This is a genomic window from Kitasatospora sp. NPDC018058 (assembly GCF_044327205.1).
Lineage (GTDB): Bacteria > Actinomycetota > Actinomycetes > Streptomycetales > Streptomycetaceae > Kitasatospora.
Map to the genome: position 1 here is coordinate 113965 of NZ_JBIRFA010000015.1, position 109640 is coordinate 223604.

Consider the following 109640-nt stretch of genomic DNA (forward strand, 5'->3'; position numbering starts at 1 on the left):
GGGCTTCCGGGCAGCACGAGCTCGCCCGCGCGGGCGGGCTCGCCCTCGTCGTCCAGCAGCGCCAGCCGGGCCAGCCACGGGTGCTCGCCGGGCGCCGGGGCGGCGGCCTTCACCAGGGCCAGGACGGCGTCGGCCAGTTCGAGCGCGGCGTCCAGGTCGTCCTCGGCCAGCTCGTAGGAGCGGGCGACGGCGGCCCGCACCTCGGGCGTGTCCAGCACCCCGGCCGGGGTGGCGGTGCCGGCGCCGAGCTTGGCCAGCAGCGGGTGGGCGGCCTCGGGGTGGGCCAACCGCAGGTCCAGCGCGGCGAGTGCGCCGGCCAGCGTCTCGGGGTAGCCGGGGAAGGCCGCCCAGTCGGCGTCCTCGGAGGGCAGCAGCACCCGCCGGGGCCCGGTGACGGTCCGCCCGTCGGCGAGCGGCACGGGCAGCGCGCCGAGCGCCTCCGGGTCGGCCGCGCCGAGCGCCGCGTACAGGTTGCGCCACCAGGCCGGGTCGCGGTCCAGGCCGCCGAGCTGGTCGACCACCTCGGCCAGCGGCACCCGGCGCACGTTCAGCACCCGCAGCTCGGTGCGACGCTCCAGGCCGGCCGGCAGCAGCCCCGGGAAGATCGGCGCCAGCGCCTCGACCACCGAGCCGTCCGCGCCCTCCAGCAGCGTCGCGTCCCGGGGCCGCAGCGCGGGCGTGCCCTCCTCGACGACGCCGGGGTGCGGCAGGAACGGCGTGCCGGGTAGCCGGGACAGCACGGCGGCGCGCAGCGCGTTGTCCAGCGCGCCCTGCCCGAGCGGCCCGGGGACGAGGCCGAGCGAGCCCAGGTCGGCGCCGCGGGCGCGCAGCAGCTCGGCGTAGCTGTCGGCGGCGCGCTCGGTGAGGAAGTCGGCGAGCGGGCCGGGGGCGATGTGCCGGCGGGTGGAGTCCAGCGGGTAGGAGGCGATCAGCAGCGCGGGCAGGCCGACCGGCTCGTCGCTGGGGGTGGGCGCGTGCAGCACCGGCTCGATCGCGGGCCGCTGCGGGGCACCGCCCTCGGCGACCGGGACGGCCCAGGTGACCGTCCAGTACGGGCGGGTGCGCTCCTCGGTGGGCCGGTCGGCGAGCAGCCCGGCGTCCAGGCGGCCGGAGGCGCCGACGGTCTGCCAGACCGTCTGCCGCAGCAGCCCGCCCGCGTCGTCGGTGACGGTGACCTCGGTGACGCCGTCCGGGCGCGGCTCGGCGGAGCTGCGGGTGAGCGTCCGGGTGGCCTCCGGGGTCTCCACCACGACCTCGGACAGGCCCGGCAGGGTGAGCAGCAGCGCGTCGTCGATCCCGGCCAGCAGACGGCGGGTCAGGTCCTCGGCGGCGGCGTCCCGCAGCGGCAGCACCACCACGGTGTCGTAGCCCTCGGGGGCCGGGCCCTCGGCCGCGAACGGCAGCCGCAGCAGCGGCACATGGCCGTCCCGGCGGCGCAGCTCGTCGGCCAGCGCGGGCTGCGCCTCGGCCAGTGACCGGGCCTCGCCCAGCGACCAGCGCACCCCGCCCGCGGCGCCCAGCACGGCGGGCTCGTCGGTGACGGTGAGGACGGCGGCGAAGCCGACGCCGAAGCGGCCGACGGCGGGCTCCTCGCCGCGCTTGGAGGAGGCGCGCAGGGTGGACAGCGACTCGACGGCGGCCGCGTCCAGCGGGGCGCCGGTGTTGGCTGCGGCCAGCACGCCGTCCGCCAGGGTCAGCCGCAGCCGCCCGGGGCCGCGCCCGGCCCGTACCGCCGCGTCGGCCGCGTTCTGTGCCAACTCGACCACCAGCCGGTCCCGGTAGCCGCCGAGCGCCAGCTCCTCCTCGGCATTGGCGTCCTCCCGGAACCGGGCCGGCGAGGCGGCCCAGGCGTCCAGCACCCGTCGGCGCAACGCGGCACTCCCGAAGGAGTCCGCGAGGTGCTCGTCCGTGCCGCTGCCGATGATCCGAGGTTCCACTGGACCTGCCGCCTTCCGCCGCCCTGTACGTCGTAAGGGCATTCTTCCCTGCCCCACCGACTACTCCCGACCACGGCCCCGCCCGGCGGCGCCCGCACCCGCAGGATCCGCAGGCCGACGCCGTCGACCGGCCCCGCTCGGGGCGCCCCGCGGGCGGCAGGCAGGCCGGGGCGCGGGGTGGGGTGGGGTGGGGTGGGGGGTGGGGGCAGGAGGCCTGTCGCCCGCGGGATGGGGGATGCCCGCAGGCGACAGGAGCGGCGGGGCCCCGCATCAGGCGCCCCCACTCCCGTAAACGTCGCGGCCCGCCCCACCGGTTCAGCGGGGCGGGCCGTCAAGCGACGCGGGCTCAGGAGTGGCCGAGCTCCTCCGCCGGGGCGTCGGGCTCGACCGAGCCGGAGGCGCGGTCCGGGTGGAGCTGCAGCGGCTCGACCACCAGCTCGTCCAGGATCAGCTCGGACGGCGCCGGCGGGGCCGGGATGACGGCCGCCTCGGAGTGCCCGCCGCAGCCGTACGCGAAGGAGACGATCTGGCCGTCGGCCGGGCCGAACTCGTTGCCGCACACACCGAAGGCCTGTCCGAGCGAGCCGCCGATCGGGATCAGGAAGCCGCAGCTGCCGCACGCGGCGGGCGCCGCTTGGGCCATCGGGGTCTGCGGGCCGTGGGCCTTCTCCCAGCGGTCGGCGGCCAGGTGCAGGCCGAGCCGGGAGAGCACCCGACTGCGGCCCATGCCGAGCTCCTCGGCGACGGCGTTGATCTGGGCGCGGGCCGGGGCGGGCTGGACGTGCGGGTCGGTGACGACCACGTCCTCCTGGGCCGCGAGGGCGACCGCGGAGTTCGGCGCGGGCTCGTCCTCGCCGCTCCAGCCGGCCTCCAGCCGCACGTCGTCGGCGCCGGTGGGCAGCAGGTCGCCGGGGCCCATGTCGCCGGGGCGCAGCCGCTCGCTCCACGGCACCCACTCCGGGGCCAGCACGGCGTCGGGGCCGGGCAGCAGCACGACCTCGTCCAGGGTGACGTTCTTGGCCCGCGGCGCGCGGGCGACGGTGACCGCCCAGTGCCAGCCGCGGTAGGCCGCGTCCAGGCACTCGAAGCTGTGGGTGACGACACGGTCGGCGTCCGCCTGGACGCCCAGGTGCGGGCCGACCGCCTCCGATCCGACGGCCTCCTCGGCAGCCTGACGGGCGAGTTCGACGGCCTCGGCACAGAGCCGGTCGGGGGTACGGCTTCGCATCGCAGCACTCACGGCGTCGATTCTCTCCCAGTTCTTCTGTCACCCACGGCGTGTTGCCTGTTCCGTCGCGGCTCGGTGGTCCCTCGTCCATTCTGCGCGACCCGGGGCCGCCGCGGGTACCGACCGCGCCGCTCGACCGGCCTACCGGCGCCCGGCGCCCGACGGGCGGACCCTGGGCAGGCTACCCGCCGGTCGGTGCCCCGGCACAGTCCGGGGCGGAGCCTGGCCTTCCTCGGCCGCGCCGAGCGAAGCGGAATCCCGCGTCGCAACAGCGAATCTGGGGCAGGATGGGCTTGTGGCGGACGACAACCCGTCGCAGCACGCACTGCGCGCCTCGCAGGCCGGCAGCCCCGACGAGGCAGCCGCCGCGCCGCGACCGCAGCCCCCCGTCCCCGCTGCGGGCGAGCCGCGGCCGGGGAACGGCCTTGAGGCGTCCGCCGCCCGGGTCGACCTGGAGAAGCCGGACGTTCCGGACGACGCCCACACCCGTCACCTCCACGCGCTCGACGAGGACCTGGAGGAGGAACTCCCCGAGCCCCACCGTAACGTCCTGGTGCGCGCCGTCTCCGCCGTCGGCATCCGCCTCGGCAAGCTGGTGCACGGCACCGGCCGCCGGATCCGCCGGGCCACCTCCGCCGAGGGCGCGGGCGAGTCCGGCCTCGCCAAGCTGATCGAACTGCACGCGCTGAACTCCTTCGGCGACATGCTGATCACCATCGCGCTGGCCTCCACGATCTTCTTCTCCGTCCCCACCGGCCAGGCCCGCGGCCGGGTCGGCCTGTACCTGCTGATCACCATGGCCCCGTTCGCCCTGCTGGCCCCGGTGATCGGCCCGCTGCTGGACCGGCTCCCGCACGGCCGCCGGGCGGCCATGGCGATGTCGATGCTGACCCGGGCGGTGCTGGCCTGGACGATGGCCGGGGTGGTCTCCGGCGGCGGCATCGCGCTCTATCCGGAGGCACTGGGCGTGCTGGTGGCGTCCAAGGCGTACGGGGTGGTGCGCAGCGTCGTGGTGCCCCGGCTGCTGCCGAGCCGGCTGTCCCTGGTCAAGGCGAACTCCCGGGTCACCCTGGCCGGGCTGCTGGCCACCGGTGTGGCGGCGGGGGCGGGCGGGCTGTTGCACCTGATCGGGCCGGCCTGGCCGCTGCGCGGCGCCTTCCTGGTGTTCGTGATCGGCACCCTGATGGCCTTCCACCTGCCGCACGAGGTGGACTCGGCGAAGGGCGAGCAGCGGGCCGTCCTGCACGCCGAGGTGCACGGCGAGGGCTCGCACCTGATCCACCACAAGCCACCGAAGGTCAAGGCCTCGCTGCGCACCGTCGGCCCCTCGGTGGTGCTGGCGTTGCGGGCGATGTCGGCGATGCGCTGGCTGGTCGGCTTCCTGGTGTTCTTCCTGGCCTTCCTGCTGCGCACCGAACCGATCGGCGGTCTGAAGCCGACCCTGGCGCTGGGCCTGGTGGTGCTGGCGGCGGGGACGGGCAACGCGCTGGGTTCGGTGCTGGGCTCCTGGCTGCGCACGCGGGCCCCGGAGGCGACGGTCACCGCGATGCTGGTGCTGGCGACCTGCGTGACGGCGGCGGCCGCGCTCTGGTACGGCGTGCTGACGGTGGTTCTGGTGGCCGGCGTGTCCGGGATGGCGGCTTCGCTGGGCAAGCTGGCGCTGGACGCGCTGATCCAGCGGGACGTCCCGGAGGCGGTGCGGACCTCGGCGTTCGCCCGTTCGGAGACCCTGATGCAGCTGTGCTGGGTGGCGGGCGGCGCGGTCGGCATCGTGCTGCCGCTGAACGGGGTGCTCGGCCTGTCGATCGCGGCTTCGGTGGTCGGTCTGATGCTGGTGTGGACGGTCCACTCGCTGCTACGGCTGGGCCCGCGGCGGCACCTGGCCGCGCCCCGGGTGGCCTGATTCCGACGGTGCGGCAACACGCGGTGGTCGACCCCCGCGTAGCGTGATCGGCCCGGCCCGGTAGATTCTGACGCATGAGCCTCAATTCCCGTGTCATCGCCGCCCTCGGCGCCGTCGTCGTGGTCGGCGCCGGCACGGTCGGCGGGTCCATCGCCTACGCCTCCGGTCAGACGGAGATCAGCGACCACCGCGTGACCCTCACCGTCGGCAACTCCTCGCAGGCCCAGGACCCGTTCTGCGCCAACGACGACGGCAGCCCGCTGTCCGACGACGACCAGCAGAAGTGCTCGAAGAAGGCCCAGGACGCGCTGAAGGCCGGGACCCTGCCGAGCTCCGACGTCGTGCTGAGCGACCGCGTCGGCGTCGGCGTCTCCCCGACGGTGGCCAAGAAGGGCTGGGTGGCCTTCAGCAACGGCGGCCCGCTGAGCGGCGGTGGCCAGTTCTCCGTGTCCAGCTGGTCCAAGAACGGCTCGACCTACTCCGGCTCCCACGCGGCCGGCCAGCTGCTGAACGCCTCCGGCCGGACCCTGATCACCGTGGTCGAGGGCGACCGGGACCTGGAGAGCCCGACCGCGATCTGGTACTTCCAGCTGAACACCCAGGAGAGCTGACGGTCCTGCGATGACCGCGCACGTCTCCGACGCGCACCCCGAGCAGTCGGGCCCCGGGCGGGCCCGACTGCTCGTCGTCGTCGCGGTGCCCGCCGAGGCCGAGGCCGTGCTGCGCGGCCTGCCCGGCGGGGCCGCCGCCCTGCCGCTGCCGGGCGGTGTGCTGCACCGCTCTGAGGGTGCTCCGGTGGACGTGCTGGCCGCCGGGGTCGGCCCGGCCGCCGCCGCGGCCGCCGCCTCCGCCGCGCTGGCCGCCCACCCGTACGGCCTGGTCGCCTCGGCCGGGATCGCCGGCGGTTTCGCCCCGCACGCCCCGGTCGGCGCGACCGTGGTGGCCGACACGATCGTGGCCGCCGACCTCGGCGCCGAGACCCCCGAGGGCTTCGCCGATGTCACCGAGCTGGGCTTCGGCACCGCACGGCACACCCCTTCCCCGGCCGCTGTGGCGCTTGCCGCCCGGGCGCTGGGCGCCCTGACCGGCCCGGTGCTGACCGTCTCCACCGTGACCGGCAGCGCCGAGCGCGCCGCCGTGCTGGCCGCCCGCCACCCGGGCGCCGCCGCCGAGGCGATGGAGGGCTTCGGCGTGGCCGAGGCCGCCGCCCGGTACGGCGTGCCGGCCTTCGAACTGCGGACCGTTTCCAACCCGGTGGGCCCGCGCGACCGGGCCGCCTGGCGGATCGGCGAGGCGCTGGCCGCCCTGGAGCGGGCCTTCGCCGCGCTGCCCGTCGCCGAACTGATCGAGGAGGCCGGCCGTGGCTGAACGGCTGAGCATCGCGTACTCGCCCTGCCCGAACGACACCTTCGTCTTCCACGCCTGGGCGCACGGCCTGGTGCCCGGGGCGGGCGCCCCCGAGGTGACCTTCGCCGACATCGACATCACCAACGGCCTGGCCGAGCGCGGCGAGCTGGACGTGCTGAAGATCAGCTACGGCGCGCTGCCCTGGGTCCTGGAGGAGTACGCCCTGCTGCCCTGCGGCGGCGCGCTCGGGCGCGGCTGCGGCCCGCTGGTGCTCACCCTGCCGGGCGTGGGCTCACCGGCGGAGCTGGCCGGAAAGACGGTGGCGGTGCCGTCCGAGCGCTCCACCGCCTACCTGCTGTTCCGGCTCTGGGCGGCCGGGGCGGTGCCGGGCGGCTTCGGCGAGATCGTGGTGCTGCCGTTCCACGAGATCATGCCCGCGGTCCGGGACGGCCGGGTGGACGCCGGCCTGGTGATCCACGAGGCACGCTTCACCTACGGGCAGTACGGCCTGCACAGCCTGGCCGACATGGGCGAGGCCTGGGAGCGGGAGACCGGCCTGCCGATCCCGCTCGGCGCGATCGTGGCCAAGCGCTCGCTGGGCGCGGAGCGGCTGCGTGAACTCGCCGACACGATCCGCGCCTCCGTCCGGCAGGCCTGGGCGGACCCGGCGGCCAGCCGGGAGTACGTGCTGGCGCACGCCCAGGAGATGGACCCGGCGGTCGCCGACCAGCACATCGGGCTGTACGTGAACGAGTTCACCGCCGACCTGGGCGAGGAGGGCTACCAGGCCGTCCACGCGCTGCTCACCCGGGCCGCCGCGGAGGGGTTGGTACCCCCGCTCGACCCGGGTGCGCTCGCGTTCGGGTAGCCCCGGAACACCCCGGACGCCCCGAACACCCCGGACGCCTCAGACGTCGAACTGGTCGGCCACCGCGCGCAGCAGGCCGGCCAGCTTCTGGCCGGTGGGCTTGGCCGGGTATCGGCCGCGCTGGAGGCCGGGCAGCACCGCGTCCAGGGTGGTGATCAGGTCCTGGACGATCGGCGCCATGTCGTCGGCGCTCCGGCGCTGGGCGGCGGCCACCGACGGCAGCGCTTCCAGCAGCTGCACGGCCATCGCCTGGTCCCCGCGGTGGCCGGCGACCACGCCGAACTCGACCCGCTGGCCCGGCTTCAGCACGGTGACACCGGCGGGCAGCGCCTTGGTGTGGACGAAGACATCGCCACCGTCGTCGCGCGACAGGAAGCCGAAACCCTTCGTCTCGTTGAACCACTTGACCTGGCCGGTGGGCATCTCGAACAGTCCTCGAATGGGTGTGAGGGATCCCGGCCCTGGCCGGGGATCACTGGGTGATGTGGGAGAAAAGACGGGCCGACCTCGGCTCGGCGCCCGTGGGCGCTCACGGTCGGCACGCTGTCGGGAGCAGACTAACGGTCCGTCACTGCCTCATCCGCGATCCGCGAAGGGTCCGTGTTCCAAGGCCCGCCCGGGGCGTTGGGAGCGCCGGGATCTCGTGGTCACGAGCAACCCGGTCCTGGCACGGCCGGGGCGCGGTTCGGCGCAGTCCATCGGCTCACACCCCCGGGTCTGAGGACACGGGACGCACCTGCAGCGCCCCTCGGCACCCCGTGCATACCCCCGCCCAGCAGGGATCAAAACGTTCAGCTGCCGGGAAACTGCGCAACGTGACCGACCCGCTCCGGTGGGCGGCTCCGGCGGCCGCTCTGCCAGACTGGGGGCACCCCAGCGCAGAGCGGAGAAGTGAGCAGACGTGAGCAGCCAGAGCGCCGACCCCGGCGATGTGTACGTCAAGGCCGGGACGGTCGTCTTCGGCCTCGGCGCACTCGCCACCCTGATCACCTTCGTCCCGCTGTTCCTGCACCTGACGCCGCTGCCGACGGTCATGTACTGGCTGAGCATGCTGATGCCGGCCGGTTTCCTGTCCGCGCTGACCGGGCTGTTCCTGAACGTCCGGGCCCAGCGCCGCCGGGTGGAGCCGTAGGGCCCGTCCTGCGGACACGCCCTAGTTCGCCCCGAGGTGCCGTTCGAGCCACTCCGGGAAACCGGTGAGGTCCGCCAGCACCACGTCCGCCCCGGCCTCGCGCAGCTCCTGCGCGTCGTACGGGCCGGTGGCCACGCCGACCGCGACCGCGTCCGCGTGCCGGGCGCCCCGGATGTCGCCGAGGTGGTCGCCGACGTAGATGCTCGCACCGTGCTCGCGCAGCGCCTCGCCCTTGGTCTCGGCCCAGAGGTCGCCGATCACGATGTCCGCCGCCATCCCGGCGTGCTCCAGGTGGAGGTGGGCGTTCGGCTCGTACTTGCCGGTGATCACCGCGACCCGGCCGCCGTGGGCGCGGACCGCCTCGACGGCGGCGTGCGCGCCGGGCAGGGCCACGGTCGGGGCGAAGGCGCGGTCGCGGTACAGCTCGCGGTAGCGGGTGGCGACCCGCTCCACCTCCTCCTCCGGGAACCAGTTGCGGATCTCGTTCAGCAGCGGCGGGCCGAGCCGGGTGACCACCAGGTCGGCGTCGATGTAGGTGCCGGTCTCGGCGGAGAGCGCCTGGTAGGTGGCATGGATACCCGGCCGGGTGTCCAGCAGCGTCATGTCGAGGTCGAAGCCGACGGTGAGCGGGGTGGGCGAGGACACGGGCATACCGCCAGGCTATCCAACGGGCACCGGGGGTGACGAGGCGATTTACCCCGGCTTCGAGACGGAACTTAGGTTGGCCTGAGTTTTCCGCGGGAGGGCTCATGACCGACACCACCGCACCACCGGGAGCGCGGCGCACGCCCGGTCGCCGGGTACGTGCCGGGTGGTGGCACGGGGCACGCCCGGGGAGGTGGTGACGGCGGAAGCGGTGGACGCTTGACGGCGTCTGTGGACGCTTAACGGCACTTTAGGCGCGATTTCGGACATAATCGACGGGCTCTCGCCCGTTGCCGCGTCGTCTTCGCCGGAGGACCCGCCGATGCCCCGGATCGCCCGCCGTACGTTCCTCGCCGGTCTCGGCGGGGCCGCGCTCACGGCGTGCACCCCCGGGAAGCCGGCACCGCCGACCACCGACAGCCTGGCCGCGAGCACCATCCCCTCCCCCACCCCGGTGCCGCCGGTCACGGTGAACGCCGCGACCGGGCCGGTGCTCGTCCCCGGCGAGCCACTGCGGGTGGTCGTGCTGGACACCGATGTGCTCGACTCCGCGCTGACCCTCGGCATCACCCCGGTCGGCGCCGCCCTCCCGGCCGCCGACACCGGCTTCCCCGACTACTGGCCGGCCTCCCGCACGACGGGCATCTGGCTGGTCGGCCCACCCGGCGCGCCGGACCTCGCAGCCGTACGGGCCCTGCATCCGGACCTGATCCTCTCCAACCAGGCCCGCGACGGCGACCGCTACGACCAGCTGAGCGCGCTTGCTCCGACCGTCCTCACCCAGACCACCGGGGCGCCGTGGAAGGCGAACTTCCAGCTGCACGCCCAGGCGTTGAGCCGGGTGGCGGCGGCCGCGGCCTTCGTCGCCTCGTACCAGAAGCACGCCGGGCAGGTGGCCGCGGCGCTGGCGGCGGCGAAGCTGTCAGGCCGCAAGGTGAGCCTGGTGCGGTTCACGGAGGGCGGCGGGATCCGGCTGTTCGGGCGGCAGAGCTTCCCCGGGATCGTGCTCGCCGACGCCCAGGTGGGGCGGCCGGACGCACAGAACGTCGACCAGTCGGACTTCGAGGTCCCGCTGGAACAGATCGGCCGGGCCGACGGCGACCTGCTGCTGTACTCGACCTACGGCGACCCGGAGCGGGCGGGCACCGACGCGGCGCTGGCGAGCCCGGGCTGGCAGGCGCTGGGGGCGGTCAAGGCGCACCGGGCGTTCCCGGTGGACGACCAACTGTGGTTCCAGGGGATCGGGTACACCGGCGCCAATTTCATGCTGGACGAGCTGCAGCGCTTCCTCGGGGCATAGTCGGTCTACTGACGATATGTCGACTCGCCGAGGGTTGTGCAGTCGAGCGGTGAGTCCGCCACAATGGGCCGCCAATCACCACACTCGTCCCGGGGGACAACACCATGTCAACTGCGGTAGCTCCGACCGCTCCCGCCCGCAAGGGGAAGGCCGCCGCGCTCGGCTGGCTGATCAGCATCGCGTTCAACGTGGTCGCGCCGATCATGATCTACAACCAGCTGCACGACGCCGGCTACAGCGAGTCCACCGCCATCCTGCTCTCCGGCCTCGGCCCGGTGGTCGACACCGCGATCTACCTGGCCTGGCACCGCCGGATCGACGAGTTCGCCGTCGTCTCGCTGGTCTTCGTCGCACTGAGCCTGATCGTCGCGCTGATCGGCCCGACCGACCCGAAGATGCTGCTGGCCAAGGACTCCTTCGTCTCCGGCCTGCTCGGCGTGTTCTACCTGGCGTCGCTGGCCGCGCCGAAGCCGATCATGTTCTACTTCGGCCGCAAGTTCGCCACGGACGGCACGCCGGAGATGGTCGCCTGGTGGAACTCGATGTGGCAGTACGAGGGCTTCCGCCGCGTCCAGCGCAACCTGACCGTCGTGTGGGGGATCGCCTTCGTCCTGGAGGCCGTGCTGCGCATCGTGTTCGTCTACACCCTGTCGCACGGCACGGTGGTCACGATCAACAACATCCTTCCGTACGTGGTACTCGGCGGGCTGGTGTACTTCACCATGACCTACGCCAAGCGGGCCAGCGCCCGCGGCCGGGCCGCCGCCGAGGCGGCTGCGGCTGCCGCTGCCGCTGCTTGATTCAGCGGGAACTCGCGTAGCGGGCCGGTGAGATGCCGACCGCTGCGGTGAAGTCCCGGGTGAGATGGGCCTGGTCGGCGTAGCCGAGTTCCGACGCGAGCGCGGCCAGGTCCAACTCTCCTTCCGCTGCGGCGCGTTCGGCTGCCTCGTGCAGCCGGGCCCGCCGCAGCACCCACTTCGGAGAGGCGCCGACGTACTCGGCGAACAGCCGCTGGAGACTGCGGACGGTCACGCCCAGCTCGCGGGCCAGCTCGTCCACCCGGCACAGGTCCGGCGAGGCGGTGATCCGGTCCACCATGGCGGCGACCCCCTCGGCCACCGGGTCGGGAGCGGGCAGGCGGGGCAGCAGGAAGGCATCGGCCCGCTCGGCGTCCGGCGCGTCGAGGATCCGGGCGTTGAACCGGTCCACGTCGGCGCCGAAGTACTCGGCGGCGGGCACGGACCGGTCCGCCAGGGCGCTCACCGGGTGCCCCGAGAAGGCGCGGAAGGCGCCGGGCCGGAACCGCACGCCCAGCACGTGCCCGGCCCCCTCCAGGCGGCGGACGAAGAGCGAGCGGTCCACCCCGTACACCCGGGCCCACGGGGCCTCGAAGACCAGGTGGACGTTGGGGTGCGCGAGCACCTTCTGCTCGTACGGGGCATGGCCGCGCAGATCCCAGCGGACCAGCCAGTAGTACTCCACGAAACGCGCCACGGCGGGCGCGGGCGCGAGCCGCTCCACGCTGATCAGCTCGGCGGCCTTGGCGGGGTGCAGCACGCCGCGGCCGAGGTCGGGAGAGTCCATGGCGGCCAGGCTAGCCGTCGCGTTTCTTCAAGACCGGGTGGCGCGGGCCGGTACAGGCTTGCGTCATGAACGCTCACCCCATGCACCCCTTCCTCGCCCGTGCCGCCTCCGCTGCGGCCGGCGTCGCCGCCGCCGTTCCGGCCGGGCAGTCGCTCGACGCGCCGACGCCCTGCGGGGAGTTCGACACGCGCGCGCTGATCAACCACTGGGTGCTCTACACCTCGCACGGCCTGGAGCACCGGGCCCGGCGCACCGAGCTGCCCGAGGAGTTGAGCTCGCGGGACTTCACGGCGGACGCCGACTGGCGCTCGGCGTACGCGGCGCAGTTGGAGCGCGCGGTCGCGGCCTGGGCCGACCCGGCTGCCTGGGAGGGGGACGTCGACCTCGGCGGATCGCCGGTGCCGGCGGTGGGGATCGCCCGGATGCTGATCCTGGAACTGGTGCTGCACGGCTGGGACGTCGCGCGGGCGACCGGCGGGGAGATCCCGGTCGACGAGGAACTCGCGCTGGTAGCCCTGGAGATCGTCGAGGAGAACGCCGAGCTGTACCGGCAGTACGCGGGCTTCGCGGAGGTGGTTCCGGTGCCGGACGACGCCTCGGCGTGGGAGCACGCGCTCGCCGCCTCCGGGCGCGATCCGCGGTGGAAGGGCTAGCGCGAAAACCGTTGTGACTCATCGCGCTGTCCTCGCGATGAGGGAGGGGCCTCCTGCTGGGAAGGGCGGGTGGGCTATGTCTCGGCGCGCTGGGTGACCTGGGCACTGGTCTGGTCGCCGAGGAACTCGTACCAACAGCGTTGCAGCGCCGGGTAGTTCGTGTCCGCCTCGACGAGGCCGAGAAATGCCTTCACGGTGGCAGCGAGCCGGTCCTGCAGTCCGGTGTCGTTCAGGTCGCCGCTGTCGCCGAACGCCTGGTGGGCCCTCGCCAGGCTGAACATGTCCGGATAGACACGGGCCCCGAGATGTTCCAGCGGAACGCGGAGCGCCCACAGTCCCCGGTTTCCTCCCACCATGGAGGGAGAAGCCGAGACCAGCAGGGCGTGCTTGTCCTTGAACGGCTGCGGGCGGAAGCGTGACAGCCAGTCGATCGCGTTCTTCACCACGCCGGGGACCGATGCGTTGTACTCCGGCGAGGCGAGCACGAACGCCTGTGCCGCCTGAAGGCGGTCGCACAGGGCGACGGCGTTCTGTGGCTGGCCCTGGGCGGTCTCGACGTCCCCGTCGTACGACGGCATGCCGAAGTCCCGCAAGTGGGCGAGATCGGCGGCGGCGCCGTTCTCGGCCAACAGCTTGGCGGTCAGCATGGCCAGCTGCCCGTTGAACGATCCCGTCCGAAAGGACCCGGACAGCACCAGCACGCGTAGCGGCTCACCGTGGCCGTCGCCCGGAACCGGCTGGACGGCATCCCGCAGTGCGCCCACCGTACGGGAGGAGGCCGGAATGGCTGGATTCGCACTCACATGTGCCACCCTGCCACGCGACTGTCCGCCTCGCCGCCCGCGCTGGTCCGAACGCGGGCGCGCGGGTCCGCCCGGCGACATCCCCCCCTTCTCGCCGCGACTGTCACCGATCGAAGCGCTAGGAACTCGCCAGCGCCTTCCGCAGTTTGGCGCGCAGGAGGCGGACGGCCGGGGACTGTTGGTCGCGGCGGGCGGCGAGGCCCAGCCTGGCGTGCGTGGTGGCGTCGGCGAGCGGGACGACCCGCAGGCCGGCGCCCTCGACCGAGGAGGCGCTGAGCACGGCGACCCCGGCGCCGCGCTCGGCGAGGCGGAGCAGGGCCACCGGGGAGCTGGCTTCGATGTCCACGCGCGGGTCGAGGCCCAGCTGCGCGCAGGAGCGATCGTAGGCGGCGCGCAGGCCGGTGCCCGGGGAGAGGCAGAGGATCTTCTCGCCGCGCAGGTCGGACAGCTTCAGCTCGGCCCGGTCGAGGGGATGCCCGACCGGGACGACGGCGGCGATCGGATCGTCCACGACCACGCTGACCTCCAGGCCCGGGGCGACCTCGCCCGCGTAGCCGATCAGGGCCAGGTCGAGGGAGCCCGCGAGCACCTGGGACTGGAGCAGCTCGGAGTGGCCCTCGTGCAGGCTCAGCTCGATGCCGGGGTGGGTGCGGCCGAGGTCGGCGACGGTGTCCAGGAAGGGCGGAATCGAGCAGCCCATGATCATGCCGAGGCGGACCCGGCCGCGTACGGCGTCGGCGAACTCGGCGGCGGTGTGCCGGATGGCGTCGAGGGTGGCCAGGGCGTTCTTGGCGAGCGGGAGGACGGCCTCGCCGGCAGGGGTGAGCTGCACCCTTCGGCCGGCACGGTCGAGCAACTGCTGACCCAACTCGCGCTCCAGCTTGGCGACTTGGGTGCTGACGCCGGACTGGCTGACGTGCAGGCGGTTGGCCGCCGCCGTGAAGGATCCCTCGTCGACGACGGCGGCGAAGTAGCGCAACTGGTGCATCTCCATGACTCAGGATGATAGCTGGCATCTGATCTATCTGTTGGACGGATGGATGGGCGGGCGAAAGGATGAAGACATGACCACGACGAAGACTGCGCGCGAGCTGGCCGAGACCTACTTCACCGCCTGGGAGACGGGCGACTTCGACACCATCCGGGGCCTGCTGGCCGACGATGTCGACTTCGTCGGGGCGCTGGGCACGGCGTCGGGAATCGAGGAGGCGCTGGGCGGGCTGAAGGGCCTCGGGCAGGTGCTGGAGAAGATCGACGTGAAGGTGCGGGTGTCGGAGGGCGATGAGGTGGTCACCTGGTTCGAGCTGTGCACCACGGTTGCGCCGCCGGCGCCGACGGCGAACTGGATGCACGTGGAGAACGGGAAGATCGCCCGGATCCGGGTGACCTTCGACCCGCGCGGACTGCTGGCGGGCTTCGGGAAGTGAGTCGCACGGGAGGGCCGTGATCGCCGGGGGCGGTCACGGCCCTCCCGACCTTCCCGGCGATCGGCCCGAACGGGGGATCGCAGTGGTGCCGTCGGCTGAACTCTGCGGCCGGTCGCTTCGGCCGATTTCCACCCGGGGGAACTGAGAACCGTTCCGCTGTCCGGCGTGAACCCAGTCGCCACGGCCTTCCACGGGCCGGCGCCGCCAGAGAGAGAAAATCCCAGTGAAGAACATGCTCCTCCGGGGATCCGCGATCGGTTTCGGGCTGACCATGGGCCTGGCCGCAGTCCCCTCCACCGCGTTCGCGGCACCACCCACCACTGTCGCGTGCGGTGACACCGCCGGGCTCGTCGCAGCTGTCAGCGCCCTCAACGGGCCCGGCGGGACGATCGCGCTGGCCGAGAACTGCACCTACGCGTTCGGCAGCCAGTACGACAGTTCGGGCGACGCCCTGCCGCCCATCACCGGGAAGATCACCATCACGGGCCGCGACTCCGCCATCGTGCGGTCCACCGACACCCCGTCCAACCAGTTCCGCATCCTCCAGGTGACCTCGACGGGCGACCTCACCCTCCACGGCGTCGAGGTCAGTGGCGGTGCCACCGACCTCGGAGCCGGCATCTTCAACAGCGGCAAACTGACCCTGGACAAGAGCGCCGCCACCCACAACTCGGCCTCGGGCGGCGGCGGCGGCATCTTCAGCAGCGGCGGAACGGTGACGATCCGCCACAGCAGCGTCTCCGACAACGTCTCCGACGGCGAGGGCGGCGGCATCGACAGCCTCTCCCCCACCGTCCTGACCGTGGCGGACAGCTGGATCAACGACAACCAGGCCGCCACCGACGGCGGCGGCATCGACAACCAGGGCGCCCTGTCGGTCGAGGGCAGCACCTTCGCCCGCAATTCCGCCCGCAGTGGCTCCGGCGGTGGCCTGTTCAATGTCGGGGGGCCGAAGACGACCCTGAAGTACAGCGATTTCATCGACAACTTCGCGGGCACCGACGGCGGCGGCATCGACAACGAGCCGAAGGACCGGGTCCTCGACATCACCGGCGGCGAGATCAGGGACAACACCGCCGGCCGCGACGGCGGCGGCCTCAACAACGCGGGCATCGCGACGCTGACGAAGGTCGAGGTCAAGCTGAACTCAAGCGGTCGCGACGGCGGCGGCATCAACAACCAGACTGTCCCGCTGGAGAGCGCCGTGGCCACGCTCACCCTCAACCACAGCACCGTCACCGAGAACACGGCCGCGCGCGACGGCGGCGGCATCAACAACCAGACCGGCTCCGCCGTGACGCTCAACGACAGCCGCGTCATCAGGAACACGCCCAACAACTGCACCCCGCTGAACAGCATCGCGGGCTGCCAGAACTGACGATCGATGGGTGGGGGTGGCGTCTCGTGATGGCTCCGAGCTGCCACCCCCGCACCAGGACTCCGCTCAGATGTCCTCGTCGGGCGGGGCCGCGCGCAAGGCGGTGACGACGCCGAGCGCCACGGTGGCGATCGCGAGGGCGAGGAGGACCGCGAAGGCGGTCGCGATCAGGAATCGCACGAGGCGTCCCGGCCCCGGTCCCGGCCCTGGTCCCGCTCGACGTCGAGGAGCAGGGTGAGGAGGTTCAGGAGAGTGGAGGCTGGGGCCGTGTTGAAGCGGACGAGGACCCGGCCGTCGATGGTCCTGTCGGTTCCGGCCGAGGGCCAGATGAGGCCGAACTTCTTTCCGCGTTACTGGGGTTCGGCGAGGAGGGTGCGGATGTGGTCCTCGGTGTAGGCCGGAATCCGGGGATCGGTCGGCTTCATCGGGCGGCGGGGAACGGGCATCAGGCGGCGTCCAGCTCGAACCAGACGCACTTGCCGCGCTTCTGCGGGTCGACGCCCCAGCGGCTGGTGAGGCCGGCGACGAGCTGGAGGCCCCGGCCGGACTCGGCGAGGAGGGAGGGGGCCTGGAGGCCGGGAACGACGGGGCTCTCGTCGGAGACGGAGACCCGGAGGACCTTGTGGAGGAAGAGGATCTGGACGATCGGCGCGGGCGTGCGGCCGTGCCGCCAGGCGTTCACGAGCAGTTCGCCGAGGGCGAGTTCGGCGTCGAACGTGGAGGAGGGGTGCCAGCCGGAGCGGATCATCGCGTCGCGGAGGGACTGGCGGGTGAGGGCGAAGGAGGGCGTGTTGAGGTGACGCATGGGAGTTCTCCCGGGCGCGGTTGAGAAGGAAGATCCGGCGGACATGGGTCGCCGTGAACCAGGCCACGCAAATGGGCATGGCTGCTCTGCGGCGCCTGCCAACAGGCGTTACTGACGATCCGTCGGATCGATGTGAGAACGACCATAGCGCAGCTTGACTACAATTGAAGGCAATCCGGCTCAGGTTCCCCCTTCCGTGCGAAGCGCGGCAGACTGGTCCCCACGCGCCCCACCGAGAGGACACCATGCCGCTACGCCGCGAACCGACCTTGCGACAGCGCCGGCTGGGCACAGAGATGCGAAAGATGCGCGAGCTGGCAGGACTCGGAGGCAGCCAACTCGCCCGCGCGCTCGGCCTGGCGCCAACCCAGGTGACCCAGATGGAGACGGGGAAGATCGGCGTCAGCGCCGAACGTCTGCGCACAGTCGCCGCAGCGTGCAGTTGCTCCAACACTCCCCTCATCGATGCCCTCGCAGAGATGGCCGTCGAACGCAGGAAGGGGTGGTGGGAGGAGTACCGCGGAACAGTCTCCTCAGACCTGCTCGACCTCGCAGAACTTGAGGAAACCGCAACAAGACTCATCGCCTACACGATCACGTTCGTGCCTGGGCTGCTTCAAACCGATGCATACGCCGCCTCAGTCTTCGCCCGGGCCATCCCACCATTGCCCCAGCACGAAGTCGACGTCCGTATGGAATTCCGGATGAAGCGGCAGCAAATCATCCGCCCAAATGGGGTTCCCTACCGCGCGTTCATCCACGAAGCAGCTCTCCGCATGCAGTTCAGTGGACCAAAAGTTCTCGCTGAGCAGCTCGAAGCTCTCATCAGGCACTCCGAGACCCCAGAGGCCTCAATCCGCGCGGTACCGTTCGATATTGAGTCCCTTCCTGGCCCGAGCGAGAACTTCATCTACGCAGAAGGCGCTGCGCCCGAGCTGGACTCAGTTCAGATCGACACCACCCACAACAGCCTGATCCTCGACTCTCCTGCACCACTCGCGAGCTACCGCGAGATCCTTGATCGGATGGCTTCCGTTGCGCTCTCGGAGGAGGAGTCACGAGACTTCATCCGACAGATCAAGAAGGAGATAGAGAGCAAGCATGGATAGCTCCGTGTGGCAGAAGTCCAGTTACTCCGGCGCAAACAACGCGTGCGTCGAAGTCCGCACGGCTGGCGACGCCGTCGAACTCCGCGAGTCCGACGAAGGCCACCTCATCCTCCGCACCACCCCCACCGCCCTCGCCGCCCTCCTCCACGGCATCAAGGCCGGTGAATTCGACCACCACGCCTGATGGGACCGGAGTAGGAAGTCGGTCTCGCCGACTTCCCACTCCCGTCCCGTGCCATGCTCGACACCATGAAGATCGCTGCGGCTCAACTCACCTGCGTCCCCACCGACATACCCGCCAACGTCCGGCAGCTCGTCACCCTCGCCGGACAGGCACGCGAGCAGGGCGCCGAGCTGATCGTCTTCCCCGAGCTCACGTTGACCGGGTACGAACTCGAAGCCATCGCCGCCGATCCCAACCTCTGGGTGACCCCGGACGACGCCCGCCTGGACGCCCTCCGATCCACCGGGATCGCCACCGTCGTCAACTGCGCCGTCACCACCGACGGGCCCAGGCCCGCCATCGGAACGTATGTCTACGGCAGCGACGGCGAGCTGATCACCACCTACCTCAAGCAGCACCTCTACGAGAACGAGCAGGGCATCTTCACCGCAGGTGACCGCGACGGCCGCTTCGAACTCAACGGCCTCCGCTTCGCGCTCGCCACCTGCTTCGACAACCACTTCCCGGACCTCACCGCCCGAGGTGCCACCGACGGCTGCCACGTCCACCTGGCCAGCTCCCTCTACGGCACGGGCAACGGCATCCACGAGCGGGCGACGGTCTACCCGGGCATCGCCAAGGACTCGAACCTGCACGTCGTCCTCGCCAACCACGTCGGCCCGTCGGGCCCGTGGACCGGCTGCGGCGGCGCCGCCCTGTGGGCCCCGGGCGGCGCCCTCCTGGCCGAGGCCGACGACCACGCGACCACGGTGGCCGTCGCCGACATCCTCTAGCCATGCCCGCGGAGCAGGAAGTCGACCAGGCCGACTTCCTGCTCCGTCCGCCTCAACCACCGGAGCGGATCGGCTCGCCCGTCCGGTGCAGGTGGCCGAGGATCTCGCGGTACGAGCGGAGCAGGCCCGTCTCGTAGTACGGGATGCCCTCCTCCGCGCAGAACTCCCGGGTGATCCGGGCCGCCCGCCCGAGTGCGGGGGTGGGCATGCTGGGGAAGAGGTGGTGCTCCACCTGGTAGTTGAGGCCGCCCATCACCGAGTCGAGGACCGGGCCGCCGCGGACGTTGCGCGAGGTGAGCACCTGGCGGCGCAGGAAGTCGAGCCTCATCTCCGGGGTCACCATCAGCATGCCCTTGTGGTTCGGGGCGAAGACGCAGCCCAGGTAGACGCCCAGCAGCGCCTGGTGCACGGCGAGGAAGGCGACCGCCTTGCCGACCGGGAGAGCCGCGAAGACGAGCCCGAAGTAGGCCGCGAAGTGCACGACCAGCAGCGCGCCCTCCAGCAGCGGCCGCTTCACCACCGGGCTGCGCAGCGCGCGGAAGCTGTTGAAGCTGAGGTTGAGGCCCTCCAGCAGGAGCAGCGGGAAGAACAGGTACGCCTGTCGGCGGCCGATGAACCGGGCGAGTCCGCTCGCCTGCCGGGCCTGCCGCTGGGACCACACGACGAGGTCGGGCGAGACGTCCGGGTCCCGCTCCTCGTGGTTCGGATTCGCGTGGTGGCGGGTGTGCTTGTTCATCCACCAGCCGTAGCTCATGCCCATCAGCAGGTTGGCGGCGATCCGGCCGCCGATCTCGCTCGGCACGCGCCGGCTGAACACCTGGCGGTGCGCCAGGTCGTGGGAGAGCAGTCCGATCTGGGCGAAGACCACGGACATCGCCGCCGCCAGACCCAGCTGCCACCAGGTGTCGCCCAGTGCGAACAGGGCCCACCAGCCGCCGAGGAACGCGGCGAGCACCAGGCCCGCGCGGGCGGCGTAGTAGCCGGGGCGCCGGTCGAGCAGCCCTTCGGCGGCGATCCGGCGGCTCAACCGGGCGAAGTCGCTGCCGCCGCCCTCCGGTTGTGGGGCGGGGGCCTCGGGAGCCTTGGTCATCGTCACGGGCTGTGTGGGCATGACCCGAGTCTGGTTCGACGGCCGGCTGCGAAGAACGGGGAAAGCACCCGTCCCGTACGGGTGTTAACCCCCGCACCGCGAGGGGTGCCAGCGGGCCCGAGGCGCCCCGGCCGCGGGACAGCGTGTCGGAGCCACGGTCTACGCGCCCCATCACCTACGAGTTCTGGGGAAGACCGGATGTCCTACGACGAATACGAGTACCTGCCCGCACTGATCATGGCCATGGCCGATCCGTCCGAGGAGCAGTGGACCATCGACGGCTGGCGGATCGCGCGGCTCGGCCTGGTCCAGGGGTCCGCCGACTACGGCAAGATCTACGACCCGTTGGGGCCGGAGGCCACGGGGTGGACCGTCACGTACATGATGTTCGTCAGCATCCCGCTGCCTGTCCCTTCGTGCCGTCGGTGGTGCTCCGCTGTGCACCGCTGTTGAACCGACGGATCGCGGCGGGCGGATGTGACGGACACGCGGAACAGGTCACGGCCGGAAGAGTTCGTCCAGGTGGTGGGTGAGGATCGCCAGCGCCTGCTCGCCGTCCCGTTGGCCGCCGAGGACGCTCGATCCCAGCCCGTTGACCATCGCCAGCAGTCCGGCGGCCGCCATCTCGACGTCCCGCTCGGGCGCGATCCCCCCGGCCTGCTGGGCGGCGCGGAGCTGCTTGACGAGGAAGCCCTCCAGGACGACGGGCGGCTGCGCGGCCTGCTGCTCCAGCACCTCGGGGTCGCTGAGGACGAGCGCGTAGTACGCCGCGTACGTCCTGGTGATTCGGCGGCTCTCGGCGTCCGTCGGCAGGATGCAGGACAGGATCGCGGTCACCACCTCCCGGGGGGTGCGCGCCTCGCCGATCCAGCGTTCCATCCGGGCCTGGAGCTGGGTGCCGAGCCTGGCCAGGGCGTCCAGCAGCAGGCCCTGCTTGGTCGTGAAGTAGTACTGGACGAGCCGCAGCGAGACGCCGGCCTCGGTCGCGACCGCCCGCATGCTGGCCGACTGCAGGCCCTCGGTGTCGGCGATGCGCAGCAGGGCCTCGGCGATCTGCCGTCGGCGTTCCTCGTGGTCGACCTTCCCGGTCATGAAGCGGCCTCCAATGTCCCTCTCCGCGCTCTTGGTACACCCGTATCATGCATGTGATACACATGTATCATGCGAATCAGCGAGTTCAAGAACGGCCAGGCCGAAGACCGCTTCCGCGCCGCCTACGAGCGCGCGCTGACCCAGCTCTGGCCCGGACAGCGGACGCCCGTCGACGTTCCGACCGGCTTCGGCACCACCCGCGTCTACCGCACCGGCCCCGCGCACGGGCAGCCGATCGTCCTGCTGCCCGGCTCCGGCGGGAACGCCCTGATGTGGCACGGGTACTTCGCCCGACTCTCCCGGCAGCACCCCGTCATCGCCGTGGACACCGTCGGCGAACCGGGAGCCAGCGTGCAGACCGCCCCGATCAAGGACGGCCGTGACGCCGCCGACTGGCTGGAGGAACTGCTCGCCGCCCTCGACGTCCCGTCCGCCCACGTCGCCGGCTGCTCCTACGGCGGCTGGATCGCCCTCCACCACCAGATCCGCCACCCCGGGCGGACCGCCGGCCTCACCCTGGTCGACACGGCGGGCCTCGCCGACGTCGGCCGGCGCTTCTACACCTGGCTCATCCTCGGCGGCCTCGCCGCCCTGGCCCCGCGCGCGCTCCGCCCCCGACTGGCCCGGGCGGTCGGCAACAGCGCCATCCTGGAGACCGAGCTGATGGCGCTGATGCGCGCCTCGATGGGGTTCCGCCGCCGCCTGCCGCTGGCCACCACCCTCACCGACGAGGAACTGGGCCGTCTGAGCGCCCCCGCGCTCTTCCTGCTCGGCGAGCGCAGCGCCATGAACGACGCCCGGGCCGTCTCCGAGCGGCTGCACCGGCTCGCCCCGGCCGCCCGGGTCGAGATCGTGCCCGACGCGGGGCACTCCCTGCCGACCGACGACCCGGCGGCCGTCATCAAGGGGATCCTCAGCATGGCGGCGCGGCAGGCCGGTTGACCCACTCCAGCCCCTCCGGCCCCTCCAGCGCGTCCTCGCCGCGCTCGCCGCGCTCGCCGCGCTCGCCCTACCGTCACGCCACCTGGCGCTGCGCCACCTGGCGGCGGACCGCCCAGACCGCCCCGCCGAGAGCGAACCCGTAGACGGACACCAGCCCGTGGCCGTTCTCCTGGGCGAACCACATCGCGAGGCCCAGCGCCGGGACACCGACCGCCAGAGCGAGCTCCTTGGGGAGGCGGGTGCGGGTGAGGAAGGCGAGGGCGAGGGTGGCGCCGAGGAAGTAGGTGGCGCCGGAGCTGCCGGCGAAGTTGCGGGGGTCGGTGCTGGGGCCATCGCCGAAGCCGAACAGGGCGTCGATCCGGCCGGGCAGCAGGATCCCGGCGAGGAAGAAGCCGAGGGCGAGCGGACCGCCCCAGTACCACTGAGCGAGCGCGGCGACGGCGGCCAGGGTGACGAGGTTCCACAAGCCGCCGAAGAGGCCGCCGTTCTGCATGAACACCGAGGTGAACTCGCGCCACCAGCCGGACTTGGCGGGGTCCGCGTCCAGCGCGTCCATGGCGCCGGACCAGACCAGTTGGAGCGCAACGCCGCCGACGGCGACCGCGGTCAGGGCGACCGCCGCCCACGGAATCCGCCGCCCGCGCAGGGTGTCGCGGCCGACCACGCCGAGCCCGCAGTTGACCATCATGACCATCAGCGCGGCCGTGGTCACGTTGAAGACGATCGCCCCCATGACTGCCACTCCCCCCGGACTCCGGCAATTCCAACACCGTTCGAAACCTGATGGCGCAAAGCTAGCACAGTTTTCGAACAGCGTTGGAACATCTTGTACGGTGGGCCCATGAAGCTCACCAAGGAGCGCATCGTCGACGCGGGCATGGCCGTCTTCGCCGAGGTCGGCTACCAGAACCTGTCCATGCGCCAGGTCGCCGACCGCCTCAACGCCCACGCCGGCAGCCTCTACTACCACGTACGCGGCAAGGACGAACTGCTCGCCCTGATGGCCGACCGGGTCTGCCGCCGGGCCTACGACGCGGGCACCGAAGCCCTGGCCGCCCTCCCGCCCACCGCCACCTGGCCGGACCGCGTCGAGGCCCAGGCCACCGCCCTGCGCCTCGAAATCAAGCAGCACCCCGGCGGCGCCCAGCTCCTCGCCGAGAGCCCCGGCGTACTCAGCACCGGCGGCCTCTCCCTGATGGAACGCCTGCTGCGCACCCTCCTCGACGCCGACCTGCCCGCCGCCCACTGCGGCATCGCCGCCGACACCCTGCTCAGCCACGTCACCGGCTTCGTGCTCCAGGAGCAGAACCAGCCGGCCACCCCGCCGACCGTCACCGCCGAGCTCTATGCCGAGCTGTGCGATCGGTTCCCCCTGGTCATGGGCGAGTTGATCCCACGGCTGAGCCAGGACGAGAAGTTCACGCGAAGCATCCGCCTGCTCTGCACGGGCTTCGCGGCGCTGTCCTAGCCGACGGGGTCCGGCGGGGTCCGGCGGGGCGGGATCAGTAGATGTCGTCCGGCAGACTGCGGCGCCACTCCTGGAACCGGTCGAACCGGGTTGACGTTCAGCAGGGTCACGAATCGATGCGACGTGAGCGCCGTCCGCCGCCTACTGGTCGAACTCCGGCGACGCACACGTCGATTGGCGGCCCGCTTCAGCGCCACCGCTATGCGACCGGCCCGGCACCCGCCAGGTGCCGGGCCGGCCCCGTGCTCAGCCCTGCTGCGGCGGGCGGCGGCGCAGACCGAGCAGCAGCAGGACCACCGCCGTGAGCACCGCCGCGGTACGCAACACGCCCGGCGCCATCGACCAGCTGAACTGGCCCAACGGGGAGCCGGGTTGGGCGGCACCACCGCTCTGCTTGGCGTGATTCATCGCGAACAGGGTGGACGCGCTCATCGTGATCAGCGGGATCCCGAGGATCACGAACTTGCGCATCGTGTCGGAGATCTGACGCGTCAGATAGCCCAACCCCCAACCCGCCAACATGGCCGGGAAGAAGCCGGACACGGCGCCGCCGACCAGCAGCCCGCAGGAGAGCAGGATCAGCGGGGACGGCTTGCGGGCGCCCTTGCTCGGGGCCGAACCGGCAGCGGCGGCCTTGGCCTTGGCCTTCCTCTGCTTCTTCGCGTTCACGGGCTTCGCCGCGGCCTGCTCGGCGGCGGCCGCCTGGGCGGCCGCTTCCTCCGCCGCCCGCTGCTCGGGGACCGGCTGCGGCGCGCGCTGCGGTGTGTCGGAGAAGTCGAGCATGGTCATGGTCCACGGGCTCGAACTCTGCACCGTCGGCGGCGGGATCACGTCCGAACCGGTCTCGGGCCCGCCGACACCCGGCAGGTCCAGCGACACGTTCGGAATGCCGCCGGTCGCGGTGGGAGCGGCCGACGGACCGTACACACTGTCCTCCGCCGGAACGCCGGGGCCGCCAGGAGCACCCGAGAACTCGCCCGACGAACCGGATGAACCGGATGAACCGGATGACCCCGAAGAACCGGACGGCCCTGACGCCCCCGCCCGTTCGCTCCAAGGCCCGCTCTTGCGCCACCACTCGCCGTCCGTCATCACCGACACCCCGCCTCGCCCGGCTCGTCCCTTGAGAGCGCGGCCGCCCACCGAACCGCCCTCGGCCGTGACGCTACCCACCGTGCCCGGCCTGCGCGAGTCCGCCGCGATCACCCGTCCGCACCGCTCCCCCGCGAGGGCACCCTGCCGCGCGAGGGGACCCCGTCGTCCGTGCGCCCGACTAACCTAGGTCGAATGACCACACAGCAGGGCCCTCAACGCCAGGGCAGGTCCGCCGCCGGCCCCCGCACCCTCGCCGAGGAGCTGCGGGCGCGCCCCGACGACGCGCTCGCCGCCCTGCTCCGTTCCCGTCCCGACCTGCTGAACCCGGTCCCCGGCGACCTCACCCAGCTGTCCGCCCGGCTGTCCTCGCGCGCCTCCGCGCTGCGCGCCCTGGAACGGCTCGACCGCTTCACCCTGCAGGTCGCCGAGGCGTTGGCCACCGCGCCGGACGGCACCGGCCTGGCCACCGTACGGGCCCTGCTGGCCGGCCCGGCCAAGGTCAAGCCGCACCCCGGCGCCACCCCGCTCACCCCGGCCGACCGGTCCGCCGTCGCCGGCGCGCTCCCCCGCGCGATCGCCACCCTGCGCGACCGGGCACTGCTCTGGGGCCCGGACAACGGCCTGCGGCTGGTCCTCGCCGTGCGCGAGGCGCTCGCCCCGACCGCCGCCAACCCGGGCCGCACCGGCCTCGGCCCGACCCTCGCCGAGGCCACCGTCGGCATGTCCCCGGCCCGGCTGCAGCAGCTGCTCGCCTCGGCCGGGCAGCCCGCCACCCCGGACCCGGTCACCGCCGTCGCCGCGCTGACCGCCCTGCTCACCGACCGCGCCCGCTGCGCCGCGCTGCTCGACACCGCCCCCGAGCCCGCGCTGCGGCTGCTGGAGCGGCTGGTCTGGGGCCCGCCCACCGGCACCGTCCCGGACGCCACCCGCCCGGTCACCGCCGAGGACGCGCAGAGCCCGGTCGAGTGGCTGCTCGCCCGCGGCCTGCTGCTGCCCACCAGCCCCGGCAGCGTCGTACTGCCGCGCGAGCTGGCCCTGCACCTGCGCGGCGGCCGCACCCACCGCACCGTCGAACCGGTCCAGCCCGAGCCGGCGCCCGCCGCTCCCCCGCGCGATCCACAGGCTGTGGACAGCGCGGCGGCCGGCCAGGCGCACACCGCCGTGAAGACCGTCGAGGAGCTGCTGGACGCCTGGGGCCTCACCCCGCCGCCCACCCTGCGGGCCGGCGGCCTCGGCGTACGGGACCTCAAGCGCACCGCCCAGACCCTGGAGACCACCGAGCAGCTGACCGCCTTCTGGCTCGAACTCGCCTACACCGCGGGCCTGCTGGCCCCCGACGGCGAGGCCGACGAGTGCTGGGCGCCGACCCCCGGGTACGACAGCTGGCTGCAGCTGGACACCGCCGAGCGCTGGTCCGTGCTGGCCACCGCCTGGCTCACCGCCACCCGGGTGTCCGCCCTCACCGGCACCCCGGACAGCAAGGGCAAGCCGCGCGCCGCCCTCGGCCCCGAGCTGGACCGCACCATCGCCCCGTCCGTCCGCCGCGCCACCCTGGCCCTGCTCGCCGAGCTGCCGCCCGGCACCCCGGCCACCGCCGAGGAGCTGCTGCCCACCCTGCGCTGGCAACGCCCGCTGCGCGGCGGCCCGACCGGCCCGGACGGCCGCGAGCTGCGCGACGACCTCACCACCTGGACCCTCGCTGAGGCCGAGCTGCTCGGCATCACCGGCCGCGGCGCCCTCGCCGCCCCCGCCCGCGCCCTGCTCACCGCCGAGTCCGACCCGGCCGAGGTGCTGGCCCCGCTGCTGCCGCGGCCGCTGGACCACGTGATCCTGCAGCCGGACCTCACCGCGATCGCTCCGGGCCCGCTGCTCACCCCGCTCGCCCAGGCGCTCGCGCTCTGCGCCGACATCGAGTCCAAGGGCGGCGCCACCGTCTACCGGTTCACCCCGGCCTCCGTCCGACGCGCCCTGGACGCCGGACGCACCGCCACCGACCTGCAGACCTTCCTGGCGCAGCACAGCCGTACGCCCGTCCCGCAGCCGCTCAGCTACCTGATCGACGACGTCGCCCGCCGCCACGGCATCCTGCGGGTCGGCGCCGCCTCCTCCTACCTGCGCTGCGACGACCCGTCGCTGCTCGGCGAGGTCCTCGCCGACCGCCGCGCCGCCGACCTGCGGCTACGGCTGCTCGCCCCCACCGTCCTGGCCTCCCAGGCCGCCCCGGACGTACTGCTCGCCGCCCTGCGCACCATGGGCTACGCCCCGGCCGCCGAGTCCGCCGAGGGCGACGTGCTGATCACACGCCCGGACAGCCACCGCACCCCGCCCCGGGCGGCACCCACGCCCGTCCCGGACGGCCCGCCCAGCCCGGACGACACCCTGCTCGCCGCCGCCATCAAGGCCATCCGGGCCGGCGACCGCGCCGCCACCGCCTCCCGCCGCGAGCCCACCCCCGACCCGCGCCGACTCCCCCGCACCGCGGCCGCCGAGACCCTGGCCGCCCTGCAGACGGCCGTCCTGCTCGGCGAGCGGATGTGGATCGGCTACCTCAACGCCGAGGGCATCGCCAGCCAGCGCATCATCGACCCGGTGAAGGTCGAAGGCGGCTTCGTCACCGCCTTCGACCACCATGCCGACGAACTCCGCACCTTCGCCCTCCACCGCATCACCGGCGTCGCGGAGCTGGACGAATAACAGCGGGTGACCGGGCGTCAGTGCTTCTGCGCCTCCTTCATCTTCTCCTTGACCGCTTGGTCCGCCAGGCTGCCGATCTGCCCCTGCCCGACCGGCAGTCCGCCGCCGCCGACCTGGTCCGCGACCAGGAACGCGGGGGCCGCCAGCAGGCCGCCGGGCCCCTCGCCGACGCCCGCGAGGGCGTGGGCGGAACCGGCCGAGGAGGCGGTGGCGGCGAAGGCCGTGCCCATCAGGGCGAGGGCGGTGAGAACGCGCTTAGAGCTCTTCATGACCAGCTCAACGAGCGAGTACGCACTGTGGTCACCCGGAGCCGGAGCGCCTGAACGGCATCGCGGGCGGGTTCGGGCTTGGCTACTAGCAGTTGCAGGAGTTGCCGGACTCGCCCGGCACCATCGTGGTCGGCCCCGAGGGCGTGGTCGACGGCGTGGACGGCTCAGAAGGCGTGGTCGACGGCGTGGACGGCTCAGAAGGCGTGGTCGACGGCGTGGACGGCTCAGAAGGCGTGGTCGACGGCGTGGACGGCTCAGAGGGTGTCCTGGGATGCGAGGGCGGCACCGACGTGGTGCCCTGCGAAGGCCCCGTCGACTTCAGACACTCCGCCGCAGCGGCGCCCCATCCCTTGCCGAAGTTTTTCGCGTAATCACTCGCCCTTTCATCCGCAAGCTTCCGTTCCGGAGAATTGAGCGGCGCCTTATTTTGCGCATCGGCAAGATCGGATGGGAGCCCCGATTCGCTGGCAGGCGGATTTTCCGGAAGCTTTTCTCCCGAAGCGCAGTAACGTGCGCCGGCAGTGTATCCCGCGGCATAGCCGTAACCACCCTGATCGCCGCCTTGTGACGGTACTGCGGTTACGGCACTTACCGGGGAAAGAGCGGGCCTCGCCAGGGCCGTTCCGGTGCCGCCGAGGAGCGTGCCGATCGCCACTGCGGCGGCGGCAGTGAGCCCGCCGGCTCGCTTTACTCGCTTAACCTTGGATACTTCAATCGACATTTCAACTTCCACCCCATTCATCTTTTTTGCCTCATTCCCCTCTCAGTCAAACTACCTCGCGACATGCGATGCCGAAAGGACCGGGCAGCCCGCCACCTGCCGCGCGGTGCCGACGGCGGCACCGGCTTCCGCGGCGCGCTCTTCCTCTCCACCGCCTCACCCCAGCTCGAACGCCTCAACACCGTCGTGGGCGCCTTCGAGTACGAGACCGACGCCGGCGGCAAGTCCACCGGCAAGTCCTACGAGTGGAAGTAGCCCCCGATAGCCCGCCCACGTTCCGCGCGGAATGAGCGACACTGGAGGGTCTGCGTCAATCCAGCCTGTCAGCCAGTGGAGGGCTCCCCCGCGTGAACGACGGACCGCTCATCGTCCAGAGCGACAAAACTCTTCTCCTGGAGATCGACCACCCCAAGGCCGCCGACTGCCGCCGCGCCATCGCGCCGTTCGCCGAGTTGGAGCGGGCGCCCGAACACGTGCACACGTACCGGGTGACACCGCTCGGACTGTGGAACGCGCGCGCCGCCGGGCACGACGCCGAGCAGGTGGTGGACGCCCTGGTGACGTACTCGCGCTACCCGGTGCCGCACGCGCTGCTGGTGGACGTGGCCGACACCATGGGGCGGTACGGACGGCTCCAGCTGGTCAAGCACCCGACGCACGGACTGGTGCTCACCACCACCGACCGACCGGTGCTGGAGGAGGTGCTGCGCTCCAAGAAGATCGTCCCGCTGGTCGGCGCCCGGGTCGACCCCGACACCGTGGTCGTGCACCCCTCCGAGCGCGGCCAGATCAAGCAGGTGCTGCTCAAACTCGGCTGGCCCGCCGAGGACTTCGCCGGGTACGTGGACGGCGAGGCGCACCCGATCGACCTGGAGGAGGACGGCTGGCAGCTGCGCCCGTACCAGGCGCAGGCCGTCGAGGGCTTCTGGCACGGCGGCTCGGGCGTGGTCGTGCTGCCCTGCGGCGCCGGCAAGACCCTGGTCGGCGCGGCCGCGATGGCGCACGCCAAGTCGACCACGCTGATCCTGGTCACCAACACCGTCTCGGCCCGCCAGTGGAAGCACGAGCTGGTCAAGCGCACCTCGTTGACCGAGGACGAGATCGGCGAGTACAGCGGGACGAAGAAGGAGATCCGCCCGGTCACCATCGCCACCTACCAGGTGATGACCACCAAGCGGAAGGGCGTCTACGCGCACCTGGAGCTGTTCGACGCCCGCAACTGGGGCCTGGTGGTCTACGACGAGGTGCACCTGCTGCCCGCTCCGGTGTTCAAGTTCACCGCCGACCTGCAGGCCCGCCGCCGGCTCGGCCTGACCGCCACGCTGGTGCGCGAGGACGGCCGCGAGGGCGATGTGTTCAGCCTGATCGGCCCCAAGCGCTTCGACGCCCCGTGGAAGGAGATCGAGGCGCAGGGCTACATCGCGCCCGCCGACTGCTGCGAGGTGCGGGTCACCCTCACCGACTCCGAGCGGCTCTCCTACGCCACCGCGGAGCCGGAGGAGCGCTACCGCTTCTGCGCCACCACGGCGACCAAGCGGCGGGTGGTGGAGGCGCTGGTCAAGAAGCACGAGAAGGACCAGACGCTGATCATCGGCCAGTACATCGACCAGCTGGACGAACTCGGGGAGGTCCTGGACGCCCCCGTGATCAAGGGCGAGACCAGCAACGCCCAGCGCGAGAAGCTCTTCGACGCGTTCCGCAACAAGGAGATCGGCGTCCTGGTGGTGTCCAAGGTCGCGAACTTCTCGATCGACCTGCCCGAGGCCACCGTGGCCATCCAGGTCTCCGGGACCTTCGGCTCCCGCCAGGAGGAGGCCCAGCGCCTCGGCCGCGTCCTGCGGCCCAAGGCCGACGGGCATGCGGCACACTTCTACTCGGTGGTCGCCCGGGACACCGTGGACCAGGACTTCGCCGCCCACCGGCAGCGCTTCCTGGCGGAGCAGGGCTACGCGTACCGCATCATCGACGCGGACGACGTGCTGTAACCGTAGGAACGTTCAGTAACGGACACCGTCGCGCCCGAGGAAGATCACGCGCGCGGCGGTGTCCAGGGCGATGCCGACGTTGCGGACGACGGTGCTCAGCGGATTGCGGTGGCGGCCCTGGACGGCGGTCGCGCCGGCCGGGCCCGAACGGGAGGTGTTGTGCTGAGTGCTCATGTCTTCAACGGTAGGCACCCGACCGGCCCCCGGCATCACTCCAAAGGCCGTATCCACCAGGACGGCCGTCGTCCTCCAGGTGTACCGGCACCCCTGAGACCTGCAGGGCTGGAACCCCGAGACCGACGGGTCTAAGATCGTCCGTCTGCCCCCTCCCGAACCGTGGTACCTGCCGGTGTCCCGCAGGCAGCCGGGGGAGGTGCCGACCGCACGGCAACCGGTCGGCTGTACTCACCGTGAGCTCCATCGATCCGCTGCGCCCGCGACCGGGGCAGCCGGGAAGGTTCGCTGTGCCCGCCACCCCCACCCCCGACCCCCTCCAGCGCGAACGCGACCACCTCGCCGCGTCCCGGACCGCGCTGCGGGCGATGCGCGAGGACGTCCAGTCGCTCGACCTGCGCGACGTGACCGGCACCTGGGTGTCCGCCGTCATCCTCCAGAACCAGATCGAGGCCAGGATCGCCGCCCTGGCCGACCTCGCCGACACCCCGCTGTTCTTCGGCCGCCTCGACTACCTCCACGCGATCAGCGAGGAGCTCAGCGAAGGCGACACAAGAGGTGCCGCGCGAAACGCGTCGAGCAAGGGTGGTGGTGGGCGACGGGCGGGAGAGAGCTTCTACATCGGCCGCCGCCACGTCCACGACGCCGACGGCGACCCGATGGTGATCGACTGGCGCGCGCCGGTCTCCCAGCCGTTCTACCGGGCCAGCCGCACCGAGCCGATGGACGTCGAGCGCCGCCGCCGCTTCGGCTACACCGGCGGCGAGCTCACCGCCTACGAGGACGAGCACCTCACCGACCCGGCCGCAGAGACATTCACCGGCTCCGCCGGGGGGGCGACCGCCTCCGCCCTGCTCGCCGCCGAGATCGAGAAGCCCCGCGTCGGTCCGATGCGCGACATCGTCGCCACCATCCAGCCCGAGCAGGACGAGATCGTCCGCTCCGACGTCACGGGCACCATCTGCGTCCAAGGGGGGCCCGGCACCGGGAAGACCGCCGTCGGCCTGCACCGTGTCGCCTACCTGCTGTACGCGCACCGCGAGCGCCTGGCCCGTACCGGCACCCTGGTGATCGGCCCGAACAACGCCTTCCTCTCCTACATCGAGCAGGTGCTCCCGGCCCTCGGCGAGCTGGAGGTCGCCCAGGCCACCGTGCAGCAGCTGGTCGCACACGTCGAGGTGAAGGGCGAGGACGACCCGGAGGCGGCCCGGCTGAAGGGCGACGCCCGGATGGCCGAGGTGCTGCGCCGGGCGGTGCGCGCGGGCATCACGCTGCCCACCGAGCCCTGCGTAGTGGTCCGCGGCTCCCGCCGCTGGCGGGTCCCGGTGTACGAACTGGTCGAGATCATCGAGGAGTTGAAGGGCCGCGCGATCCGCTACGGCGCCGCCCGGGACGCCCTCCCCCAGCGCATCGCGCACGCCGTGCTGCTGAAGATGGAGCAGGGCGGCGAGGCCCCGGACGACCGGGTGCAGGACGCGGTGGCCCGCAACAGCGCGGTCAAGGCCGTGGTCAAGGAGTGCTGGCCGGCCGTCGACCCGGCCAAGCTGGTGCTGCGGCTGCTCTCCGAGCCGGAGTTCCTGGCCGAGTGCGCCGAGGGCGTGCTGACCCCCGAGGAACAGCAGGCGGTGCTGTGGCCCAAGCCCGGCCGCTCGGTGAAGACCGCCCGCTGGACGCCGGCCGACGCCGTCCTGGTGGACGAGGCGGCGGACTTGGTGCAGCGCACGCCCTCGCTCGGGCACGTGGTGCTGGACGAGGCCCAGGACCTCTCCCCGATGCAGTACCGCGCGGTCGGCCGCCGCTGCACCACCGGCTCGGCGACCGTCCTCGGCGACCTCGCCCAGGGCACCACCCCCTGGGCGACGGCGAGTTGGCCGGACGCACTGCACCACCTGGGCAAGCCGGACGGGCACGTCGAGGAGCTGACCAAGGGCTTCCGGGTGCCCGAGGAGGTCATCGTCTACGCCTCCCGGCTGCTCCCGGCAATCGCCCCGGGCCTGGCCCCGGCGACCTCGGTCCGCGAGATGCCCGATTCCCTGACGATCCGCCGTATCACTGCGGAGGAAGCCGAGGAGGCGGTCATCGCCGCCTGCCGGGAGGCGCTGGAGCGCGAGGGCTCGACCGGCCTGATCGCCGCCGACGCCCGGATCCCGCTGCTCGCCGAGGCGCTGACCGCGGCCGGGCTGCCCCACCTCACCCCCGGCACCGAGACCAGCACCGAGTCCCGGCTGACCCTGGTGCCGGCCTCGCTGGCCAAGGGTCTGGAGTACGACTACGTGGTGCTGGACGAGCCTGCCGCGGTGATCGCCGGGGAGCCGGACGAGCGGACCGGCCTGCGCCGGCTGTACGTAGCGCTGACCCGCGCCGTCTCCGGGCTCACGGTGCTGCACGCTGAGCCGCTGCCCGAGCAGCTGCGATAGCGGGAAAGGGGCCGGCCCCGCGAACAGGACCGGCCCCTTCCGATACACACTCAGGCGTCGATCAGCGCCCGCCACTCGGCGACCTTGGCCGCGTCCACCGACGTCCGCCAGCCGTCGACCCGCACCGCGCCGCCGACGTGGAAGGCGTCGAAGCCCTCCGCCCGCAGCTCCTTGAGGTGCTCGGCCCGCAGGCCGCCGCCGATCAGGATCCGCTGGGCGTACCCGGGCCCGCCCTTGCGGGCCAGCTCGGCCGCCAGCACCTCGCGCCCGGCGTCGACCCCGGCGGCCGCACCGGAGGTGAGGAAGGTGTCCAGCCCGGGCAGGGCGCCGACGGCGGCGCGCAGGGCGGCCCGGTCGGCGCTGTGGTCGATCGCCCGGTGGAAGGTCCAGCGGCAGCCGGCGATCGCCTCGGCGACGGCCACGGTGGCAACGAGGTCGACGGCGCCGTCCGCGTCAAGGAAGCCGAAGACGAACTCCTCGGCCCCCTCGGCCCGCAGCGCGGCGGCCCGGGCGCACAGCTCGTCCAGGTCACCGGGCGCGAAGCCGTCCCGGATCCGCAGCATGACGCGCAGCGGGATGCCGACGGCGGCCCGGATCCGGGCGAAGTCCGCCACGGACGGGGTGAGCCCGTCGGCGGCCATGTCGGTGACCAGTTCGAGCCGGTCGGCGCCTCCCGACTCGGCAGCCTGGGCGTCCTGGGGCGTCAGCGCGATGACTTCGAAAATTGGTCTAGACATATCGACAGCCTGCCACATCCGCCCGCCCCCCGGCGAGACCGCACCCCCCTTTCGCCCCCGCTCAGACCAACTGCCGACCGCCCGGCCCGGCGGGACCCTTCCGACGGCCCACCAGCACCAGCGCCACGGACACCGCGACCGTCAGCACGATCATCGGCAGCAGCCTCCAGGCCCCGCCCTCCTGCTGCCACAGCGCGTGGAGGTTGACGCTGAACGTCCACGGCAGCGCCGCGAGCCCGGGAACGGCCACCAGGTACCAGCCGCGCACCGCCGTCAACACCATCAGCAGCGGCACCACGATCATCAGCGCCCGCCACTGCCGGTCCAGGTGGTACCAGCTGGTGTAGACGTTGTCCGCGAACGCCACGACCGGGGTCAGCACCGCCGCCGCCAGCACCAGGCCCCGCTCCCGCCAGGCCGGCGCCGGCAGGACGTCCTTCGGCGCGGCCAGCAGCACCAGGGCCCAGAGCACGAACGGCCCGTCCCACTGGAAGACTTCGAGGAAGGTCCACAGCGGCTGAAGGAGCCCCGGACGGCTCGCCTCCCACGCGAGGTCCGCCACCGCGGCCAGCGCCGACACCCCGGACAGCAGCTTCGCCACCGTCCACCGCCCGAGCAGCGCCGCGACGGCGGAGAGCACCGCCGCCCCCAGCAGCCCCCAAAAGGACAGGAAGTGCAGCAGCCCCCATCTCATGTGCGGCACCTCGGACTCCAGGTACCTCAGCAGCGCCTGACCCGCCGCCAACCCTCCGGCGGCCCCGACCACCAGCGGCGCGGCCAGCGCCGCCAGCCGCCCGCCCGTGGAGGTCGAGGTCAGCCCGGTCCGCATCCGCAACCCGTACGCGCCCAGGTCGAACAGCTCCCGGACCCTGGCCACCGGGCCCGCCTCGGCGGTGGTGTCGGCGAAGACGACGGCCAGCTCGTCGCCGCGCTCCCGGCGGTAACGGCCCGGATAGAGCGCCAGCGCCGTCCGAACGACGAGGGTCGAATCACTCATGCTCATGCGAAGGCCCCCCTGACCCTCGGACTGACAACGGCGACGGAGAGCCGGCGCTCCGCCTCGGTGGCCACGGCCTTCAGCCGCTCGGCCTCAGTGGCCAGCGCACCCCGACCGGCGTCGGTCAGCGCGTAGGTGCGCCGGGCACGGCCGTCCACCACCTCCTCGGCGGCGACCTCGATCAGGCCCTGGCCCAGCAGCCGGTCGAGCGCGCCGTAGAGCGTGCCGGTCCGCATTTTGACCCGGCCGTCGGAGATCGCGGAGATCTCCTGGATGAGCGCGTAGCCGTGCCTCGGGGCGTCGGCCAACGCGGTGAGCAGAAGCAGCGTCGGCTCCTGCATGGAGCGTTCTGTCATACGTCTACATATATCGTCGACCGGCACATCCCGTCCACCGGAACCAGCCGACACAATGAGCCGCATGCTCACCGCGACCGAGGACCTGCTGACCGCCTGGACCGCCCTGCTCCACCGCTGCGACGCCACCGACGACCCCGAACCGTACGGCCGGGAGCTGCTGCGCCGCTGGTCCGAGCCGCAGCGCCGCTACCACACCCCCGAGCACCTGGACGCGGTGCTCCGGTACGTCGACGAACTCGCCGGGCACGCCGCCGACCCGGACGCCGTCCGGCTCGCCGCCTGGTTCCACGACGCCGTCTACCGGCCCGACCGCTCCGAGAACGAGGAGCGCAGCGCCGCCCTGGCCGTCCGCGCGCTGACCGCCGCCGGCCTGCCCGCCGCGCGGGTCGCCGAGGTCGAACGCCTCGTCCTGCTCACCGTCACCCACGACCCCGCCCCGGGCGACCGCGACGGCGAGGTGCTCTGCGACGCGGACCTCGCCGTCCTCGGCGGCTCCCCCGAGGCGTACGCGGCGTACGCGGCCGCCGTCCGCGAGGAGTACGGCTTCGTCCCGGACCCGGACTTCCGCGCGGGCCGGGCCGCCGTCCTGCGCCAACTCCTCGCGCTCCCGGCGCTCTACCGCACCCCCGCCGGACGCGGGCGCTTCACCGCGCCCGCCCGCGCCAACCTGACGGCCGAACTCCAAAAGCTGGAGAGCTAGACCGAGCTAGACCAGCTCCCCCACCGGCGCCACCGCCGCACCCTGCTTGCCGCACACCCAGTGCGGCTCCGGCCCCAACTCCGGCTCCACGCTGAGCGCGTGCGGGTCGCCGCCAGCCGCGCAGGCGGTGCACAGCGGCCACCGCCCGTACGCCTCCAACAGCGCGTCCTGGACGTCCTGGGCGACCAGCCCGAGCACGTACTCGGTGCCGTCCGGCCACTGCTCCAGCCACCAGCGGCGGTGCGTGACGGCATGCTCCACCAGCGAGACGACGGCGGCGTCCGCCACGTCCCGCGCGGTGAGGTCGGCCAGGATCAGTGCCCGCGCGTTGTGCAGGGCGGTCTCGATGTCATCGGAAGCCATCCGTCCATCCTCTCCCCAACCCACCCCGAACGCCGAAACGCCGCGTGGGCGGCCCCCCGAAGGGAGCCGCCCACGCGGACGGGGAATCAACCGATCCGATCGAGGCGATCAGGATCAGAAGTCCATGTCACCGCCCGGCATGCCGCCGCCGGCGGCCGCGGCGGCCTTCTCCGGCTTGTCGGCGATGACGACCTCGGTGGTGAGGAACAGCGCCGCGATGGAGGCGGCGTTCTGCAGCGCGGAGCGGGTGACCTTGGCCGGGTCGATGATGCCCGCGGCGACCAGGTCGACGTACTCGTTGGTGGCGGCGTTCAGGCCGTGACCGGCGGGGAGGTTGCGCACCTTCTCCACCACGACGCCACCCTCCAGGCCGGCGTTGGTCGCGATCTGCTTGATCGGGGCCTCCAGCGCGACCTTGACGATGTTGGCACCGGTGGCCTCGTCGCCGTCCAGCTCCAGCTTGTCGAAGGCGACACCGGCCTGCAGCAGGGCGACGCCACCACCGGCGACGATGCCCTCCTCGACGGCGGCCTTGGCGTTGCGGACGGCGTCCTCGATGCGGTGCTTGCGCTCCTTGAGCTCCACCTCGGTGGCCGCGCCGGCCTTGATGACGGCCACGCCGCCGGCCAGCTTGGCGAGGCGCTCCTGGAGCTTCTCGCGGTCGTAGTCCGAGTCGCTGTTCTCGATCTCGGCGCGGATCTGGTTCACGCGACCGGCGACCTGCTCGCTGTCGCCGCCACCGTCGACGATGGTGGTCTCGTCCTTGGTGATGACCACCTTGCGGGCGGTGCCCAGCAGGTCGATGCCGGCGTTCTCCAGCTTGAGGCCGACCTCCTCGGAGATCACGGTGCCGCCGGTGAGGATGGCGATGTCGCCGAGCATGGCCTTGCGGCGGTCGCCGAAGCCCGGGGCCTTGACGGCGACGGACTTGAAGGTGCCGCGGATCTTGTTCACGACCAGGGTCGACAGGGCCTCGCCCTCGACGTCCTCGGCGATGATGACGAGCGGCTTGCCGCTCTGCATGACCTTCTCCAGCAGCGGGAGCAGGTCCTTGACCGAGCCGATCTTGGAGTTGGCGATGAGGATGTACGGGTCCTCGAAGGTCGCCTCCATGCGCTCCAGGTCGGTGGCGAAGTAGGCGGAGATGTAGCCCTTGTCGAAGCGCATGCCCTCGGTGAGCTCGAGCTCCAGGCCGAAGGTGTTGCTCTCCTCGACGGTGATGACGCCTTCCTTGCCGACCTTGTCCATGGCCTCGGCGATCAGCTCGCCGATCTGGGTGTCAGCGGCGGAGATGGAGGCGGTGGAGGCGATCTGCTCCTTGGTCTCCACGTCCTTGGCCTGGGCCAGCAGCTGGTCCGAGACGGCGGCGACGGCCTTCTCGATACCGCGCTTCAGGGCCATCGGGTTGGCGCCGGCGGCGACGTTGCGCAGACCCTCGCGAACCAGGGCCTGGGCCAGCACGGTGGCGGTGGTGGTGCCGTCACCCGCGACGTCGTCCGTCTTCTTGGCGACCTCCTTGACGAGCTCCGCACCGATCTTCTCGTACGGGTCCTCGAGCTCGATCTCCTTGGCGATGGAGACACCGTCGTTGGTGATCGTGGGGGCGCCCCACTTCTTCTCCAGCACGACGTTGCGACCCTTGGGGCCGAGCGTGACCTTCACTGCGTCGGCGAGCTGGTTCATGCCACGCTCAAGGCCGCGGCGAGCTTCCTCATCAAAGGCGATGATCTTGGCCATCTGAAGTGGTCCTCCGGGACACGGTCGACTGCTCGGACCAAGGGGTGCCCGCGACGGACGGCCCTGGTGTGCGGGGGTCCATTCCCCTACCGCTCCCGGGGGCCTCACCGACCCGGTCCGCTGTCACTCTCACGCTGTGAGTGCTAACGCCAATGATTAGCACTCCGGGTGGTCGAGTGCAAGCCCAATCGGCAACCCGCGAGCCGCCGTCGAGCCCGCCGGGAAGGCGGACGGGAACGCGAACGGGCCCGCACGACGCGTGTCGTACGGGCCCGCCGAGAAGCACGAGGTCCACTAGCCGTGGGCCGTGCCGAGCTCCTGGAGCCGGAAGGGGTCAGACCGCCGCGCGAACCATGTCCGCCTGCGGGCCCTTCTGTCCCTGGGAGATCTCGAACTCGACCCGCTGGCCCTCCTCGAGGGTGCGGTAGCCGTCCATCTGGATAGCGCTGTAGTGGACGAAGACGTCCGCACCACCGTCGACCGCGATGAAGCCGTAGCCCTTCTCCGCGTTGAACCACTTGACGGTGCCCTGAGCCATTCCGAACTCCCCTAGTGCTGTGCTGGCCCTTCACGTGCCCGCAGGTCGCGGGCCCGGGTCTGGTTGGAGGCCGGCCCGGGGAACCCCCCCTGGGCGCAGCCGTGCACGCCGCAATCCTCCGCCCGGAACACCGAACGGCTCCCGGTGAGCGGGTGATTACGTCGACCGCCGCTGAATGTATCCGGATCGACGCCCTCTGCAACAGGGTCAGCCGACGGGAATTCCATAGACCCGTCAAGAGACAAGGCCGAGCAAGCTGGGAGAAACTCGGCATTTCGCGCCGGACATAGCGGACGAATTACCCAAATCCCTGCAGGAATTCTGACATCCGCCTGACATGTTTCACGGCCCTGAACTCAACCCGGCCCCAGTGTCCGGACGAGCTCCGGCGAAGCGCCGCGCGAGCCGAGAGGGAAGCCCCCGTTCCCAGCAGAGCCACACTCTACTCCGACTTGACCCGGAAATATTCCCGCCGAAATGCCGACGACCGCCCGCGCATACGGAGAGTCGAATTCCGTACGTACGGGCGGCCGGGAAGCGGGTTCGCGACGGCTCAGCAGCCGCCGGCCACCGCCGGGATGATCGAGACGCTGGCGCCGCCCTTGATCTCGGTCGCCAGGCCCTCGGCGAAACGCACGTCGTCGTCGTTCACGTACACGTTGACGAAACGGCGCAGCTTGCCGGTGTCGTCCAGAATGCGGGCGGAGATACCCGCGTGGTTCTTCTCCAGGTCGGCGATGACCTCGGCCAGGGTGGCCCCCTCGGCGGACACCTCGGCGGCGCCGCCGGTGTAGGTGCGCAGGATGGTGGGGATGCGGACGTTGGCGCTCATGGCTCTCCTAGCGGGGGGTAGGGGTGGTTCAGGCGGACGCGAGGCCGGCGGAGCGGAACGACTCCAGGGTCGGGCGGATGACGGCGGTCATCCCGGCGTCGGAGACGGCGTCCAGCGTCTTCAGGCCGTCGCCGGTGTTGATCGCGACGGTCTCCTTGGCCGGGTCCAGCCGACCGGTCTCGACCAGCTTCTTCAGCACGCCGACGGTCACCCCGCCCGCGGTCTCGGCGAAGATCCCCTCGGTCCGGGCCAGCAGCCGGATCGCCGCCACGACCTCCGCGTCCGTGACGTCCTCGACCGCCCCGCCGGTCCGACGGGCGATGTCCAGCACGTACGGGCCGTCCGCCGGGTTGCCGATCGCCAGCGACTTGGCGATGGTGTCCGGCTTGACCGGCTTGATCACGTCCCGGCCCGCCTTGAACGCGGCCGACACCGGCGAGCAGCCCTCGGCCTGGGCCCCGAAGATCCGGTACGGCCGGTCCTCCACCAGGCCGAGCCTGATCAGCTCCTGCAGCCCCTTGTCGATCTTCGTCAGCTGCGAACCCGAGGCGATCGGGATGACGATCTGCTCCGGCAGCCGCCAGCCCAGCTGCTCGCAGATCTCGTACGCCAGCGTCTTGGAGCCCTCGCCGTAGTACGGACGCAGGTTGACGTTCACGAAGCCCCAGCCCTCGCCGGCCGGGTCCCCGATCAGCTCCGAGCAGAAGCGGTTCACGTCGTCGTAGTTGCCCTCGATGCCGACCAGCTCGCCGCCGTACACCCCGGCCATCACGACCTTGCCCTGCTCCAGGTCGTGCGGGATGAAGACACAGGACCGGAACCCGGCCCGGGCCGCCGCCGCCCCCACCGCGCCGGCCAGGTTGCCGGTCGAGGAGCAGGACAGCGTGGTGTACCCGAACGCCCGCGCCGCCTCGATCGCGCAGGCCACCACCCGGTCCTTGAACGAGTGCGTCGGGTTGCCGGAGTCGTCCTTCACGTGCAGCGGAGCGGTGAACCCGAGCTCCCGGCCCAGGTTGTCCGCCTTCACCAGCGGGGTCCACCCCGGGTTCAGGTTCGGCTTGGACGCCACATCGGCCGGCACCGGCAGCAGCGGCGCGTAGCGCCAGATGGACGCCGGACCGGCCTCGATCCGCTTGCGCAGCTCCTCCGCGCGCTCGCTCCCGAACTCGTACGCGATCTCCAGCGGCCCGAAGCACTCCAGGCAGGCGAAGCTGGGACCGAGCGGGAACCGGGTGCCGCACTCCCGACAGGACAACGCGGCGGCGGGGCCGAGGTCAACGGGCGGGGGTCCCCCCGGCCGAAGGCTGGGGGAGGGTGCGGCAGTGTCGATAGCCATGGTGGCGGAGGCCTCTCTCCTCATCTTCCCCGGGGCGCGGTCGCGCCACAGGCCGGAATTGGCACCTGTCCCGCCGGGGCCTGTACGACAGCCGAGCGAGAAGGTTGCCGGGACGTCAACGGGCCGTTCCCTCAGTCCCTCTGGATGAGCTTGTGAAGTTGTGGTTCAGCGGCGACCCCGGCGCGCGAAGGTCCGACCGCTGTACGAAGACTGTATCCGAAGGCGTCACCCCTGAAAGGGGCCGTCCGCCACGCGAGATGGCCCGTTCCACCCGACCACGCCGAGGAGACCCGCCGTGCCCGCCGAACCGACCCCCGCACTCCTCCCACAGGCGGCGTCCTGGCTGCGCCGCCGCTCGTGGAGCGCGGCCGACCGGCCGGTTCACACCCTGCTGGAGGCCAAACGGCGCACCCGGCAGACCGTCAGCGTCGTCCTCCCCGCACTCGACGAGGAGGCCACCGTCGGCGACATCGTCCGCACCATCCGCCGCGAACTGATGGACCGCATCCCTCTGGTCGACGAACTGGTCGTCCTCGACTCCGGCTCCACCGACGCCACCGCCGCCATCGCCGCCGAGGCCGGCGCCCGGGTGGAGCACCGCGACGCCATCCTGCCCCGGCTGCCCGCCGTCCCCGGCAAGGGTGAGGTGCTCTGGCGCTCGCTGCTGGTCACCCACGGCGACATCGTCTGCTTCATCGACGCCGACCTTCGCGAGTTCGACCCCGCCTTCGTCTCCGGCATCATCGGCCCGCTGCTGACCGACGGGGACATCCACCTGGTCAAGGCCATGTACGACCGGCCCCTGGAGACCGAGAGCGGTGCGATCGTCCCGGCCGGCGGCGGCCGGGTCACCGAACTCGTCGCCCGCCCCCTGCTCAACCTCCACTGGCCGGAACTCGCCGGCTTCGTCCAGCCCCTCGGCGGCGAGTACGCGGCCCGCCGCTCACTGCTCGAACGACTGCCCTTCCCCACCGGCTACGGCGTCGAACTCGGCCTCCTGGTCGACGCGTTGGACCTGGTCGGCCTGGACGGCCTGGCCCAGGTCGACGTCGGCGTCCGGCACCACCGCCACCAGGACGGCCAGGCCCTCGGCCGGATGGCCGCCACCATCTACCGCACCGCCCTGGAACGCCTCGACCGCACCCACCGCCTCAAGGCCTCCGCCGACCTGGTCCACCCTCACCTCACCCAGTTCACCCGCGACCCGCAGACCCGCGCCTTCACCGCCCACACCCACCCCGTGACGGCCCTGGAACGCCCGCCGATGCACACCCTCCCCGAGTACGCGACCCGTCACTAGGGGGCCCGTCCCACTCCCGCCTGCGGGGCCCGCCCTCCGGGCGGACGACGCGAGTGCGAAGACGAGCCACGACGTTTGCCAACCCGACCCCCCGGCAACATGCCAACCATGGGCGATCTCACGACCGAACGTTCGAGCGCGACCGGCACCGCCCCCGTCCTGGTGGCCTCCAACCGGGGACCGGTGTCGTTCAGCACCGCCGACGACGGCACGCTGACCCTGCGCCGCGGTGGCGGAGGCCTGGTCTCCGGCCTCTCCGCCATCGCCGACCCCAACGCCGTCTGGGTCTGCGCCGCCCTCGGCGACGCCGACCGCCGAGCCGCGCGGGAAGCCCCCGACGGCCGCCTCGACCTGGCCGGCCACGACGTCGGCGGCCAAGCCGTACGGATGCTGGACATCGACCCCGAGACCTTCGCCCGCGCCTACAACGGCGTCGCCAACTCCACCCTCTGGTTCGTCCACCACCTGCTCTACGCGACCCCCACCGCGCCCTCCTTCGACGCGGACTTCCACACCGAATGGGCCGCCTACCAGGCCTACAACACCGCCTTCGCCGAGGCCCTCGCCGCCGAAGCCGCCCCGAACGCCGCGGTCCTCGTCCAGGACTACCACCTCTCCCTGGTCCCGGCCCTGCTCCGCCGGGCCCGCCCCGACCTGCGGATCGGCCACTTCTCCCACACCCCCTGGGCCCCGCCCGAGTACTACCGGCTGCTCCCCGACGACGTCGCCCGCGCCGTCCTCACCGGCGTCCTCGGCGCCGACCGGGCCGGCTTCCTCACCGAACGCTGGGCCCGCGCCTTCGCCGCCTGCTGCGAGGACCTCCTCGGCGCCACCGTCGACCACGACGCGATGACCGTCACCGTCACCCAGCCTTCGGCCGGGGGGACCCCCATCGGCCGCACCACCCACCTCGGCGTCCACGCCCTGGGCGCCGACGCCGACTTCCTCCGCGAACGCGCCCACCGCCCCGACGTGGACGAACGCCTCGCCGCCCTCCGCACCGCCGTCGGCGACCGCCGCACCATCGTCCGGGTCGACCGCACCGAACTCAGCAAGAACATCGTCCGCGGCCTCCAGGCCTACCGGCATCTGCTCCGCACCCACCCCGAGTGGCACGACCGGGTGGTGCACATCGCCTTCGCCTACCCCTCCCGCACCGATCTGGCCGAGTACCGCGACTACACGGCCGCCGTGCGGGAACTGGCCGAGGCCGTCAACGCCGAGTTCGCCACCCCCACCTGGCAGCCCCTGATCCTGCACGTCAACGACGACTTCCCGCGCTCCCTCGCCGCCTACCGGCTGGCCGACGTCGCGCTGGTCAACCCGATCCGCGACGGCATGAACCTGGTCGCCAAGGAAGTCCCGGTCGTCTCCGACAACGGCTGCGCCCTCGTCCTCTCCCGCGAGGCCGGCGCCCACGCCGAACTCGCCGAGGACGCCCTCACCGTCAACCCGTACGACATCATCGCCACCGCCGAGGCGCTGCTCACCGGCCTCACCATGAGCCGGGAGGAACGCGCCGGCCGCACCAAGCGACTGGCCGCGGCGGCCACCGCGCTCCCCCCGCAGCAGTGGTTCCTGGACCAGCTCAACGCGCTCTGACCGCCTCCTCCAGGGCACCCAACAGCTCCACCACACCCTCGGGGCCGTCGACCACCACATCCGCCCGGTCGGCGAGCTCGCGCACCGGCGCGTCCCCCACCGCCCCGGCGCACACCAGCAGCCCCGCCACACCCTGCCCGCGCAGCTTCTCCACCGCCGCGAAGGCCGCCACATCCCCCAGGTCGTCCCCCGCGTAGAGCACCGACCGCGCCCCGCGCTCCCGCAGGAACCCGGCCAGCGCCGCCCCCTTGTCCACCCCCGGCGGCCGCAGCTCCAACACCAGCCGCCCGGGCTCCACCACCAGCCCGAACTCGGCGGCCAACTCCCCCACCGGCGCCCGCAACAGCTCCAACGCCTCCTCCGGCGCCCCCGTCCGCCGGGTGTGCACCGCCACCGAGCGCCCCTTGTCCTCCACCCACGTCCCCTCGGGCGCCCCCACCCGCTCCAACACCCCCGGCAACGCCGCCCGCACCCCCGCGACCCCCGGATGCACCTCCGGCGCCGTCACCACGCCCCCCTCCCACCGCTCGGCCCCGTAGTGCCCCAGCACCACCAGCCCCGGCACCCCGTCGAACCCCCCGTACTCCGCCGCCAACCCGGCAGGCCGCCCCGTCACCACCACCACGGCCCCCAGCACGGACGCCAACCCCCGCAACGCCCCCACCACCCCTGGCTGCGCCCGCGCCTGCGAGGGATCCGCCACGATCGGCGCCAAAGTCCCGTCAAAATCCAAGGCGACCACCGCATCCCCCGGCGCCGCCAGAATCGCCCGCAACCCGTCCCGCCCGGCACCAGTGGCCGGCACAACCATCTCTTCAAGGCCCATACGGACGCACATACCCCGCTCCCACCCCGTACCCACCCCCACCCCCGCCGCTCCACCCGCCCCCCACACACACGAACACCCCCCCGTCAGCGAGCCGCCCGCCGGGCATCCCGCACGCGCCGCAGCCGATTCACCAGCACCGGCGCGAACGCCAGCGCCTCCTCCCGGTCCAACAGCCCGTTCAGCAACTGGTAGTACCGCGTCGACGAGAGCCCGAGCTCCTCCCGGATCGCCCGCTCCTTGGCCCCGGCCGTCCGCCACTGCCGCCCCTCCAGTGCCAGCACCGCCCGGTCCCGCTCACTCAGCTCGCCCACCGAGAACACCTCCGCCCATCACTACGGAGTGTCATTCTCCCGCCGAACCCCGACACACTCTGGGGGACGCCCGGGCCCCCGCCGCCGAGCTACCGTCACCCCATGATCAGCTTCGCCGTGAACATCCCCGCCGCCGACCTCGAGCCCGAGCCCCTCGACCCGTCCCAGATCGTCTCCGGCACCCCCGAGGTCACCGGGAAGGTCCTCTCCGAGTCCCCCGACGGCCGCCAGCTGCGCGGCATCTGGCAGATCACCCCGGGCGTGGTCACCGACGTCGAGACCGACGAGATGTTCGTGGTGCTCAGCGGTCGGGCCACCATCGAGATCGAGGGCGGCCCGACCCTCACCGTCGGCCCCGGCGACTGCGCCGTCCTGCGCGAGGGCGACCGCACCACCTGGACCGTCCACGAGACCCTCCGCAAGGCCTACGCGATCACGCTTCCCAGCTGAGAGAAGCACCCGGCCCCGGGTCCTACTGCTTGCGGACCCGGGCCGCCTCCTTCACCGCCGCGTCCTGCAGCCCGCCGAGCACCTGCTTCGGGTCCCCGGTCACGGCCTGCCCGATCCCCGCCTTGAGCCGGTTGCTGACCTCGCCCCAGGCCGGGTCCCCGAACGGGTAGAAGCTCGCGTTGGTCAGCCCGACCGCGAACTGCTTGAGGTCCTCGTGCTTCGGGTCCGACGACATCTGGCTGAACGCGTCCTGGGTCACCGGCAGCAGGTTGTACTGCTCGTCGAACTTCAGCTGGTAATCGCGCGTGTAGACGAAGGACAGGAACTTCTTGATCTCGTTCTTGTGCCCGTTGGCCTTGAACGCCATCATCCAGTCCGCGACCCCGAGGCTCCCGGTCCTGGTGACGCCGTCCTTCCTCGGGATCGGCACCGTCCCGAAGTCGATCTTCCCGGCGGACGCCATCCGCAGCAGCGTCGGATGCCCGTTCAGCATCGCGACCTTCCCCGACGCGAAGTCCTGGAACACCGGAGTGCGGTTCATCTTGCCCGGGTCGGCGTACGTCAGCCCGGTGCTCACCAGGTTGTTCTTCAGCCAGGTGAACGTGGCCTGGTTCTGGTCGCTGTCGATGGTGTAGTTGCCGACGTCGTCCGAGATGGTCCCGCCGCCGCTCAGCGTCCACAGCATCGACTCGGCCGGCGCCTCCTCGGGCCCCAGCGGGAGCCCGTACGGGGTCACCCCCGGCACCTTGGCCTTGATCTTCTCGGCGGCCGCCCGCAGCTCGTTCCAGGTGGTCGGCGGCTGGGCGATGCCGGCCTGCTTGAAGACCGCCTTGTTGTAGAAGAGCACCCGCGACGACGACACGAACGGAATCCCGTACTGGATCCCCAGCACCTGCCCGGCGTGCGCGAAGTTGTCCATGAACTTCGCCTGGGTGTCCATCGAGAGCACGTCCGCCGCCGGGTACAGCCGGTCCGCCGCGACCTGCTCCGCGAACCCGCCGCTCTGCAGCAGGTCGGGCGACTTCCCGGCCGCGATCATGTCGTCGACCTTCTTGCCGATGTCGGTCCAGTTGTCGACCTCGACCTGGACCTTGATGCCCGGGTTGGCGGCCTCGAAGGCCTTGGAGACCTCGTCCCAGTAACGCTTGGAGCTGGTCTCGGCGTTCTCCCCGTAGTCCGCGGCGACCAGCTTGAGCGTGACCGGCCCGCTGCCCTGCCCGCCGCACGCGCTGACCGCGGTGAGCACCAGTGCTCCGGCCATCGCACTACCGAGCACACGGGTGGAAACGTGGACGCGCCTGTTCAACGCGGGTACCGCCTTCAGGGGAAGAACTGCGGCCGGATTGAGGGAATCCGGCAGGGGGGAGGCGCAACACTGCCAAACCCGTCGCCCACTGGTCCACACCACTCGACCCCACCCGCCGAGTAGTTACCGAAGTGCCCGGCTTCATTGCACGATGCGCAACACGAAGCGGCCGCGGGCCGTCGGCCCACGTCCCGCGCACCCCCGCACCCGAGACAAAGCTCACCCAGCATGGACCAGACCAATCCGACAACTGGACTAGACCTCTTCGACCGCCCAAGGGAAACTGTCCTCCGTGAAGCACGTCATCGCACTCGATGTAGGCGGCACCGGCATGAAGGCCGCGCTGCTCGCCCAGGACGGCTCCGTGCTGTTCGAAGCACGCCGCCCGACCGGGCGGGAGCACGGCACCGACGCCGTCGTCGCCGCCATCCTCGACTTCGCCGCCGACCTGGCGGACGAGGGGCACGCTCGTTTCGGCCTCGCCCCGGTCGCGGCCGGCGTGGCCGTGCCCGGCACGATCGACGAGAAGAACGGGATCGCGGTCTTCTCCGCCAACCTCGGCTGGCGCGACCTCCCGCTGCGCAAGCTGCTCGGCGAGCGCCTGGCCGCCCCCGGCGGCCCCGCGATGCCGGTGGCCCTCGGCCACGACGTGCGCTCGGGCGGCCTGGCCGAGGGCCGGCTCGGTGCCGGCCGGGGCGTGGGCCGCTTCCTGTTCATCGCCCTGGGCACCGGCATCGCCGGCGCCATCGGCATCAACGGCCGGATCGAGGCCGGTGCCCACGGCTACGGCGGCGAGATCGGCCACGTCGTGGTCCGCCCCGGCGGCCCCCGGTGCGGCTGCGGCGCCCGCGGCTGCCTGGAGACGCTGGCCTCCGCCTCCGCCGTCTCCCGGGCCTGGGCCGAGGCCGGCGGTGACCCCGACGCCGACGCGGCGTCCTGCGCCGCCGCGGTGGACGCCGGGGACGATCGCGCGCTCGCGGTCTGGCAGTGCGCCGTCGACGCCCTGGCCGACGGCATCGTGCTCGCCCAGAGCCTGCTCGACCCGTCCACGGTGATCGTCGGCGGTGGGCTGGCCGAGGCCGGCGACACGCTCCTCACTCCGCTGCGCGCGGCGGTCACCGAGCGCCTGACCTTCCAGGTGCCCCCGAAGGTCGTACCCGCGATGCTCAAAGACACCGCCGCGTCCCTGGGCGCGGGCCTGCTCGCCTGGGATCTGCTCTCCTTGGAGGTGACCGCGTGACCACCGCGGACCGTGACCGCACTGCCCTGGCCGGCGCCCGACTCGTCCTGCCCGGCGGCGTCGTCGAGAGCGACCGCATCGCCGTCGAGGGCGAGCGCATCGCCGGCCTCGGCGGCCAGACCGGACCCGGCGACCTCGACCTGACCGGCCACACCGTCGTCCCCGGCTTCGTCGACCTGCACGTCCACGGCGGCGGCGGCGCCTCCTACGCCTCCGGCATCGCCGAGGAGGCCCTGCTCGCCGCCCGCACCCACCTCCGACACGGCACCACCACCACCGTCGCCTCCACCGTCACCGGCGAGATCGACGACCTCGCCCGCCAGGCCCACGTCCTCTCCGAACTCGTCGAGGACGGCGTCCTGGCCGGCATCCACTTCGAGGGCCCCTTCATCTCCCACCACCGCTGCGGCGCCCACCGCCCCGACCTGCTGCGCGACCCCGACCCCGCCCTCGTCCGCAAGCTCGTCGACGCCGCCCGCGGCCACGCCACGATGGTCACCCTCGCCCCCGAACTCCCCGGCGGCCTCGACTCCGTACGCATGCTCGCCGACCTCGGCGTGATCGCCGCCGTCGGCCACACCGACTCCGACTACACCACCACCCTGCGGGCCGTCGACGCCGGCGCCACCGTCGCCACCCACCTGTTCAACGCCATGCCCGGCATCGCCCACCGCGCCCCCGGCCCCATCGTCGCCCTCCTGGAGGACGAACGCGTCACCGTCGAACTCATCAACGACGGCGTACACCTGCACCCCTCCGTCCTCGACCTCGCCTACCGCACCGCCGGCGCCCACCGCGTCGCCCTGATCACCGACGCCATGGGTGCCGCCGGCATGGGCGACGGCCTCTACCCCCTCGGCCCCCTCCAGGTCCAGGTCACCGACGGCGTGGCCCGGCTGGTCGAGGGCGGCGCGATCGCCGGCTCCACCCTCACCCTGGACGTGGCGTTCAAGCGCTCGGTCACCGTCAACGGCCTGACCCTCGGCCAGACCGTCGAGTCGCTCTCCGCCGCCCCGGCCCGGCTGCTCGGCCTCTCCGACTCGATCGGCTCGCTGGAGACCGGCAAGCTCGCCGACCTGGTCGTGCTCGACTCCGACGGCTACGACCTGGTCGCCGTGATGCGCCGCGGTCGGTGGGTGCGCGGCGGCGAGACCTTCGCCACCGTCAGGTCCGCCTGAGCGAACCGGCCCGAGCGAACCCTGCCGCACAACGCCGACGGCCGCCCTCCCCGGAAGGGGACGGGCGGCCGCGGTGCGTCCTGAGGCGGCCTCAGCCGCTCGGCTCGATGGCGATCTGGTCGATCAGCACCGTCGCGCCGGGCGGCGGCATGAAGGTGACGCTGTTCTGGCCCGCCTGGAGCTGCGGAAGGATGAACGTGGTGAACCACGAGGAGGACGGGTCCTTGCCGGCGTTGTAGTTCTTGTACGTGACGCCGCTCGGCCAGTCCTTCCCGTTGACCGACGCCGCACCCTTCACGTCCCCGCCGGGGTTGTTGTAGTGAACGGTCACTTTGTACGTCCCGGCTGCGGCGACCTGGCCGTTCCAGGTCACCGTGCCGCCCTGCTGGAGCGTCAGGTAGCTGCCGTCGGCGGACTTGGCGCCCTTGACGCTGTTGCCGGACGGCGCGTTCTGGCCCTGCAACTGGCCGGCGTCCACGGTCGACGGCCCGTTGGTGGCGGTGGCGCCCGCCGAGGGCGAGGCCGTCCCGGTGGTGGCGCTGGTCGCCGGGGTGCTGGGGGCCGGCGGGGCGGTGGTCGCGGTACCGCCCTTGGCGTTCTTGTCACCGTCCGGGTCACCGGTGGAGAGCGCGATCCCCGCCCCGATCGCGATCGCCGCGACCACGGCGACCGCGCCGATCACCGCGCCCTTGCTCCGGCCGCTGCTCGGCCGGTCCTCCCCCGGCTGCGGCCGGGAGTGCTCGGCGTAGCGGGTCTGCTGGGTGGGCACGCCGTACTCGGCCTGCTGCGGCGGCATGCCGGGCTGGCCGTACGGGGCCTGCTGCTGCGGCATCGGCTGCTGGCCGTACGGGCCGGGCTGGCCGTACGGCTGCTGCTGCGCACGCGGTGGCGCCCCTTGCTGGTAGTGGCCGTACTGCGCGCGCCCGACCTCCATCGGCCGGCTGTACGACGTCCGGGGAACCCCCTGCTGCGGCTCGGCCGACTGTCCGCTGGAGCCGTCGGCCGGGCGGTAGAGGTAGCCGAACGGGTCGTCGTCCTGCGGGGCACCGCCCCCCTGGCCCTCGGGCACTCCGTTGTCGCCGGCGGTCGTCACGGTGGTCTGCTCCCCCATCCGGTGCGCGCCGCCGGCTGCGGGCGGCGCAGATCATGGACGCTGTCGTACCGGGCACCCTACCTGCCGTTCGTGACAGCTGGAAAAGAGCCCTTGACAACTCACGGGTAACCTGTGCGGCGCCGAACGCTCGGCACCCGACCGACCTCGGCAAACAACCGGTCGAAGCGCGGAGGGCCCGGTCAGCCCGCCCGCCGGTGCGAGCGCTCCCCGCGCGCCCCGCGCACGGCGCCGCCCCGGGCGCGCTTCTCGTCGTACATCCGTTCGTCCGCGGTGTGCAGCACCTCCTCGATGCTCATCCCGCAGCCGGCCCAGCCGATCCCGAGGCTCACCCCCACCCGCATCGCCCGTCCGTCGATCCGCATCGGCGGGATGATCGCGTTGCGCAGCCGGTGGGCGAGGTCCTTGGCCTCCTCGCGGCCGATCCCGTCGGCCAGCACCACGAACTCGTCGCCGCCCAGCCGGGCCACCGTGTCGCCGTCCCGGACCGCCCCGCTCAGCCGCCGGGCCACCTCGACCAGCACCGCGTCGCCCGCGTTGTGCCCGAACCGGTCGTTGATCGACTTGAAGCCGTCCAGGTCGCAGAAGAGCACCGCGAGCCCCTTGTCCGCCGGGGCCGCCGGGCCGGAGCGGAACGGCGCGGGCCAGGCGTCGCCGGTCGGCCCGTACTCGGCCGGGACCACCGTGTGCACGTGCTCCCCGTAGCCCGGGGCCAGGCCGGGCAGCAGGCCGCCGCCCTCGGCCGGTCCGTAGCCGTGCGCCGGCCCGGCGTACGGGTCCACCCCCTCCAGGCCGTCGTACGCCGCGTGCGCGCTGTACGAGTCGGCCGGGTAGCCGTACGACGCCGGGTAGCCCGCCTCGCCGGAGTTGACGCCGGCGCCGACCGGCTGCGACTCGGAGCAGAGCCGGCGGCCCAGCCGGGCCTTGAGCTCGGCACCGTTGGGCAGGCCGGTGAGCGCGTCGTGGCTGGCCCGGTGGGCGAGTTGGAGTTCGTGGCGCTTGCGGTCCTCGATGTCCTCGACGTGGGTGAGCAGGAAGCTCGGGCCCTCGGCCGCGTCCGCCACGATCGAGTTGCGCAGGCAGACCCACTGGTAGCCGCCGTCCCGCCGGGACAGCCGCAGTTCCGCCCGGCCGCTCTCGGCGCTGGTGCGTTCCAACAACGCCCGGTCCTCGGGGTGGACCAGGTCCGCGAAGCTCTGCTGGCGCAGCACCGCGCGGGGGCGGCCGAGCAGCCGGCAGAGCGCGTCGTTGACCCTGGTCAGCTGGCCGCGCCCGGCGCCGTGCAGCTCGGTGATGGCCATCCCGCTGGGGGCGTACTCGAAGGCCTGTCGGAAGCTCTCCTCGCTGGCCCGCAGCGCCTGCTGCTCCTTCTCCAGCCGGGCCAGCGCGCGCTGCATCTCGGCCCGCAGCCGGGCGTTGCCGATCGCGATGGAGGCCTGCAGCGAGAACATCTCCAGCGCCTCGCGGGTCCACGCGCCGGGCCGTTTGCCACTGCGCGGGCGGTCCACCGAGAGGACTCCGAGCAGGTCGCCCCCGGCGCTGTACATCGGCGCGAGCAGCCCGTCGGCGGGGTGCCAGTCGTTGGCGTAGACGGGCAGCGCGCCGTCCCCGATCCAGCGCGGGATGTCGCTGGCGACGGCCCAGCCGCGGTCGTACGGCAGGAAGCGCAGGGTGCCCCAGTGGTCGCTGACGCCGAGCAGCCGGTCCCAGGACTCCCGGGAACCGACCTGGCCGAGCAGCACCGAGGGCCCGCCCATCGGGCTCTCCTCCAGCTCCCAGACGGCCGCCACCACGAGGTCGCCGTCCGGCCGGACCAGGCTGACCGCGGCGGCGTCGAAACCGAGTCCGTGCACCGCGCCCTCGACGACGGCCTGCAGCGTGCCCGCCAGGCTGCGGGCAGCGTTGAGGTCCGCCACGACCCGGTGCAAGGTGCGGAGGGTCGCGAGACGGACGTACGGCTCCGACTCGGCTTCCATGCGGGGGCTCCCCGGCTGCTTCGGATAGTTCTTGATTGGTTATCGTCCGATTGCCAGAAGAACTGAATCACAGGGAGCACAGCGTTCGGCACGCTCGGTCAGCAATAGGGCGCCACTTGTGACTTAAATCACACGACACTAATGCGTCCTTAATCAGTTCATCCGCCCCATAGCGGGACATAAAGCGCTACCGGAGCATTTCCCGTGGTCGACCGCATTGGCCGCACGCTGAAGCCCGCTGCACCCGCCGGCCCCCCGGCTTCACTCCTGGGGGTGAGTCCGCTCCGGGACCGGCCCACGACCGCGGCGATGGTCCTACGACCACGGTCCGATGCCGTTTCCCGCGGCCGCGAGCTACCGTGCGGTACGTGTACCCGTCCCCGCAGCCGGAAGCTGCCTCCCACGCCACGCCCGACGAGTTCCGGGCAGCACTCTCCCAGCTCGCCGCCGGCGTGAGCCTGGTGACCGTCCACGACCCGGAGGACGGAGAGGACATCGGCATGACCGCCACGTCCTTCCTCTCGGTGTCGCTGGAGCCGCCGCTGGTGCTGATCTCGGTCCGTGAGGACTCCCGGATGGACGAGGTGCTCTCCCGGGTCGACACCTGGGCGGTCTCGGTGCTGACCGACGGACAGAAGACGATCGGCTCCCGCTTCGCCATGAAGGGCCGGCTCAGCGACCGGCTGCTGTTCGCCGACACCCCGCACCACCGCGGCCCGCAGAGCGGCGCCCCGCTGATCGAGGACGCGCTGGCCACCGTCGAGTGCCGCACCGAGCAGCGGATACCCGCGGGCGACCACACCCTGCTGGTCGGCCGCGTCCTGGAGGCCGCGGTCCCCAACCCCGGCGGCCGCCCGCTGCTCTACTTCCGCGGCGGCTACCGCGCCCTGGGCTAGGGCCTGTCTCCCGGGGCCTCGCCCTGTCCGCCGGAACCCGACGGACAGGCCCGGCTAGTCCTGCCGCGGGGCGCGCCGCCCCTGCTTCAGCTCGGAGCGCTGCCGCTTGTTGGACAGCCGCCGCTCGACCATCCCCCGGCTCGGCCTGGTCGCCCGCCGGGCCTTCGGCGGCGGAGCGCACGCCTCGGTCAGCAGCGCCGCCAGGCGGGCCGCGGCCGCCTCCCGGTTGCGCCACTGCGAGCGGTACTCGGAGGCCTGGACCACCAGCACCCGGCCGTCCACCAGCCGGTTCGCCAGCCGCTCCACGGCGCGCTGGCGCCACACCTCGGGCAGCGCCTTCGAGGCGGCCAGGTCGAAGCGCAGCTCGACCTTGGAGTCGGAGGTGTTGACGTGCTGGCCACCGGGGCCGGAGGAACGCGAGAAGCGCCAGACGAGCTCGGCGTCGGGGACGACCACCGACCCCCGTACGCGGATGGGCTCGGGCATGCGCCCATCATCCCGCGCCCGGCGCGCCGGGTCACCCGGTTATCCGCACGCCCCCGCGGACGGCACCCGGTTACCGGCCCGCGCCCCGAGCCCCGACAATGGCCTGTGTGATCGAGCTCGGCTACTCCCTCTCCAACCGCTTCCCCGACCCCCCGCAGACCGACTACCGCACCGCCTCCGTGCGCTCCCTGCGGTACGACCTGTTCTGTGGCGACGTCTATCTGGACGCCGAGGGCGCCGAACTCTCCACCCGCTGGGGCTGGGTGCCGGTGCTGGACTTCGCCTGGGCGCTGTGCGACATCGTCGAGCAGCTCGACCGCGACCCGGACGGCTCCCGGGCCGCCCGGGTGCAGACCGCCGACCTCGACTTCACCCAGAACACCGAGCTGCTGCGCTTCGCCCGCCGCTTCAACTGGGTCGAGGTCACCGCCACCTGGCTGCGGGACGAACCGCCCGCCGTGGTGCGCCACAGCGAGCTGCGCCGCGAGGCCCGGGACTTCCTCCAGGACACCCTCGCCGACCTGTTCGACATGCACCCCGACCTGGCCGACAACCCGAACATCTGGACGCTCCAGGGCCGGTTCCCCCGGGTCTGAGACCGGCTCCGCGCTCCCGCGCCCGACCAGTGCATTGCCCGCCCTTTGCCGGGGTTTGACGCCGGACGAAGAATTCACGGACTCCGTGGAACCAAGCCCCCGGAGTATCGCGTTGTCCCGGGAAAAGCGAACGAAGGGACTGCAATCGCCATGCCAGTGAGCCTCTCCAAGGGTGGCAACGTCTCGCTGACCAAGGAGGCCCCCGGCCTGTCCGCGGTGAGCGTCGGCCTGGGCTGGGACGTCCGCACCACGACCGGCGCCGAATTCGACCTCGACGCCAGCGCGATCGTCCTGAACGCGGACGGCAAGGTGCTGTCCAACGCGCACTTCGTGTTCTTCAACAACACCAGCACGCCGGACGCCACCGTCGTGCACACCGGTGACAACCGCACCGGCGAGGGCGCGGGGGACGACGAGTCGATCAACGTCAACCTGGCCGGCCTGCCCGCCGAGGCCGTCAAGATCACCTTCCCGGTCACCATCTACGACGGTGTCGCCCGCGGCCAGAACTTCGGCCAGGTCCGCAACGCCTACATCCGCGTGGTGAACGCCGCCGGCGGCGCCGAGATCGCCCGCTACGACCTCTCCGAGGACGCCGCCACCGAGACCGCGATGATCTTCGGCGAGCTCTACCGCAACAACGGCGAGTGGAAGTTCCGCGCGGTCGGCCAGGGCTACGCCTCCGGCCTGGCCGGTATCGCCCAGGACTTCGGCGTCCAGATCTGACGCACCCCGTCACAGATCCGACCTGCCACCAGAAGCCCGCGGCGCGGGAAGTCGGTCCGTCCGACTTCCCGCGCCGCGGGCTTTCCGTCCAGGCCGCTCAGCGCGACGCGCGCAGCTGCGGCAGCTCGATCAGCTCGGTCTCGTCCTCCGGCGTCAGGTCCACCACGGTCGGCTCGCCCTGTCCCGGCTCGTCGCCCGACCGCTCCGGCCGGGCCGCGTGCACCGGCTGCGACGGCTGCGACGGCTGCGACGGCTGCGCGCCCTTCGGCGCGGCCGACTCCGCCGCCTCGGCCTTCGCCTTCGCGGCGACCGCCTCGTCGCCCACCACGTCCGCCAGGTCGGTCCGGTCCCCCAGCTCGGCGATGCTGCCCACCGCCGGCGCCGGAGCGGCCGCCCGTACCGCCGAACCCGCGTTGCGACCGAAGAAGCTGAAGCCCTGCCCGCGCGCCTGCCCGGACTGCGCCGGGCGGGTCCGCTGCCGCTCCACCGGAGCCGGCGCCGCGGCCGGAGCGCTCGGCGCCCCGCCGAGCTGACCGACCGTCGCGGTCAGCGCCGGGCGCAGCGGAGTGGGCTGCACCGCCGTGGGCCGCGCCGGCGCCTGGACGCCCGGCGCCTGCGCCGGGGTGGGCACCGAGGGCGCGACCGGGGCGGGCACGGACACCGGCTTGGGCGCCGGCACGGCCGAGGTCGGGGCCGGGGCCGGGGCCGCCGGGACGACCTGCGACTCCGCCGCGGGCGTCCGCAGCGCGACCTCCGCGCCCGCCGTACGGGCCCGCCGTGCCTCCTGCTCCGCCGCCCGGCGCTGCAGCAGCCGCAGCACTGACGCGGCGCGGACGAACGCGGCCGGACTGGCCGGGTGCTTCGGACGGCTCGCGGCGAGCGCCCGCTGGGCCGCCTCGGCCTCCTTGAGCGCCTGCTCGGCCACCGTCACGGCCCGCTCCCGCAGCAGCCGGGCGATCTCGGTCTCGGCCTTGGCCAGCCGCGACTTCTCCGCCGTCAGCCGCCGCCCGAAGCGGGTGGCCCGCTCCTCGGCGACCTCGGCCGCGTACTCGGCCTCGGCCAGTTGCTCCTCGAAGCGCTCCTCGGCCCGCATCCGCTGCGCGGCGGACACCTCGGCGGCCGCCCGGGCCGCCTTGTCCCGCTGACGCAGCAGCAGTGCGAAGCCGAGCACCGCGATCAGCGCCGCGATGCCCACCGAGCGCACCAGGATGGTGTCCTGACTGAAAAGCAGAGCGGCGAGTGCGGCGACCAGCAGCACGCCGGCAGCGGTGGGGGGAAAGACCCGGCTGAGGACGGAGGAATGACGATGGCGTCCGCGAGACATGCCAAGAAACTAGCGTGCGAATTGGGGCCGTGTCAGCCCAGGGTCCCCTTCCGCCCTTGACAGGGTGCCGTTTTTACCGCACGTGCCCGGCTTTTCACTCAAGATCACGAAAAAGGGCCTGCTCAGCGATGTCCCGGCGCGGTGGCGGCCCGATGACCGGCCGATGACCCGCCGCCGACCCGCGGAGGTCTCAGCGGTGCGAGGCCGCCGGCCCGCTCGGGTCGTCGTGGTTCTCCGGCAGCTTGCACACGTGCTGGACCCAGAGCGCCGCGGCGATCACCGCGGCCCCGGCGAGCACCGCGAGCCCGGCGGTCACGGCCTGGCCCTTGCGGGCCGACACGTCCAGCTCGCCGAGCAGGTAGATCCCGGCCCCGGCGTAGATCCCGGTGACCACCGAGGAGACCAGCGCGCTGGCCTGCCCCAGCACCACCGCCCGGGCCGCCAGCAGCGGGTCGACCCGCTTCGCGCCGGGCTGCCGCTCGCGCACCGCCTTCAACCGGGACCGCAGCGAGAGCGCGGTCGCCAGCAGGATCACCGCCACCGCCGCCAGCACCACCGGCGCCGCGGCCGGCACGGCCGGCAGCGTGTCCAGGGACGCCCACAGCTTGGAGCCGGCCCAGGACAGCGCCGTCGTCGCGGCGGTGATGCCGATCAGCAGGCGGAGGCGAAGCAGCTTCACTCGGAGGAGGTCCTTCCCGGGGTACCAGAGCCGGCCGGCCGCCCGGTGGCCCGGCACGGCGGCGCCAGGCCACCGTACCGGGCCCGGCCGGGCGGACATCTACTCGTACGGCCGGGCCCCCTGGCCGAGTTCCCCGGCCTCCCGGCCGGCCGGTCGCCGGGCCGGCTCTCTCGGTGCTATTCCGGCAGCGTCAGCCGGATGTCGTCGCGCCGCTTCACGCCCTGCGCGTCCGGACCGCCGAGCGCCTCCAGCAGCGCGGCGACCTGGCCGTGCCCGGGCACCTCGGCCTCGGGCTGGGCGTCCAGCCAGGGGGCGAGCACGAAGGCCCGCTCGTGCGAGCGCGGGTGCGGCAGCACCAGCTGCGGGTCGTCACTGACCACGCCCTCGTAGGCCAGGATGTCGACGTCCAGGGTGCGCGGACCCCAGCGGACCTCCCGGACCCGCCCGAAGGCGTCCTCGATCGCGTTGCCGCGCTCCAGCAGGTCCTGCGGGGGCAGCGAGGTGCGCAGCACGACGACCGCGTTGTAGTAGTTGGGCTGTTCCTCCGGGCCGCCGACGGCCTCGGTCTCGTAGACCGCGGAGACGGCCTTGATCTTCAGCCCGGGGGTGTCGGCGAGCGCGTCCACGGCACCCTGCAGGGTGTCCAGCCGGTTGCCCAGGTTGCTGCCGAGCGCGACCACAGCACAGCGCTGGCTGTGCAGCGTGGTGTCGGCGGAGTCCACCCGGCTCTCCAGGTCGAACGCGTTCGGCTCGGTGATCGGGTCACTGCTGTTCATCGAAGAAATCCCTCTGCATCGGAAACCAGGCGCGCGGTGGGGGTCATGCGCGGCCCCGGTGGATGGTCACGGTCACGTCGTCGAACGGCACGGTGATCGGGGCGTCCGGCTTGTGCACGGTGACCTCGACCTCCTCGACCGCGTCGTGCTTCAGGCACTGGTCGGCAATGCGCTGGGCCAGGGTCTCGATCAGGTCGACCGGTTCCCCGGCGATGATCGCGGTGACCTCCTCGGCCACGATGCCGTAGTGCGCCGTGCGGGTGAGGTCGTCTCCGGACGCGGCGGGGCGGGTGTCCAGGTACAGCACGAGATCGACCACGAAGGTCTGGCCCTCGATGCGCTCGCGCTCGAAGACGCCGTGGTGGCCCCGGGCTCGCAGCCCCCGCAGGGTGACGCGGTCCAGCAAACGAATCACTGCTCCCAGTCGGACGGGCCCCACCCGGAGAAAGGCATGGACGGGCAGGGCGAAGGCGGGCAGCACGCCCGCCACTCCGTTTCGAATCTACCCGCGAGCGCGGACAACGCCTGACCGTCCTACCCGGCACGAACCGTCGCCACGCGCACCGGATCGGCGATTGACGTGAACGTTCGGTGACCACTCGGAAATTCCCCGGCGCCGGTCCGGTGCCGATTTCCCACGACCGCCGAAATCAGTCCTCGTCGTCCTCGTCCCCGCTGGTCAGGACGGGTGAACCATGGTGCGACCAGAGCTTCCATCCGGCCGGGGTGCGACGGAACAGATTGCTGGAGACGACCTTTCCGCCGACCAGCGGCCCGAGTTCCCCCTCCTCCTCCGCCTCACCGCCGGAGAGGATGTTCTCGGTGCACGTGACAAGGGCCACATCGCCGTGGACCTCGGCCTCGACATCGGTCAGGAAGAACTGGATGTACTCCGTGTTCATCATGATCAGCATGTACGAGCGGGTCACCTGCGCCCGCCCGCGCAGCACCGGCCAGCCGGGGTGCACGCACACCACGCCGCCCTTGTCGTCGGCGTACTCGGGGCCCAGCCAGGCGTCCTCGACCGCTTCGACGTCCCCCCGCTCCAGCGCCTCGTAGAACCCCCGGTTCGCCGCGAGCACCGCCTCCAGGTCCACCTCGTGGGCCTTTCCCGCCGTACCGCCGCTCAACCTGCCGTCACCTGTCACAGACCCTCCCTCACCCCAGCCGCGCCGCGCGCTGCCAGGCCGCGACCACGCGGACGGCGTCCGCCGTACCGGACACGTCGTGCACCCGTACCGCCCAGGCTCCGGCCTGGGCCGACAGCACCGAGACCGCGGCGGTCGCGGCGTCCCGCTCGCGGGCCGGGCGCAGTTCCCCGGTTTCCGGGTCGGCGAGCAGCGTACCCAGGAACCGCTTGCGCGAAGCGGCCACGAGCACGGGACGGCCGAGCGCGGTGAGCGCGTCCAGTCGGCCGAGCAGCGCCCAGTTGTGCTCGGTGGTCTTGGCGAAGCCGAGCCCCGGGTCGAGGATCAACTGGTCCTCCTTGACCCCGGCGGCCAGCAGGGCGTCCATCCGGTCGGTCAGCTCGGCGACCACGTCCGTCACGACGTCGTCGTAGCGGGCCAGCCTGTCCATGTCGGCGGACTGCCCGCGCCAGTGCATCACCACGAAGGGCGCGCCGTTCTCGGCGACCACCCGGGCCATCGCCGGGTCGGCGAGCCCGCCGGAGACGTCGTTGACGATCGCGGCGCCGGCCTCGACGGCCCGCTCGGCGACGGAGGCCCGCATGGTGTCGACGGACACCACCACCCCGGCGGCGGCGAGCTCGCGCACCACCGGCAGCACCCGGCGCAGCTCCTCCTCCTCGGGTACCCGCTGCGAGCCCGGGCGGGTGGACTCGCCGCCGACGTCCACCAGGTCCGCGCCACGGGCGCGCAGGGCCAGCCCGTGCGCGATCGCCTTGGCGGGGTCGAACCAGAGCCCGCCGTCCGAGAAGGAGTCGGGCGTGACGTTGACCACGCCCATCACGGAGCAGCGGTCGAGCCGCGGCAGTCCGGCCGGCAGCGAGGAGGACGGCGAGTTGCTCATGCCTCCCATTATCGAACGGGGCCCCCGCCGAGCGTTCTCGGCGGGGGCCCCGGGCGGTGTCGAGGTGCCTCAGGCGGCCTCGGTGACCTCCCTGCTCGACGGGACCGGCATCAGGCCCTCGCGCTGGCGCTTGCGGCCGAAGCGCGGCATGCCCAGGGTGATGAACGCCTCCGCCTGCATCGCGGCGAAGCCGATCCGCGGCAGGTCCCGGGTGTTCGGGAAGACCAGGAAGCGCGGCTCCCACTCGGGCTGGAACTTGGCGTTGAACTTGTACAGCGACTCGATCTGGAACCAGCGGGACAGGAAGACCAGCAGTCCGCGCCAGGCGCGCAGCACCGGGCCGGCGCCGATCCGCTCGCCGCGGGCCAGGGCCGAGCGGAACATCGCGAAGTTGAGCGACACCCGGCGGACGCCCAGGGCGGGCACAGCCTGCAGGGCGGCGACGATCAGCAGCTCGTTCAGGCCCGGGTCGGCGGCGCGGTCGCGGCGCATCAGCTCCAGCGAGATGCCGTCCGGCCCCCAGGGGACGAAGTGCAGCACGGCCTTCAGGTCGTCGCCGCTCTCGCCCTCCTCCGGCTCCTTGTGGGCGGTGACCACCACGCAGTCGTCGTCCAGCGGGTCGCCGAAGCGGCCCAGGGCCATCGAGAAGCCGCGCTCGGTGTCGGTGCCGCGCCAGCGGGCGGCGGCGTCGGCGATCCGGTACTTCTCCTCCACGGTGAGCTCGGAGACCCGGCGCACCTTGCAGGAGTAGCCGTTGCGCTCGATCCGCTTGACCATCTGGCGGACGTTGCGCATGGCGCGGCCGGAGAGCGAGAAGGCCGAGGTGTCGACGATCGCCTCGTCGCCCAGCTCCAGCGCGTCCAGGCCCGCCTCACGGGTCCAGACCTCGCCGCCGACCTCGCTGCAGCCCATCACGGCCGGCACCCAGGCGTGCTCGCGGGCCTCGGCCATGAACACCTTGATCGCGCCCGGCCAGGCCTCGACGTCGCCGACCGGGTCACCGGAGGCCAGCATCACGCCGGAGACCACCCGGTAGGAGATCGCGGCCTTGCCGGTGGGCGAGAACAGCACGCTCTTGTCGCGGCGCAGCGCGAAGTAGCCCAGCGAGTCGCGCTCACCGTGCCGCTTGAGCAGCTCGCGGACCTTGTCCTCGTCCTCGGCGGTGAGCTCCGGCTTCGGCTTGCCCGGGCGCAGCGCCAGGTAGGCGGTGGTGAAGGCGGTCAGCAGGCCGAGCCCGCCGAGCAGGTAGGCGACCAGGTCGGACATCCGCATGTTGGTGTAGCGGATCGGGCCCTCGAAGCCGAACAGCCCGTACCCGACGTGCTGCAGCCGCTCCACGAGGGCGGGGTGGCCCATTTCGTACTTGGTGCGGGTGCTCACGATCAGCAGGCCGAGCAGCACGCTGAGGGTGCCCATGACGACCAGGTTGACCACCGCGCCCCAGCGGGTGCGCGGGTCGGCCTTGGCGTAGAACTCGCGCCGGTGCACCAGCATCACGGCGAGGACCACCAGCGAGACGACCGCCGGGCCGATCTGGTGCCAGCGCACGATGTGCAGCGAGGCGCTGACCGGCAGCAGCACGCAGACCGCGCGCCAGGCCCGCCGCTTGCGCCGGCGCAGCGCGTGCGCCAGCGGGACCAGCAGGATGCCGACCATCAGCGTGCCGACCGCGGCCAGGCTGGTGGTGCCGCCCGGCAGCTGCCCGGCGAAGGTGTGCATCTTGGTGTGCCGGAGCTTGGGGAACACCGCGCTGGCGATGTCCACCAGCCCGATCAGCAGACAGGCGTAGCCGACCGCGCCGGGGAGCCAGGCCCTCGGGACGGCGGCCGCCTGGTTGCGCAGCGTCTGCAGACCACGCCGACGGCGCGGCGGCTGCTCGGGGCTCGGCTCAACGGACACGGGAACGCTCATGGAAGCTCAGGGTAGAGGCTGCGGGGCGGTGTCCGGTCACTCCGGGGGAGCACGTGTGATGGACCTTCATGCCTATTCCTTCATCAGGCCATGCGCATACCAAGGATCCGGAAACGGTAGGTAAAACCGGTGCCGTGGGCGCGCTGCGGTTGAGCCGGGGGCGGGAGCCGGGGGCCCGCCGCCGCATGGCGGGGCAGGACCGTCCGGTACGCGTTACGTACGGTGGACGCCGCATTCTAGGGCGCCGGTTGCCCCCGGTCTCCCCCCGGCCTCCCGAACCGACAGGCGCCCGGTCGGCCTAGCAGCGGTGGTCCGGCCTGACGGACCGCCAGACGATGAAGCCTGCACCGACAGTGTCCCACCGGAAGGCCGGCGGTATGGAACTGACCAGCGACGCGCTGGTGAACTCGCTGCTCGCACTCGGCGCTGCGGCTCTCGTCACCACCCTGTGGATCTGGCCCCGGCTGGCCCGGCAGCGCCCGCTGCCGGTGCTCGGCCGGATCGGCCTGCTGACAGTGGTTCAAGTGTCGACCCTCGCGGTGCTGGCGCTGTCGGTGAACAACTCCTTCGGCTTCTACACCTCCTGGGGCGACCTGCTCGACCCCGGCGGCGCCAAGCTCGCGCTGACCAGCCACGAGAACCACAGGGGCGGCACCCCGGTCTCCGACCAGCTGGTCCAGCCGACCGACGAGGGCGGCCTGGAGAGCGTCGGCAACCTGCCGAAGGGCACGCCCGAGGAGGTCGGCCGGGTCGAGTCGGTGCGGGTCAACGGCAGGGAGAGCGGCCTCTCCGACCAGATGTTCGTCTACCTGCCGCCCGAGTACTTCGACCCGAAGTTCGCCCTGGTCCGCTTCCCGGTCGTGGTGGCCCTGGCCGGCTACCCGGGCACCACCCTGAACCTGCTGAAGGAGCTGCCGCTGGTGCAGACGGCGGTCGAACTGCAGCGCTCCGGCAAGATGCCGCCGACCGTCCTGGTGATGGCCCGTCCGTCGGTCGTCCCGTCCCGGGACACCGAGTGCGTGGACGTCCCCGGCGGGCCGCGCACCGAGACCTGGTTCGTCAAGGACCTGCCCGAGGCGCTGCACAGCACCTACCGGCTCGGCCGCTCGGCGGGCTCCTGGGGCCTGTTCGGCTACTCCACCGGCGGCAGCTGCTCGATGCGGCTGTCGATGCGCTTCCCGAACGTCTACGGCAGCGCGGCCGGCCTGCACGGCGACTTCTCGGTGCGCCAGGACCAGTACACCGGTGGCGACCTCTTCAACGGCGACACATCGCTCACGCAGCAGCACGACCTCGGCTGGCGGTTGCAGAACCTCCCGGCCCCGCCGCTCAACCTGCTGGTGGTCTCCACCCGCAAGGAATCGGACTACCCGCAGACCGTCCAGTTCGTCGACCAGGCCACCCAGGTCGCGACGGCCAACCCGCAGTTCAAGGTCGAGTCGCTCTACCTGGACGACGGCGGGCACAACTTCGACAGCTGGACCCGGGAGCTGCCCGCCTCGCTCGAATGGCTGGGCACGCACCTCGGGTAGCCGGGGCTAGCACGTGTGAGTGACTACCCGCCGGTCGGCCCGGCCGGCCGACGGCTCGGGGGAACGTATCGCGACCGCCCGACCGGCACCCCGGCGGGCGCCGCCCCGGATCCACGCAGGAGGCGCCGTGCTGAGCACCCGTTCGCTCTTCAACGAGATCTACCGGAACGACCAGGCATACCAGCTGTTCTGTAGCATCGCGGCCGGCGGCGAGGACCAGGGCGGCTGGGAGAACGAGCGGATCACCGCCCTCACCCGGGATCCGGTCCTCGCCCCGAAGGTGGCCCGGCACGGCGCGGACGAACGCAAGCACGGCCGGATCTTCACCCAGCTGCTGAACAAGCGCGGCCTGCCCAAGGTGCCCGTCCCGGACGAGGCCGCCTACTGCATGCTGCTGGAGCGCCGGGGCGTCGGCCTCGCGCACGAGCGGCTGAACAGCGACGTCCCGCTGACCGACCGCGAGATCATCACCTACCTCGCGCACAGCCGGGTCACCGAGCAGCGCGCCGCCGAGCAGATGCGCCGGCTGGTGAAGGTGTACGGCGACGACCCGGAACTCGGGCGGGCGATGCGGATGATCTCGGCCGACGAGGACGACCACCTCGCGTACTGCCACGAGGAGCTGCTGCGGCTGACGGCCGAGGGCCACGGCCCGTACATCCGGCACGTCCTGGAGACCGGCGCCCGCGGCGAGATCCGCACCCACCGGGACGTCGGGCTGGCGGTCACCACCCGGATGGCACGGATCCTGCGCTGGCCGCGCTGGCAGCTCGCCGTGGTCACCCTCGGGGTGCGCGTGCTGTACCTGTACGACCGCGCCTTCGGCTGGCGCCGGATGGTCACGCTGCGGATGCCCGAGCGCCGCAACGCGCTGGGCACCCCGGCTCCGCCGCACGCGGAGCACGAGGTGCCCTGAGCCGCTCTGCCACCGCCTCAGCGGCCGATGCCCCTACCGACCGATGATGAGGCTCATCGCCTCGGCCCGGGTGGCCGGGTCGCGCAGCTGGCCGCGCACGCAGGAGGTGATGGTCTTGGCGCCGGGCTTGCGGATGCCGCGCATCGACATGCACATGTGCTCGCACTCGACCACGACGATCGCCCCGCGCGGCTCCAGGATCCGCATCAGCGCGTCGGCCACCTGGCTGGTCAGCCGCTCCTGCACCTGCGGGCGGCGGGCGTAGACGTCGACCAGCCGGGCCAGCTTGGACAGGCCGGTGATCTTGCCGCTGGTGGACGGGATGTACCCGACGTGCGCCACACCGCGGAACGGCACCAGGTGGTGCTCGCAGACCGAGGTCAGCTCGATGTCCTTGACCAGCACCATCTCGTCGTGGCCGAGGTCGAAGGTGGTGGTCAGGACCTCCTCCGGCTCCTGCCACAGGCCCGCGAATATCTCCTTGTAGGCCCGCGCGACCCGGGCCGGGGTCTCCAGCAGGCCCTCGCGGTCCGGGTCCTCCCCCACGGCGAGGAGCAGCTCGCGGATGGCGTTCTCGGCCCGCTTCTGGTCGAAGGTTCCGACGGCGGGCGGACCGTCGAGCGTCACCGGGTCGATCATGCGGGCCTCGCTTAGGTGTGGGAAGACTCTGGCTGAACAGCACGGATGCCGCGCCTCCAGGGTACAAACCCCGGTGACGCGGCATCCATTCCAGCAGGTGCCCTGCTCAGCTCTCGCTCGGCGGCTCGGCGGCCGGCATCGGCGGGAGCTTCACGATGTCGACCGGAGCGGCGTCGGTGGCGGCGGCGCCGTTGGTGAGCGCCAGCTCCTTCGGCGACTGCACCGGCGGCCGGGTGGACGGCGTGCGACGGGTGGAACCCGTCCAGGCCGGCCGGGCCGGGCGCTTGACCACGGGGGCGAAGATCTCGGCGATCTGCTCCTTGTTCAGGGTCTCCTTCTCCAGGAGCTCCAGAACCAGGTTGTCGAGCACGTCGCGGTTCTCGACCAGGATCTCCCAGGCCTCGTTGTGCGCGCTCTCGATGAGCTTCTTGACCTCTTCGTCGACCAGCGCGGCGACCTCTTCCGAGTAGTCGCGCTGGTGCCCCATCTCGCGGCCCAGGAACGGCTCCGAGTTGTCGGTGCCGAACTTGATCGCACCGAGGCGCTCGGTCATGCCGTACTGGGTGACCATGGCCCGCGCGGTGGCGGTGGCCTTCTCGATGTCGTTCGAGGCGCCGGTGGTCGGGTCGTGGAAGACCAGCTCCTCCGCCGCGCGCCCGCCCAGCATGTAGGCCAGCTGGTCGAGCATCTCGTTGCGGGTGGTGGAGTACTTGTCCTCGTCCGGCAGCACCATGGTGTAGCCGAGGGCCCGGCCGCGGGACAGGATGGTGATCTTGTGCACCGGGTCGCTGTACTGGCAGGCCGCCGCGACCAGGGCGTGACCGCCCTCGTGGTACGCGGTGATCTTCTTCTCCTTGTCGGACATGATCCGCGTGCGCTTCTGCGGACCCGCCACGACGCGGTCGATCGCCTCGTCCAGGATGCCGTTGTCGATCAGCTTCTTGTCCGAGCGGGCGGTCAGCAGCGCGGCCTCGTTGAGCACGTTCGAGAGGTCGGCGCCGGTGAAGCCGGGGGTGCGCTTGGCGACGGCCGACAGGTCGACGTCGGGCGCGATCGGCTTGCCCTTCTGGTGCACCTTGAGGATGTCCAGACGGCCCTGGAGGTCGGGGCGCTCCACCGCGATCTGACGGTCGAAACGGCCCGGGCGCAGCAGCGCCGGGTCCAGGATGTCCGGACGGTTGGTCGCGGCGATCAGGATCACGCCGCCCTTGACGTCGAAGCCGTCCATCTCGACGAGCAGCTGGTTGAGGGTCTGCTCGCGCTCGTCGTGGCCGCCGCCGAGGCCCGCGCCGCGGTGCCGGCCGACGGCGTCGATCTCGTCGACGAAGACGATCGCCGGGGCGTTCGCCTTGGCCTGCTCGAACAGGTCGCGGACACGGCTGGCGCCGACACCGACGAACATCTCGACGAAGTCCGAGCCGGAGATGGAGTAGAACGGCACCCCGGCCTCACCCGCGACGGCACGCGCCAGCAGGGTCTTACCGGTACCGGGCGGGCCGTAGAGCAGCACGCCCTTGGGGATCTTGGCGCCGACGGCCTGGAACTTGGCCGGCTCCTGCAGGAACTCCTTGATCTCGTGGAGCTCCTCGACCGCCTCGTCCGTGCCGGCGACGTCGGCGAAGGTGGTCTTCGGGGTGTCCTTGGTGAGCAGCTTGGCCTTGGACTTGCCGAACTGCATGACGCGCGAGCCGCCGCCCTGCATCTGGTTCATCAGGAACAGGAAGACCAGGACGATGATCACGATCGGCAGCATCGACAGCAGCAGGCTGACGAAGGTGCTCTGCTTCTCCGGGCTGACGGTGTAGCCCTCGGCGAGTGTGTTCGGGTCCTTGTCGTTGATCTGGGCCTGCAGCTTGTCGGCGATCGCGACACCCTGGTCGCCGATGTACGAGGCCTGGAACTTGCTGCCGGACGGGGTCTTGCCCGTACCGGCGGGGGACAGCGTGGCGCCGTCCTTCAGCTGGATCTTGATCGTGTTCGAGTCACCGGTGGTGATCTGCGCGGACTTGACATTGTGCGCGTCGATCGCCGCGACCACCTGACCGGTGTCCACCGTCTTGTAGCCGTTCGAGTCCGAAACGACCTGCATCAGTACGATGACGGCGAGGACGGCCAGCACGATCCACATGATCGGCGCACGGAAGTATCGCTTGACGTCCATCCATGCGGGGCGTTGCCGCCCCGTCCCTCCTGCCACTCAACGGCGCCGGGAGGCTGTAGGGCCGCGGCGCATCCGGTTGGTGCTCATGTGAAGAGCGGTTTATTGGACCGTACCGCAGTCGGACCCGCCCATGGCGGGAGCGTAGCGACACGGCTGTGGTTCTTTGTCCCCCCGGTCCAACGGGCGGGAACAACCTACTGTTCCCGCCCGTAGCCCGAACGGGCCCTCAGCCGCCGTAGACGTGCGGGGCGAGGGTACCGATGAAGGGGAGGTTACGCAGCTTCTCCGCGTAGTCCAGCCCGTAGCCGACCACGAACTCGTTCGGGATGTCGAAGCCGACGTACTTCACGTCGATCTCGACCTTGGCGGCGTCCGGCTTGCGCAGCAGGGTGCAGACCTCGAGCGAGGCCGGGCCGCGCGAACCCAGGTTGCCCAGCAGCCAGGACAGCGTCAGGCCGGAGTCGATGATGTCCTCGACGATCAGGACGTCACGGCCGGCGATGTCGGTGTCCAGGTCCTTCAGGATGCGCACCACGCCCGAGGACTTGGTGCCCATGCCGTACGAGGAGACCGCCATCCAGTCCATGGTGACCTGCGAGTGCAGGGCCCGGGCGAGGTCGGCCATGACCATCACGGCACCCTTGAGGACACCGACGATCAGCAGGTCCTTGCCTGCGTAGTCCCGGTCGATCCGCTCGGCCAGCTCAAGGAGCTTAGCGTCGATCTCGTCCTTGCTGATGAGCACCTTCGCGAGGTCAGCGCCCATGTCGTTCTGGTCCACCGGGGATACGTCCTCAAACGTTCGGGGTCTGTGTGGCCGGCGGCCGGCTCCCCCGGGACATGCCTCGCCCTCAGTCGCCCTGCCGCCGAAAGACCAGCGTGCCACACCTGCGGGTGGCCTCGACGCCCCCGGGTAGGTGCAGCGGCCCCTGACCACGCCATCCGGTGACCAGGAGGTCCACCGCCTCCAGGTGCCGCGCGAACAGATCCCCGGCCGGACAGCCCGCGCGCAGCGCGGCCCGGCGCAGCACCCGGCGCCGCACGGCGGGCGGCAGTTCGGCCAGTTTCACGGCGTCCAGGGCGCCTTCGCCCGTACGGAGGTCGCGCTCGGCCAAAGCGGCCCACTGGTCGAGGGCGTCGGCGTCGTCGCGGAACAGCCGGGCGGTACGGGCCAGCGCCTCCACCACTCCGCCGCCCAGGTGCTTCTCCAGCACCGGCAGCACCTCGTGGCGGACCCGGGAGCGGGTGTAGGCGGGATCACAGTTGTGCGGGTCGTCCCAGACCGGGATCGCCTGGGCGGAACAGGCCTGCCGGGTGGCCGCCCGGTCCAGCTCCAGCAGCGGACGGCGGTAGCGGCCCTTCTGGGCCGGCATCCCGGCCAGCGAGCGGGCGCCCGAACCGCGGGCCAGGCCCAACAGGACGGTCTCGGCCTGGTCGTCCCGGGTGTGGCCGAGCAGCACCGCGATCGCGCCGTGGCGCTCGGCGGCCTCGTCCAGGGCTGCGTAGCGGGCGTCCCGGGCGGCGGCCTCGGGGCCGCCGGTGCGGCCGACCTGCACCGGGATCGCCTCGACCGGGTCCAGACCCAGCGAGCGCAGCCGCTCGGCGACCTGGGCGGCGCGGTCGGCCGAACCGTCCTGCAGGCCGTGGTCGACCGTGACGGCGCCGACCCGCAGGCCGATCTTGGGGGCCTCGAAGGCGGCGGCGATGGCCAGCGCCATCGAGTCCGCGCCGCCGCTGACCGCGACCAGGACCAGCGGCGAGCCGGGTGCGGCCGGGGTGCGGGGCAGCCCGGAGGGGTGGCGCGCGGCGTTGCCGATCAGGGTGGTGCCGACGGCGGCACCCACCAGCGGCGCCCCGGCCGGGCGCTCGCGGGGTTCGCGCACGGGCGCGGTGAAGGTGGTACCGGCCTCGGCGGCGAGGTCGGTGAGCGTGCGGCGAACGGCCAGGCGTATCGCGGCGACGGCGGGGTGAGGGCCCACGGCGGACGACTCCTCGACGGAGGGGGACAGGACTGCGGTGGGCACGGCGGGACCGCGCACCTCCATAGCGCCGCGTTACCGGGCGCTCACAGATGGTGGCAGAAAGGAGCGACCCGCTACGCCACCCGCGCCACCGGTACGACCACCGTCCCACGTTCGGGTGAATGGAGAAACGTATCTTCACCCGCCATCTGCCCGATTGGACCACTCGTACGAGCGGGTTTGACCGCCGCCGACCGCCGGCGGTCCCGGCTTGTCGCGGTTCCCGGGGCTTTCGGGCCTCCCGGGTCGCTCAGCGGGCGACCCGGGCGACCCAGGCGGCCGGGTCGTGGATCTCGTCCTTGGTCGGCAGGGTGTTCGGGGAGGTCCACACCCGGTTGAACCCCTCCATGCCCACCTGCTCCACCACCGCGCGGACGAACACCGCCCCGTCCTGGTACTGGCGCAGCTTGGCGTCCATGCCGAGCAGCCGGCGCAGCATCAGGTCCAGTCGGTTCGCCCCGCGGTCGCGACGCTGCTGGAACTTCTCCCGGATCTCCGCGACGGTCGGCACCACGGCCGGGCCGACGCCGTCCATCACCACGTCCGCGTGGCCCTCCAGCAGCGACATCACCGCCGTCAGCCGCCCCAGGATCTCCCGCTGCGCGGGCGACTGGACGATCTCCAGCAGGTTCGCCGAGGAGGCGCTCTCCCGCCCCTCCCGGCCGCCCGCCCCCGGCAGGGAGCCGCCCAGCGAACCCGCCGCGTCCCGCAGCCGGTCCAGCAGCGCGCCCGGGTCGACGTCCGTCTCGGCCAGGAAGGACTGCACCTCGGACTGGATGTGGTCGCGCAGCCACGGCACCGCGGTGAACTGCGTGCGGTGCGTCTCCTCGTGCAGGCAGACCCAGAGCCGGAAGTCGGACGGGTCGACGTCCAGCTCACGCTCGACGTGCACGATGTTCGGCGCCACCAGCAGCAATCGGCCCGGCCCGGGGCCCTCCGGGCCCAGCCGCGGCTTGTCGAACAGCGCCGCCGGGCTGTCCGGCGCCTCCAGCGAGGGCTCGGCCGGGGCGAAGGTCTCGTACTGGCCCAGCACCTTGGTCGCCAGGAACGCCAGCAGCGCCCCGACCTCGATCCCGGTCGCCTTCTCCCCCACCGCGCCGAGCACACCAGCGCTCGCGCTGTTAGCCCGCCGCGCCTGCAGCTTCTCCACCAGCGGCTGGACCACCGTCCGGAAGCCCGCCACGTTCGCCCGCACCCACCCCGGACGGTCCACCACCAGGACGGGGGTCGCGGCGGCCGCGGTCAGACTGCTCGACCGCATCCCGGTGAACGCCCGTACGTGCTCCTCCGCCTCCAGGGCGTGCCGGCGCAGCTCGGCGACCACCGCCGCCGCCTCCGCCCGGCTCACCTCCGGCCCCGGCCGCACCAGCCTGGTCGCGGTTGCGACCGCGAGATTCCAGTCGACCATGTCAGCCCCGCCACTCGCGCTCGTCATGCCCTCACCGTACGTGCTCCCCACCACCAACGGCAGCCACCTGTCCCCAACAGCCGCACCGCCCGGGCCGAGCCCGCCGCCGTCGGCTGGAGGCGTCGGTTCACGGGCACGACCGGCGGCCGGAAACGCCCGGCCTCCACCCACCCTGCCCGTCCCCGCACCCACCCGAACCCATCCGAATCCGGCCACCGGCACGGTGGATCCCCGGCGTCGGGCACCGCCGCCGTCGAGGTGACGGCAGCGGCCCGGGGTGGTCGACGCCGATCAGTGGCAGCCGCAGGTGGTGAGGTGGGCGACGATGCGGTCCATGGCGGCGCGGGCGGTGTCGGCGGGGGCGGAGGTGCGGGTCATGACGGCGAAGGCGAGGAGGCGGCCGTCGGCGTCGACGACGGTGCCGGCGAGGGTGTTGACGCCGCTGAGGGTGCCGGTCTTGGCGCGGATCAGGCCGGCCGCGTCGGCGGCGCCGGAGCCGGAGCCGTAGCGCTTGTTGAGGGTGCCGGTGAAACCGGCGACCGGGAGGCCGGTGAGGACCGGGCGCAGGGCGGGGTGCTGCTCGGAGGCGGCCAGGGCGAGGAGTTGGACCAGCACGGCGGGCGGTATCGCGTTGCCCGGGTGCAGGCCGCTGCCGTCGTTGAGGACCACGCCGGTCATCGGCACGCCGAGCTTGGTGAGCTCCTGGGTGACGGCGGTCGCCGCGCCCTCGAAGCTGGCCGGTTGGCGGGCGGCCAGGGCGACCTGACGGGCGATCGCCTCGGCGAGCTGGTTGTCGGAGGTGGTCAGCAGCCGCTCGACCAGCCTGGCGACGGTCGGCGAGTCCACCTTGCCGAGGACCGTGGCGTCGGCGGCGACCGGGGCGGCGGCCGGCCTGGCCCTGCCCTCGACGGTGACGCCCTGGGCGGCGAGCAGCGCGGCGAAGGCCTCGGCGGCCGCGCCGGCCGGGTCGGCGACCCGGGCCGGGGCCTCCTCCCTGCTCTTGGGGTCGACCTTGGCCTCGTCCACCATCAGCGGGACGACCAGGGCGATGTTCTGCGCGTCGTGGTTCTTGTGCTGCGGGTTGCCCGCGTACATCGACAGGTCGTAGTCCAGCTTGACCGTGGTGGTGCCGGCCGCCTTGAGGGCGGTGGCGGTCTGCCGGGCGAGGGCCTCCAGCGAGGCTGGGGCGGTGTCGGCGTCGGCGGGCTGGCCGCCGATCTGCACCTGGTCGGCGGGCAGCGCGGTGAGCGTCGGGTCCCCGCCGCCGACCAGGGTGATGGCGCCCGGGTCGGCGCCGCTGACCACCCAGGTGGTCAGCCGGGTGTCGCCGGGTATGAGGGACAGGGCCGCGACCGAGGTGGCCAGCTTGGTGGTGGAGGCGGGGGTGGCCGGGGTGTTCTCCCCGGAGCCGTAGAGGAGTCGGCCGCCGGCGGCGTCCGCGACGGCTACGGTCACGGTGCCGAGGTTCTTGTCCGCGAGGGCGGGGGCGAGCACCTGCTGCAGGCCCTGCGCGGTGGGGACGGCGGCCTCCGGGCCGTTCTCGGCGGTGGCCAGGACGGCGCCCGTCGCGGGCGCCGGGCGCGCGACCGCCGAATCGTTACTGCCCGGCGTGGAGCCGGCGGGCGGCTCGGCCCGACGGGTGGGGCCGGCGTTCGGGCTCTCGCCCGTACGGGGCGTGCCCTTCCCGTGGTCGCCCTTTCTGCCGCCCTGGTCGCCCTGCTTGCCGCCCTGGTCGCCCTGGTCGTCGTCGCCCTCGCCCTGCCCCGCGCTGTGCCCGCCGGGGGTCGGCGACGACTGCGCATACGCACCGCTTGCGGTCAGGACCGTTACGGCGACCAACAGGGCCGCCCCGAACAGTCCCGCGGCCGTCCCCCTGCGGCGGCGCGCCGCCCCCACCCCAGCTCCCACCGACCGGCCCCTTTCCTGAGCACTCACTCCCGTAGGAGACACTTGGATTCTGTCAGTCCCTACCTTGGAGGAACCGTTGGAGTTCGACGTCCTTATCGAAATCCCGAAGGGCTCTCGTAACAAGTACGAGGTCGACCACGAGACCGGCCGTCTGCGGCTCGACCGGATGCTCTTCACCTCGACCCGCTACCCGGCCGACTACGGCTACGTCGAGGGCACGCTCGGCGAGGACGGCGACCCGCTGGACGCCCTGGTCATCCTGGACGAGCCGACCTTCCCGGGCTGCCTGATCAAGTGCCGCGCCATCGGCATGTTCCACATGACCGACGAGGCCGGCGGCGACGACAAGCTGCTCTGCGTCCCGGCGACCGACCCGCGCTGGGAGCACCTGCGGGACATCCACCACGTGTCGGAGTTCGACCGCCTGGAGATCCAGCACTTCTTCGAGGTCTACAAGGACCTGGAGCCGGGCAAGTCCGTCGAGGGCGCCAACTGGGTCGGCCGCGCCGAGGCCGAGGCCGAGGTCACCGCTTCGATCAAGCGCCTGGCGGAGCAGGGCGGTCACTGAACCGTCGTTCCGATCCCACTCGACCAGGACAGTTCGAGGTAGGTCGGGACAGCCTGGGGCCGGGGCCCGCGGATCCGTCCGCGGCCCCGGCCCCTGTCGTGTCCCGGCCTGACGCGTCCCGGGTCCGGTGTGTTCCGGGTCCGGCGCTTCCGGGGGCTCAGTCCTCCAGCCGGAAGCCGACCTTCATGCACACCTGGTAGTGCTTGATCCGGCCGTCCTCCAAGTGGCCCCGGACCTGCGAGACCTCGAACCAGTCGAGGTTGCGCAGGGTCCGGGCGGCCCGTTCCACCCCGTTGCGGATGGCTGCGTCGACGCTCTCGGTCGAAGACCCGACGATCTCGGTCACCCGGTACACATGGTCGGTCATGGCGGACTCCCTCAGCTGTGCGACGGCCCCCGGTCCACCGTGCACCGCCCCCGCCCGGCCCGCACCCCGACCGCCTCCGACGGGCGGTCCCCGGCCGTCAGAACGCCGCCCGGACCTCCCCGACCGGAACGCCGCCGCCGAGCAGCGGGGCCGCGCCGATCCGCTCGACGGTGTCCGCCGCGCCGGTCACCCCGAGCCGGCGCAGCGCGGCGGCCAACACCGGGCCGCGGGCCCGCTCGCCGCCGTCGTCGATCTTGAAGGCGAGCGCCCGTCCGTCCGGCAGCGCGACCACCTGGACGGCCTCGGCGCCCATCTTGGACAGCGCGCCCGGGACGGCCCGCATCAGCCAGGTGTCGGCCCGGCGGGTGCCGGCCACGTACTCGGGGTGGGCGCGCATCGCGTCGGCCACCCGGCGCTGCGCGGTGCCCTCGGCGGCCAGCACCAGGCCGCGGTAGCCGCGGGCCAGGCCGGTCAGCGTGACGGCCAGCAGCGGGGCGCCGCAGCCGTCCACCCCGACGTGCACGGGGGCCTCGCCGGTGCCCTCCTCCAGGGCCTCGCCGGCCAGCAGCTGGATCGGGTGGGCCGGGTCGAGGTAGCTCTCGGTGTCCCAGCCGTTGGCGACACAGGCGGCCAGCCAGCCGGCGTGCTTGCCGGAGCAGTCCATCAGGATCGGGGCGCGCCGGCCGCCGGCGCCGAGCAGCAGCTCCGCCTCGGTCTCGTCCAGCGGCAGGTCGGCCGGGGTGCGCAGGGCCGATTCGTCGAGTCCGGCGGAGTCGAGGATGGCCCGGACACCGTCGAGGTGAAACGATTCCGCAGAGTGGCTGGAGGCCGCCAGCGCCAGCAGCTCGCCCTCGATCGCGAGCCCGGCCCGCAGGGTGGCCACCGCCTGGAACGGCTTGGCCGTCGAGCGGGGGAAGACCGGCGCGTCGGGGTCGCCCAGTGCGAACTCGACCGAGCCGTCGGCGGCGAGCAGGACCAGGGAGCCGTGGTGGCGGCCCTCGGTGAAGCCCGAACGTATGACCTCGGCGAGCACGGGCGGGGTGGCGGACTGGGACATCGGGAGCCTTCCGGGGGCAAGGGTGGGCCGGGAGGAAGCCGGACCCCGCCCACCCGCGACGACTCACCCGGTCAGAGCGGCCTCTCCGAGAGCAGGTCGTCGACCCGTGCTTCCCCATCACGGTACCTGCGGGTGATCTCGGCATTGCAACCGTCGGCCGTCCGCAGCAGCCGCTGGCGCCGGCCGGAGACCTCGCGCTCGTGCGCGCGCAGCCGCTCCAGGGCGGCCACCAGATCCTCGGCCGGGTGCGCCGCGAGGTCGGCGAGCTGGACGTCGCCCATCAGGGCGTCCGCCTCCAGCTGGGACTCCTGGGTGCGCGGCGGGCCCAGGGTGACGTGCCGGGCCGAGCGCCGGACGCTGGAGGGCGCGTCGGTCAGGATGGCCGGCAGCCGGTCCAGCAGGTCGCCGCCGAGCCCCTCGCCGGCCGTCAGGGCGTCGCTCCCCTCGCCGCCCGTTCGGGCGGGGTGAGCGGGGCCGCCGCCGGGGCGTCGGTCCAGCTCGGCGCGCAGGATGTCCATCCGCCCGTGCAGCAGCCGCCGCAGGTAGGACAGGTCGGCCTCCTGCTCCAGGGTCTCCCGGCGCAGCACCCGCAGCTGCTCCAGGCCCAGCCGCTCCAGATCGGGCTCGCCGTCCGGGTCGGCCGCCCAGGAGGGGTCCCCGGGTGCCTGCGCCACCTGCCCGGAGCGGTTCCGTGCCGCGCTGCTCGCGTCCATCATCCAGCCCACCTGCCGTCGTCCGATCCCGCCCGCTCGCGGCACCCCGTCCCTGCCGCCGGCCCGGCCCGTCCCCCGACGGGCTCGCGCGTCCCGACCGTTGGCACGCCCGGGGACCCCGAAGGGTTCCGTTCCCCGGCCGGAACCACTCGCCGGGGCGACCCGGCCAGAACGCCTGGCCTACCGGCTCGACCGCCCGGCCGAACCTCGGCCCGGTGCGGCGGACCTTCAGGCACGCCGGGCCCTTCGTACGGTCCCCCAGCGTGCCACCCCACCCGGCGCGCGCGCACCGCCCGTGCACCCGAACGGCCCCCTGGCGAACGGGGGTGGCTGATACGACCAGCCCTTTCCGCAGGAAGAACGGCGCCCGACCCTGCGCAGGCGCGCGCCGCACGGCGTGCGCCACGTTGTGCGCGCCCCAGAGGTGCACCCAGAGGTGCTAAGGGGGGCGGTGCGGCGCTCCGGCACAATGGCCGCATGCGAGCAGTGGTGCAGCGAGTGACCGAGGCCCGGGTGACCGTGGCCGGAGAGACCGTCGGCGCGATCGAGGGGCCGGGGCTGTGCGTCCTGGTCGGCGTCACCCACGAGGACACCCCGGCGAAGGCGGCCCAACTGGCCCGCAAGCTCTGGACCCTGCGGATCCTGCCGCCTTCCCCCCGAGCCGAGGGCCGCGCCGACGCCGAAAGCGGGGAGCGACGAGCGACCGACGGAGGAGGGAACGCCGGAGCGACGACCGTCGGCGTCGGATCCGGAGCGGCCGAAGGCGAGCAGGGAAGTCGCCGCGAGGGCGTGGAGCGGAGTTGCTCGGACATCGGCGGCCCGCTGCTGGTGATCAGCCAGTTCACCCTCTACGGCGACGCCCGCAAGGGCCGCCGCCCCACCTGGACCGCCGCCGCCCCGGGGCCGGTCGCCGAGCCGCTGGTGGACGAGGTGGTCGCCCAACTGCGCGCGCTGGGCGCCAAGGTGGAGACGGGCCGGTTCGGCGCCGACATGCAGGTGGCGCTGGTGAACGACGGCCCGTTCACCGTCCTCGTCGAGGTCTGAGCCCCGGAGCTACTGCGGGACGACCACGTCCTGGGTGCCCGGCACCGTCCCGGCCAGCAGCACCGCGTCCACCGGGACGTTCCGCTTGACGATCGCCAGCGCGATCGGCCCCAGCTCGTGGTGCCGGGCCGAGGAGGTCACGAAGCCCAGCGCCCGCCCGTCCGGGTCGGAGGCCAGCCGCACCTCGGTGCCGTGCGGGGGCAGGGTCTCCTCGGTGCCGTCCAGGTGCAGGAAGACCAGCCGGCGCGGCGGACGGCCCAGGTTGTGCACCCGGGCGACGGTCTCCTGGCCGCGGTAGCAGCCCTTCTGCAGGTGGACGGCGGTGCGCAGCCAGTCCACCTCGTGCGGGATGGTCCGGTGGTCGGTCTCGAAGCCCAGCCGGGGCCGGTGGCCCTCGATCCGCAGCGCCTCGTACGCCCAGACCCCGGCCGCCGGGCCGCACCCGGCGGTGAGCTTCTCCAGCTCGGCGCGCGGAACGAACAGGTCGCGCCCGTAGGGCAGTTCGCGCACGGCGGCGGCGCCCTCCACGGCGGCGGTGGAGCCGGCCGGCAGGTGGACCACGGCGTAGTCGGCGGTGGCGTCGGCGACCTCCACCCGGTAGAAGAACTTCATGCTCTCCAGGTAGGCGACCAGCGCGCCCTGGGTGCCCGGCTCGACGTGCGCCCAGGTGGTGGTGCCGTCGTCGACCAGGTAGAGCGCGTGCTCGACGTGCCCGTGCGGGGAGAGCACCAGCGCCTCGGTGGCGTGCTGCGGCCGCAGCTCGCTGACGTGCTGGGTGAGCAGCAGGTGCAGCCAGGAGAGGCGGTCGTCGCCGGTGACGGTGACCACGCCGCGGTGCGAGAGGTCCACGAAGCCGCTGCCCTCGGACAGGTTCCGTTGCTCGCGGAAGATGTCGCCGTAGTGGGCGGCGACGCCCTCGTCGGCCCCCTCGGCGGGGACGGCTCCGGGCAGGGCAAGCAGCGGGCTCTTCACACCGGTCATACCGGCCAGCTTACGACCGGCCGTCCGCGTGCTCGGCGGTGCAGTCGGCGCAGCGGCCGAAGATGGCGAAATGCTTGAGGTCGGTGTCGAAGCCGTGCTGCTCGCGCAGCCGGTCGATCAGCGGCTGGGCGATCTCGGTGCCGGTCTCGGCGACCTTCCCGCAGTCCCGGCAGACCAGGTGCAGATGGTGGTGGCGGCCGGCCAGGTGGTAGGTCGGGGCGCCGTGGCCGAGGTGGGCGTGCGAGACCAGGCCCAGCTCCTCCAGCAGCTCCAGGGTCCGGTAGACGGTGGAGATGTTGACGCCGCTGGCGGTCTTGCGGACGTGACAGAGGATGTCGTCGGGGGTGGCGTGGTCCAGGACGTCGACGGCCTCCAGCACGAGCTGCCGCTGCGGGGTCAGCCGGTAGCCGCGCTCGCGCAGGTCGGCCTTCCAGTCGCCGGAGAGCTGCCAGTCGGTGGTGCCGGTGTCCGCCACGGTGCTGTCCCTGCCAAGGTCGGGGGTCCTGATGCAAGTGTAGGGACCGGCTGCAGGCCGGTCCCTACCTCGTGCACAGGCCTTACTTGAGCCGTGCCTACTCGAGCTGTGCCTACTTGAAGAAGGCGATGCCGTCGTCCGGCAGGTCGTTGATGTCCTTGATCAGCTGGGCCGGGCTGAGCACCTTCTTCAGCTGCGCGGACATGTACGGGCGCAGCGGCACGTTCGGGGCGGCCTTCTCGCCGACCCAGAGCAGCTCGCCGTTGACGAAGCCGTACAGCCGCTTGCCGCCGGAGTACTCCGGGGAACCCTCGATCCGGGCCACCGCGTCGGTGGAGACGTCGACCTGCGGCTTGCCGTCGGCCAGTTCGCCGTACCAGATCTCGACCGTGCCGTCGTCACGGACGGAGGAGATCTCGATCCCCCGGGCGCCGCTGGTGCCGTCCTGGTTGCTGGTGATGCGCCAGAACGCGTGCTCGTTCTCCAGCGGGCGGACCTTCTCGCCGTCGTTGTCCAGCACCCAGGTGCGGGAGCGGAACTCCAGGAAGGGCCGGCCGTCGTGACGGATCACGATCTCCTGGCCGAAGTTGCACTTCTCCGCGCCCGGGCCCCCCTCATTAGGCAGAGGGGCATAGACGCCCGCGCCCTCCCAGGTGCCGAGGAGGAAGGCGAGCGGGACGACGTCCTTGTGGAGGTCAGAGGGGATCTCGATCATGTTCCTGGTCGCTGTCGTGGTCGGTGCGGTCTGCCTCAACCGTACGGCAGGCTCAGCGCTGGCCCTGGTACAGCTTCATCACCGAGAAGATGGCGAACCAGGTGATCAGCACGGCCATGAAGGCCAGCAGACCGTCGAAGAACATTTCCAGACCGGACACGGGGGGCTCCCAGGCGGCGACAGTGTGGTGGATTTTGCTGGCGCTCACTCTATCCGCCGGGCTCCGACGGGTCGCGGTGAGCCCCGCCACGTCGCGGTTCGCGCCCGCGCGCCCCGGCGCCGCCCAAGGTTTCCCCAAGGGATTCCGAGATGACGACGGACGGGGGTGGCGGGCCCTCTAAGGTGGCGCCATGTCGAAGAAGCTCGTCATCAAGGTCACCGCCGGGGCGGACGCGCCGGAGCGGTGCTCGCAGGCGTTCACGGTGGCGGCCGTCGCCGTCGCCAGCGGGATCGAGGTCTCGCTCTGGCTGACCGGGGAGTCCTCCTGGTTCGCCCTGCCGGGGAAGGCGGCGGAGTTCGAGCTGCCGCACGCGGCGCCGCTGCCGGACCTGCTGGAGTCGATCCTGGCGGCCGGCTCGGTGACGCTGTGCACCCAGTGCGCGGCCCGGCGCGGGATCGAGCAGAAGGACACCGTCGAGGGCGTCCGGATCGCGGGCGCGCAGGTCTTCGTCAGCGAGATCATGTCGGACGGCGTCCAGGCGCTCGTGTACTGACGCCCAGGGCCTCGGACACGTCTCAGGGCCGTCCTCCCGAGGAGTCGCGCGGCTCGTGGTCGGGGCGGTCCCGGTCGTGACCGGGGTCGTCCCACTTCGGATCGTCCCAGCGCGGATCGTTCCACCAGTCGTCGTCCGGGTCCCGCTTGTTGGCGAACACCGCGGCGGCGGGCGGGATGACCATCGCGACCACGCACAGGGCGACCGCGGCACCCACCGAGAAGAACCGCACCACGCCCCAGGCCATGACGAACAGGCCCAGGCACACGCCCATCATGGCGTAGTAGAAGCGCCGCCGACGCCTTGCCTGCACGTCTCCACGGTACGACCGAGGGCCCTGCCACGGCAGGGCCCTCGGTGTGATCGTCCGACTCGGTCAGACCGCGATCGCGACCTCGACGGCGGCGCCCTGGGAGGCCACCACCTGACGGTCCACGGTCTGGCCCGGGACCAGTGCCCGCAGGGTCCACTTGCCCGGGCGGGCGAAGAACCGGAACTGGCCGGTCGCCGAGGTGGGCACCTCGGCCGTGAACTCGCCGCCCTCGTCCAGCAGCCGGACGTAGCCGTTGACCGGCTCACCGTCGCGGGTCACCGAACCCTGGATGATCGTCTCGTTCGCCACGTCAACTCCTGCCAGGTCCGGGCCGCCGGCCTTCGCACCGCACATGTCTGTCTTCCCTTCTGACTTACGGGTCGAGCCGGGGGCTCAGTTGCTGCCGAGCTCGATCGGCACGCCGACCAGGCTGCCGTACTCTGTCCACGAACCGTCGTAGTTCTTCACGTTCTCCTGGTCCAGCAGCTCGTGCAGGACGAACCAGGTGAGCGCGGAGCGCTCGCCGATCCGGCAGTAGGCGATGGTGTCCTTCGCCAGGTCGATGCCCTCGGCCTCGTACAGGGCCTTGAGCTCCTCGTCGCTCTTGAAGGTGCCGTCGTCGTTGGCGTTCTTCGCCCACGGGATGTTGCGGGCGCTCGGCACGTGGCCAGGGCGCTGCGACTGCTCCTGCGGGAGGTGGGCCGGGGCGAGCAGCTTGCCGGAGAACTCGTCGGGCGAGCGGACGTCGACCAGGTTGAGGCTGCCGATGGCGGCGATCACGTCGTCACGGAAGGCGCGGATCGAGGAGTCGGCGGCCTGCGCCGAGTACTCGGTGGCCGGGCGGGCCGGGACCTCGGGGACCAGGTCGCGGGAGTCCAGCTCCCACTTCTTGCGGCCGCCGTCCAGCAAGCGGACATCGCCGTGGCCGTACAGCTTGAAGTACCAGTAGGCGTACGAGGCGAACCAGTTGTTGTTGCCGCCGTAGAGCACGACGGTGTCGTCGTTGGCGATGCCCTTGGCGCTGAGCAGCGCCTCGAAGCCAGCCTGGTCGATGAAGTCGCGGCGGACCGGGTCCTGGAGGTCCTTCTTCCAGTCGATCCGGACGGCGTTGCGGATGTGGTTCTTGTCGTACGCGGAGGTGTCCTCGTCGACCTCGACGATGACGACCTTCGGGTCGTCCAGGCGGGCCTGGACCCAGTCGGCGTCGACCAGGACGTCGCTGCGGCTCATGGTGGTGTTCTCCATCCGAGGGCGGTTGGCGGAAGGTGCTGCTCAGGAGGGGCTGCAGGGGTGCCCGGGCGGATGCGGCCCGAATTCCTGTCCGAATGATGGGATGGAGGAGGTGAACCGGGACGGCCGGGCGGGAAACTGCGGGGTGCGGCGGCGACCGCCGACCGGAGCGGCCGGGCGAGGTCACCGGAGAGATCGGCGGCGGGCGTCAACTGCCCTGCCAGGACGCCGACTTAGCGCATTCGACACAGACAGGCGGACACGCGGCACAGGTCGACCGCCCGCCGCTTCGTGAGATCCGTCTGTCGCTTCATGCCGACGATGCTAGGGACACCGGCGGCCCGCTGTCATTAGCGTATCGAATAGCGAGATTAAAACGATCGAATGGTGGGATTCGCCCGAGCGGGGCCGGGAGCGCACCGGGGAGAGCCCCGGCGGCGGCACACAACGGGCGGAAACGACACCGCTCCGCGGTCCGCGCTGGACAGCGCGTCTCGCGGAGCGGAACGGAGGCGTCGCGGACCCGGCAAGGATCCAAGGGACACGCCCTAGCCCAAGAGCTTGACGCCCTTGCCCTCGAAGGACAGCTGGAGACCCTCCGGCAGCGGCGTCGCACCGTCCTGCTCGGCCAGCTTCAGCCCGGCCGGCATCGAGTCGAGGGTGAAGCTGGCCGGCTGGATCTTCCGGTTGGAGAGCCCGGCGAACATCTCCGCCAGCGAGCTCAGCTTGAGGCCGTCCACCGTGATGGTGTTGCCCTGGTTGTGCACGGTCGCCTCACCGACCGACACCGGCCCCAGCGAGGCCTTGATCTTGCCCGGCCCGCCGTACGACAGGCTCAGCCGGGAGTTCCCGCCGACCGGCATCGGGGCGCCGCCCAGCAGCTCGGCGGCCGGCGGCAGCAGCTGGGCGAGGTCCTGGTAGGAGATCACGCCGCTGCCGGTGCCGTCGTCCACGGTGGCGCTGTCCAGGTCGTCGCCCACCGAGACGCCGGAGAGCTTGGCCTTGAAGGAGTGCAGCGCCACCTGGTGGCCGTTGTTCTGGACGGTCAGGCCGTCCGAGGAGATCCGGACGTCGTCCAGTCGCCGCGAGAGCACCTGGGTCAGGAACGGGAAGCCCTCGATCGTCACGTCCGGCCGCTGGCTCATCTGGCCGCTCTTCACCATCCGGTCGGCGGCCTCGTCCTCGGCCACTCCGACCGCGATCCGGTCGGCGCCCACCAGCAGCCCGGAGAGCACCACCAGGCCGATCGTCGCCTTCAGCCATCCGCGCATCGTGTCCCCCGTCGTCGCCGGTCGCCGTCGTCGTCCGCTGTGGAATGTCGCTGTTCCATGGCGGCCGCCCTGATGCGACCGCTCCCGCACGACCGTACGACGTCCCGCCCCGGAACGTGGTTCCGGGGCGGTGTGACGTACCCGGCTCAGCCGGCCAGCAGGTCGGTGGCGATCCAGATCAGCGGCGCGGACACCGCCAGCGGCAGCGCCACGCCCGCCGTCATGTGCACGAAGCGGGACGGGAAGTCGTACGCCGCGACCCGGCGGCCGACCAGCGCCCCCAGCCCGGCCAGCGCACCCAGGGCCATCGGCGCACCCACCAGGAAGCCCAGCAGCACCGCCGCGACCAGGCCCAGCACCGGGCCCAGCTGCTTCGGGCCGGGCAGCGGCGCCGCCGCCAGCAGGGTGGCCAACGCGACCGCGCCCACCCCGGCCGGCACCCAGTCGGCCAGCAGCAGCATGGTGCACAGCGTCGTCACCACGGTGGCCGAGCCGAGCACGGTCAGCGCGTAGAACCGCTCCTTGGGGTCCGAGGGGCGGAACGTCTGCAGCACCAGGACCAGCAGGAAGAACCCGCCCAGGGTGCCCACCACGGCCGCCACGCCGCCGTGGGAGTCCGCCAGCAGCACGGCCACGTCGGCGGTGAACCCGGCCAGCGCGGCGAGCAGGATGCCCTGACGGGCCGGCCACATGCCGTTCAGCCGGAACCAGCCGGCCGCCGTCAGCAGCTGCAGCAGCGCGACCACCAGGGCCAGCGCCACCTGCCCCAGCGCGGCGCCGCCGGCCAGCAGCGCGGCCGCGCCGGCGGTGATCAGGGCGGGCTGCAGGCCCGGGTCGATGATCGGCGAACCGGTCCGACCGCGTGGGGCGGCGGGCGGCGGCGTCACCGGCAGCGGCTGCGGCGGGACGGCCGCGTACGGCTGGACGCCGGGGGCGCCGGGCACCTGGCCGGGCACCGGGACGGTCGGGCGCTTGAGCGTCATGGTCGGCGGGTCGAAGCCGGGCCCGGCGGGCGGCATGGGCGCAGCGGGCGGCACGGGCGCGGCCTGCTGCGGAGCGGGCTGCGGCGTCGGGGCCCGGTGCCGGGCCCGGGACGGCTGCTGCTGCTGCGGCAGCTGCGGCTGCGGCTGCGCCGGGGGCTGTCCGAAGTGCTGCGGCGGGGCGACCGGCATCGCGCCGGAGGCCGTGACCGGCGGCAGCAGTGTGGTGGCCGCCGCGTCGTCCAGCGGCGGGACGGGCGGGAGCAGCGTGGTCGCGGCGTCGTCCAGCGGCGGGACGGGCGGGAGCAGCGTGGTCGCGGCGTCGTCCAGCGGAGGCACCGGCGGCAGCAGCGTGGTCGCCGCCTCGTCGTCCACCGGATAGCCGTACGGGTGCTGCCGCAGGTGCTGCTGCGGGTGCGGATGGGGCTGCTGGGGCTGCTGGGGCTGCTGCGGCCAGTTGCCGTAGCCGCCGTAGTTCGGGTTGTTCATGTCCGTCACGCCGCTCAGCCTCCCGCGAACGGCGGGAGGACCTCGACCGTCCCGCCCTCGGTCAGGGCGACGGTCGTGTGGTCCCGGCCGCCCACCTGGGCGCCGTCGACCAGGTACGAGCAGTGCCCGAGCAGCTGGACGAGCTTCGGCCGGTCCGCGTGCCGTTCCTTGGCCGCCGCCAGTGCCTCCGCCAGGGTCTGCGCCTCGTACGGCTCCTCGGCCAGCCCGGCCTCGGACTTCGCCGCCGCCCAGTAGCGGATCGTCCCGCGCACCCGGGCGCCGCTCGCGGGCTCGGTGGTCGCGCCCATCGGGCCACCCCTTCCGTTCGTCCTCGCCCGGCCCCGGTGGCCCGGTCCGGCTCGCCATCGGGGCCGCCGCCCGACCACCCGAACGATGGACCCGCGCAGCGCCGCCGATGTGCGTCCCATGATGGCGTGTCCGCCGTCGCGACCGGCAATCGCCCTGGCCGGACGGGCGTGCGGCGGCGCTCGAAGCTGTGTCCAGACTCACCCGGCGCGCGCCCGGATTGGGCGAACCGCCGGATTCGCGCACTCCCGACGCGGGAGCGGGTCGGCTATCCTCGACCACCAAGAGGGATCCGGGCAGAGTCGCCCCCGGGTCCTTTTGTGCTTTCAGGACGCCAGTACGGACATTCTTGCGATTCGTCGGCCCACCCCCGGCGCGCCGCAGGAACCGCCCCGCTTCTCGCGGCACAAGGACGTGCCGGGCCGGCGGGGTGTCGTTCACCCGGCGCCGGGCCGCCACCCGGTACCGGACCAGACCGGAGGGTTCGCGGGATGAGCAGGGCAGAAACGGTGTGCCAGGGGTTGCGGGCCCCCCGGCGCGAGCGCCGTCGCGCCTCCTGGTCCCCCCGTACGCCCTGGGCGCCCTTCCCCCTCACCCTCCTGTCGCCCACCGCCGCCCCTGCCGGGACGCGCCGCGCGCGACACTTTCACGATCGTGCGCCATCCGGCTGTGGCGGCAGCCGTCATGCGACCGCGACGACCCGGAAAGGGGACCACCGGGTATGAGTTCTCTCCTCCTCCTCACCAACGCGCTGCAGCCGTCAGCAGAGGTGCTGCCGGCGCTCGGCCTGCTGCTGCACAACGTCCGGGTGGCCCCCGCCGAGGGATCGGCTCTGGTGGACACCCCCAGCGCGGACGTCATCCTGGTCGACGGGCGACGTGACCTGCCGCAGGTCCGCAGCCTCTGCCAGCTGCTGCGCTCCACCGGCATCGGCTGCCCGCTGATCCTGGTGGTCACCGAGGGCGGCCTGGCCGCCGTGACCGCCGAGTGGGGCATCGACGACGTCCTGCTGGACACCGCCGGCCCCGCCGAGGTCGAGGCCCGGCTGCGGCTGGCGCTCGGCCGACTCCAGGTGGCCGTCGACGACAGCCCGATGGAGATCCGCAACGGCGACCTCTCGGTCGACGAGGCCACCTACTCCGCCAAGCTCAAGGGCCGGGCGCTCGACCTCACCTTCAAGGAGTTCGAGCTGCTCAAGTACCTCGCCCAGCACCCCGGCCGGGTCTTCACCCGGGCGCAGCTGCTGCAGGAGGTCTGGGGCTACGACTACTTCGGCGGCACCCGGACGGTGGACGTCCACGTCCGGCGGCTGCGCGCCAAGCTCGGCGTCGAGCACGAGCAGCTGATCGGCACCGTGCGCAACGTCGGCTACCGCTTCGTCGTCCCGGAGAAGTCCGAGAAGGGCGAGCGTCCCGAGCTCGCCCAGCGCCCCTCCGCACCACTGGAGGCCTGACCCGGTCGCCGGGCGGGCCGTCCCCCGCCCGGCTCGTCCGGATTGCGCCCGATGCGCCCCGGGGCGGCCACAGGTCCCACTGCCGTCCCGGAGGCCACACGCGTAGACTCCATCTGTGGCCAAGGTGACGCGCGACGATGTAGCCCGACTGGCTGGGACCTCGACCGCGGTCGTCAGCTACGTGATCAACAACGGGCCGCGCCCGGTCGCGCCCGCGACCCGGGAGAAGGTCCTCGCGGCGATCGAGCAGCTCGGCTACCGGCCGAACAGCGTCGCCCAGGCGATGGCCTCCCGCCGCACCAACCTGATCGGCATGGTCGTCCCGGACGCCCGCCAGCCCTTCTTCGCCGAGATGGCGCACGCCGTGGAACGGGCCGCCTCCGAGCGCGGCAAGCTCGTACTGATCGGCAACTCCGACTACGTGGACGACCGCGAGGTCCACTACGTCCGCGCCTTCCTCGGCATGCGGGTCTCCGGCCTGATCCTGGTCAGCCAGGGCCCCTCGCAGCGCGCCGCCGAGGAGTTCGCCGCGATGGAGGGCGCCAAGGTGGTGCTGCTGCACCGCCGCCCCGAGGCGATCGACGACGTCGCGGTGGTCACCGACGACGTAGGCGGCGCCGAGGCCGTCGTCCGCCACCTGCTGGAGGAGCACGGGCACCCGTACGTGGCCTGCTTCGGCGGCCCGGTCGAGTCCCCCGCCCCCGGCGACCCGGTCATCGACCACGTCGAGGGCTGGCAGCGCGCCATGGACGCCCACGGCATCCCCACCGAGCCGTACCTGATCGACGCGCCCTTCCACCGCTACGGCGCGTACGACGTCGCGCTCGGCCTGCTGAGCTCGCCGGACCGGCCCCGGGCGATCTTCTGCTCCACCGACGACCAGGCCATCGGTGTGCTGCGGGCCGCCCGTGAGGTCGGCCTGCGCGTCCCCGAGGACCTCGCGGTGGCCGGCTTCGACGACGTGCCCGAGGCCGCGCTCGCCGACCCGCCGCTGACCACCGTCGCCTCCGACCGCGACGCGATGGCCCGGGCCGCCGTCGAACTGGTGCTGGACGACTCGCTGATGGTGCCCGGCTCGGACACCGAGCGGGTCCGCAAGTTCCCGGCCCGCCTGGTCATCCGCCGTTCCTGCGGCTGCGACGGGGCCGCGCCCGGCCGGGCCGCGGCGGAATAGCCGATTCCGTTCCGCAGGCTGCCTGACCAGGGTTTATGAGAAGCCAACGGGCTTCTCGGGTCCTTCTGAGCCGCTTCTCATCCGGTCCTCATCCACCGGGCGGAGCTTGGTCGGCATGAGCGAACAGCAGCAGCACCCCGGCGAGCACCACGACGACCCGTACCGGCCCCGCGTGATCGAGGGCACCGTGCTCGGCGGCGGCACCGCGGGCACCGGCGGCACCGACCCGCGCGCCGGGTACGCCTACCGCGAGGACCACTCCGGCGGAAGCTTCGACGGACCGCCCCCTCCGCCGCCCATCCCGCCCGAGCCGCCCACCGTCCTCGGCCACCCCACGGGCCCCGAAGGCTCCGAAGGCCCCGAAGGCCCCGAAGGCCACAGCCACGGCAGCCGGGCCCGGCGCGGTCTGCTGCGCGGACGCCTCGCCCTGGTGACCGCCGTCGCCGCGGTCGCCGCCGTCATCGGCGGGGTCACCGGCGGGGTCATCGCCGCCGACCGGCAGTCCTCCGGCAACCACGTCGGCACCGTCGCCAGCCCGGTCGCCGCCCGCTCCGACGGCAGCGCCAACGTGCCCGCCATCGCCGCCGCCGTCTCGCCCAGCGTCGTCCAGATCACCGTCAAGAACGGCAACGGCACCGCCACCGGCACCGGCGTCCTCCTGAACACCGGCGGCCAGATCCTCACCAACTTCCACGTGATCGACACCGCGGCCGACGGCGGCCGGATCACCGTCACCTTCAAGAACGGCTCCACCGCCCCCGCCACCGTCACCGGCACCGACAAGAAGCTCGACGCCGCCGTGATCACCGCCACCGGCGCCAAGAACCTCACCCCCGCCGTCCTCGGCGACTCCTCCACCATGGCCGTCGGCGACCCCGTCGTCGCCATCGGCAACCCCGACGGCCTCACCGGCACCGTCACCTCCGGCATCATCAGCGCCGAGAACCGCGACGTCACCGTCCAGCTCGACGAGGGCAGCACCAGCGGCAACGGCGGCTTCGGCTTCCCCAACCTGCCCGGCCTTCGGGGCAACCCCCCGCAGCAGCAGAACAGCGGCGACACCACCACCTACAAGGCCTTCCAGACCGACGCCGCCCTCAACCCGGGCAACTCCGGCGGCCCGCTGATCAACGCCAACGGCCAGGTCATCGCCATCAACTCGGCCATGTACGCCCCCAACGGCGCCAACTCCACCGCCGGCGGCGGCAGCAGCACGGCCGGCAGCATCGGTCTCGGCTTCGCCATCCCGATCAACGACATCAAGCAGGTCCTGCCGAAGCTCGAAGCCGGCCACAACCTGTGAGTCACAGTCTGTGAGCCACAATCCGTAAGAGCCGGTAAGAGTCCGCACGACGGACAATTGCTCCCAGCAGGCCCTCCACCCCGACGAGAAAGGGCACCAGCCCATGACCCCGTCCGCCGACGACCGCACCCCCGCCGAGGCCGCCAACCCCTCCGCCCGGCTCCTCGTGGTCGACGACGAACCCGCCCTCCGGGACGCCCTGGAGAGCAGCCTCGCCTTCGAGGGCTACGAGGTCACCACCGCCACCGACGGCTACGAGGCGCTGGAGTCCGTCGAGCGCGACAAGCCCGACCTCGTCCTGCTGGACATCATGATGCCCCGGATGGACGGCCTCACCGCCGTCCGCCGGATGCGCTCCCGCGGCGACACCGTCCCGGTGCTGATGCTCACCGCCCGCGACGCCGTCGGCGACCGCGTCACCGGCCTCGACGTCGGCGCCGACGACTACCTCGCCAAGCCCTTCGAACTCGACGAACTGCTCGCCCGCGTCCGCGCCCTGCTGCGCCGCAACGCCCTCGCCACCGAGGCCGCCGCCCGCGCCGCCGCCGAGGACGAGAGCGAGGTGCTCGCCTTCGCCGACCTGCGGATGAACACCGCCACCCGCGAGGTCACCCGCGCCGGCAAGCCGGTCGAACTCACCCGCACCGAGTTCATGCTGCTCGAGATGTTCCTCTCCCACCCCCGTCAGGTCCTCACCCGCGAGCAGATCCTCAAGGCGGTCTGGGGCTTCGACTTCGAGCCCTCCTCCAACTCCCTGGACGTGTACGTGATGTACCTGCGTCGCAAGACCGAGCAGGGCGGCATGCCGCGCCTCATCCAGACCGTACGAGGCGTCGGCTACGCCCTGCGCCCGGCCGCCGGCGCCGGCGCGTGAGCACTGTCCCGCCTCCGCCGCTGGCACCGCCGCGCGCGCCCGGCCGCCGCAAGCGCGTCGTCCACTGGCTCCGCTCACGCTCGCTGCGCGGCCGCCTCACCTTCCTCAGCGCGGCCGCGGTGGCGGTCGCGATCGCGATGTCGGCGCTGGCGTGCTGGTTCATCGTGGACAAGCAGTTGTACGGCCAGGTACGGACGGACCTGGCGTCCGCGCCCCTGGCTGCGGGCGGCGTACGTAGCCTCACCTGCTACCCCACCCCGGAGGACGCGCTGGAACACCAGCGCGTCAGCAGCATGCCGGAGATCAGCGGGGCCGTCCCCAGGGACACCCAGTTCCTCTCGGCCGCAGGAATCTGCCTGCCGCCAGGGGCGGCCAAGGCGATCGTGTCCGAGCCGGACGACCTCGCCGCCCTCCGGCTCAAGTCCGGACAGTCGATCATCCGGAACGGGAAATACACCAATGGTGAACCCGCGATGATTCGGCTGACCGCCAGCCACAACTTCACGACACCTGTCGTCGTGATGATCGCCACCCCCACCCAGCCCATCGAGGACTCCCTCCGGGGCCTCGCCATCCTCCTCGGCGCCGTCTCCCTCGGCGGCATCCTCCTGGCCGCCGTCGCCGGGCGCCTGGTGGCCCACTCCTCCCTCAAGCCCGTCGACCAACTCACCGACGCCGTCGAGCACATCGCCCGGACCGAGGAGGTCGGCACCACCATCCCCGTGCACGGGGACGACGAGATCGCCCGCCTGTCCACCTCCTTCAACTCGATGAGCACCGCCCTCGCCAACTCCCGCGAGCGGCAGACCCGGCTGATCGCCGACGCGGGCCACGAGCTCCGGACACCGCTCACCTCGCTGCGCACCAACGTGGACCTGCTGATCCGCAGCAACGACACCGGCCGCCCGCTGCCCCCGGCGACCAAGACCAAGCTGCTCGGCAACATGAAGGCGCAGATGCAGGAACTCACCCTCCTGATCGGCGACCTGCTCCAGCTCTCCCGCCCCGACTCGCCCAAGACCGGCCCGAACCTGACCGTCGTCGCGCTGCACGAGATCGTCGGGCGGGCCATCGAGCGGGCCGAGCTGCGCGGACCGGGGCTGGTCTTCGAGACGAGCACCGAGCCCTGGTACGTGCACGGCGACGCGGCCGGGCTGGAGCGGGCCGTGATCAACCTGCTGGACAACGCGGTCAAGTACAGCCCGCCCGGCGGCACCATCGACGTGCGGCTCCAGCAGGGCGTGTTGACCGTCCGCGACCACGGCCCCGGCATCCCGCCGGACGAGCTGCAGTACGTCTTCGACCGGTTCTGGCGCTCCCCCTCCTCACGCCAACTGCCGGGCTCCGGACTCGGGTTGTCGATCGTCGCGCAGAGCGTCCGGGAGGCGGGCGGCGAGGTCACCCTGGGCCCGGCCGAGGACGGCGGCCCCGGCGCGCTGGCCGCCGTGCGGCTGCCCGGCGGGCCGGCGCCCGAATAGCGGGAACAGGGCGGGCGGGGCGCCCCGACAGCGCCCCGCCCGCCCCTCAGGATCGGCTCACGGTCAGTCGATGTCGCTGCCCGGGCCGAGGACCTTGATCCGGTCCTGCGCCGGCGGCTTCAGCGGCGAGGCCGCCGAGCTGTGGCCCGCCAGGTAGGCCGTGAAGACGTCCAGGTCGGAGACACCGACGAGCTTGTCGGTGCCGGCCGCGAAGGCCGGGAAGCCGTCGCCGCCGCCGGCCAGGAACTCGTTGGCCGCGACCCGGTACTTGCCGGCCGGGTCGACCGGCGCGCCGTTCAGCCGGATCGAGTCGACGACGACCCGGTCCGCGCCGGCCTTGCGCATGTCCAGGGTGTAGTGCAGGTTCGAGGAGACCTGGAGGACCTTCGGCGCGGCGTCGTTGAGGCCGCTCACCTGCTGCTGGAGCAGCTGGACGAGCTGGGCGCCGGTCAGCGTCTTGACCTGCATCATGTTGGTGAACGGCTGGACGGTGAACGCCTCGCCGTAGGTCACCACGCCGTCGCCCTCGCCGCCCGAGGCCTTGTGGACGAGGTCGGAGCGGATGCCGCCGGGGTTCATGAAGGCGACCTGCGCCCCGCCCTTGGCCGCCGGGGCGAGCCCCTCCAGCTGCGCGTCGGCGATCAGGTCGCCGAGCGGCTTCTCCAGGTCGCTGCTGCCGCGGCCGTTGATGTCCGAGGAGATGTAGCCGATCGGCCGGTTGGCGATCGGGGCGGCCAGCTTGGCGTAGTGGTTGATCAGCTCCGTCATGTCCGGAGCCTTCTCGACCGTGCGGCGCACCACGTGGTTCTCGGCCTTGACCGAGGGGCGCACGATCTCGCCGGTGGTCTTGTCCAGCTTCATGTCGATCTCGGTGAACAGCCGGCCGAAGGAGGCGGCACTGGTCACCGAGCGCGGCACGCCGTTGGGGTCGGGGATGGTGCAGGCGTACGAGTTGTGGGTGTGGCCGGTGACGATCGCGCCGACCGACGGGTCGATCTTCTTGGCGATGTCGACGATCGGCCCGGAGACGCCCTGACCGGCCGGGCCGCAGTCGTAGTTGTAGACGCTGCTGGCCGGGTAACCGCCCTCGTGGATCAGCGCGACGATCGAGTTGACGCCCTTGGACTTCAGCTCCGCGGCGTACTTGTTGATCGTGGTGACCTCGTTGGCGAACTTCAGGCCCTTGACGCCCTCGGCGGTCACGATGTTCGGCGTTCCCTCCAGGGTGACGCCGATGAAGCCGATCTTCACGCCCTGCGACTTGGTCACCCAGTACGGGGGCAGCAGCGGCTTGCCGGTCTGCTCGTCGGTGACGTTGGCCGACAGGTAGTTGAAGTTGGCGCCCTTGAAGGTGCGACCGGGCTCGTAGCAGCCGTCGGTCGGGTGGCAGCCGCCCTCCTGCTTGCGCAGCAGCTCGGCCGCGCCTTGGTCGAACTCGTGGTTGCCCACCGAGGTGACGTCCAGGCCGAGCTTGTCCATCGCCTCGATGGTCGGCTCGTCGTGGAACAGCGCCGAGGTCAGCGGGCTGGCCCCGACGATGTCGCCGGCCGCGACGGTGATCGAGTCGTCGGCCGGGATCCGGGCCTGGCGCAGCTCGGTGGCCAGGTACTCGATGCCGCCGGCCGGGGTCGAGACGACCTGACCGGTGGCCGGGTCGGTCTCCTTGATCGTGCCGGAGGACCCGGCCGGGGGCTCCAGGTTGCCGTGGAAGTCGTTGATCGCCAGCAGCTGGAGGTTGACGGTCTTGTGACGCTTGGCGTTGGCGTCGGCGGCCTGGGCGGCCGTCGGCACGGCCACCGTGCCGAACAGACCTGCGGCGGCGACGACGGCGAGCGCCGTCCGTCGTGATCTGACGGTGAGCATGAGGGATCCCCTGCACCTTCGAGGAGCACCGGCGGCGGACAGCACCGGGCGTTCGGTCATGTGTTGTGCGTGTGCAGCCTAGGGTCAACGCGCGTAGCTGTCAGGGCGTCGGACATAACAAGAGGATTACCTCCTGACGAACCGTCGCCGTCCGAGCGGTGCGCGGACGGCGGAGGAACCGCCCCGATCCCGTCCGGACCGCCGGTCAGACCCCCGGCTCGGCCGCCAACTGCCGTTCGGCCCGCACCCGTTCGGCCACCGCGTCCTCGGTCATCGCGCGGTCGGTGTACACCAGCGGCCGCTCGGTATCGGTGACGATGTGTTTGACCACCTGGACGTTGCCGTTGACGTCCCAGACCGCGATGCCCGGCGACAGAGTCGGGATGATCTCCACCGCCCAGCGCGGCAGGCCCAGCACCCGGCCGGTGGCCCGCGCCTCCTCGGCCTTCTGCATGTAGATCGTCCGGGTGGAGGCCATCTTCAGGATCGCTGAGGCCTCCTTGGCCGCCGCGCCGTCCACCACGTCCGACAGGTGGTGCACCACCGCGACGAAGGAGAGCCCGAGCCGTCGGCCGAACTTCAGCAGCCGCTGGAACAGCTGCGCCACAAAGGGGCTGTTGATGATGTGCCAGGCCTCCTCGACCAGGAAGATGCGCTTCTTCCGGTCCGGCCGGATCCAGGTGTGTTCCAGCCACACCCCGACGATCGCCATCAGGATCGGCATCGCGATCGAGTTGCGGTCGATGTGCGAGAGGTCGAAGACGATCAGTGGCGCGTCCAGGTCGATGCCCTCGGTGGTCGACCCGTCGAACATGCCGCGCAGGTCGCCGTCGACCAGCCGGTCCAGCACCAGCGCCACGTCCAGGCCCCAGGTCTGCACCTCGCCCACCGCCACGCCCAGCGACTCCACCGAGGACAGGTCGGGGTTGCGCAGGGTGTCGATGATGTCGTCCAGCACCGGCTGACGATCCTTCACCGAGGCCACCACATGGGCGTGCGCGGCCTTCAGCGCGAAACCGGCCCGCTCCCCCAGGCCGCGCCCCATCGCCACCTCGACGATGGTGCGCAGCAGCGACAGCTGGCCGGTCTGGGTGATCGCCGGGTCCAGCGGGTTGAGCTTCACCCCGCCGTCCCGGGCCGCCATCGGGTCCAGCCGGATCGGCTTTATGCCCAGCGCGTCGGCGATCAGGTTCCACTCGCCGACGCCGTCCTCGCCCTGCGCGTCGAGCACCACGACCTGGCGGTCGCGGAACCTCAACTGCCGCAGCACGTACGTCTTCTCCAGCGCCGACTTGCCGTTGCCGGACTCGCCCAGCACCAGCCAGTGCGGGGCCGGCAGCTGCTGCCCGTACAGCTGGAAGGGGTCGTACACGTACCCCTTGCCGCTGTACACCTCACGCCCGATGATCACACCCGAATCGCCCAACCCCGGTGCGGCCGTGGGCAGGTAGACGGCCTGCGCCTGACCGGTGGAGGTGCGCACCGGCAGGCGGGTGGTCTCCACCTTGCCGAACATCAGGCTGGTGAACGCGTCGGTGAGGTTGCCGAGCGCCATGGGCGGCCTCCTGGTGCCAGCGATAGGGGTGGACGAGCGCAGTGGGTGGAAGGGCGCAGCGGGTGGACGAGCGCGGCGGTCAGCGGCGGATGCCGGTGGCGAACGGCAGGGTGTTGACGAAGGCCCGGTGGTGCTCGCGGTCGCACCACTCCAGCTTGAGGTAGCTCTTGCCGGCCGAGGCCCGGATGGTCCGCTTGTCGCGGGCCAGCGCGTCCGGGTTGCGCGAGGAGACCGTGATGTAGCCGACCAGGTTCACCCCGGCCGCACCGGAGGCCAGGTCGTCACCGCGCTGGTCCACCCGGCCGGTGTGGGCCAGGTCGCGCGGGTCGACCGTGCGGTTCATCTTGGCCGCACGGCTGGCCTCCGCCTCGTCGTTGGTCTTCTCGGTCAGCATCCGCTCGATCGCGACGTCGGTGGGCTCCAGGTCCATCGTCACCGCGACCGTGCGGATCACGTCCGGGGTGTGCACCAGCAGCGGCGCCAGGAAGTTGACGCCCACCGGGGTGAGCGGCCACTCCTTGATCCACGCGGTGGCGTGGCACCACGGCTCCCGGGTCGCCGACTCGCGGGTCTTCGCGCTCAGGTACTGCGGGTGGGTCGCGTCCAGCTCGGCCGGCCAGGCGTTGCGCCGGGACATCGCCTGGATGTGGTCGATCGGGTGGTCCGGGTCGTACATCGAGTGCAGCAACGAGGAGAGCCGGGCCTGGCCCAGCGGCTGGCGCACCCGGATGTCCGCCTCGGCCAGCCGGGCGCAGATGTCGGTCAGCTCGCGGGCCATCACGGCCGCCAGCCCGTCGTCGTCCCGGGCCCGCCCGCCGGTGGCGGTGCGGCCCATCGCGTGCGCCTCGGCGGCCAGGTCCCGGGTGTAGTGCATGCAGGCCACCAGGTACGCCCGGTGCTGCTCCGAGGAGGTCGACACCATCGACTGCAGCTGGTCGTACGACTCCTTCAGCCAGCGCGGGGCGTCGTGGTCGCCGCGCCGCTCGACGTCCTTGGCGTGCGCGTCCGGGTCGGCCGGCAGGGTGCGGGCCAGGATCTGCAGCCGGGTCACGAAGCCGTCGCCGTTGGCGACGTGCTTCAGCAGCGTGCCGAAGCGGTCGACCAGCGCCTCCTGGTCCTCCGAGTCGCGCAGGCCCACACCCGGGCCCTCGATCTCGATCGCGGCCGTCACCGTCCGCCGCTCCAGGTGCATCAGCACCCCGACCTCGTCCGGCCCGAACGGCGCGGTCAGCCAGCGCAGCCGCCCCACTCCGGGCGGCGGGCCGATCTCCACCTCACGGCCGTCCATCCGGGTGCCCGCGTCCATGGCGTCCGACCGCCACACCGCGCGCCCGCTGCGGACCGTCCGGCGGTAGGTGCGGTTGATCTCCATCCACTTGTAGAACGTCCGCTTGCGGTACGGCACGTAGACCGCCGCGATGGCCAGCGTGGGCAGGCCGATCAGACCGGCGATCCGCAGGCCCAGGATCGGCATCAGCAGACCCCAGAGCATGCCGAGGAACGCCCCGAAGATGATCAGCAGGATCTCGCCGGACTCCCGGTTCCGGCCGATCGGCGCGTTCGGGCGGGCCTTGCCGATCAGGTAGGTGCGGCGCTGGTGCACGTACGGCTGGGCGTACTGGGCACCGTACTGGCCGAGCGGTTCGCTGCTCACTTACCCGTCACCCTCCCTTCGCTGGATTGCTGTCGCGGATCGGAACCGGGGCCTGCGGCGGCCCGGCCTGCGCGGGTGGCGCCGGCGTCCGGCCGGCGTGCGCGGCGATGCCCGGCGCGACCGAACCGCCGCCACCCGCGCCGGCCGCCTGCGGACCGCGGTCGCCGTGGGTGGTGATGCCCTGCTTCATCAGGTTCGCGGTGCCGTTGATCATCGCCGAGCCGGCCTGCACGGCACTGGCCCGGGCCCGACGCATGTTCAGCATCTCGTCGCCGAAGGTCGGGACGAAGCGGTACACCGCGGCACTCGCGAAGATCGACAGGAACAGGATCGCCAGCCCGGACAGCACCCGGGAGAAGTCGTCGTTGGCCCCGGCGCCGGTCGCCACCGCACCCGCCAGACCCAGGATGATCACGATGATCGGCTTCGCCAGATCCACCGCCAGCATCATCCCCGCCCACCGGCGCACGTGCTTCCACAGCTGCCGGTCCACCAGCCCCGCGTACACCGCCGTCCCCAGCAGCGCGCCCACGTACAGCATCGCCGCCCGGATCACCAGCTCGATCCAGAGCACCGCCGCCGCCAGCACCGCGATCAGCGACACGATCACCAGGATCAGCGGGCCGCCGCCGACGTCCCCCTTCTCCAGGGTGTCGGCGAACCCGCCCAGGTACGTCCCGGTGTCCGACTTCGTGCCGACCGCGATCGCCTTGGTCAACCCGTCCGTCACGCTCACCACGGTGTACAGGATCAGCGGCGTGAACGCGGAGGCCACCACGGTCAGCCACAGGAAGCCGATCGCCTCCGAGATCGCCGTCGTCAACGGCGCCCCGCGCACCGCCCGCTTGGTCACCGCCAGCAGCCACAGCACCAGCGTGATCACCGTCGACACCGCGAACACCACGGCGTACTGCTGCAGGAACGACGCATTGGTGAAGTCCACCTGCGTCGTCCCGTCGATCGCCCCCGACAGCTTCCGCACCACCCACGCCGCCGCCTGGGCACAACCCTTGGCGAGCGAGCCGAGCGGATCGGTCACGTTGTTGACGGTGCCGCCGCCGGGGATGACGACCGCTCCGTTGGGGGCGCAGCCGGCGTCGCTGCCCGGGATCGGGAGATCGACCTTCTGACAGGTGGGCGTGGCGGTCGGCGACGGCTCGGCGAACACCCGCTGGGCCGCCAGCATCGCCGCCACCTGAAGCGTGGCCACCGCACCGGCCACAGTGCCGGCGCGGCGTGCGGTGGATCGGCGTGAGGTCTGGTCAACGGGCATAGCGGAACCCCCCGAACTGCTGGACGGCGCCGGTGATCTCCTCGGCGGTGGCGGCCTGCTGGTCCCCGGGCATCGGCGCGGGGCCCTGCCTGGTGGTGAAGTCGGTGAGCTTCCAGTCGCTGCCCGCCCAGTGGAGCGAGAGCGTGAGGGTGAACCAGTTCGCGGTCACCGGATGGACGGAACGTTCGCCGGTGAGGCCGGTGAGGCCGGTGCACCACACCTCGACCTTGGCGTCCCCGCCGTTGTAACCCGTCGACTTGGTGCCGACCGGGACGGTGCGGCTGACGAAGGTGAGGCCCTTGGGGGCGCGGCCCTGGGCGTCGAGGCCGTAGCGGGCGGCGGTGTCGCCGCCGAAGCCCTGGTCCAGCCGCCCCTGCAGCGCGCCCACCGCGCCCGGGTCGGCGATGGCGGCGACGATGGTGTGGCGGCTGTCGGCGCGGAACATGTCCGCGGAGCCGATCGCCACCGCGTAGTTGGTGGCGGCGGACTGGGCGCCCTGTTCGGTGTGCGGGAAGCCGGACGCGATGCCGTTGACGGTGGTGCCGACGGGCTGGTCGCCGCTGGCGGCCGGGCCGGCACCCGAGGAGGCACTGGGGGCGGCGCGGTCGGCGGAGCTGCCGCCGCTGCCGGGGTCGGGTCTGCCGCGGTTGGCGATGGAGATGGCGACCACGAGCAGGGTGACGACTACGAGGACGGTCAGCAGGGCGCGCAGTGGGCGCGACTGACCGAGGGTCGGCGGGGAGGAGGGCTGTTCGCCGATCGGCAGCCGCGTACGGGTGTGCGGCTGGTCGTCGGACAACGGCACGGCGGCCCTCCTGGTGCGGGGAGCCGCGGGCGGCTCCGGGGGCCCTCCGCCCGGGGGCGGGCGCGGACGGAGGGTGGGAACGGGGGTGGACTCCTGGGCGGGTCGGCCACTGGGGAGGTACGGGCGGGGACCTGTCCTCAGGTGGGCCGGGTCACTGCTGTCCGATCGTCAGATCGCCATGCCGTAGACAATGGTGAACAGAGTGCCGAGTGATCCAATGATGAACACGCCGGTCAGCCCGGCAATGATCAGCCCCTTGCCCTGTTCGGCGCCGAAGCTGTCGCGCATCGCGGTCGCACCGATCCGCTGTTTGGCGGCACCCCAGACCGCGAGGCCGAGGCAGACGAGGATGGCGACGGCCATGATGACCTCGACCATCACCCGGGCCTCCGAGCCGAGGCTCGCGAACGGCCCCCAGTCCGGGGCGATTCCGCCGATGATGGTGTCGATGTTCGGCTTCTTGGGTGGGTCATCGGCCAGGTGGCCGACCGCATAGGTGTGCACGCTGCTCAGGTTCATTTCCATCTCACCGCCCGATCAGGCAAATTCAAGGGCCCGGACCCCGCCCGCGCGAAGGGTCGGTACCTATTCTTGGCCAGATCTGATGTCGACTTGGCTACTTCTCGCGGATTGGTCGTGAGGCATCGGACACGTACGCGAGGATGTCCACCGTACGAAGGATAGCGCTCACTCCTTGTATCTCTGATGATTGCGGTGAGCAACGCCTTCCGGGACACTTCGACTGACGATTCGTCGGGATGGTGCTGATGGTACTCCGGAAGGCCGGTACGGCCGCCGTCGCTGCGGGAGTTGTCGCGTTCGGATTCATCGGCCTGGTGACGATGGGGACGTATGCGGCAAGTGGGACGCCGCAGCAGTCGGCGAATCGTTCCGCCCTCTCTCCGGGAACCGTTCCGGCCGCTTACCAGGACGCGATCCAGAAGTGGGGATCGCTCTGCCCGGAGATCTCCCCGCCGATGCTCGCGGCGCAGCTGTACCAGGAAAGCGGTTTCGACCCGAAGGCCCAATCCGGCGTCGGGGCGCAGGGAATGGCGCAGTTCATGCCGGACACCTGGCCGATGTACGCCACGGACGGTGACGGGGACGGCAAGAAGGACGTCTGGAACCCGTACGACGCGATCGCCTCGGCGGCGGTCTACGACTGTGCGCTCGCCAAGGACGTCGTCGGCGTACCGGGTGACCCGCAGGCCAACATGCTGGCCGCCTACAACGCCGGGCCGTACGCGGTGACGAAGAACAGGGGCGTCCCGCCGTACAAGGAGACCCAGGGCTACGTGCGGAACATCCAGGCGATGGCACGCAGTTTCACCGCGCCGACCGCCCCGCTGGAGGTGTCCGCGCAGTCGGCCGCCGCGATCTACTTCGCGCAGACCAAGCTCGGCACGCCGTACCTGTGGGGCGGTGAGGGACTGCCCTCGCAGAACGGGCAGTTCGACTGCTCCGGGCTCACCCATGCCGCGTACGAGACCGTGGGCATCAACCTGCCGCGGGTGGCCAACGACCAGTGGTACGCCGGCCCGCACCCGTCGCGCGATCAGCTGCGGCCGGGGGACCTGGTGTTCTTCGCGACCGACCTGAGCGATCCGCGCAGCATCCACCACGTCGGGATCTACGTGGGCGGCGGCTACATGATCAACGCGCCGCACACCGGGGCGGTGATCCGCTACGACAAGATCGACACCCGGGAGTACATCGGTGCGACCCGGGTCACCTCGGACGGCGCCCAGGCGCTGCCGACCCGCAACGGCAACGGCGCGGTCAACGCCCCGAGCCGTCCGGGCAGCACGACCCCCGTCGCGCCCATCGCCGTGCCCACGGCCGCCCCGGCGGACGCCACGGGCCAGCCCTCCCCCGTCCGTCCCGCCGTGGCCGCCCCGCCCGCTCCGGCCGGGCCCGGCCTCCCGGTCGGGGGCGGCTGAGCCGGCCGTCGACCTGTGTGTGCCCTGTGGACGCTGAGTCAAGTTTCCATAACCGCGCGTTTCCGTGGAACGCTGTGCCCCGGCGATGACGTTGGGTCCGGTGGCCCCTCGTCAGCTTTCCGCGCCGGGCGGGCCCCGGCCGGAACGAACAGGTGCTGCGGATCAGAAGGAGGTGCGGCGTGTCGACGCCGCTTGCCGACACGACCAACCCCGACCTCGGTCTGCTGTACGCCGTCAACGGCCTGGCCAAGAGCTCCCCGCGGTGGCTCGACCACCTGGTCTCCTGGGTGGGCGAGTACGGCATCCTGATCGGCCTCGCCATGCTCGGGCTGGTGGCCTGGCTGCAGGCGAGACGCCGGCCGGACGCGCCGGTGGCGATCGCCGGACTGCTCTGGGTGCCGCTCTCGACCGCCGTCGCCGAGTTGGCCAACCTGCCGATCGCCGCGATCGTGGACCGGCCGCGGCCCTTCGTCGACCACCCCGGGCTGCTGGTGCTGGTGGACGGCAAGGCCGGCACCCACTCCTTCGTCAGCGACCACTCGACCATGACGATGGCCGTCGCGGTGGCGCTGTTCCTGGTGAACCGGAAGCTGGGCTGGATCGCCGGGGGCCTGGCCCTGCTGCAGGGCTTCTGTCGGATGTTCATGGGCGTCCACTACCCGACCGACGTGATCGGCGGCTTCGCGCTGGCCGTCGCCGTGGTGCTGCTGCTGGCGCCGATCGCGATGGCGGTGCTGGTCCCGTTCTGCCACGCGCTGAGCCGGACGGCCGTCGCCCCACTGATCCGGGCGCCGGAGCGCGGCGGCACGGCCCGCGGCGCGGCCCCGCGCGGCCGTCGGCGCGGGCGGGGGGCGGTGCGTTCCGAGGAGCAGCCGCCGGAGTCCGACCTGGCGGCCTGAGGGCCGCAGGAACCGGTTCCGGGGAGAGGTCTAGTCCGGCTCGCCGGCGCCGTACTGGGCGAGGTGCCCGGCTCCCTCGCGGCGGGCCAGGTCGCGCGAGCGGCGGGCTGCGGAGTACCAGCCGCAGCTGCAGGTCGCGAAAGCAAAGGAACCGCGTTCGCTGACCGCGACACGGTGCTCGGGCATCCGGGTGGTGCCGGGGGCCACCGGCAGCTCACTGCGCACGCCGTTCACCGTAACGCGCCGGATGCCCCGCGCGCGACGCGCCCCGGCTTCCCGGACCCGTAACCCTTCGCCGCTCAACTCGTTTGCCCGGAAAGAGCATCTGCCCACCCGGTGGTGTCCCGGCAGGGCAGTCGGGCCCGAGGGGGTTGTCGCGAGGATGAAGATGACCGACCAGCAGCGAACCGGGCGGCCAGCGCGCCGTCCGGGGCCGCACCTGCGCTCGGCGGCCGGGGCCGCCCTGCTCGCCGCCGTCCTGGCCGTGGGGGCCGCCGGGTGTTCGGGCCACTCCGGCGGCGGTTCCTCCGACCAGGGGGCGCCGGACCAGCTGGCCGGCGACCCGCTGACGGCGGTGCGCAACGCCGCCGACATCACCGGCCGCACCGGCGCCGCGCACACCGCCACCGAGTTGGTCACCGAGTCCGCGGAGAAGAAGGCATCCTTCACCGGGACCGGCGGCTACGACTACGTGAAACGGATCGGCCGGCTGGAGGTCCAGGTGCCGCCGGGGGCGGCGACCACCGGGAAGATCGTCGAGGTGGTCCTGCCGGGCACCGTCTACCTGCAGAACAGCGGCGCGAAGGTGCCCGCGGGCAAGTGGGTCAAGGTGGACGTGCGTCAGCTGCCGGACGGCAACCTGGTCAGCAGCGGCGCCACCGACCCGGCCTCGGCGGCGGGCGCGCTGCGCGGGGTTCAGAAGGCCGAGCTGGTCGGCACCGAGACCGTCGGCGGCGCCTCGCTGCACCACTACCGCGGCACCCTGGACCTGGCCAAGGCGGCCGAGGCGACCGGCGGTCGGGGCGGGGACGGCCTGCGGATGGGCGGTCAGACCTTCACCGTGAAGGAGGTCCCGTACGACGCCTGGCTGGACGACCAGGGCCGGCTGCACAAGGTGGTCGAGGTGTTCACCTTCGCCGGGGTCGCCGGGTCGAAGGAGGCCAAGGACCAGGTGAAGGTGACCTCGACGACCTCGCTGTCGGACTTCGGCAAGCCGGTCGAGGCCGCCGAGCCGTCGGCCTCGGACATCTACCAGATGAAGCCCTCGGAGAGCCCGAAATAGGGCAATTCCGATGATTCGCGCCGGATCGGCGTGCGGCGTTGGGGTGTGTGTATCGCAAGGCGGAGGATGGGGCACCTCCCGGCCGAGGGCTGGGGCCACGGCGACTGACGACAACGCGGCGAGACGCGTGCCCCGACGCCGCGCGCCCGGCGGGAATCGTCGGACACGCCCCGGGTCCGCCTGGGCAGTGCTCCGGCGCCGGGGCGAGACGGGGCGCCGCCGGAGCGGGTGACCGTCCGGGGAGCGACGGCCACCCGTTTCGGCGGCGCCGAGATGGCCCGTCCGTGCCATGTGGACGGGCCCCGGAGTGCCTAGGCTGGAGGTCGGGTGGCTGCCGCCCGGGCTGGCGAGGCACTGAAGGGGTGGTGCAGGTGGTGTCGTCCACGGGCGGCCGCAGCGGCGGCCACGACGACGCGGCCCTCGACGAGATCGAGCTGGCCGGCGAGCTGATGATCGCCGCGACGGCCAGCAGCGGTGACCGGCTGCCGACCGAGCGGATCGACGAGGTGCTGCTGGACCGGGCGGACCCGGGCCAGGGTCAGCGGGAGGGCGACTAGCGGACGGCCCGGGAGCTCAGCTGCGCAGCAGTCGGCCGATCGCGGCCGAGGCCTCCGCGACCTTGGCGTCCAGCTCGACGCCGCCCTGCTCGGCGGCCGCGGCGACGCAGTGCCGCAGGTGCTCCTCCAGCAGCGAGAGCGCGAAGGACTGCAGGGCCTTGGTGCTGGCCGAGACCTGGGTGAGCACATCGATGCAGTAGACGTCCTCGTCGACCATGCGCTGGAGGCCGCGGATCTGGCCCTCGATCCGGCGCAGCCGCTTCAGGTGGGCGTCCTTCTGGGCGCTGTACCCGTGCGGGCCGTGCCCGCCCTGATGTCCTGCGGCGGCCGCGGGTACGGCGGGGGTGCCGGCCTGCGGGTCGGTCCCGTGCGCGTGGTCCGGCTCGGTGCGCGCTTGCGTCGTGGTCATCGGCCCGCCTTCGTCTGAGTGCCTGGTGGCTGCGTCGGCCACCAGTGTCCAACACCGGGGCCTTCCGTGGTGTTCCGACGGCCCACCCGGCATGTGCCGAAGGGCCTGGTAGGGGCCCCGCGCGGTTCACCCGTCTGAGCGGCGCCCGGTCCCGCGCGCGCACGACCGGGACAATCCGGTCGAGGTTCCGTCAGACTGTGGCTGATGTCCGCGCGTGGCTGTGCGGTCCGGGCCGACCGGCGCGGCGGCCGAACGGAAGGGGAGGATCCGCCTCCCTCCTCGCCACCCCGTTTGCGCGATTGCGCTTGGTTGCACCTAGCATCGTTCAGTCCCTACCCCGCACATCGGAGATTTCCGTGCGTTTTAGCCTGACCCCGAAGGAGACGAGCTTCTACGACATGTTCGCCGCCGCCGCGGAGAACCTCGTCGTCGGATCGAAGCTCCTGCTGGAACTGCTGGGATCAGACGTGTCAGCCCGCGCGGAGATCGTCGAGCGCATGCGCGCCGCCGAGCACGCCGGGGACGACACCACCCATGCCGTCTTCCACCAGCTGAACTCCTCCTTCATCACGCCCTTCGACCGCGAGGACATCTACAGCCTCGCCTCGTCGCTGGACGACATCATGGACTTCATGGAGGAGGCCGTCGACCTGGTCGTCCTCTATGACATCCAGACGCTGCCGAAGGGGATCGAGCAGCAGATCGAGGTGCTGGCCCGGGCCGCCGAGCTGACCGCCGAGGCGATGCCGAACCTGCGCAGCATGTCGAACCTCACCGAGTACTGGATCGAGGTCAACCGGCTGGAGAACCAGGCCGACCAGATCCACCGCAAGCTGCTCGCCCACCTGTTCTCCGGCCAGTACGACGCCATCGAGGTGCTGAAGCTCAAGCAGGTCGTGGACGTCCTTGAGGAGGCGGCGGACGCGTTCGAACACGTCGCCAACACGGTGGAGACCATCGCGGTCAAGGAGTCCTGACCCCCGTGGACATGGCAGCACTCATCGCCGTCATCGGCGTTGCCTTCTTCTTCACCTACACCAACGGCTTCCACGACTCGGCCAACGCGATCGCCACGTCGGTCTCCACCCGGGCGCTCACCCCCAGGGCCGCGCTCGCGATGGCCGCGGTGATGAACCTGGCCGGCGCCTTCCTGGGCAGCGGGGTGGCGCACACCGTCTCCAGTGGGATCATCGAGACCCCCACCGGCAACCAGGGGATGGCGATCCTGTTCGCCGCCCTGGTCGGCGCGATCACCTGGAACCTGATCACCTGGTACTTCGGTCTGCCGTCCTCCTCCTCGCACGCGCTGTTCGGCGGCATGGTGGGCGCGGCGCTGGCCGGCGGCACCGAGGTGATCTGGAGCGGGGTCCTCGACAAGATCGTCATTCCGATGATCGTCTCGCCGGTGATCGGCCTGATCGGCGGCTTCCTGGTGATGCTGGCGATCCTGTGGATCTTCCGCCGGGCCAACCCGCACCGCGCCAAGCGCAACTTCCGGGTCGCCCAGACCGCCTCGGCCGCCGCGATGGCGCTGGCGCACGGTCTGCAGGACGCGCAGAAGACCATGGGCATCGTGGTGATGGCGCTCACCATCTCCGGCCACCAGACCACCGGCGACATCCCGGTCTGGGTGAAGATCTCCTGCGCGACCATGCTCTCGCTGGGCACCTACGCGGGCGGCTGGCGGATCATGCGGACGCTCGGCCGCAAGATCATCGAGCTGGACCCGCCGCAGGGCTTCGCGGCCGAGGCCACCTCCTCGGCGATCATGTACATCACGTCGTTCGTCTTCAAGGCGCCGATCTCCACCACCCACGTCATCACCGCGGCGATCATGGGTGTGGGGGCCACCAAGCGGATCCGCGCGGTGCGTTGGGGTGTCGCGAAGAACATCGTGCTCGGCTGGTTCATCACGATGCCGGCGGCCGCCATCGTCGCAGCGCTGATGTACTGGTTCGTCCACCTGTTCTGGGGCTGAGACCCGGACGGCCCGGACGCCGCCGCCGGCCGGTGGCGAACGGGCGGACGACACAGCAGGGCCCGCCCCCACATCTCGGGGGCGGGCCCTTCTTCATGTCCCGCGGCGGCACCGCCATGCAGCACCGCGGGACAGCTGGGGTCCGGCTTAGCCGAAGCGGCCGGAGATGTAGTCCTCGGTCGCCTGGACCGACGGGTTGGAGAAGATCCGCTGGGTGTCGTCCAGCTCGATCAGTTTGCCCGGCTGGCCCACGCCGGCCAGGTTGAAGAAGGCGGTGCGGTCGCTGACGCGGGCCGCCTGCTGCATGTTGTGGGTCACGATGACGATGGTGAACTGCGACTTCAGCTCGCCGATCAGGTCCTCGATGGCGAGGGTGGAGATCGGGTCGAGCGCGGAGCAGGGCTCGTCCATCAGCAGGACCTGCGGCTCGACCGCGATGGCGCGGGCGATGCACAGACGCTGCTGCTGACCACCGGAGAGGCCGGCGCCCGGCTTGTTCAGCCGGGTGTGGACCTCCTTCCAGAGGTTGGCGCCCTTCAGCGAGCGCTCCACCACCTCGTCCAGGACGGCCTTCTTCTTCACACCCGCGAGCTTGAGCCCGGCGACCACGTTGTCGTAGATCGACATGGTGGGGAACGGGTTCGGACGCTGGAAGACCATGCCGACCGAGCGGCGCACGGCGACCGGGTCGACGTTGGCGCCGTAGAGGTTCTCGTCGTCCAGGAGGACCTTGCCCTCGACCCGGGCGCCGGGGATCACCTCGTGCATCCGGTTGAGGGTGCGCAGGAAGGTGGACTTGCCGCAGCCGGAGGGACCGATGAAGGCGGTCACCGAGCGGGGTTCGATGCTCATCGAGATGTCCTCGATGGCCTTGGTGGTGCCGTAGTAGGCCGACAGTCCGCTGACGTCGATGCGCTTGGCCATGATCGTTGCTTCTCTCGTCTGTCTTCGTACGTCAGTGGATCGCTCAGTGTCCGCCCTTGGGCGAGCGCCAGCGTGCGATGCCCCGGGCGATGAGGTTGAGCCCCATCACGAAGGCGATCAGCACCAGCGCGGCGCCCCAGGCACGGGCGTAGCCGTTGTCGTTGTTGACCACCGAGTACTGCTGCCAGATGTACATCGGCAGGGACTGCTGCGGTCCGTCGAACGGGTTGGTGTTGATGGCGTCGGCGCCGAACACCAGCATCATCACCGGGGCGGTCTCGCCCGTGATGCGGGCGACCGCGAGCATCACACCGGTGGTGATGCCGCCGATCGCGGTGGGGAGGACGATCCGCAGGATGGTCTTCCACTTCGGCACGCCGAGTGCGTACGAGGCCTCACGCAGCTCGTTCGGGACGAGCTTGAGCATCTCCTCGGTGGACCGCACCACGACCGGGATCATCAGGATCGCCAGCGCGAGGCTGCCCGAGAAGCCGGAGTAGTTGAAGCCCAGGGCGAGGTTCCAGAGCGAGAGGATGAACAGACCGGCGACGATCGACGGGATGCCCGTCATGACGTCGACGAAGAAGGTGACGGCCTTGGCGAGCCCGCCACGGCCGTACTCCACCAGGTAGACGGCGGTCAGCAGACCCAGCGGGGCGGCCATCGCGGTGGCCAGGGCGACCTGCTGCAGGGTGCCGATCAGCGCGTGGTAGATGCCGCCGCCCGGGCCGGACTGGATCACGCCCTTCATCGAGTGGCTCAGGAAGTTCCCGTTGACCGCGCCGATGCCCTGCTGGATCGTGTAGACCGTCAGCGAGACCAGCGGGACGACGGCCAGGATGAAGGCGACCCAGACCACCGAGGTGGCGAGCCGGTCCTTGGCCTGGCGGCGGCCCTCGACCTGGGCCGAGACCAGGTAGCCGGCCACGACGAACAGCAGGGCCGAGATCAGCCCCCACTGCAGGTGGCTCTTCAGCCCGCCGACGGCGCCGATTCCGCAGCCGACCGCGATCGAGCCGACGGCGACGACGGGCGGCGTCCACTTGGGCAGCCGGTTGGCGGTCAGCGTCCGGCCGATCGGCCGGGTGTCCGACGGGACGGTCGTGGCGGCGGTCATGCGTTGGCCCCCGAGTACTCCTTGCGGCGGGCGATGATCAGTCGCGCGGCACCGTTCACCAGCAGGGTGATCACGAACAGGACGAGGCCGGAGGCCATCAGCGCGTTACGGCCGTTGTCGCCGGCCTCCGCGAACTTCAGCGCGATGTTCTGCGCGAAGGTGCCGCCGCCCGCGTCCAGGATGTGCAGCGACAGGACGCTGTTGGCGGAGAGCACCACCGCGACCGCGATGGTCTCGCCGAGCGCGCGGCCGAGGCCGAGCATCGAGGCCGAGATGATGCCGGGGCGGCCGAACGGCAGCACCGCGGTGCGGATCATCTCCCAGCGGGTCGCGCCGAGCGCGAGCGCCGCCTCCTCGTGCATCCGCGGCACCTGGCGGAACACCTCGCGGGAGACCGCGGTGATGATCGGCAGGACCATGATCGCCAGCAGGATGCCGACGGTGAACAGGTTGCGCGGGGTGCCGGTCTTGGTCTGGTCGAAGATGTACGTCCAGCCCAGGTACTGGTTCAGCCAGCTGGTCAGCCCGTCCAGGTGCGGGACCAGGAACAGCGCGCCCCAGAGTCCGTAGACGATGCTGGGGACGGCGGCGAGCAGGTCGACCAGGTAGGCGAACGGCTGGGCGATCCGCCGCGGCGCGTAGTGCGAGATGAACAGCGCGATCCCGATGGCCACCGGGACGGCGATCGCCATCGCGATGACGGCGCTGACGATGGTGCCGAAGGCCAGGACGGCGATGCCGAAGACCGGCTTCGGGGCATCCGGCGTCCACTCGAAGGTGGTGAAGAAGTTGCCGTCGTTCTTGCTGAGGGCCATGCCCGAGCGCCAGGCCAGGAAGCCGGCGATCGCGGCCATGATGACCAGCAGCAGGATGCCCGCACCGCGGGCGAGGTTCATGAAGATCTTGTCGCCGACGCGGCTGTCGCGCTGTCGGCGTTCCCTGCCTCGCGGGGCGGCAGGGGAGGATGAGGTCATTGGTCTACTCCGGTCTGGTGGCGCCGCCCCGGAAGGGGGACGGCACCATGGCGGCGGTGCCCCGGACGTTGGTGCTGAGTCGTTGGTGCGTTCCGGTGGGACGGCCCCGGCCCCCCTCGCTCACGGGGCCGTCCCACCGGTGGTCCTGTCAGGTCAGGCGAGGGCGGCGACGGCGGTCTTGACCTTGTCGCCGACGGCGGCCGGCATCGGGACGTAGCCCTTCTCGCCGATGGCCTTCTGGGCGCCGTCGCTGATGGTGTAGGCCAGGAAGGACTTCAGGGTGTCGAGGGTCTCGGCCTTGTTGCCCTTGTCGCAGGCTATTTCGTAGGTCACCAGGACGATCGGGTACGCGTTGTCGGCCTTGGTGCCGTAGTCCAGGGAGAGGGCGAGGTCGCCGTCGGTGCCCGTGACGGTGGAGGAGGCCAGGGTGAGCGCCGCGTTGGCGGCGGTCGCCTCGACGGGCTGGGCGGCACCGGTGGAGATCTTGGCGCTCTTCAGGTTGTTGATCTGGGCGAAGGACAGCTCGGCGTAGCCGATCGAGTTCTTGACCTGCTTGATCTGGGCGGAGACACCGGCGCTGCCGTTGGCGGACTGGCCGCCCTTGCCCTTCCACGCCTTGTTCGGCTCCGCGCTCCAGGCGCCGCCGGAGGTCTTGGCGAAGTAGGAGGTCAGGTTGAAGGTGGTGCCGGAGTCGTCCGAGCGGTGGAACGACTGGATCTCCGCGTCCGGCAGCTTGGCGCCCGGGTTCAGGGCGGCGATGGCCGGGTCGTTCCACTTGGTGATCTGCGAGTCGAAGATCTTGGCGGCGGTCGGGCCGTCCAGGACCAGGTTGTCGACGCCGTCGACGTTGTAGACCAGGGAGACCAGGCCGGCGACCATCGGCAGGTCGACGGCCTTGCCACCGGTGCAGACCGCCTTGGAGGCGTCGACGTCGGCGGGCTTCAGCGCGGAGTCGGTGCCGGCGAAGGCGACCTTGCCCTGGTTGAACTGCTGGACACCGGCGCCGGAGCCGCCACCGCTGTAGTTGACGGTGATGCCGGAGCAGGCGGCGCCGAAGCTGGCCTTCCACACGTCGATCGCGTTGGCCTGAGCGGTCGAACCGGCGCCCAGGAGCGTGCCGGCCTTGCCACAGTTGACCGCGGCGCTGGCCGCAGCGGAGCCGCCGGAGCTGCCGGACGCCGTGTTGGTGTTGTTGTCGTCCGAACCGCAGGCGGCGAGCGACAGCGAGCTGACGAGCGCCATGGCACCGATGGCGAGGGCCTTGGAGCGGCCGTTCCGCTGGAGCTTCACAGGGGTGTCCCTTTCTGTGGCATTGCCCGTCGCGCAGACCCTACGGATACGGCCGAGCGCGGGTTTTGCTGTGGTCCGGGGCCCGTGCGGCCCTCCGGTAGTCCCGAAAGTAGGCCGGGCAGGTGACACGACAGAAGGTCGCAAGTGAACGGGGAGTGAACCTCGAACGGATGGCAGGAAACTACGTCACGTAGTAACGGTTGCGTCACGGCAGGGGCGCGGGGAGATCACTTCCATCGTTCCTTCACCGGCGGCTCCCCGCTCGGACGCACCGGCCCAGGGCCTGTCCGGCGAGGATCCGCCGGCCAGGCCCTGACCCCCAGGATCACCAGCAGGGCGTCGATCAGCAACCGGTCGCGGTCGTGCGTCAGCCGGGCCCGGGCCTTCCCGGCCGGCAGCCACTCCAGCCGGTCCACCTCGCGGTTCGCACGGAAGGCACCGCTGGTCGGCACCGCCGCCCAGTACCGGACCTCCTTCGGACGGCCCTGCGCCAGGTAGTGCTGGGTGGGCAGCTCCGGACCGAGCAGGCAGTGGAAGCCGGTCTCCTCCCACACCTCGCGCAGCGCCGCCCCGACCACCCCCTCGCCCGGGTCGAGCTTGCCCTTCGGCAGGCTCCAGTCGTCGTACTTCGGACGGTGGATCACCGCGATCCGCGGGCGGCCCAGCTTGCCGCTCGGCTTCGGCCGGCCCGGCAGCCACAGCACCGCGCCCGCCGCCATGATCACCGGGGCGCGGCCCGCCCCGGTGGTGGGGGTGTCCTCTGCCTGCCCGGGGTTCAGGCTCTGCCCGGTGCCCGGGCGGGGCTGCCCAATGCTCAGGCGATCACGCAATTCAGGCCGTCCGTGGTGCGGGGGAATGCCCCCAGCCCTCGGCAGGGGGGATCTCCAGCCAGCCGTCCAGGCCGAGCGGGAGGTCGGGCCACCGGCGGCCGAAGGCGTACCGCGCCGCCTCCACCTCCAGTCGCTGATCAGCATGCACCACGCCCAGCACGTACGCGGTCGCGGGGGTGATCCGCGGGGTGCGCGCTGCGGTCGCGGCGGTCACCGCGGCGTCCGCCGCCTCCTGGTGCCGGCCCAGCACCGCGTCCAGCTCGTCCAGTTCGGAGGACGGGCGGCCGCACACCTCCAGCGCGTACCGGGCCCGCTTCACCAGGATCCGCAGCCGGGACCAGGGCGCGTCGTCGGCCGCCAGCGCCGTGTCCGCGTCCGTCGCGCCGCGGGCCGTCGGCACCGCGCCCAACCGGCGCAGCCCGTCCCCGCCGTACGGCGTCGCGGCCCGCTGCAGCGGCAGCTGCTGGGCGCTCGCGGACATCGCGGTGAACGCGGCCGCCGCCTGCGGCAGCAGTACCGCCGAGGCCCGGCCGCCGGCCGCCTCCAGCAGCGGCGCCTCGCCGACCAGCAGGGTCATCCGGTCCGCCAGCGCGTGCAGCCGGGCCGAGCGGAGCTCCTGGAGCACCGTGGAGTGCGCCCGGGTCCGGGCCAGGGTCAGCTGCCGGTCCAGCAGCGCCCGCGCCTTGGGCGCGCCCGCGTGCCCGGCCAGCATGCCCGTCCCCTCCGGGTCGCTGCCGCTCAGCGAGTCCAGCGCGCCCAGCAGCCGGGCCGAGCGGCGGACGTAACCGGGCTCCAGCGCCAACAGGTTGAGCAGCCAGCGCAGCTCGGTGCGCGACTCCTGCGCCCAGGTC

General features: G+C 72.2%; 114 protein-coding genes and 1 riboswitch (2 of these 115 only partly in view). Of the genes, 46 read left to right on the forward strand and 68 right to left on the reverse strand.

The genetic code is table 11. The features are described from left to right. Together ACH4E7_RS22180 and ACH4E7_RS22185 are read right to left on the reverse strand one after the other, a co-directional pair. A protein-coding gene (locus tag ACH4E7_RS22180; protein WP_396250739.1) for a sacsin N-terminal ATP-binding-like domain-containing protein crosses the window boundary here: on the reverse strand, positions 1 to 1937 show its 5' portion. The gene continues 1360 nt to the left of window position 1, outside the view; only the first 1937 of its 3297 coding nucleotides appear in the window; its start codon is at positions 1935 to 1937; its stop codon lies beyond the left edge, outside the window. Positions 1938 to 2283: 346 nt separating this feature from the next. Further along, positions 2284 to 3165, reverse strand: a complete 882-nt coding sequence (locus ACH4E7_RS22185) for a DUF3027 domain-containing protein (RefSeq protein ID WP_396250832.1) — start codon at positions 3163 to 3165, stop codon at positions 2284 to 2286. Positions 3166 to 3718: 553 nt separating this feature from the next. Between ACH4E7_RS22185 and ACH4E7_RS22190 the strand changes: the two genes are divergently transcribed. From ACH4E7_RS22190 to ACH4E7_RS22205, 4 genes are all read left to right on the forward strand, one after another. Beyond that, positions 3719 to 5068, forward strand: coding sequence for an MFS transporter (locus tag ACH4E7_RS22190; protein ID WP_396250833.1), 1350 nt, complete (start codon positions 3719 to 3721; stop codon positions 5066 to 5068). Between the two features lie 74 nt (positions 5069 to 5142). Continuing rightward, positions 5143 to 5679: a hypothetical protein gene (locus tag ACH4E7_RS22195; RefSeq protein WP_396250740.1), complete on the forward strand. Its 537-nt coding sequence runs from the start codon at positions 5143 to 5145 to the stop codon at positions 5677 to 5679. A 10-nt stretch (positions 5680 to 5689) separates the two neighbouring features. After that, positions 5690 to 6436 carry a futalosine hydrolase gene (locus ACH4E7_RS22200; protein ID WP_396250741.1) on the forward strand — a complete coding sequence of 249 codons (747 nt, stop codon included), beginning with the start codon at positions 5690 to 5692 and terminating at the stop codon, positions 6434 to 6436. Beyond that, positions 6429 to 7283 (forward strand): 1,4-dihydroxy-6-naphthoate synthase, encoded by an 855-nt coding sequence (locus ACH4E7_RS22205; protein ID WP_396250742.1) that lies wholly within the window; start codon positions 6429 to 6431, stop codon positions 7281 to 7283. The genes ACH4E7_RS22200 and ACH4E7_RS22205 overlap by 8 nt, the downstream gene beginning before the upstream one ends. Before the next feature lie 39 nt (positions 7284 to 7322). Here ACH4E7_RS22205 and ACH4E7_RS22210 read toward each other — a convergent pair whose 3' ends face one another. Next, positions 7323 to 7706, reverse strand: a complete 384-nt coding sequence (locus tag ACH4E7_RS22210; protein WP_270144901.1) for a cold-shock protein — start codon at positions 7704 to 7706, stop codon at positions 7323 to 7325. A 478-nt stretch (positions 7707 to 8184) separates the two neighbouring features. Between ACH4E7_RS22210 and ACH4E7_RS22215 the strand changes: the two genes are divergently transcribed. Next, positions 8185 to 8415 carry a hypothetical protein gene (locus ACH4E7_RS22215; protein ID WP_396250743.1) on the forward strand — a complete coding sequence of 77 codons (231 nt, stop codon included), beginning with the start codon at positions 8185 to 8187 and terminating at the stop codon, positions 8413 to 8415. A gap of 21 nt (positions 8416 to 8436) precedes the next feature. On the opposite strand, the gene ACH4E7_RS22220 is transcribed toward ACH4E7_RS22215, so the two are convergent. Continuing rightward, the gene (locus ACH4E7_RS22220; RefSeq protein WP_396250744.1) at positions 8437 to 9066 is read right to left on the reverse strand and encodes an HAD family hydrolase; all 630 of its coding nucleotides are present in this window, start codon (positions 9064 to 9066) and stop codon (positions 8437 to 8439) included. Between the two features lie 316 nt (positions 9067 to 9382). Between ACH4E7_RS22220 and ACH4E7_RS22225 the strand changes: the two genes are divergently transcribed. Together ACH4E7_RS22225 and ACH4E7_RS22230 are read left to right on the forward strand one after the other, a co-directional pair. After that, positions 9383 to 10360, forward strand: a complete 978-nt coding sequence (locus ACH4E7_RS22225) for an ABC transporter substrate-binding protein (RefSeq protein ID WP_396250745.1) — start codon at positions 9383 to 9385, stop codon at positions 10358 to 10360. 104 nt (positions 10361 to 10464) lie between these two features. Beyond that, positions 10465 to 11160, forward strand: a complete 696-nt coding sequence (locus ACH4E7_RS22230) for a VC0807 family protein (protein ID WP_396250746.1) — start codon at positions 10465 to 10467, stop codon at positions 11158 to 11160. Between the two features lies 1 nt (position 11161). On the opposite strand, the gene ACH4E7_RS22235 is transcribed toward ACH4E7_RS22230, so the two are convergent. Beyond that, positions 11162 to 11944 carry a DUF6597 domain-containing transcriptional factor gene (locus ACH4E7_RS22235; protein ID WP_396250747.1) on the reverse strand — a complete coding sequence of 261 codons (783 nt, stop codon included), beginning with the start codon at positions 11942 to 11944 and terminating at the stop codon, positions 11162 to 11164. Positions 11945 to 12009: 65 nt separating this feature from the next. Here ACH4E7_RS22235 and ACH4E7_RS22240 point away from each other — a divergent pair, with 65 nt between their 5' ends. Continuing rightward, positions 12010 to 12597 (forward strand): TIGR03086 family metal-binding protein, encoded by a 588-nt coding sequence (locus ACH4E7_RS22240; RefSeq protein WP_396250748.1) that lies wholly within the window; start codon positions 12010 to 12012, stop codon positions 12595 to 12597. Between the two features lie 74 nt (positions 12598 to 12671). Here the strand turns inward: ACH4E7_RS22240 and ACH4E7_RS22245 are convergent, their stop codons facing one another. After that, positions 12672 to 13298: an NADPH-dependent FMN reductase gene (locus ACH4E7_RS22245; protein ID WP_396250750.1), complete on the reverse strand. Its 627-nt coding sequence runs from the start codon at positions 13296 to 13298 to the stop codon at positions 12672 to 12674. 220 nt (positions 13299 to 13518) lie between these two features. After that, positions 13519 to 14394, reverse strand: a complete 876-nt coding sequence (locus tag ACH4E7_RS22250) for a LysR family transcriptional regulator (protein WP_396250751.1) — start codon at positions 14392 to 14394, stop codon at positions 13519 to 13521. Positions 14395 to 14464: 70 nt separating this feature from the next. Between ACH4E7_RS22250 and ACH4E7_RS22255 the strand changes: the two genes are divergently transcribed. Both ACH4E7_RS22255 and ACH4E7_RS22260 read left to right on the forward strand, forming a co-directional pair. Continuing rightward, positions 14465 to 14827 (forward strand): nuclear transport factor 2 family protein, encoded by a 363-nt coding sequence (locus tag ACH4E7_RS22255; RefSeq protein WP_396250752.1) that lies wholly within the window; start codon positions 14465 to 14467, stop codon positions 14825 to 14827. Positions 14828 to 15059: 232 nt separating this feature from the next. Further along, entirely contained in the window at positions 15060 to 16205 is a 1146-nt protein-coding gene (locus tag ACH4E7_RS22260; RefSeq protein ID WP_396250753.1) for a hypothetical protein, read from the forward strand. A 445-nt stretch (positions 16206 to 16650) separates the two neighbouring features. Here the strand turns inward: ACH4E7_RS22260 and ACH4E7_RS22265 are convergent, their stop codons facing one another. Then, positions 16651 to 17010 (reverse strand): ATP-binding protein, encoded by a 360-nt coding sequence (locus ACH4E7_RS22265; RefSeq protein WP_396250754.1) that lies wholly within the window; start codon positions 17008 to 17010, stop codon positions 16651 to 16653. 245 nt (positions 17011 to 17255) lie between these two features. Between ACH4E7_RS22265 and ACH4E7_RS22270 the strand changes: the two genes are divergently transcribed. From ACH4E7_RS22270 to ACH4E7_RS22280, 3 genes are all read left to right on the forward strand, one after another. After that, positions 17256 to 18119, forward strand: a complete 864-nt coding sequence (locus tag ACH4E7_RS22270; RefSeq protein ID WP_396250755.1) for a helix-turn-helix domain-containing protein — start codon at positions 17256 to 17258, stop codon at positions 18117 to 18119. Beyond that, a complete protein-coding gene (locus ACH4E7_RS22275) occupies positions 18112 to 18303 on the forward strand; it encodes a DUF397 domain-containing protein (protein ID WP_396250756.1) in 192 nt (63 codons plus the stop codon). The genes ACH4E7_RS22270 and ACH4E7_RS22275 overlap by 8 nt, the downstream gene beginning before the upstream one ends. A gap of 65 nt (positions 18304 to 18368) precedes the next feature. Continuing rightward, entirely contained in the window at positions 18369 to 19076 is a 708-nt protein-coding gene (locus tag ACH4E7_RS22280) for a carbon-nitrogen hydrolase family protein (RefSeq protein ID WP_396250757.1), read from the forward strand. A 52-nt stretch (positions 19077 to 19128) separates the two neighbouring features. Here the strand turns inward: ACH4E7_RS22280 and ACH4E7_RS22285 are convergent, their stop codons facing one another. Further along, positions 19129 to 20166 carry a fatty acid desaturase family protein gene (locus ACH4E7_RS22285; RefSeq protein ID WP_396250834.1) on the reverse strand — a complete coding sequence of 346 codons (1038 nt, stop codon included), beginning with the start codon at positions 20164 to 20166 and terminating at the stop codon, positions 19129 to 19131. Between the two features lie 198 nt (positions 20167 to 20364). Here ACH4E7_RS22285 and ACH4E7_RS22290 point away from each other — a divergent pair, with 198 nt between their 5' ends. Next, positions 20365 to 20619 carry a hypothetical protein gene (locus ACH4E7_RS22290; protein ID WP_396250758.1) on the forward strand — a complete coding sequence of 85 codons (255 nt, stop codon included), beginning with the start codon at positions 20365 to 20367 and terminating at the stop codon, positions 20617 to 20619. 45 nt (positions 20620 to 20664) lie between these two features. On the opposite strand, the gene ACH4E7_RS22295 is transcribed toward ACH4E7_RS22290, so the two are convergent. Next, positions 20665 to 21258, reverse strand: a complete 594-nt coding sequence (locus ACH4E7_RS22295) for a TetR/AcrR family transcriptional regulator (protein ID WP_396250759.1) — start codon at positions 21256 to 21258, stop codon at positions 20665 to 20667. Positions 21259 to 21327: 69 nt separating this feature from the next. On the opposite strand from ACH4E7_RS22295, the gene ACH4E7_RS22300 reads away from it, so the two are divergent. Further along, positions 21328 to 22200 (forward strand): alpha/beta fold hydrolase, encoded by an 873-nt coding sequence (locus ACH4E7_RS22300; protein ID WP_396250760.1) that lies wholly within the window; start codon positions 21328 to 21330, stop codon positions 22198 to 22200. 73 nt (positions 22201 to 22273) lie between these two features. Here the strand turns inward: ACH4E7_RS22300 and ACH4E7_RS22305 are convergent, their stop codons facing one another. Next, complete coding sequence (locus ACH4E7_RS22305) at positions 22274 to 22933, reverse strand: hypothetical protein (RefSeq protein ID WP_396250761.1); 660 nt, start codon at positions 22931 to 22933, stop codon at positions 22274 to 22276. Positions 22934 to 23041: 108 nt separating this feature from the next. Between ACH4E7_RS22305 and ACH4E7_RS22310 the strand changes: the two genes are divergently transcribed. Continuing rightward, the gene (locus ACH4E7_RS22310) at positions 23042 to 23668 is read left to right on the forward strand and encodes a TetR/AcrR family transcriptional regulator (RefSeq protein ID WP_396250762.1); all 627 of its coding nucleotides are present in this window, start codon (positions 23042 to 23044) and stop codon (positions 23666 to 23668) included. Positions 23669 to 23914: 246 nt separating this feature from the next. Here the strand turns inward: ACH4E7_RS22310 and ACH4E7_RS22315 are convergent, their stop codons facing one another. Continuing rightward, the gene (locus tag ACH4E7_RS22315; protein ID WP_396250763.1) at positions 23915 to 24595 is read right to left on the reverse strand and encodes a hypothetical protein; all 681 of its coding nucleotides are present in this window, start codon (positions 24593 to 24595) and stop codon (positions 23915 to 23917) included. A 360-nt stretch (positions 24596 to 24955) separates the two neighbouring features. On the opposite strand from ACH4E7_RS22315, the gene ACH4E7_RS22320 reads away from it, so the two are divergent. Further along, on the forward strand, positions 24956 to 27457 hold the full coding sequence (locus tag ACH4E7_RS22320) for a helicase-associated domain-containing protein (RefSeq protein WP_396250764.1): 2502 nt from the start codon (positions 24956 to 24958) through the stop codon (positions 27455 to 27457). Between the two features lie 17 nt (positions 27458 to 27474). Here the strand turns inward: ACH4E7_RS22320 and ACH4E7_RS22325 are convergent, their stop codons facing one another. Next, the gene (locus ACH4E7_RS22325) at positions 27475 to 27726 is read right to left on the reverse strand and encodes a hypothetical protein (protein WP_396250766.1); all 252 of its coding nucleotides are present in this window, start codon (positions 27724 to 27726) and stop codon (positions 27475 to 27477) included. A gap of 92 nt (positions 27727 to 27818) precedes the next feature. Here ACH4E7_RS22325 and ACH4E7_RS22330 point away from each other — a divergent pair, with 92 nt between their 5' ends. The 3 genes from ACH4E7_RS22330 (at position 27819) to ACH4E7_RS22340 (ending at position 30432) form a co-directional block, all read left to right on the forward strand. Then, positions 27819 to 28097 carry a hypothetical protein gene (locus tag ACH4E7_RS22330; RefSeq protein WP_396250767.1) on the forward strand — a complete coding sequence of 93 codons (279 nt, stop codon included), beginning with the start codon at positions 27819 to 27821 and terminating at the stop codon, positions 28095 to 28097. A gap of 413 nt (positions 28098 to 28510) precedes the next feature. Further along, positions 28511 to 28702 carry a hypothetical protein gene (locus ACH4E7_RS22335; protein ID WP_396250768.1) on the forward strand — a complete coding sequence of 64 codons (192 nt, stop codon included), beginning with the start codon at positions 28511 to 28513 and terminating at the stop codon, positions 28700 to 28702. A 92-nt stretch (positions 28703 to 28794) separates the two neighbouring features. Continuing rightward, positions 28795 to 30432 (forward strand): DNA repair helicase XPB, encoded by a 1638-nt coding sequence (locus tag ACH4E7_RS22340; protein ID WP_396250769.1) that lies wholly within the window; start codon positions 28795 to 28797, stop codon positions 30430 to 30432. A 12-nt stretch (positions 30433 to 30444) separates the two neighbouring features. Here the strand turns inward: ACH4E7_RS22340 and ACH4E7_RS22345 are convergent, their stop codons facing one another. Further along, positions 30445 to 30606 carry a hypothetical protein gene (locus ACH4E7_RS22345; protein ID WP_355671330.1) on the reverse strand — a complete coding sequence of 54 codons (162 nt, stop codon included), beginning with the start codon at positions 30604 to 30606 and terminating at the stop codon, positions 30445 to 30447. A gap of 290 nt (positions 30607 to 30896) precedes the next feature. Here ACH4E7_RS22345 and ACH4E7_RS22350 point away from each other — a divergent pair, with 290 nt between their 5' ends. Next, positions 30897 to 33023: a HelD family protein gene (locus ACH4E7_RS22350; protein WP_396250770.1), complete on the forward strand. Its 2127-nt coding sequence runs from the start codon at positions 30897 to 30899 to the stop codon at positions 33021 to 33023. 50 nt (positions 33024 to 33073) lie between these two features. On the opposite strand, the gene ACH4E7_RS22355 is transcribed toward ACH4E7_RS22350, so the two are convergent. The 3 genes from ACH4E7_RS22355 to ACH4E7_RS22365 all read right to left on the reverse strand — a co-directional run bounded on the left by ACH4E7_RS22355 (position 33074) and on the right by ACH4E7_RS22365 (position 35113). Then, entirely contained in the window at positions 33074 to 33760 is a 687-nt protein-coding gene (locus tag ACH4E7_RS22355) for a copper homeostasis protein CutC (RefSeq protein ID WP_396250771.1), read from the reverse strand. 61 nt (positions 33761 to 33821) lie between these two features. Beyond that, entirely contained in the window at positions 33822 to 34763 is a 942-nt protein-coding gene (locus ACH4E7_RS22360; RefSeq protein ID WP_396250772.1) for a hypothetical protein, read from the reverse strand. Beyond that, complete coding sequence (locus tag ACH4E7_RS22365; RefSeq protein WP_396250773.1) at positions 34760 to 35113, reverse strand: PadR family transcriptional regulator; 354 nt, start codon at positions 35111 to 35113, stop codon at positions 34760 to 34762. Before ACH4E7_RS22365 ends, ACH4E7_RS22360 begins: the two co-directional genes overlap by 4 nt. A 64-nt stretch (positions 35114 to 35177) precedes the next feature. Here ACH4E7_RS22365 and ACH4E7_RS22370 point away from each other — a divergent pair, with 64 nt between their 5' ends. Beyond that, positions 35178 to 35816 (forward strand): hypothetical protein, encoded by a 639-nt coding sequence (locus ACH4E7_RS22370; protein ID WP_396250774.1) that lies wholly within the window; start codon positions 35178 to 35180, stop codon positions 35814 to 35816. Between the two features lie 6 nt (positions 35817 to 35822). On the opposite strand, the gene ACH4E7_RS22375 is transcribed toward ACH4E7_RS22370, so the two are convergent. The 5 genes from ACH4E7_RS22375 to thrC form a co-directional block, all read right to left on the reverse strand. Then, entirely contained in the window at positions 35823 to 36179 is a 357-nt protein-coding gene (locus ACH4E7_RS22375) for a hypothetical protein (protein ID WP_396250775.1), read from the reverse strand. 114 nt (positions 36180 to 36293) lie between these two features. Next, on the reverse strand, positions 36294 to 37916 hold the full coding sequence (groL, locus tag ACH4E7_RS22380; protein ID WP_396250776.1) for a chaperonin GroEL: 1623 nt from the start codon (positions 37914 to 37916) through the stop codon (positions 36294 to 36296). Between the two features lie 334 nt (positions 37917 to 38250). Next, complete coding sequence (locus ACH4E7_RS22385) at positions 38251 to 38454, reverse strand: cold-shock protein (RefSeq protein ID WP_030289665.1); 204 nt, start codon at positions 38452 to 38454, stop codon at positions 38251 to 38253. 553 nt (positions 38455 to 39007) lie between these two features. After that, complete coding sequence (locus tag ACH4E7_RS22390; protein WP_355671336.1) at positions 39008 to 39286, reverse strand: MoaD/ThiS family protein; 279 nt, start codon at positions 39284 to 39286, stop codon at positions 39008 to 39010. Between the two features lie 28 nt (positions 39287 to 39314). Further along, positions 39315 to 40622: a threonine synthase gene (thrC, locus tag ACH4E7_RS22395; RefSeq protein WP_396250777.1), complete on the reverse strand. Its 1308-nt coding sequence runs from the start codon at positions 40620 to 40622 to the stop codon at positions 39315 to 39317. 17 nt (positions 40623 to 40639) lie between these two features. Continuing rightward, a riboswitch (SAM riboswitch) is annotated at positions 40640 to 40773 on the reverse strand. A gap of 144 nt (positions 40774 to 40917) precedes the next feature. Here thrC and ACH4E7_RS22400 point away from each other — a divergent pair. Together ACH4E7_RS22400 and ACH4E7_RS22405 are read left to right on the forward strand one after the other, a co-directional pair. Next, on the forward strand, positions 40918 to 41922 hold the full coding sequence (locus tag ACH4E7_RS22400) for a glucosyl-3-phosphoglycerate synthase (protein WP_396250778.1): 1005 nt from the start codon (positions 40918 to 40920) through the stop codon (positions 41920 to 41922). A gap of 108 nt (positions 41923 to 42030) precedes the next feature. Further along, the gene (locus tag ACH4E7_RS22405; RefSeq protein ID WP_396250779.1) at positions 42031 to 43524 is read left to right on the forward strand and encodes a trehalose-6-phosphate synthase; all 1494 of its coding nucleotides are present in this window, start codon (positions 42031 to 42033) and stop codon (positions 43522 to 43524) included. On the opposite strand, the gene otsB is transcribed toward ACH4E7_RS22405, so the two are convergent. Both otsB and ACH4E7_RS22415 read right to left on the reverse strand, forming a co-directional pair. Next, entirely contained in the window at positions 43511 to 44362 is an 852-nt protein-coding gene (gene otsB, locus ACH4E7_RS22410; RefSeq protein WP_396250780.1) for a trehalose-phosphatase, read from the reverse strand. The genes ACH4E7_RS22405 and otsB overlap by 14 nt on opposite strands. A 74-nt stretch (positions 44363 to 44436) precedes the next feature. Continuing rightward, positions 44437 to 44664 carry a DUF3263 domain-containing protein gene (locus ACH4E7_RS22415; protein WP_396250781.1) on the reverse strand — a complete coding sequence of 76 codons (228 nt, stop codon included), beginning with the start codon at positions 44662 to 44664 and terminating at the stop codon, positions 44437 to 44439. Between the two features lie 102 nt (positions 44665 to 44766). Between ACH4E7_RS22415 and ACH4E7_RS22420 the strand changes: the two genes are divergently transcribed. Then, entirely contained in the window at positions 44767 to 45114 is a 348-nt protein-coding gene (locus ACH4E7_RS22420) for a cupin domain-containing protein (RefSeq protein WP_396250782.1), read from the forward strand. 22 nt (positions 45115 to 45136) lie between these two features. Here ACH4E7_RS22420 and ACH4E7_RS22425 read toward each other — a convergent pair whose 3' ends face one another. Beyond that, on the reverse strand, positions 45137 to 46375 hold the full coding sequence (locus ACH4E7_RS22425) for an extracellular solute-binding protein (RefSeq protein WP_396250783.1): 1239 nt from the start codon (positions 46373 to 46375) through the stop codon (positions 45137 to 45139). A gap of 337 nt (positions 46376 to 46712) precedes the next feature. On the opposite strand from ACH4E7_RS22425, the gene ACH4E7_RS22430 reads away from it, so the two are divergent. Both ACH4E7_RS22430 and nagA read left to right on the forward strand, forming a co-directional pair. Further along, positions 46713 to 47660: an ROK family protein gene (locus ACH4E7_RS22430; RefSeq protein WP_396250784.1), complete on the forward strand. Its 948-nt coding sequence runs from the start codon at positions 46713 to 46715 to the stop codon at positions 47658 to 47660. After that, positions 47657 to 48838 (forward strand): N-acetylglucosamine-6-phosphate deacetylase, encoded by a 1182-nt coding sequence (gene nagA / locus ACH4E7_RS22435; RefSeq protein WP_396250785.1) that lies wholly within the window; start codon positions 47657 to 47659, stop codon positions 48836 to 48838. The genes ACH4E7_RS22430 and nagA overlap by 4 nt, the downstream gene beginning before the upstream one ends. 91 nt (positions 48839 to 48929) lie before the next feature. Here the strand turns inward: nagA and ACH4E7_RS22440 are convergent, their stop codons facing one another. Together ACH4E7_RS22440 and ACH4E7_RS22445 are read right to left on the reverse strand one after the other, a co-directional pair. Beyond that, positions 48930 to 49931, reverse strand: a complete 1002-nt coding sequence (locus ACH4E7_RS22440; protein ID WP_396250786.1) for a hypothetical protein — start codon at positions 49929 to 49931, stop codon at positions 48930 to 48932. 200 nt (positions 49932 to 50131) lie between these two features. After that, entirely contained in the window at positions 50132 to 51925 is a 1794-nt protein-coding gene (locus ACH4E7_RS22445; RefSeq protein ID WP_396250787.1) for a diguanylate cyclase domain-containing protein, read from the reverse strand. Between the two features lie 368 nt (positions 51926 to 52293). On the opposite strand from ACH4E7_RS22445, the gene ACH4E7_RS22450 reads away from it, so the two are divergent. Beyond that, positions 52294 to 52821 (forward strand): flavin reductase family protein, encoded by a 528-nt coding sequence (locus ACH4E7_RS22450; RefSeq protein WP_396250788.1) that lies wholly within the window; start codon positions 52294 to 52296, stop codon positions 52819 to 52821. A 54-nt stretch (positions 52822 to 52875) separates the two neighbouring features. Here ACH4E7_RS22450 and arfB read toward each other — a convergent pair whose 3' ends face one another. Next, a complete protein-coding gene (arfB, locus tag ACH4E7_RS22455; protein ID WP_396250789.1) occupies positions 52876 to 53307 on the reverse strand; it encodes an alternative ribosome rescue aminoacyl-tRNA hydrolase ArfB in 432 nt (143 codons plus the stop codon). Between the two features lie 98 nt (positions 53308 to 53405). Between arfB and ACH4E7_RS22460 the strand changes: the two genes are divergently transcribed. Together ACH4E7_RS22460 and ACH4E7_RS22465 are read left to right on the forward strand one after the other, a co-directional pair. Continuing rightward, positions 53406 to 53903, forward strand: a complete 498-nt coding sequence (locus ACH4E7_RS22460; protein ID WP_396250790.1) for a hypothetical protein — start codon at positions 53406 to 53408, stop codon at positions 53901 to 53903. A 150-nt stretch (positions 53904 to 54053) separates the two neighbouring features. Next, positions 54054 to 54629 carry a TerD family protein gene (locus ACH4E7_RS22465; protein ID WP_355671350.1) on the forward strand — a complete coding sequence of 192 codons (576 nt, stop codon included), beginning with the start codon at positions 54054 to 54056 and terminating at the stop codon, positions 54627 to 54629. A gap of 97 nt (positions 54630 to 54726) precedes the next feature. On the opposite strand, the gene ACH4E7_RS22470 is transcribed toward ACH4E7_RS22465, so the two are convergent. The 7 genes from ACH4E7_RS22470 to ACH4E7_RS22500 form a co-directional block, all read right to left on the reverse strand. Beyond that, positions 54727 to 55953: a hypothetical protein gene (locus ACH4E7_RS22470; RefSeq protein ID WP_396250791.1), complete on the reverse strand. Its 1227-nt coding sequence runs from the start codon at positions 55951 to 55953 to the stop codon at positions 54727 to 54729. 190 nt (positions 55954 to 56143) lie between these two features. Continuing rightward, positions 56144 to 56632 carry a DUF3180 domain-containing protein gene (locus ACH4E7_RS22475; RefSeq protein WP_396250792.1) on the reverse strand — a complete coding sequence of 163 codons (489 nt, stop codon included), beginning with the start codon at positions 56630 to 56632 and terminating at the stop codon, positions 56144 to 56146. 176 nt (positions 56633 to 56808) lie between these two features. Next, positions 56809 to 57408 (reverse strand): 2-amino-4-hydroxy-6-hydroxymethyldihydropteridine diphosphokinase, encoded by a 600-nt coding sequence (gene folK / locus ACH4E7_RS22480; RefSeq protein ID WP_396250793.1) that lies wholly within the window; start codon positions 57406 to 57408, stop codon positions 56809 to 56811. 43 nt (positions 57409 to 57451) lie between these two features. Further along, on the reverse strand, positions 57452 to 57811 hold the full coding sequence (gene folB / locus ACH4E7_RS22485) for a dihydroneopterin aldolase (RefSeq protein ID WP_218204599.1): 360 nt from the start codon (positions 57809 to 57811) through the stop codon (positions 57452 to 57454). 247 nt (positions 57812 to 58058) lie between these two features. Beyond that, positions 58059 to 58538, reverse strand: a complete 480-nt coding sequence (locus ACH4E7_RS22490) for a nuclear transport factor 2 family protein (protein WP_355671354.1) — start codon at positions 58536 to 58538, stop codon at positions 58059 to 58061. Between the two features lie 28 nt (positions 58539 to 58566). After that, complete coding sequence (gene folP / locus ACH4E7_RS22495) at positions 58567 to 59439, reverse strand: dihydropteroate synthase (protein WP_396250794.1); 873 nt, start codon at positions 59437 to 59439, stop codon at positions 58567 to 58569. A 69-nt stretch (positions 59440 to 59508) separates the two neighbouring features. After that, positions 59509 to 61350 carry a phosphatidylglycerol lysyltransferase domain-containing protein gene (locus tag ACH4E7_RS22500; RefSeq protein ID WP_396250795.1) on the reverse strand — a complete coding sequence of 614 codons (1842 nt, stop codon included), beginning with the start codon at positions 61348 to 61350 and terminating at the stop codon, positions 59509 to 59511. Positions 61351 to 61727: 377 nt separating this feature from the next. Here ACH4E7_RS22500 and ACH4E7_RS22505 point away from each other — a divergent pair, with 377 nt between their 5' ends. After that, positions 61728 to 62882: an alpha/beta hydrolase gene (locus tag ACH4E7_RS22505; protein WP_396250796.1), complete on the forward strand. Its 1155-nt coding sequence runs from the start codon at positions 61728 to 61730 to the stop codon at positions 62880 to 62882. A gap of 127 nt (positions 62883 to 63009) precedes the next feature. Next, positions 63010 to 63798 carry a ferritin-like domain-containing protein gene (locus tag ACH4E7_RS22510; protein ID WP_396250797.1) on the forward strand — a complete coding sequence of 263 codons (789 nt, stop codon included), beginning with the start codon at positions 63010 to 63012 and terminating at the stop codon, positions 63796 to 63798. A gap of 33 nt (positions 63799 to 63831) precedes the next feature. On the opposite strand, the gene folE is transcribed toward ACH4E7_RS22510, so the two are convergent. The 6 genes from folE to dacB all read right to left on the reverse strand — a co-directional run bounded on the left by folE (position 63832) and on the right by dacB (position 71935). Beyond that, complete coding sequence (gene folE, locus ACH4E7_RS22515) at positions 63832 to 64437, reverse strand: GTP cyclohydrolase I FolE (protein WP_329883966.1); 606 nt, start codon at positions 64435 to 64437, stop codon at positions 63832 to 63834. A gap of 106 nt (positions 64438 to 64543) precedes the next feature. Beyond that, complete coding sequence (gene ftsH / locus ACH4E7_RS22520; protein ID WP_396250798.1) at positions 64544 to 66598, reverse strand: ATP-dependent zinc metalloprotease FtsH; 2055 nt, start codon at positions 66596 to 66598, stop codon at positions 64544 to 64546. A 226-nt stretch (positions 66599 to 66824) separates the two neighbouring features. Further along, entirely contained in the window at positions 66825 to 67379 is a 555-nt protein-coding gene (hpt, locus tag ACH4E7_RS22525) for a hypoxanthine phosphoribosyltransferase (RefSeq protein WP_030059589.1), read from the reverse strand. A gap of 70 nt (positions 67380 to 67449) precedes the next feature. Next, entirely contained in the window at positions 67450 to 68577 is a 1128-nt protein-coding gene (tilS, locus tag ACH4E7_RS22530; protein ID WP_396250835.1) for a tRNA lysidine(34) synthetase TilS, read from the reverse strand. 292 nt (positions 68578 to 68869) lie between these two features. Next, on the reverse strand, positions 68870 to 70054 hold the full coding sequence (locus tag ACH4E7_RS22535) for a zinc-dependent metalloprotease (RefSeq protein ID WP_396250799.1): 1185 nt from the start codon (positions 70052 to 70054) through the stop codon (positions 68870 to 68872). Between the two features lie 264 nt (positions 70055 to 70318). Then, positions 70319 to 71935 carry a D-alanyl-D-alanine carboxypeptidase/D-alanyl-D-alanine-endopeptidase gene (gene dacB / locus ACH4E7_RS22540; protein ID WP_396250800.1) on the reverse strand — a complete coding sequence of 539 codons (1617 nt, stop codon included), beginning with the start codon at positions 71933 to 71935 and terminating at the stop codon, positions 70319 to 70321. 76 nt (positions 71936 to 72011) lie between these two features. Here dacB and ACH4E7_RS22545 point away from each other — a divergent pair, with 76 nt between their 5' ends. Further along, complete coding sequence (locus ACH4E7_RS22545) at positions 72012 to 72503, forward strand: inorganic diphosphatase (RefSeq protein WP_030059594.1); 492 nt, start codon at positions 72012 to 72014, stop codon at positions 72501 to 72503. Positions 72504 to 72660: 157 nt separating this feature from the next. Here the strand turns inward: ACH4E7_RS22545 and ACH4E7_RS22550 are convergent, their stop codons facing one another. The 3 genes from ACH4E7_RS22550 to ACH4E7_RS22560 form a co-directional block, all read right to left on the reverse strand. After that, positions 72661 to 72870, reverse strand: coding sequence for a dodecin (locus tag ACH4E7_RS22550; protein WP_355671362.1), 210 nt, complete (start codon positions 72868 to 72870; stop codon positions 72661 to 72663). A gap of 97 nt (positions 72871 to 72967) precedes the next feature. Continuing rightward, complete coding sequence (locus tag ACH4E7_RS22555; RefSeq protein ID WP_396250801.1) at positions 72968 to 73927, reverse strand: asparaginase; 960 nt, start codon at positions 73925 to 73927, stop codon at positions 72968 to 72970. A 71-nt stretch (positions 73928 to 73998) separates the two neighbouring features. Further along, positions 73999 to 74643, reverse strand: coding sequence for an ABC transporter substrate-binding protein (locus tag ACH4E7_RS22560; RefSeq protein WP_396250802.1), 645 nt, complete (start codon positions 74641 to 74643; stop codon positions 73999 to 74001). 474 nt (positions 74644 to 75117) lie between these two features. On the opposite strand from ACH4E7_RS22560, the gene ACH4E7_RS22565 reads away from it, so the two are divergent. Then, positions 75118 to 75684, forward strand: coding sequence for a D-aminoacyl-tRNA deacylase (locus tag ACH4E7_RS22565; protein ID WP_396250803.1), 567 nt, complete (start codon positions 75118 to 75120; stop codon positions 75682 to 75684). A 9-nt stretch (positions 75685 to 75693) separates the two neighbouring features. On the opposite strand, the gene ACH4E7_RS22570 is transcribed toward ACH4E7_RS22565, so the two are convergent. From ACH4E7_RS22570 to ACH4E7_RS22580, 3 genes are all read right to left on the reverse strand, one after another. After that, on the reverse strand, positions 75694 to 76656 hold the full coding sequence (locus ACH4E7_RS22570; RefSeq protein WP_396250836.1) for a YgfZ/GcvT domain-containing protein: 963 nt from the start codon (positions 76654 to 76656) through the stop codon (positions 75694 to 75696). A 19-nt stretch (positions 76657 to 76675) separates the two neighbouring features. Beyond that, the gene (locus ACH4E7_RS22575; RefSeq protein WP_355671366.1) at positions 76676 to 77140 is read right to left on the reverse strand and encodes a Fur family transcriptional regulator; all 465 of its coding nucleotides are present in this window, start codon (positions 77138 to 77140) and stop codon (positions 76676 to 76678) included. A gap of 112 nt (positions 77141 to 77252) precedes the next feature. Then, entirely contained in the window at positions 77253 to 77855 is a 603-nt protein-coding gene (locus ACH4E7_RS22580; RefSeq protein WP_396250804.1) for an FABP family protein, read from the reverse strand. Between the two features lie 350 nt (positions 77856 to 78205). Here ACH4E7_RS22580 and ACH4E7_RS22585 point away from each other — a divergent pair, with 350 nt between their 5' ends. Beyond that, positions 78206 to 78568: a DsrE family protein gene (locus ACH4E7_RS22585; RefSeq protein WP_380613195.1), complete on the forward strand. Its 363-nt coding sequence runs from the start codon at positions 78206 to 78208 to the stop codon at positions 78566 to 78568. A gap of 22 nt (positions 78569 to 78590) precedes the next feature. Here ACH4E7_RS22585 and ACH4E7_RS22590 read toward each other — a convergent pair whose 3' ends face one another. The 7 genes from ACH4E7_RS22590 to ACH4E7_RS22620 form a co-directional block, all read right to left on the reverse strand. Continuing rightward, a complete protein-coding gene (locus ACH4E7_RS22590; protein ID WP_355671369.1) occupies positions 78591 to 78881 on the reverse strand; it encodes a DUF3099 domain-containing protein in 291 nt (96 codons plus the stop codon). A 63-nt stretch (positions 78882 to 78944) separates the two neighbouring features. After that, the gene (locus tag ACH4E7_RS22595; RefSeq protein WP_030244525.1) at positions 78945 to 79235 is read right to left on the reverse strand and encodes a DUF1416 domain-containing protein; all 291 of its coding nucleotides are present in this window, start codon (positions 79233 to 79235) and stop codon (positions 78945 to 78947) included. 39 nt (positions 79236 to 79274) lie between these two features. Further along, positions 79275 to 80111, reverse strand: coding sequence for a sulfurtransferase (locus ACH4E7_RS22600; RefSeq protein ID WP_396250805.1), 837 nt, complete (start codon positions 80109 to 80111; stop codon positions 79275 to 79277). Between the two features lie 233 nt (positions 80112 to 80344). Next, on the reverse strand, positions 80345 to 80425 hold the full coding sequence (locus ACH4E7_RS22605; protein WP_353652343.1) for an Ms5788A family Cys-rich leader peptide: 81 nt from the start codon (positions 80423 to 80425) through the stop codon (positions 80345 to 80347). A 234-nt stretch (positions 80426 to 80659) separates the two neighbouring features. Then, the gene (locus tag ACH4E7_RS22610) at positions 80660 to 81382 is read right to left on the reverse strand and encodes a DUF2993 domain-containing protein (RefSeq protein WP_396250806.1); all 723 of its coding nucleotides are present in this window, start codon (positions 81380 to 81382) and stop codon (positions 80660 to 80662) included. A gap of 146 nt (positions 81383 to 81528) precedes the next feature. Beyond that, positions 81529 to 82860, reverse strand: a complete 1332-nt coding sequence (locus tag ACH4E7_RS22615; protein ID WP_396250807.1) for a hypothetical protein — start codon at positions 82858 to 82860, stop codon at positions 81529 to 81531. A gap of 5 nt (positions 82861 to 82865) precedes the next feature. Next, the gene (locus ACH4E7_RS22620) at positions 82866 to 83159 is read right to left on the reverse strand and encodes a MoaD/ThiS family protein (RefSeq protein ID WP_396250808.1); all 294 of its coding nucleotides are present in this window, start codon (positions 83157 to 83159) and stop codon (positions 82866 to 82868) included. Positions 83160 to 83878: 719 nt separating this feature from the next. On the opposite strand from ACH4E7_RS22620, the gene ACH4E7_RS22625 reads away from it, so the two are divergent. The 5 genes from ACH4E7_RS22625 to ACH4E7_RS22645 all read left to right on the forward strand — a co-directional run bounded on the left by ACH4E7_RS22625 (position 83879) and on the right by ACH4E7_RS22645 (position 89439). Further along, positions 83879 to 84610, forward strand: coding sequence for a response regulator transcription factor (locus ACH4E7_RS22625; protein WP_396250809.1), 732 nt, complete (start codon positions 83879 to 83881; stop codon positions 84608 to 84610). 115 nt (positions 84611 to 84725) lie between these two features. Next, the gene (locus tag ACH4E7_RS22630) at positions 84726 to 85784 is read left to right on the forward strand and encodes a LacI family DNA-binding transcriptional regulator (RefSeq protein WP_355671375.1); all 1059 of its coding nucleotides are present in this window, start codon (positions 84726 to 84728) and stop codon (positions 85782 to 85784) included. Positions 85785 to 85899: 115 nt separating this feature from the next. Beyond that, a complete protein-coding gene (locus ACH4E7_RS22635) occupies positions 85900 to 87087 on the forward strand; it encodes a S1C family serine protease (protein ID WP_396250810.1) in 1188 nt (395 codons plus the stop codon). A gap of 103 nt (positions 87088 to 87190) precedes the next feature. Further along, positions 87191 to 87961, forward strand: coding sequence for a response regulator transcription factor (locus ACH4E7_RS22640; protein WP_396250811.1), 771 nt, complete (start codon positions 87191 to 87193; stop codon positions 87959 to 87961). After that, entirely contained in the window at positions 87958 to 89439 is a 1482-nt protein-coding gene (locus ACH4E7_RS22645; protein ID WP_396250812.1) for a sensor histidine kinase, read from the forward strand. The genes ACH4E7_RS22640 and ACH4E7_RS22645 overlap by 4 nt, the downstream gene beginning before the upstream one ends. A gap of 63 nt (positions 89440 to 89502) precedes the next feature. On the opposite strand, the gene ACH4E7_RS22650 is transcribed toward ACH4E7_RS22645, so the two are convergent. The 6 genes from ACH4E7_RS22650 to ACH4E7_RS22675 form a co-directional block, all read right to left on the reverse strand. After that, a complete protein-coding gene (locus ACH4E7_RS22650) occupies positions 89503 to 91302 on the reverse strand; it encodes a bifunctional metallophosphatase/5'-nucleotidase (protein WP_396250813.1) in 1800 nt (599 codons plus the stop codon). Between the two features lie 205 nt (positions 91303 to 91507). Then, positions 91508 to 92857, reverse strand: a complete 1350-nt coding sequence (locus tag ACH4E7_RS22655) for an ATP-binding protein (protein WP_396250814.1) — start codon at positions 92855 to 92857, stop codon at positions 91508 to 91510. A 79-nt stretch (positions 92858 to 92936) separates the two neighbouring features. Then, complete coding sequence (locus tag ACH4E7_RS22660) at positions 92937 to 94511, reverse strand: SCO6880 family protein (protein WP_396250815.1); 1575 nt, start codon at positions 94509 to 94511, stop codon at positions 92937 to 92939. Positions 94512 to 94518: 7 nt separating this feature from the next. Continuing rightward, positions 94519 to 95784 carry a hypothetical protein gene (locus ACH4E7_RS22665; RefSeq protein WP_396250816.1) on the reverse strand — a complete coding sequence of 422 codons (1266 nt, stop codon included), beginning with the start codon at positions 95782 to 95784 and terminating at the stop codon, positions 94519 to 94521. Then, positions 95774 to 96589: a hypothetical protein gene (locus ACH4E7_RS22670; protein ID WP_396250817.1), complete on the reverse strand. Its 816-nt coding sequence runs from the start codon at positions 96587 to 96589 to the stop codon at positions 95774 to 95776. The genes ACH4E7_RS22665 and ACH4E7_RS22670 overlap by 11 nt, the downstream gene beginning before the upstream one ends. Before the next feature lie 168 nt (positions 96590 to 96757). Beyond that, complete coding sequence (locus tag ACH4E7_RS22675; protein WP_355671383.1) at positions 96758 to 97108, reverse strand: hypothetical protein; 351 nt, start codon at positions 97106 to 97108, stop codon at positions 96758 to 96760. Positions 97109 to 97356: 248 nt separating this feature from the next. On the opposite strand from ACH4E7_RS22675, the gene ACH4E7_RS22680 reads away from it, so the two are divergent. Together ACH4E7_RS22680 and ACH4E7_RS22685 are read left to right on the forward strand one after the other, a co-directional pair. After that, complete coding sequence (locus ACH4E7_RS22680) at positions 97357 to 98529, forward strand: NlpC/P60 family protein (RefSeq protein WP_396250837.1); 1173 nt, start codon at positions 97357 to 97359, stop codon at positions 98527 to 98529. Positions 98530 to 98708: 179 nt separating this feature from the next. Continuing rightward, positions 98709 to 99428 (forward strand): phosphatase PAP2 family protein, encoded by a 720-nt coding sequence (locus ACH4E7_RS22685; RefSeq protein WP_355671384.1) that lies wholly within the window; start codon positions 98709 to 98711, stop codon positions 99426 to 99428. 30 nt (positions 99429 to 99458) lie between these two features. Here the strand turns inward: ACH4E7_RS22685 and ACH4E7_RS22690 are convergent, their stop codons facing one another. After that, positions 99459 to 99653: a hypothetical protein gene (locus ACH4E7_RS22690; RefSeq protein ID WP_396250818.1), complete on the reverse strand. Its 195-nt coding sequence runs from the start codon at positions 99651 to 99653 to the stop codon at positions 99459 to 99461. A gap of 163 nt (positions 99654 to 99816) precedes the next feature. On the opposite strand from ACH4E7_RS22690, the gene ACH4E7_RS22695 reads away from it, so the two are divergent. Next, entirely contained in the window at positions 99817 to 100710 is an 894-nt protein-coding gene (locus ACH4E7_RS22695) for a hypothetical protein (protein WP_396250819.1), read from the forward strand. Positions 100711 to 101081: 371 nt separating this feature from the next. Further along, on the forward strand, positions 101082 to 101267 hold the full coding sequence (locus tag ACH4E7_RS22700; RefSeq protein WP_396250820.1) for a hypothetical protein: 186 nt from the start codon (positions 101082 to 101084) through the stop codon (positions 101265 to 101267). Between the two features lie 16 nt (positions 101268 to 101283). Here the strand turns inward: ACH4E7_RS22700 and ACH4E7_RS22705 are convergent, their stop codons facing one another. Beyond that, the gene (locus tag ACH4E7_RS22705; RefSeq protein ID WP_355671388.1) at positions 101284 to 101676 is read right to left on the reverse strand and encodes a metal-sensitive transcriptional regulator; all 393 of its coding nucleotides are present in this window, start codon (positions 101674 to 101676) and stop codon (positions 101284 to 101286) included. Positions 101677 to 102032: 356 nt separating this feature from the next. Here ACH4E7_RS22705 and ACH4E7_RS22710 point away from each other — a divergent pair, with 356 nt between their 5' ends. Together ACH4E7_RS22710 and ACH4E7_RS22715 are read left to right on the forward strand one after the other, a co-directional pair. Continuing rightward, positions 102033 to 102653, forward strand: coding sequence for a DUF47 domain-containing protein (locus ACH4E7_RS22710; protein WP_030059626.1), 621 nt, complete (start codon positions 102033 to 102035; stop codon positions 102651 to 102653). A gap of 5 nt (positions 102654 to 102658) precedes the next feature. Beyond that, positions 102659 to 103654 (forward strand): anion permease, encoded by a 996-nt coding sequence (locus ACH4E7_RS22715; RefSeq protein ID WP_396250821.1) that lies wholly within the window; start codon positions 102659 to 102661, stop codon positions 103652 to 103654. Between the two features lie 147 nt (positions 103655 to 103801). Here the strand turns inward: ACH4E7_RS22715 and pstB are convergent, their stop codons facing one another. From pstB to ACH4E7_RS22745, 6 genes are all read right to left on the reverse strand, one after another. Beyond that, the gene (pstB, locus tag ACH4E7_RS22720) at positions 103802 to 104578 is read right to left on the reverse strand and encodes a phosphate ABC transporter ATP-binding protein PstB (protein ID WP_396250822.1); all 777 of its coding nucleotides are present in this window, start codon (positions 104576 to 104578) and stop codon (positions 103802 to 103804) included. A 43-nt stretch (positions 104579 to 104621) separates the two neighbouring features. Next, positions 104622 to 105695, reverse strand: a complete 1074-nt coding sequence (pstA, locus tag ACH4E7_RS22725) for a phosphate ABC transporter permease PstA (protein ID WP_396250823.1) — start codon at positions 105693 to 105695, stop codon at positions 104622 to 104624. Further along, positions 105692 to 106669 (reverse strand): phosphate ABC transporter permease subunit PstC, encoded by a 978-nt coding sequence (gene pstC, locus ACH4E7_RS22730; RefSeq protein WP_396250824.1) that lies wholly within the window; start codon positions 106667 to 106669, stop codon positions 105692 to 105694. The genes pstA and pstC overlap by 4 nt, the downstream gene beginning before the upstream one ends. A gap of 153 nt (positions 106670 to 106822) precedes the next feature. Beyond that, on the reverse strand, positions 106823 to 107959 hold the full coding sequence (pstS, locus tag ACH4E7_RS22735) for a phosphate ABC transporter substrate-binding protein PstS (RefSeq protein WP_396250825.1): 1137 nt from the start codon (positions 107957 to 107959) through the stop codon (positions 106823 to 106825). Between the two features lie 227 nt (positions 107960 to 108186). Next, positions 108187 to 108678, reverse strand: a complete 492-nt coding sequence (locus tag ACH4E7_RS22740; protein WP_396250838.1) for an NUDIX hydrolase — start codon at positions 108676 to 108678, stop codon at positions 108187 to 108189. A gap of 112 nt (positions 108679 to 108790) precedes the next feature. Further along, positions 108791 to 109640: the 3' portion of a CHAD domain-containing protein gene (locus ACH4E7_RS22745; RefSeq protein ID WP_396250826.1), read on the reverse strand. The gene runs 239 nt beyond the window's last position; only the last 850 of its 1089 coding nucleotides appear in the window; the start codon falls outside the window, past its right edge; it ends in the stop codon at positions 108791 to 108793.

Excerpts from the sequence above, each read along its gene's own strand:
- ACH4E7_RS22210 (WP_270144901.1), bottom strand. The coding sequence starts at position 7,706 with ATGCCCACCGGCCAGGTCAAGTGGTTCAACGAGACGAAGGGTTTCGGC.
- ACH4E7_RS22655 (WP_396250814.1), bottom strand. The coding sequence starts at position 92,857 with ATGGCGCTCGGCAACCTCACCGACGCGTTCACCAGCCTGATGTTCGGC.
- ACH4E7_RS22325 (WP_396250766.1), bottom strand. The coding sequence starts at position 27,726 with ATGAAGAGCTCTAAGCGCGTTCTCACCGCCCTCGCCCTGATGGGCACG.
- ACH4E7_RS22230 (WP_396250746.1), top strand. The coding sequence starts at position 10,465 with ATGTCAACTGCGGTAGCTCCGACCGCTCCCGCCCGCAAGGGGAAGGCC.
- ACH4E7_RS22425 (WP_396250783.1), bottom strand. The coding sequence starts at position 46,375 with ATGGCCGGAGCACTGGTGCTCACCGCGGTCAGCGCGTGCGGCGGGCAG.
- ACH4E7_RS22250 (WP_396250751.1), bottom strand. The coding sequence starts at position 14,394 with ATGGAGATGCACCAGTTGCGCTACTTCGCCGCCGTCGTCGACGAGGGA.
- pstC (WP_396250824.1), bottom strand. The coding sequence starts at position 106,669 with ATGACCTCATCCTCCCCTGCCGCCCCGCGAGGCAGGGAACGCCGACAG.
- ACH4E7_RS22365 (WP_396250773.1), bottom strand. The coding sequence starts at position 35,113 with ATGACAGAACGCTCCATGCAGGAGCCGACGCTGCTTCTGCTCACCGCG.
- ACH4E7_RS22345 (WP_355671330.1), bottom strand. The coding sequence starts at position 30,606 with ATGAGCACTCAGCACAACACCTCCCGTTCGGGCCCGGCCGGCGCGACC.
- ACH4E7_RS22295 (WP_396250759.1), bottom strand. The coding sequence starts at position 21,258 with ATGACCGGGAAGGTCGACCACGAGGAACGCCGACGGCAGATCGCCGAG.
- ACH4E7_RS22255 (WP_396250752.1), top strand. The coding sequence starts at position 14,465 with ATGACCACGACGAAGACTGCGCGCGAGCTGGCCGAGACCTACTTCACC.
- ACH4E7_RS22675 (WP_355671383.1), bottom strand. The coding sequence starts at position 97,108 with ATGAACCTGAGCAGCGTGCACACCTATGCGGTCGGCCACCTGGCCGAT.
- ACH4E7_RS22185 (WP_396250832.1), bottom strand. The coding sequence starts at position 3,165 with ATGCGAAGCCGTACCCCCGACCGGCTCTGTGCCGAGGCCGTCGAACTC.
- folP (WP_396250794.1), bottom strand. The coding sequence starts at position 59,439 with ATGAGCAACTCGCCGTCCTCCTCGCTGCCGGCCGGACTGCCGCGGCTC.
- ACH4E7_RS22355 (WP_396250771.1), bottom strand. The coding sequence starts at position 33,760 with ATGTCTAGACCAATTTTCGAAGTCATCGCGCTGACGCCCCAGGACGCC.
- ACH4E7_RS22460 (WP_396250790.1), top strand. The coding sequence starts at position 53,406 with ATGGCCTGTGTGATCGAGCTCGGCTACTCCCTCTCCAACCGCTTCCCC.
- pstA (WP_396250823.1), bottom strand. The coding sequence starts at position 105,695 with ATGACCGCCGCCACGACCGTCCCGTCGGACACCCGGCCGATCGGCCGG.
- ACH4E7_RS22555 (WP_396250801.1), bottom strand. The coding sequence starts at position 73,927 with ATGTCCCAGTCCGCCACCCCGCCCGTGCTCGCCGAGGTCATACGTTCG.
- arfB (WP_396250789.1), bottom strand. The coding sequence starts at position 53,307 with ATGCCCGAGCCCATCCGCGTACGGGGGTCGGTGGTCGTCCCCGACGCC.
- ACH4E7_RS22405 (WP_396250779.1), top strand. The coding sequence starts at position 42,031 with ATGGGCGATCTCACGACCGAACGTTCGAGCGCGACCGGCACCGCCCCC.
- ACH4E7_RS22580 (WP_396250804.1), bottom strand. The coding sequence starts at position 77,855 with ATGATCGAGATCCCCTCTGACCTCCACAAGGACGTCGTCCCGCTCGCC.
- ACH4E7_RS22265 (WP_396250754.1), bottom strand. The coding sequence starts at position 17,010 with ATGCGTCACCTCAACACGCCCTCCTTCGCCCTCACCCGCCAGTCCCTC.
- ACH4E7_RS22310 (WP_396250762.1), top strand. The coding sequence starts at position 23,042 with ATGAAGCTCACCAAGGAGCGCATCGTCGACGCGGGCATGGCCGTCTTC.
- groL (WP_396250776.1), bottom strand. The coding sequence starts at position 37,916 with ATGGCCAAGATCATCGCCTTTGATGAGGAAGCTCGCCGCGGCCTTGAG.
- ACH4E7_RS22200 (WP_396250741.1), top strand. The coding sequence starts at position 5,690 with ATGACCGCGCACGTCTCCGACGCGCACCCCGAGCAGTCGGGCCCCGGG.
- ACH4E7_RS22305 (WP_396250761.1), bottom strand. The coding sequence starts at position 22,933 with ATGGGGGCGATCGTCTTCAACGTGACCACGGCCGCGCTGATGGTCATG.
- ACH4E7_RS22625 (WP_396250809.1), top strand. The coding sequence starts at position 83,879 with ATGAGTTCTCTCCTCCTCCTCACCAACGCGCTGCAGCCGTCAGCAGAG.
- ACH4E7_RS22260 (WP_396250753.1), top strand. The coding sequence starts at position 15,060 with ATGCTCCTCCGGGGATCCGCGATCGGTTTCGGGCTGACCATGGGCCTG.
- ACH4E7_RS22610 (WP_396250806.1), bottom strand. The coding sequence starts at position 81,382 with ATGCGCGGATGGCTGAAGGCGACGATCGGCCTGGTGGTGCTCTCCGGG.
- ACH4E7_RS22375 (WP_396250775.1), bottom strand. The coding sequence starts at position 36,179 with ATGGCTTCCGATGACATCGAGACCGCCCTGCACAACGCGCGGGCACTG.
- ACH4E7_RS22465 (WP_355671350.1), top strand. The coding sequence starts at position 54,054 with ATGCCAGTGAGCCTCTCCAAGGGTGGCAACGTCTCGCTGACCAAGGAG.
- ACH4E7_RS22585 (WP_380613195.1), top strand. The coding sequence starts at position 78,206 with ATGTCGAAGAAGCTCGTCATCAAGGTCACCGCCGGGGCGGACGCGCCG.
- ACH4E7_RS22650 (WP_396250813.1), bottom strand. The coding sequence starts at position 91,302 with ATGCTCACCGTCAGATCACGACGGACGGCGCTCGCCGTCGTCGCCGCC.
- ACH4E7_RS22620 (WP_396250808.1), bottom strand. The coding sequence starts at position 83,159 with ATGGGCGCGACCACCGAGCCCGCGAGCGGCGCCCGGGTGCGCGGGACG.
- ACH4E7_RS22240 (WP_396250748.1), top strand. The coding sequence starts at position 12,010 with ATGAACGCTCACCCCATGCACCCCTTCCTCGCCCGTGCCGCCTCCGCT.
- ACH4E7_RS22220 (WP_396250744.1), bottom strand. The coding sequence starts at position 9,066 with ATGCCCGTGTCCTCGCCCACCCCGCTCACCGTCGGCTTCGACCTCGAC.
- ACH4E7_RS22665 (WP_396250816.1), bottom strand. The coding sequence starts at position 95,784 with ATGCCCGTTGACCAGACCTCACGCCGATCCACCGCACGCCGCGCCGGC.
- ACH4E7_RS22470 (WP_396250791.1), bottom strand. The coding sequence starts at position 55,953 with ATGTCTCGCGGACGCCATCGTCATTCCTCCGTCCTCAGCCGGGTCTTT.
- ACH4E7_RS22285 (WP_396250834.1), bottom strand. The coding sequence starts at position 20,166 with ATGACCAAGGCTCCCGAGGCCCCCGCCCCACAACCGGAGGGCGGCGGC.
- ACH4E7_RS22505 (WP_396250796.1), top strand. The coding sequence starts at position 61,728 with ATGGAACTGACCAGCGACGCGCTGGTGAACTCGCTGCTCGCACTCGGC.
- ACH4E7_RS22195 (WP_396250740.1), top strand. The coding sequence starts at position 5,143 with ATGAGCCTCAATTCCCGTGTCATCGCCGCCCTCGGCGCCGTCGTCGTG.
- ACH4E7_RS22635 (WP_396250810.1), top strand. The coding sequence starts at position 85,900 with ATGAGCGAACAGCAGCAGCACCCCGGCGAGCACCACGACGACCCGTAC.
- ACH4E7_RS22600 (WP_396250805.1), bottom strand. The coding sequence starts at position 80,111 with ATGAGCCGCAGCGACGTCCTGGTCGACGCCGACTGGGTCCAGGCCCGC.
- ACH4E7_RS22560 (WP_396250802.1), bottom strand. The coding sequence starts at position 74,643 with ATGATGGACGCGAGCAGCGCGGCACGGAACCGCTCCGGGCAGGTGGCG.
- ACH4E7_RS22270 (WP_396250755.1), top strand. The coding sequence starts at position 17,256 with ATGCCGCTACGCCGCGAACCGACCTTGCGACAGCGCCGGCTGGGCACA.
- ACH4E7_RS22445 (WP_396250787.1), bottom strand. The coding sequence starts at position 51,925 with ATGGAAGCCGAGTCGGAGCCGTACGTCCGTCTCGCGACCCTCCGCACC.
- ACH4E7_RS22535 (WP_396250799.1), bottom strand. The coding sequence starts at position 70,054 with ATGACGAGCGCGAGTGGCGGGGCTGACATGGTCGACTGGAATCTCGCG.
- ACH4E7_RS22740 (WP_396250838.1), bottom strand. The coding sequence starts at position 108,678 with ATGGCGGCGGGCGCGGTGCTGTGGCTGCCGGGCCGGCCGAAGCCGAGC.
- ACH4E7_RS22290 (WP_396250758.1), top strand. The coding sequence starts at position 20,365 with ATGTCCTACGACGAATACGAGTACCTGCCCGCACTGATCATGGCCATG.
- ACH4E7_RS22695 (WP_396250819.1), top strand. The coding sequence starts at position 99,817 with ATGACCGACCAGCAGCGAACCGGGCGGCCAGCGCGCCGTCCGGGGCCG.
- ACH4E7_RS22565 (WP_396250803.1), top strand. The coding sequence starts at position 75,118 with ATGCGAGCAGTGGTGCAGCGAGTGACCGAGGCCCGGGTGACCGTGGCC.
- thrC (WP_396250777.1), bottom strand. The coding sequence starts at position 40,622 with ATGGCTATCGACACTGCCGCACCCTCCCCCAGCCTTCGGCCGGGGGGA.
- ACH4E7_RS22605 (WP_353652343.1), bottom strand. The coding sequence starts at position 80,425 with ATGAAGCGACAGACGGATCTCACGAAGCGGCGGGCGGTCGACCTGTGC.
- ACH4E7_RS22385 (WP_030289665.1), bottom strand. The coding sequence starts at position 38,454 with ATGGCTCAGGGCACCGTCAAGTGGTTCAACGCGGAGAAGGGCTACGGC.
- ACH4E7_RS22320 (WP_396250764.1), top strand. The coding sequence starts at position 24,956 with ATGACCACACAGCAGGGCCCTCAACGCCAGGGCAGGTCCGCCGCCGGC.
- ACH4E7_RS22550 (WP_355671362.1), bottom strand. The coding sequence starts at position 72,870 with ATGACCGACCATGTGTACCGGGTGACCGAGATCGTCGGGTCTTCGACC.
- ACH4E7_RS22420 (WP_396250782.1), top strand. The coding sequence starts at position 44,767 with ATGATCAGCTTCGCCGTGAACATCCCCGCCGCCGACCTCGAGCCCGAG.
- pstB (WP_396250822.1), bottom strand. The coding sequence starts at position 104,578 with ATGGCCAAGCGCATCGACGTCAGCGGACTGTCGGCCTACTACGGCACC.
- ACH4E7_RS22300 (WP_396250760.1), top strand. The coding sequence starts at position 21,328 with ATGCGAATCAGCGAGTTCAAGAACGGCCAGGCCGAAGACCGCTTCCGC.
- ACH4E7_RS22595 (WP_030244525.1), bottom strand. The coding sequence starts at position 79,235 with ATGTGCGGTGCGAAGGCCGGCGGCCCGGACCTGGCAGGAGTTGACGTG.
- ACH4E7_RS22370 (WP_396250774.1), top strand. The coding sequence starts at position 35,178 with ATGCTCACCGCGACCGAGGACCTGCTGACCGCCTGGACCGCCCTGCTC.
- ACH4E7_RS22680 (WP_396250837.1), top strand. The coding sequence starts at position 97,357 with ATGGTACTCCGGAAGGCCGGTACGGCCGCCGTCGCTGCGGGAGTTGTC.
- ACH4E7_RS22640 (WP_396250811.1), top strand. The coding sequence starts at position 87,191 with ATGACCCCGTCCGCCGACGACCGCACCCCCGCCGAGGCCGCCAACCCC.
- otsB (WP_396250780.1), bottom strand. The coding sequence starts at position 44,362 with ATGTGCGTCCGTATGGGCCTTGAAGAGATGGTTGTGCCGGCCACTGGT.
- folE (WP_329883966.1), bottom strand. The coding sequence starts at position 64,437 with ATGATCGACCCGGTGACGCTCGACGGTCCGCCCGCCGTCGGAACCTTC.
- ACH4E7_RS22390 (WP_355671336.1), bottom strand. The coding sequence starts at position 39,286 with ATGAGCGCCAACGTCCGCATCCCCACCATCCTGCGCACCTACACCGGC.
- ACH4E7_RS22280 (WP_396250757.1), top strand. The coding sequence starts at position 18,369 with ATGAAGATCGCTGCGGCTCAACTCACCTGCGTCCCCACCGACATACCC.
- ACH4E7_RS22500 (WP_396250795.1), bottom strand. The coding sequence starts at position 61,350 with ATGAGCGTTCCCGTGTCCGTTGAGCCGAGCCCCGAGCAGCCGCCGCGC.
- ACH4E7_RS22225 (WP_396250745.1), top strand. The coding sequence starts at position 9,383 with ATGCCCCGGATCGCCCGCCGTACGTTCCTCGCCGGTCTCGGCGGGGCC.
- ACH4E7_RS22235 (WP_396250747.1), bottom strand. The coding sequence starts at position 11,944 with ATGGACTCTCCCGACCTCGGCCGCGGCGTGCTGCACCCCGCCAAGGCC.
- ACH4E7_RS22705 (WP_355671388.1), bottom strand. The coding sequence starts at position 101,676 with ATGACCACGACGCAAGCGCGCACCGAGCCGGACCACGCGCACGGGACC.
- ftsH (WP_396250798.1), bottom strand. The coding sequence starts at position 66,598 with ATGGACGTCAAGCGATACTTCCGTGCGCCGATCATGTGGATCGTGCTG.
- folK (WP_396250793.1), bottom strand. The coding sequence starts at position 57,408 with ATGAACAGCAGTGACCCGATCACCGAGCCGAACGCGTTCGACCTGGAG.
- ACH4E7_RS22275 (WP_396250756.1), top strand. The coding sequence starts at position 18,112 with ATGGATAGCTCCGTGTGGCAGAAGTCCAGTTACTCCGGCGCAAACAAC.
- ACH4E7_RS22335 (WP_396250768.1), top strand. The coding sequence starts at position 28,511 with ATGCGATGCCGAAAGGACCGGGCAGCCCGCCACCTGCCGCGCGGTGCC.
- ACH4E7_RS22360 (WP_396250772.1), bottom strand. The coding sequence starts at position 34,763 with ATGAGCATGAGTGATTCGACCCTCGTCGTTCGGACGGCGCTGGCGCTC.